This window comes from Okibacterium fritillariae, from assembly GCF_052783725.1.
The window spans coordinates 1649582-1764328 of record NZ_CP199917.1 but is presented as its reverse complement, the minus strand read 5'-3'; the positions used below and the strand labels follow the sequence as shown (position 1 = coordinate 1764328).

At 67.2% G+C, this 114747-nt stretch carries 102 protein-coding genes, 2 tRNA genes and 2 pseudogenes (2 of these 106 only partly in view); 24 read left to right on the top strand and 82 right to left on the bottom strand.

The window, feature by feature from the left end; all coding sequences use genetic code 11:
- The 7 genes from tatC to ACUWEX_RS08190 all read right to left on the bottom strand — a co-directional run.
- On the bottom strand, positions 1 to 462 hold the 5' portion of the coding sequence (tatC, locus tag ACUWEX_RS08220; RefSeq protein ID WP_079727635.1) for a twin-arginine translocase subunit TatC. The gene continues 288 nt to the left of window position 1, outside the view; only the first 462 of its 750 coding nucleotides appear in the window; its start codon is at positions 460 to 462; its stop codon lies off the left edge, out of view.
- 40 nt (positions 463 to 502) lie between these two features.
- Complete coding sequence (locus ACUWEX_RS08215; protein WP_445995906.1) at positions 503 to 892, bottom strand: twin-arginine translocase TatA/TatE family subunit; 390 nt, start codon at positions 890 to 892, stop codon at positions 503 to 505.
- A gap of 97 nt (positions 893 to 989) precedes the next feature.
- Entirely contained in the window at positions 990 to 1982 is a 993-nt protein-coding gene (locus ACUWEX_RS08210) for a helix-turn-helix transcriptional regulator (protein WP_445995905.1), read from the bottom strand.
- On the bottom strand, positions 1972 to 3021 hold the full coding sequence (locus ACUWEX_RS08205; protein ID WP_445995904.1) for a helix-turn-helix transcriptional regulator: 1050 nt from the start codon (positions 3019 to 3021) through the stop codon (positions 1972 to 1974). Before ACUWEX_RS08205 ends, ACUWEX_RS08210 begins: the two co-directional genes overlap by 11 nt.
- A gap of 29 nt (positions 3022 to 3050) precedes the next feature.
- Positions 3051 to 3968, bottom strand: coding sequence for a hypothetical protein (locus ACUWEX_RS08200; protein ID WP_445995903.1), 918 nt, complete (start codon positions 3966 to 3968; stop codon positions 3051 to 3053).
- Between the two features lie 70 nt (positions 3969 to 4038).
- The gene (locus ACUWEX_RS08195; protein ID WP_445995902.1) at positions 4039 to 5085 is read right to left on the bottom strand and encodes a tRNA (adenine-N1)-methyltransferase; all 1047 of its coding nucleotides are present in this window, start codon (positions 5083 to 5085) and stop codon (positions 4039 to 4041) included.
- Between the two features lie 8 nt (positions 5086 to 5093).
- The gene (locus ACUWEX_RS08190; protein WP_234991012.1) at positions 5094 to 5786 is read right to left on the bottom strand and encodes an HAD family hydrolase; all 693 of its coding nucleotides are present in this window, start codon (positions 5784 to 5786) and stop codon (positions 5094 to 5096) included.
- 91 nt (positions 5787 to 5877) lie between these two features.
- On the opposite strand from ACUWEX_RS08190, the pseudogene ACUWEX_RS08185 reads away from it, so the two are divergent.
- Positions 5878 to 6813 (top strand): annotated as a pseudogene (locus ACUWEX_RS08185) (proteasome assembly chaperone family protein); the annotation flags it as partial.
- A 306-nt stretch (positions 6814 to 7119) separates the two neighbouring features.
- On the opposite strand, the gene mshC reads toward ACUWEX_RS08185, so the two are convergent.
- Genes mshC through ACUWEX_RS08170 form a run of 3 tightly spaced genes read right to left on the bottom strand, consistent with a single transcriptional unit; the run spans position 7120 to position 10685 of the window.
- On the bottom strand, positions 7120 to 8430 hold the full coding sequence (gene mshC / locus ACUWEX_RS08180; RefSeq protein ID WP_445995901.1) for a cysteine--1-D-myo-inosityl 2-amino-2-deoxy-alpha-D-glucopyranoside ligase: 1311 nt from the start codon (positions 8428 to 8430) through the stop codon (positions 7120 to 7122).
- Positions 8431 to 8479: 49 nt separating this feature from the next.
- The gene (locus ACUWEX_RS08175; protein ID WP_445995900.1) at positions 8480 to 9334 is read right to left on the bottom strand and encodes an undecaprenyl-diphosphate phosphatase; all 855 of its coding nucleotides are present in this window, start codon (positions 9332 to 9334) and stop codon (positions 8480 to 8482) included.
- A gap of 22 nt (positions 9335 to 9356) precedes the next feature.
- Positions 9357 to 10685 (bottom strand): M20/M25/M40 family metallo-hydrolase, encoded by a 1329-nt coding sequence (locus ACUWEX_RS08170; RefSeq protein WP_445995899.1) that lies wholly within the window; start codon positions 10683 to 10685, stop codon positions 9357 to 9359.
- 107 nt (positions 10686 to 10792) lie between these two features.
- Here ACUWEX_RS08170 and ACUWEX_RS08165 point away from each other — a divergent pair.
- Positions 10793 to 10876 (top strand) — tRNA-Leu (locus ACUWEX_RS08165).
- 163 nt (positions 10877 to 11039) lie between these two features.
- Here ACUWEX_RS08165 and ACUWEX_RS08160 read toward each other — a convergent pair.
- A complete protein-coding gene (locus ACUWEX_RS08160; RefSeq protein ID WP_077053912.1) occupies positions 11040 to 12872 on the bottom strand; it encodes a DEAD/DEAH box helicase in 1833 nt (610 codons plus the stop codon).
- 245 nt (positions 12873 to 13117) lie between these two features.
- Here ACUWEX_RS08160 and ACUWEX_RS08155 point away from each other — a divergent pair.
- Positions 13118 to 13879: pseudogene (locus tag ACUWEX_RS08155) on the top strand (SGNH/GDSL hydrolase family protein); the annotation flags it as partial.
- Positions 13880 to 14089: 210 nt separating this feature from the next.
- Here the strand turns inward: ACUWEX_RS08155 and ACUWEX_RS08150 are convergent.
- Positions 14090 to 15289 (bottom strand): D-alanyl-D-alanine carboxypeptidase family protein, encoded by a 1200-nt coding sequence (locus ACUWEX_RS08150; protein ID WP_445995898.1) that lies wholly within the window; start codon positions 15287 to 15289, stop codon positions 14090 to 14092.
- On the bottom strand, positions 15286 to 16095 hold the full coding sequence (locus tag ACUWEX_RS08145; RefSeq protein WP_445995897.1) for a TrmH family RNA methyltransferase: 810 nt from the start codon (positions 16093 to 16095) through the stop codon (positions 15286 to 15288). Before ACUWEX_RS08145 ends, ACUWEX_RS08150 begins: the two co-directional genes overlap by 4 nt.
- Before the next feature lie 110 nt (positions 16096 to 16205).
- On the opposite strand from ACUWEX_RS08145, the gene ACUWEX_RS08140 reads away from it, so the two are divergent.
- Together ACUWEX_RS08140 and ACUWEX_RS08135 are read left to right on the top strand one after the other, a co-directional pair.
- Positions 16206 to 17054 (top strand): Sir2 family NAD-dependent protein deacetylase, encoded by an 849-nt coding sequence (locus ACUWEX_RS08140; RefSeq protein WP_079727622.1) that lies wholly within the window; start codon positions 16206 to 16208, stop codon positions 17052 to 17054.
- 2 nt (positions 17055 to 17056) lie between these two features.
- A complete protein-coding gene (locus tag ACUWEX_RS08135) occupies positions 17057 to 17653 on the top strand; it encodes a histidine phosphatase family protein (protein ID WP_079727621.1) in 597 nt (198 codons plus the stop codon).
- A 14-nt stretch (positions 17654 to 17667) separates the two neighbouring features.
- Here the strand turns inward: ACUWEX_RS08135 and ACUWEX_RS08130 are convergent, their stop codons facing one another.
- Complete coding sequence (locus tag ACUWEX_RS08130; RefSeq protein ID WP_445995896.1) at positions 17668 to 18561, bottom strand: alpha/beta fold hydrolase; 894 nt, start codon at positions 18559 to 18561, stop codon at positions 17668 to 17670.
- A gap of 197 nt (positions 18562 to 18758) precedes the next feature.
- Between ACUWEX_RS08130 and treS the strand changes: the two genes are divergently transcribed.
- Positions 18759 to 20471, top strand: coding sequence for a maltose alpha-D-glucosyltransferase (gene treS / locus ACUWEX_RS08125; RefSeq protein ID WP_079727619.1), 1713 nt, complete (start codon positions 18759 to 18761; stop codon positions 20469 to 20471).
- Between the two features lie 145 nt (positions 20472 to 20616).
- The gene (locus ACUWEX_RS08120; RefSeq protein ID WP_234991011.1) at positions 20617 to 21318 is read left to right on the top strand and encodes a 3'-5' exonuclease; all 702 of its coding nucleotides are present in this window, start codon (positions 20617 to 20619) and stop codon (positions 21316 to 21318) included.
- Positions 21319 to 21601: 283 nt separating this feature from the next.
- Here ACUWEX_RS08120 and ACUWEX_RS08115 read toward each other — a convergent pair whose 3' ends face one another.
- From ACUWEX_RS08115 to glgA, 3 genes are all read right to left on the bottom strand, one after another.
- Positions 21602 to 21850, bottom strand: a complete 249-nt coding sequence (locus tag ACUWEX_RS08115; protein ID WP_445995895.1) for a type B 50S ribosomal protein L31 — start codon at positions 21848 to 21850, stop codon at positions 21602 to 21604.
- A 130-nt stretch (positions 21851 to 21980) separates the two neighbouring features.
- On the bottom strand, positions 21981 to 22763 hold the full coding sequence (locus tag ACUWEX_RS08110) for an ABC transporter ATP-binding protein (RefSeq protein WP_079727617.1): 783 nt from the start codon (positions 22761 to 22763) through the stop codon (positions 21981 to 21983).
- 65 nt (positions 22764 to 22828) lie between these two features.
- Positions 22829 to 24016, bottom strand: a complete 1188-nt coding sequence (glgA, locus tag ACUWEX_RS08105; RefSeq protein ID WP_079727616.1) for a glycogen synthase — start codon at positions 24014 to 24016, stop codon at positions 22829 to 22831.
- Between the two features lie 46 nt (positions 24017 to 24062).
- On the opposite strand from glgA, the gene ACUWEX_RS08100 reads away from it, so the two are divergent.
- Positions 24063 to 25307, top strand: coding sequence for a glucose-1-phosphate adenylyltransferase (locus ACUWEX_RS08100; RefSeq protein ID WP_079727615.1), 1245 nt, complete (start codon positions 24063 to 24065; stop codon positions 25305 to 25307).
- Entirely contained in the window at positions 25304 to 25984 is a 681-nt protein-coding gene (gene serB / locus ACUWEX_RS08095; protein ID WP_079727614.1) for a phosphoserine phosphatase SerB, read from the top strand. The genes ACUWEX_RS08100 and serB overlap by 4 nt, the downstream gene beginning before the upstream one ends.
- Before the next feature lie 229 nt (positions 25985 to 26213).
- On the opposite strand, the gene fabG is transcribed toward serB, so the two are convergent.
- Positions 26214 to 26924 (bottom strand): 3-oxoacyl-ACP reductase FabG, encoded by a 711-nt coding sequence (gene fabG / locus ACUWEX_RS08090; RefSeq protein ID WP_079727613.1) that lies wholly within the window; start codon positions 26922 to 26924, stop codon positions 26214 to 26216.
- A 90-nt stretch (positions 26925 to 27014) separates the two neighbouring features.
- On the opposite strand from fabG, the gene ACUWEX_RS08085 reads away from it, so the two are divergent.
- From ACUWEX_RS08085 to ACUWEX_RS08075, 3 genes are read left to right on the top strand one after another with little or no spacing between them, the layout of a single operon-like run.
- Complete coding sequence (locus ACUWEX_RS08085; RefSeq protein WP_079727612.1) at positions 27015 to 27518, top strand: DUF3099 domain-containing protein; 504 nt, start codon at positions 27015 to 27017, stop codon at positions 27516 to 27518.
- On the top strand, positions 27515 to 27742 hold the full coding sequence (locus tag ACUWEX_RS08080; RefSeq protein WP_079727611.1) for a hypothetical protein: 228 nt from the start codon (positions 27515 to 27517) through the stop codon (positions 27740 to 27742). The genes ACUWEX_RS08085 and ACUWEX_RS08080 overlap by 4 nt, the downstream gene beginning before the upstream one ends.
- Complete coding sequence (locus ACUWEX_RS08075) at positions 27739 to 28665, top strand: SURF1 family cytochrome oxidase biogenesis protein (RefSeq protein WP_445995894.1); 927 nt, start codon at positions 27739 to 27741, stop codon at positions 28663 to 28665. Before ACUWEX_RS08080 ends, ACUWEX_RS08075 begins: the two co-directional genes overlap by 4 nt.
- A 181-nt stretch (positions 28666 to 28846) precedes the next feature.
- On the opposite strand, the gene ACUWEX_RS08070 is transcribed toward ACUWEX_RS08075, so the two are convergent.
- Complete coding sequence (locus ACUWEX_RS08070; RefSeq protein WP_079727609.1) at positions 28847 to 30445, bottom strand: ABC-F family ATP-binding cassette domain-containing protein; 1599 nt, start codon at positions 30443 to 30445, stop codon at positions 28847 to 28849.
- A gap of 132 nt (positions 30446 to 30577) precedes the next feature.
- Between ACUWEX_RS08070 and ACUWEX_RS08065 the strand changes: the two genes are divergently transcribed.
- The gene (locus tag ACUWEX_RS08065; RefSeq protein ID WP_079727608.1) at positions 30578 to 31207 is read left to right on the top strand and encodes a biotin transporter BioY; all 630 of its coding nucleotides are present in this window, start codon (positions 30578 to 30580) and stop codon (positions 31205 to 31207) included.
- Positions 31208 to 31328: 121 nt separating this feature from the next.
- Here the strand turns inward: ACUWEX_RS08065 and ACUWEX_RS08060 are convergent, their stop codons facing one another.
- The 5 genes from ACUWEX_RS08060 to sufB are packed head-to-tail and all read right to left on the bottom strand — an operon-like array spanning position 31329 to position 35390.
- Entirely contained in the window at positions 31329 to 31658 is a 330-nt protein-coding gene (locus tag ACUWEX_RS08060; RefSeq protein WP_077053175.1) for a metal-sulfur cluster assembly factor, read from the bottom strand.
- A gap of 9 nt (positions 31659 to 31667) precedes the next feature.
- Positions 31668 to 32432, bottom strand: a complete 765-nt coding sequence (gene sufC / locus ACUWEX_RS08055; protein ID WP_445995893.1) for a Fe-S cluster assembly ATPase SufC — start codon at positions 32430 to 32432, stop codon at positions 31668 to 31670.
- Positions 32433 to 32436: 4 nt separating this feature from the next.
- A complete protein-coding gene (locus tag ACUWEX_RS08050) occupies positions 32437 to 32760 on the bottom strand; it encodes a non-heme iron oxygenase ferredoxin subunit (protein ID WP_077053177.1) in 324 nt (107 codons plus the stop codon).
- A gap of 2 nt (positions 32761 to 32762) precedes the next feature.
- A complete protein-coding gene (sufD, locus tag ACUWEX_RS08045; RefSeq protein WP_445995892.1) occupies positions 32763 to 33971 on the bottom strand; it encodes a Fe-S cluster assembly protein SufD in 1209 nt (402 codons plus the stop codon).
- A complete protein-coding gene (gene sufB, locus ACUWEX_RS08040; protein ID WP_079727605.1) occupies positions 33972 to 35390 on the bottom strand; it encodes a Fe-S cluster assembly protein SufB in 1419 nt (472 codons plus the stop codon).
- Between the two features lie 473 nt (positions 35391 to 35863).
- On the opposite strand from sufB, the gene ACUWEX_RS08035 reads away from it, so the two are divergent.
- On the top strand, positions 35864 to 36838 hold the full coding sequence (locus tag ACUWEX_RS08035; protein ID WP_445997626.1) for a COX15/CtaA family protein: 975 nt from the start codon (positions 35864 to 35866) through the stop codon (positions 36836 to 36838).
- Positions 36839 to 36967: 129 nt separating this feature from the next.
- Here ACUWEX_RS08035 and ACUWEX_RS08030 read toward each other — a convergent pair whose 3' ends face one another.
- The gene (locus ACUWEX_RS08030; protein WP_445995891.1) at positions 36968 to 37900 is read right to left on the bottom strand and encodes a heme o synthase; all 933 of its coding nucleotides are present in this window, start codon (positions 37898 to 37900) and stop codon (positions 36968 to 36970) included.
- Between the two features lie 294 nt (positions 37901 to 38194).
- On the opposite strand from ACUWEX_RS08030, the gene tkt reads away from it, so the two are divergent.
- The 6 genes from tkt to pgl are packed head-to-tail and all read left to right on the top strand — an operon-like array spanning position 38195 to position 46378.
- A complete protein-coding gene (gene tkt, locus ACUWEX_RS08025) occupies positions 38195 to 40288 on the top strand; it encodes a transketolase (RefSeq protein ID WP_445995890.1) in 2094 nt (697 codons plus the stop codon).
- A 46-nt stretch (positions 40289 to 40334) separates the two neighbouring features.
- Entirely contained in the window at positions 40335 to 41444 is a 1110-nt protein-coding gene (gene tal / locus ACUWEX_RS08020; protein ID WP_079727602.1) for a transaldolase, read from the top strand.
- Positions 41441 to 43063, top strand: a complete 1623-nt coding sequence (locus ACUWEX_RS08015; protein ID WP_079727601.1) for a glucose-6-phosphate isomerase — start codon at positions 41441 to 41443, stop codon at positions 43061 to 43063. The genes tal and ACUWEX_RS08015 overlap by 4 nt, the downstream gene beginning before the upstream one ends.
- 16 nt (positions 43064 to 43079) lie before the next feature.
- The gene (zwf, locus tag ACUWEX_RS08010) at positions 43080 to 44624 is read left to right on the top strand and encodes a glucose-6-phosphate dehydrogenase (RefSeq protein WP_445995889.1); all 1545 of its coding nucleotides are present in this window, start codon (positions 43080 to 43082) and stop codon (positions 44622 to 44624) included.
- Positions 44621 to 45607, top strand: coding sequence for a glucose-6-phosphate dehydrogenase assembly protein OpcA (locus ACUWEX_RS08005; RefSeq protein WP_079727599.1), 987 nt, complete (start codon positions 44621 to 44623; stop codon positions 45605 to 45607). The genes zwf and ACUWEX_RS08005 overlap by 4 nt, the downstream gene beginning before the upstream one ends.
- Positions 45608 to 46378 carry a 6-phosphogluconolactonase gene (gene pgl, locus ACUWEX_RS08000; protein ID WP_079727598.1) on the top strand — a complete coding sequence of 257 codons (771 nt, stop codon included), beginning with the start codon at positions 45608 to 45610 and terminating at the stop codon, positions 46376 to 46378.
- 311 nt (positions 46379 to 46689) lie between these two features.
- Here the strand turns inward: pgl and ACUWEX_RS07995 are convergent, their stop codons facing one another.
- The 16 genes from ACUWEX_RS07995 to polA all read right to left on the bottom strand — a co-directional run bounded on the left by ACUWEX_RS07995 (position 46690) and on the right by polA (position 68073).
- Positions 46690 to 47061 carry an RNA polymerase-binding protein RbpA gene (locus ACUWEX_RS07995; RefSeq protein WP_077053188.1) on the bottom strand — a complete coding sequence of 124 codons (372 nt, stop codon included), beginning with the start codon at positions 47059 to 47061 and terminating at the stop codon, positions 46690 to 46692.
- A gap of 30 nt (positions 47062 to 47091) precedes the next feature.
- Positions 47092 to 47343: a preprotein translocase subunit SecG gene (gene secG, locus ACUWEX_RS07990; RefSeq protein WP_077053189.1), complete on the bottom strand. Its 252-nt coding sequence runs from the start codon at positions 47341 to 47343 to the stop codon at positions 47092 to 47094.
- A gap of 81 nt (positions 47344 to 47424) precedes the next feature.
- The gene (gene tpiA, locus ACUWEX_RS07985; RefSeq protein WP_445995888.1) at positions 47425 to 48213 is read right to left on the bottom strand and encodes a triose-phosphate isomerase; all 789 of its coding nucleotides are present in this window, start codon (positions 48211 to 48213) and stop codon (positions 47425 to 47427) included.
- A complete protein-coding gene (locus ACUWEX_RS07980) occupies positions 48207 to 49418 on the bottom strand; it encodes a phosphoglycerate kinase (RefSeq protein ID WP_445995887.1) in 1212 nt (403 codons plus the stop codon). Before ACUWEX_RS07980 ends, tpiA begins: the two co-directional genes overlap by 7 nt.
- A 2-nt stretch (positions 49419 to 49420) precedes the next feature.
- Positions 49421 to 50425, bottom strand: a complete 1005-nt coding sequence (gap, locus tag ACUWEX_RS07975; protein ID WP_445995886.1) for a type I glyceraldehyde-3-phosphate dehydrogenase — start codon at positions 50423 to 50425, stop codon at positions 49421 to 49423.
- A 113-nt stretch (positions 50426 to 50538) separates the two neighbouring features.
- Entirely contained in the window at positions 50539 to 51165 is a 627-nt protein-coding gene (locus tag ACUWEX_RS07970; RefSeq protein ID WP_079727594.1) for a superoxide dismutase, read from the bottom strand.
- A gap of 166 nt (positions 51166 to 51331) precedes the next feature.
- A complete protein-coding gene (gene whiA / locus ACUWEX_RS07965; RefSeq protein WP_407668739.1) occupies positions 51332 to 52324 on the bottom strand; it encodes a DNA-binding protein WhiA in 993 nt (330 codons plus the stop codon).
- A gap of 46 nt (positions 52325 to 52370) precedes the next feature.
- Positions 52371 to 53252 (bottom strand): RNase adapter RapZ, encoded by an 882-nt coding sequence (gene rapZ, locus ACUWEX_RS07960; RefSeq protein ID WP_079727593.1) that lies wholly within the window; start codon positions 53250 to 53252, stop codon positions 52371 to 52373.
- 42 nt (positions 53253 to 53294) lie between these two features.
- Positions 53295 to 55181 carry an excinuclease ABC subunit UvrC gene (uvrC, locus tag ACUWEX_RS07955; protein WP_079727592.1) on the bottom strand — a complete coding sequence of 629 codons (1887 nt, stop codon included), beginning with the start codon at positions 55179 to 55181 and terminating at the stop codon, positions 53295 to 53297.
- A 2-nt stretch (positions 55182 to 55183) separates the two neighbouring features.
- Positions 55184 to 58075, bottom strand: coding sequence for an excinuclease ABC subunit UvrA (gene uvrA, locus ACUWEX_RS07950; protein ID WP_079727591.1), 2892 nt, complete (start codon positions 58073 to 58075; stop codon positions 55184 to 55186).
- 75 nt (positions 58076 to 58150) lie between these two features.
- Entirely contained in the window at positions 58151 to 60214 is a 2064-nt protein-coding gene (gene uvrB / locus ACUWEX_RS07945) for an excinuclease ABC subunit UvrB (protein WP_079727590.1), read from the bottom strand.
- Positions 60215 to 60343: 129 nt separating this feature from the next.
- Positions 60344 to 60973, bottom strand: a complete 630-nt coding sequence (gene coaE, locus ACUWEX_RS07940) for a dephospho-CoA kinase (RefSeq protein ID WP_445995885.1) — start codon at positions 60971 to 60973, stop codon at positions 60344 to 60346.
- A gap of 22 nt (positions 60974 to 60995) precedes the next feature.
- The gene (locus tag ACUWEX_RS07935; protein ID WP_445995884.1) at positions 60996 to 61655 is read right to left on the bottom strand and encodes a TetR/AcrR family transcriptional regulator; all 660 of its coding nucleotides are present in this window, start codon (positions 61653 to 61655) and stop codon (positions 60996 to 60998) included.
- 361 nt (positions 61656 to 62016) lie between these two features.
- The gene (rpsA, locus tag ACUWEX_RS07930) at positions 62017 to 63471 is read right to left on the bottom strand and encodes a 30S ribosomal protein S1 (RefSeq protein ID WP_077053200.1); all 1455 of its coding nucleotides are present in this window, start codon (positions 63469 to 63471) and stop codon (positions 62017 to 62019) included.
- 202 nt (positions 63472 to 63673) lie between these two features.
- The gene (locus ACUWEX_RS07925; RefSeq protein ID WP_445995883.1) at positions 63674 to 65353 is read right to left on the bottom strand and encodes a DUF885 domain-containing protein; all 1680 of its coding nucleotides are present in this window, start codon (positions 65351 to 65353) and stop codon (positions 63674 to 63676) included.
- 56 nt (positions 65354 to 65409) lie between these two features.
- Positions 65410 to 68073, bottom strand: a complete 2664-nt coding sequence (polA, locus tag ACUWEX_RS07920; protein ID WP_445995882.1) for a DNA polymerase I — start codon at positions 68071 to 68073, stop codon at positions 65410 to 65412.
- A 165-nt stretch (positions 68074 to 68238) separates the two neighbouring features.
- Between polA and ACUWEX_RS07915 the strand changes: the two genes are divergently transcribed.
- Entirely contained in the window at positions 68239 to 68598 is a 360-nt protein-coding gene (locus ACUWEX_RS07915; RefSeq protein WP_445997625.1) for a hotdog fold thioesterase, read from the top strand.
- A 251-nt stretch (positions 68599 to 68849) separates the two neighbouring features.
- On the opposite strand, the gene ACUWEX_RS07910 is transcribed toward ACUWEX_RS07915, so the two are convergent.
- Positions 68850 to 69455: an ANTAR domain-containing response regulator gene (locus ACUWEX_RS07910; protein ID WP_077053202.1), complete on the bottom strand. Its 606-nt coding sequence runs from the start codon at positions 69453 to 69455 to the stop codon at positions 68850 to 68852.
- A gap of 38 nt (positions 69456 to 69493) precedes the next feature.
- Here ACUWEX_RS07910 and ACUWEX_RS07905 point away from each other — a divergent pair.
- A tRNA-Leu gene (locus ACUWEX_RS07905) sits at positions 69494 to 69576 on the top strand.
- Between the two features lie 133 nt (positions 69577 to 69709).
- Positions 69710 to 71230 carry an MFS transporter gene (locus ACUWEX_RS07900; protein WP_445995881.1) on the top strand — a complete coding sequence of 507 codons (1521 nt, stop codon included), beginning with the start codon at positions 69710 to 69712 and terminating at the stop codon, positions 71228 to 71230.
- Between the two features lie 99 nt (positions 71231 to 71329).
- Here the strand turns inward: ACUWEX_RS07900 and ACUWEX_RS07895 are convergent, their stop codons facing one another.
- Positions 71330 to 71722, bottom strand: a complete 393-nt coding sequence (locus ACUWEX_RS07895) for a YchJ family protein (protein WP_445995880.1) — start codon at positions 71720 to 71722, stop codon at positions 71330 to 71332.
- Positions 71723 to 71842: 120 nt separating this feature from the next.
- Here ACUWEX_RS07895 and ACUWEX_RS07890 point away from each other — a divergent pair, with 120 nt between their 5' ends.
- Positions 71843 to 72082, top strand: coding sequence for a hypothetical protein (locus ACUWEX_RS07890; RefSeq protein WP_445995879.1), 240 nt, complete (start codon positions 71843 to 71845; stop codon positions 72080 to 72082).
- Between the two features lie 148 nt (positions 72083 to 72230).
- Here the strand turns inward: ACUWEX_RS07890 and pyk are convergent, their stop codons facing one another.
- The 39 genes from pyk to alaS form a co-directional block, all read right to left on the bottom strand.
- Positions 72231 to 73676 (bottom strand): pyruvate kinase, encoded by a 1446-nt coding sequence (gene pyk, locus ACUWEX_RS07885; RefSeq protein WP_079727584.1) that lies wholly within the window; start codon positions 73674 to 73676, stop codon positions 72231 to 72233.
- An 86-nt stretch (positions 73677 to 73762) separates the two neighbouring features.
- Entirely contained in the window at positions 73763 to 75220 is a 1458-nt protein-coding gene (locus tag ACUWEX_RS07880) for a glutamate synthase subunit beta (RefSeq protein WP_079727583.1), read from the bottom strand.
- A complete protein-coding gene (gene gltB, locus ACUWEX_RS07875; protein WP_445995878.1) occupies positions 75213 to 79790 on the bottom strand; it encodes a glutamate synthase large subunit in 4578 nt (1525 codons plus the stop codon). Before gltB ends, ACUWEX_RS07880 begins: the two co-directional genes overlap by 8 nt.
- 118 nt (positions 79791 to 79908) lie before the next feature.
- Positions 79909 to 80880: a prolipoprotein diacylglyceryl transferase gene (gene lgt / locus ACUWEX_RS07870; protein WP_445995877.1), complete on the bottom strand. Its 972-nt coding sequence runs from the start codon at positions 80878 to 80880 to the stop codon at positions 79909 to 79911.
- An 80-nt stretch (positions 80881 to 80960) separates the two neighbouring features.
- A complete protein-coding gene (gene trpA, locus ACUWEX_RS07865) occupies positions 80961 to 81749 on the bottom strand; it encodes a tryptophan synthase subunit alpha (protein WP_445995876.1) in 789 nt (262 codons plus the stop codon).
- Positions 81746 to 82957: a tryptophan synthase subunit beta gene (gene trpB / locus ACUWEX_RS07860; RefSeq protein ID WP_079727579.1), complete on the bottom strand. Its 1212-nt coding sequence runs from the start codon at positions 82955 to 82957 to the stop codon at positions 81746 to 81748. Before trpB ends, trpA begins: the two co-directional genes overlap by 4 nt.
- A gap of 3 nt (positions 82958 to 82960) precedes the next feature.
- Complete coding sequence (gene trpC / locus ACUWEX_RS07855; protein WP_079727578.1) at positions 82961 to 83731, bottom strand: indole-3-glycerol phosphate synthase TrpC; 771 nt, start codon at positions 83729 to 83731, stop codon at positions 82961 to 82963.
- Between the two features lie 2 nt (positions 83732 to 83733).
- Entirely contained in the window at positions 83734 to 83964 is a 231-nt protein-coding gene (locus ACUWEX_RS07850; protein WP_079727577.1) for a DUF6704 family protein, read from the bottom strand.
- Between the two features lie 170 nt (positions 83965 to 84134).
- Positions 84135 to 84971 carry a Trp biosynthesis-associated membrane protein gene (locus ACUWEX_RS07845; protein WP_445995875.1) on the bottom strand — a complete coding sequence of 279 codons (837 nt, stop codon included), beginning with the start codon at positions 84969 to 84971 and terminating at the stop codon, positions 84135 to 84137.
- A complete protein-coding gene (locus tag ACUWEX_RS07840) occupies positions 84968 to 86500 on the bottom strand; it encodes an anthranilate synthase component I (protein ID WP_445995874.1) in 1533 nt (510 codons plus the stop codon). The genes ACUWEX_RS07845 and ACUWEX_RS07840 overlap by 4 nt, the downstream gene beginning before the upstream one ends.
- Positions 86497 to 86913 carry a phosphoribosyl-AMP cyclohydrolase gene (gene hisI, locus ACUWEX_RS07835; RefSeq protein ID WP_079727574.1) on the bottom strand — a complete coding sequence of 139 codons (417 nt, stop codon included), beginning with the start codon at positions 86911 to 86913 and terminating at the stop codon, positions 86497 to 86499. The genes ACUWEX_RS07840 and hisI overlap by 4 nt, the downstream gene beginning before the upstream one ends.
- On the bottom strand, positions 86910 to 87674 hold the full coding sequence (gene hisF / locus ACUWEX_RS07830; protein ID WP_445995873.1) for an imidazole glycerol phosphate synthase subunit HisF: 765 nt from the start codon (positions 87672 to 87674) through the stop codon (positions 86910 to 86912). Before hisF ends, hisI begins: the two co-directional genes overlap by 4 nt.
- Positions 87675 to 87693: 19 nt before the next feature.
- On the bottom strand, positions 87694 to 88533 hold the full coding sequence (hisG, locus tag ACUWEX_RS07825) for an ATP phosphoribosyltransferase (RefSeq protein ID WP_445995872.1): 840 nt from the start codon (positions 88531 to 88533) through the stop codon (positions 87694 to 87696).
- A gap of 44 nt (positions 88534 to 88577) precedes the next feature.
- Positions 88578 to 88841: a phosphoribosyl-ATP diphosphatase gene (locus ACUWEX_RS07820; protein ID WP_079727571.1), complete on the bottom strand. Its 264-nt coding sequence runs from the start codon at positions 88839 to 88841 to the stop codon at positions 88578 to 88580.
- A 24-nt stretch (positions 88842 to 88865) separates the two neighbouring features.
- Entirely contained in the window at positions 88866 to 89534 is a 669-nt protein-coding gene (rpe, locus tag ACUWEX_RS07815) for a ribulose-phosphate 3-epimerase (protein WP_445995871.1), read from the bottom strand.
- Between the two features lie 9 nt (positions 89535 to 89543).
- Positions 89544 to 91001, bottom strand: a complete 1458-nt coding sequence (locus ACUWEX_RS07810; RefSeq protein ID WP_445995870.1) for an RsmB/NOP family class I SAM-dependent RNA methyltransferase — start codon at positions 90999 to 91001, stop codon at positions 89544 to 89546.
- Positions 90998 to 91963 carry a methionyl-tRNA formyltransferase gene (fmt, locus tag ACUWEX_RS07805; protein ID WP_445995869.1) on the bottom strand — a complete coding sequence of 322 codons (966 nt, stop codon included), beginning with the start codon at positions 91961 to 91963 and terminating at the stop codon, positions 90998 to 91000. Before fmt ends, ACUWEX_RS07810 begins: the two co-directional genes overlap by 4 nt.
- Positions 91964 to 91997: 34 nt before the next feature.
- Complete coding sequence (locus ACUWEX_RS07800; protein ID WP_445995868.1) at positions 91998 to 94178, bottom strand: primosomal protein N' family DNA-binding protein; 2181 nt, start codon at positions 94176 to 94178, stop codon at positions 91998 to 92000.
- A 4-nt stretch (positions 94179 to 94182) separates the two neighbouring features.
- Positions 94183 to 95376: a methionine adenosyltransferase gene (gene metK, locus ACUWEX_RS07795; protein ID WP_445995867.1), complete on the bottom strand. Its 1194-nt coding sequence runs from the start codon at positions 95374 to 95376 to the stop codon at positions 94183 to 94185.
- 284 nt (positions 95377 to 95660) lie between these two features.
- Positions 95661 to 95924: a DNA-directed RNA polymerase subunit omega gene (gene rpoZ, locus ACUWEX_RS07790; protein ID WP_077053221.1), complete on the bottom strand. Its 264-nt coding sequence runs from the start codon at positions 95922 to 95924 to the stop codon at positions 95661 to 95663.
- Positions 95925 to 96007: 83 nt separating this feature from the next.
- On the bottom strand, positions 96008 to 96934 hold the full coding sequence (gene gmk / locus ACUWEX_RS07785) for a guanylate kinase (protein ID WP_077053222.1): 927 nt from the start codon (positions 96932 to 96934) through the stop codon (positions 96008 to 96010).
- On the bottom strand, positions 96927 to 97880 hold the full coding sequence (pyrF, locus tag ACUWEX_RS07780; RefSeq protein ID WP_445995866.1) for an orotidine-5'-phosphate decarboxylase: 954 nt from the start codon (positions 97878 to 97880) through the stop codon (positions 96927 to 96929). The genes gmk and pyrF overlap by 8 nt, the downstream gene beginning before the upstream one ends.
- Positions 97877 to 101221: a carbamoyl-phosphate synthase large subunit gene (carB, locus tag ACUWEX_RS07775; RefSeq protein WP_445995865.1), complete on the bottom strand. Its 3345-nt coding sequence runs from the start codon at positions 101219 to 101221 to the stop codon at positions 97877 to 97879. Before carB ends, pyrF begins: the two co-directional genes overlap by 4 nt.
- Positions 101221 to 102417 carry a glutamine-hydrolyzing carbamoyl-phosphate synthase small subunit gene (gene carA, locus ACUWEX_RS07770; protein WP_200811496.1) on the bottom strand — a complete coding sequence of 399 codons (1197 nt, stop codon included), beginning with the start codon at positions 102415 to 102417 and terminating at the stop codon, positions 101221 to 101223. The genes carB and carA overlap by 1 nt, the downstream gene beginning before the upstream one ends.
- A 1-nt stretch (position 102418) precedes the next feature.
- Positions 102419 to 102952: a PH-like domain-containing protein gene (locus ACUWEX_RS07765; RefSeq protein WP_445995864.1), complete on the bottom strand. Its 534-nt coding sequence runs from the start codon at positions 102950 to 102952 to the stop codon at positions 102419 to 102421.
- A complete protein-coding gene (locus ACUWEX_RS07760; RefSeq protein WP_445995863.1) occupies positions 102945 to 104315 on the bottom strand; it encodes a dihydroorotase in 1371 nt (456 codons plus the stop codon). Before ACUWEX_RS07760 ends, ACUWEX_RS07765 begins: the two co-directional genes overlap by 8 nt.
- Before the next feature lie 5 nt (positions 104316 to 104320).
- Complete coding sequence (locus tag ACUWEX_RS07755) at positions 104321 to 105277, bottom strand: aspartate carbamoyltransferase catalytic subunit (RefSeq protein ID WP_079727563.1); 957 nt, start codon at positions 105275 to 105277, stop codon at positions 104321 to 104323.
- Positions 105274 to 105813, bottom strand: coding sequence for a bifunctional pyr operon transcriptional regulator/uracil phosphoribosyltransferase PyrR (gene pyrR / locus ACUWEX_RS07750; protein WP_077053228.1), 540 nt, complete (start codon positions 105811 to 105813; stop codon positions 105274 to 105276). Before pyrR ends, ACUWEX_RS07755 begins: the two co-directional genes overlap by 4 nt.
- Positions 105814 to 105882: 69 nt before the next feature.
- On the bottom strand, positions 105883 to 106266 hold the full coding sequence (locus ACUWEX_RS07745) for a VOC family protein (protein ID WP_445995862.1): 384 nt from the start codon (positions 106264 to 106266) through the stop codon (positions 105883 to 105885).
- Between the two features lie 6 nt (positions 106267 to 106272).
- Complete coding sequence (nusB, locus tag ACUWEX_RS07740) at positions 106273 to 106692, bottom strand: transcription antitermination factor NusB (RefSeq protein ID WP_079727561.1); 420 nt, start codon at positions 106690 to 106692, stop codon at positions 106273 to 106275.
- Positions 106692 to 107255, bottom strand: a complete 564-nt coding sequence (gene efp / locus ACUWEX_RS07735) for an elongation factor P (RefSeq protein WP_077053231.1) — start codon at positions 107253 to 107255, stop codon at positions 106692 to 106694. The genes nusB and efp overlap by 1 nt, the downstream gene beginning before the upstream one ends.
- A 99-nt stretch (positions 107256 to 107354) precedes the next feature.
- Complete coding sequence (locus ACUWEX_RS07730) at positions 107355 to 107819, bottom strand: type II 3-dehydroquinate dehydratase (protein WP_079727560.1); 465 nt, start codon at positions 107817 to 107819, stop codon at positions 107355 to 107357.
- Between the two features lie 20 nt (positions 107820 to 107839).
- A complete protein-coding gene (gene aroB / locus ACUWEX_RS07725) occupies positions 107840 to 108982 on the bottom strand; it encodes a 3-dehydroquinate synthase (protein WP_079727559.1) in 1143 nt (380 codons plus the stop codon).
- Positions 108979 to 109488, bottom strand: coding sequence for a shikimate kinase (locus ACUWEX_RS07720; protein WP_327196299.1), 510 nt, complete (start codon positions 109486 to 109488; stop codon positions 108979 to 108981). Before ACUWEX_RS07720 ends, aroB begins: the two co-directional genes overlap by 4 nt.
- 5 nt (positions 109489 to 109493) lie before the next feature.
- Complete coding sequence (aroC, locus tag ACUWEX_RS07715) at positions 109494 to 110870, bottom strand: chorismate synthase (RefSeq protein ID WP_445995861.1); 1377 nt, start codon at positions 110868 to 110870, stop codon at positions 109494 to 109496.
- A 64-nt stretch (positions 110871 to 110934) separates the two neighbouring features.
- Positions 110935 to 111795, bottom strand: coding sequence for a shikimate dehydrogenase (locus ACUWEX_RS07710; RefSeq protein ID WP_445995860.1), 861 nt, complete (start codon positions 111793 to 111795; stop codon positions 110935 to 110937).
- A 79-nt stretch (positions 111796 to 111874) separates the two neighbouring features.
- The gene (gene mltG / locus ACUWEX_RS07705) at positions 111875 to 113767 is read right to left on the bottom strand and encodes an endolytic transglycosylase MltG (RefSeq protein WP_445995859.1); all 1893 of its coding nucleotides are present in this window, start codon (positions 113765 to 113767) and stop codon (positions 111875 to 111877) included.
- Positions 113760 to 114251, bottom strand: a complete 492-nt coding sequence (ruvX, locus tag ACUWEX_RS07700) for a Holliday junction resolvase RuvX (RefSeq protein WP_445995858.1) — start codon at positions 114249 to 114251, stop codon at positions 113760 to 113762. The genes mltG and ruvX overlap by 8 nt, the downstream gene beginning before the upstream one ends.
- Before the next feature lie 3 nt (positions 114252 to 114254).
- A protein-coding gene (gene alaS / locus ACUWEX_RS07695) for an alanine--tRNA ligase (RefSeq protein WP_079727556.1) crosses the window boundary here: on the bottom strand, positions 114255 to 114747 show its 3' end. It continues 2165 nt past the right edge of the window; the window shows 493 of its 2658 coding nt (coding positions 2166-2658); its start codon lies beyond the right edge, outside the window — the gene reads right to left on this strand; the stop codon is at positions 114255 to 114257.

Sequence of the window (114747 nt, the reverse complement as noted above, 5' to 3'; positions counted from 1 at the left end):
CAGGACGAAGTCGTAGTACATGGCCGCGTTGAAGAAGTTCGACGCGTCGGCCGGGGTGAAACCGACCATCAGCTCGACGATGTGCGGCATCACGTAGTAGCCGGCGGCGCAGCCCGCGAGGAACAGCGGGATGGCGGAGAGGAAGAAGCCCAGCACGTAGGCGATCTCTTTGCGCGTGAGGCCGGGTACGAAGAACGCCCACACCTGGTAGAGCCACACGGGGCTCGAGATGACGAGACCCGCCGTGAACGCGACCTTCATGCGCAGGTCGAAGGCGCCCGTGATGGCGTCGAAGTTGAGAATGGCTCGGCCACGCTCTTCGGCGATCTCGGTGATCGGGATGGCGATCTGGTCGATCAGCCACTCCGAGATGATGAAGCCGACGATCATCGCGACCAGGATCGCGATGGCACTGATGAAGAGCCGCTTGCGCAGTTCGGCGAGATGCTCGCCGAACGACATACGTCCTTCGGAGTTTTTCGACGGCTTGGCCGTTGCCACGCTAGTTCTTCTGGTGCGATTCGGCGTTCTGCGCGCCCGCCGAGGTCGCCTCACCGTGAGGAGCCGGCTGGACCGGCGGTGCGCTCAGAACGGGCGCGGGCTCGGCCTGCGGTGCCTGTGGAGCGACGTAGGGCTGCGCAACCGGCTGCTGAGCCGGCGCCTGCTGAACGGGGGCCTGCTGCGCGGTCGGCTGCTGCGTGGGCACCTGCGCGTCGGCGGCAGCGGCGTGGTCGCCATCGACCTTGTCGCTCTTCACCTCGTTCTTAAAGATTTTGAGGGACTGCCCGACGCTCTTGGCGAGGCCCGGAAGCTTCGGAGCACCGAACAAAAGCAATACGAGGAAGACGATGGCGAGGAGGTGCCATCCGGTCAGGTTGCCGAAAATACCCATGATTCGTTCCTTGACTGTCGAAGTTCGTTCCAGTCTAACCCGCGGCGCCCGCGACCGCCCGATTCTGCGCAGTCTCTCGGTGAGCGGTCGCAGCACTTTACGAGACTGAGGATGCCTCGCCATAGCGCTCGAGCGCCTGCCTCGACCATTCGGCCACCGCATCCCGCGCCTCGTCGGGCTCGAGCACCTGTACCACCCCCGGCAGGCTCGCCACCAGGCGCTTGAGGCCGTGGTAGTGCGCCAACCGCAGCTCGACGCGCACACGGGAGCCGTGCGGCACCGGCTGCGTGTCGGGTGCGATGTACTCGGCAATGAGCGGCACCGAGTCGGCCTCGACCTCGATCAACACGGCGAGGTCCTCGTCCGACCCTTCGAACAGCGTCTCGGGCAGCGCGACATCCGCGGGCGTCTTCGTGATCGGGATGTCCGTCGTGCGCAGTTCGGACAACCGGTCGAGCCGGAACGTGCGCACGCCCCGTCGCGCGTGATCCCAGCCGCGCACGTACCAGTCCTCGTCGACGGATTCGATGCGCAGCGGGTCGACCGAGCGCACCTCTCGTTCGCCGCGCGAGTTGAGGTAGACGAACTCGATTCGTCGGCCGTCGGTAAGGGCGGCGCGGATCTCGTCGAGCGAGGAGTCGACCACGGCGCGGCCGACCAGCACCTCGCTCGGCACGCCCGAGGCGCCGCGCGACAGCTTGAGCAGCAGCGAATCGAGCACGGCGCGATCGTTCTGACCCGGCAGGGCCGACAGGTATTGCAGGCCCGCGATCAGCGCGGCGGCCTCGCGCGCCGAGAACCGGGGCGAGTCGTCGATGGCGACCTGGTGGGTGAGCGCGATCTCGTCGTGCTCCTCGAAGGCCGTCCAATCGATGTCGAAGAGGTCTTCGTGTTGGTAGGACGTGGTCTCGCCGGGCACGCCCGACACCGCGATCAGGCGCACGGACTGGCGGATCTGCTCGGCGGGCACGCCGAAGTGCGCCGCGGCATCCGCCACGCTCACGCGCTCGATGTCCATCAGGTAGGGAACGAACGACAGCAGGAAGGCGAGTTTGTCTCGGGCCTGCGGGGCCGGGGTTCTAGATGCCATGACGGCCTCCCTCGGTGGGTGCGTGAGCCTCGAGCGTGCGGCGGTGCCGCGCGATGACGCCCGCCCGCAGTCGCTCGGGCGACACGGCCTCGGCCTCGGGCCCATAGCCCGCGAGCTCGTCGGCGAGCAGGTCGACGTCCGTGTAATGCAGCTCGATCGTGGACCCGCCGGCATCCGCATTCGCATCGGTACCTGCATCGACACGGGTGCCGCGTTTGCCGAGTCGGGCCTCGGCGTCGCTGCCCGGGGTCACGCGCACGCGTGCCACGTTCGCCTGCCAGAGGGCGTCGAGTTCGTCGAGCGCGCGTTCGGCCAACCCGGTCTCGGCCGGCGCCTCGAACGTGCGGTTCTTCACCTTCACCACGCCGACGATGCGCGAGAGCAGGAACGTGCGGCGGTCTTCCACGCCCTCGTCGTAGGCCGACAGATGCCAGCGGCCGCGATACTGCACGAGCGCGAGCGGATGCACGGTGCGCAGGCGCGGCGCGCTCCCCCCGGGTTTGACGTAGACGAACGTTACCACCTGGTGCCGGTCGAGCGCCGTGCGCAGGGGGTCGAAGGCGTTCTCACGGGTACGCACGCGCGGCGCATAGCCGATCACGGGTTCGGTCGACTCGATGCCGAGCGACCGGAGCTTGAGAATCGCGCGCTGCGACTCCCCCGACAGCGAACCCTGGCGCCAGACGGTCGCCGCGAGCGACAGCATCGCGATCTCGGCCGACGAGAACGTGATGTCGGCCGGCAGATCGTAGGCGCCCTTGGGGATCAGGTAGCGCAACAACTGGTTGTTGCCCGAACTCTCGGGGGCCTCGATCGTCTCGAGCGGGATGCCGAGCTCGCGGATGTCGTCTTTATCGCGCTCGAATTGACGCTCGAGGCTCGTGTTGTCCCCGCCGACGACGAACTTCTGCCGGTACCCCTGCACCGTGGACAAGACCTCGGTCTTCGTGAGGCCCTGCTCGGTGGCGAGCAGCGCGAGCACGAGCGAGAACAGGCGCTCCTCGACCGCGATGCGCGGTGAGGCGGAACGTTCTGCCACGGACGTCTCCCCGCTGATTGCTTTCGGTGTTACTGGATGCCCAGGATGTCGATGACCCAGACAGTGGTCGAGTCGCTCTGCGCGCCCTCGGCCGGCGGCAGGATGAGGAGCACCTGCGAGCCGACGGTCTGGCCCACGAGGGCATCCTGGATGCCGGCCTGCAGCTGTGCGACGGGCAGCGGCTGAGCGCCACCCTCCGACGTCCACGTCGACTGCGTGACCTCGCGGGTCTTCCAGTCGGCGATGAGCGCCTGCACATAGATCGTCGAATCCTTCGTGACCTTGGCGCCGTCACCCTTCTTCAGGGCGACGAACTTCAGATCCCTGGGCGGGTCGGACTTCGGGATGGTGAGGCCCGGCACGCCGTTCTCGTCGGTGACGACGGTCGGGAAGCCGGACTCCCAGACGTACTGGTCGGCGCCATCGGCCTTCGACAGGTACACATCCTGCACATCCATGACCGCGATGACGGAGTCTCCCGCGTTGACACCGGCGGCCGGGTTGCCCGCCTCGCCGAACGCCTCGGCCCCGGGGATGACGGCCACGACGCGCGAGCCGGCGACGGCGCAGTGCAGGGCATCGCGCATGCCGGGCAGCAGGTCCGACTGCGGGATGGAAGCGGCTTCACCCGTGAACCCGGTCGAGGTGACGGATGCGCCCGTCGTGCCGTTGTAGAGCGCGATGTCGAGCGTGATGAGCTGGTCGTTCGAGATGATGCGCTCACCATCGCCCGCGATCGCTGTGGACGCCTCGGTCTTCTTGGCGTCGAGCGGCGTCGGGAAGTCGACCTTCGGCGTCTTACCGAAGTCGCCCGAGGCCTGCACGAGACGAGAAGCGTCACCCGCGGGCGCGGCGGGCGTGCACGACGACCCTCCGGCCGGCGCGCAGCCTGTCAGCGCCACAGCGGCGAGTCCGGCGGTCGCGATCAGTGCGGGGACTTTGCGCACAATGCCTCGTTTCGGTGCAGAGAGTATCGGGGGTCGACGTCACGGCAGAGAGCGTGCCGCCTCGCATAGTTTAGTCGCGCGGGTCGTCGGGCGTGACCGCGTCCACGCCGCGCGAACGCGACAGATCAGCGGATGTCCGGGCGGCTCGCACGCGCTTGCGCAGGCTCTTGGCGCTCACGTTGCGTTCGCCGAGCGCACCGGGCGTCCAGATCTCGACATCCTCGTCGCTGAAGTCGGTCTTCGAGGGGCGGCGCTTGAGCTCGGGCAGCACCGCGCCGTCGGCCAGCTTGCGGGCCGTGATGAGGAAACCGGTGTGCCCGATCATGCGGTGCTCGGGGCGCACGGCGAGACCCTCGACGTGCCAGCCGCGCACCATCGTCTCGCTCGAGATCGGGTTGGTGAACCGCGCGGTGTCGCGCAGCGCCTCGGCCACGCGGGACAGCTGCGTCACGGTGGCGACGTAGCAGAGGATGACTCCGCCGGGCTTCATGGCGTCGGCCGCCTCGCCGATGCACTCCCAGGGGGCGAGCATGTCGAGCACGACGCGATCGACCGAACCGGGCTTCTGCGTGAGCGGCAGCTGCTCCTGCAGGTCGCCGACCGTGATGGTCCAGTTGGTGGGGTCGTCGCCGAAGAACGTGGCCACGTTGTCGCGCGCCACATCGGCGAACTCGTCACGGCGCTCATAGGAGGAGAGCGTGCCGGTGGGGCCGATGGCGCGCAGCAGCCACAGCGAGAGCGCGCCCGATCCGACGCCGGCCTCGACGACGGATGCGCCGGGGAAGATGTCGGCCTGCGCGATGATCTGCGCGGCATCCTTCGGGTAGATGATGGCGGCGCCGCGGGGCATCGACATGACGAAGTCGACGAGCAGGGGGCGCAGGGCGAGGTATTCGATGCCGACCGTGTTGGTGATGACGCTGCCGTCGGGCAGGCCGATGATGTCGTCGTGCTTCACGGCGCCGCGGTGCGTGTGGAACTCTTTGCCGGGCTCGAGCGTGATGGTGTTCATCTTGCCCTTGGGGCCCGTGAGCTGCACGCGGTCACCGGGAACGAACGGTCCGCTCGGCTGTGGGCTGTAGCGGGGGGCTTCGGCCGCAGGGTCGGTGTGGGTCATCGGTGGTCCTATCGGCTGGTGGTCGTGGTGCGGGCGGCGCGGTGCGCCTCGAGGATGCCGCTCAGTTCGGCGAGCGTGGCACCCGCGAGTGTGTCGCGCGACGTGAAGTCGGGGCGCGGGGCCACGGGCACGGCGTGCGGCACGCCGATGGTCGCGGCACCGGAGGCGACGGCCGACGCGATGCCCGGCTCGGAGTCCTCGATGGCGACGCAGTCGAGGATGTCGACCCCCAACAGGCGCGCGGCCTTCAGGTAGGGCTCGGGGTGTGGCTTGGCGTTCTCGACCTCTTCGCCCGAGACCACGAGGTCGAAGGCGTCGAACGGGATGAGCGACGCGACCTTCTCGGCCATGGGGCGGATCGACATGGTGACGAGGGCCGTCGGCACACCCGCCTCCTTCAGCTCGGCCAGCAGCTCGCGGGCGCCTGGCTGGAACGGCACGCCGTCGCTCTCGAGCTGCTCGATGACCTTCGACGTGAGCGTCGAGACGATCTCGTCGGCCGACAGGTCCACGCCGCGGTCCTGCAAGATCTGCGCGCTGTCCCACAGACCCTTGCCGACGAGCGTGAGGCCGTCGGCGTCGGTCCATGTTCCGCCGTAGGAGGACACGAGAACCTTCTCGGCCGACATCCAATAGGGCTCGGTGTCGACGAGGGTTCCATCCATGTCCCAGAGAACGGCGGCAGGCAGAGAAGTAGTCACGGGGTTCAATGCTACTGGGTTCTGCGAACGGCCTATTGTGGAGGGAGCGTCGGGGCGACCCGCGCGGGATTGCTGGAGGAGACAAACGCCTATGGGGATGCTGAACGGCCGACTGCTCGTGGTCGCTTTCGAGGGCTGGAACGACGCCGGAGAGGCGGCGACCGGTGCCGTGAAAACGCTCAAGGAGCAGCTCGAACTCTCCCCCATCACCGAGGTCGATCCCGAGCTCTACTACGACTACCAGTTCAACCGCCCCGTCATCACCTCGAACGACGACGGTTCGCGCGGGCTCGAATGGCCGGGCGCCGTGCTCTACGGCCCCGAGAACCCCGCGCTCTCCGACAGCGAGCTGCTGGCCGACGACGCCGAGATGCAGATCTCGGGCGACAACGGCAACAACGTGTACCTGCTCATCGGCACCGAGCCGTCCCGCAGTTGGAAGGCCTTCGCGGCCGAGATCATCGACGCGGCGCTGGCTGCGGATGTCTCGGCGATCGTGTTCCTCGGATCGATGCTCGCCGATGTGCCCCACACCCGGCCGATCTCGGTGTTCCTGTCGAGCGAGAACGCCGACATCCGCCGCGAGCTCGACATCGAGCGAAGCACCTACGAGGGCCCCGTCGGCATCCTCAGCGTGCTCGGCGAGGCGGCCGAGTCCACGGGCATCGCCACGGTGTCGCTCTGGGCATCGGTCCCCCACTACGTGCAGAACGCGCCGTCGCCCAAGGCCATGCTCGCGCTCATCGACAAGCTCGAAGAGATCGTGGATGTCGTGATCCCCCGCGGTTCGCTCATGGACGACGCGCGCGACTGGGAGACCGGCATCGACGTGCTGGCCGGCGAAGACGACGACATGGCCGCCTACATCCGCGGGCTCGAGCAGGCGCGCGACACGGTCGAGTCCCCCGAGGCCTCCGGTGAGGCGATCGCGCGCGAGTTCGAGCAATACCTGCGCAAGTCGGATGATCGCGCCGACGTGCGCGACAACAAGGCCGGGCAGCGAGCCGACGGTCCCGCGCGCGACAAGCCCACGGGCGGTGCCACGCCTCCTGCCGACGGCGAGAGCGACGGCGTCGGCGACGTCAAGATCGGTGATGCGTCTGTCCCGGAGGATGCTGCTCCCGCAGGGAACGCTGATGCAGCCGCGGGCCGGGGCGAGGATGCGCCGACCGCTACAGAGCCGCCCTCGGCAAACGGCGACGATGTATCGGCCGATGAGTCCGCCGCGGACGCGGAGCCGGGCGAAACGACGAACACTCGCGGCGATGACGACGAAGAAACGCCGTAACGCGCTGCTTTTACTTTCCGGACCCCGGGTCTGCTGGCGGCGCTTCTAGGCGATGAGCCCGGCGCCCACCGTGGCGGGCACGTTGGCGCGCTCGAGTGAGACGCCGAGAAGGGCGTCGGAGGCGCGGGCAGCGAGAGAAACGACGGCATCCTCGCCGCTGTCGAAGAGCGCGTCGAGAATCGTGAGTGCCGACGGCGTGTCGAGGTCACCCGCGAGGGCGTGTCGCAGCGGGGCCAGCAGTTCGATGGCGCGGGACTCGTCGAGCGAATCGGCCGAGGTGGCGCGCGAGCGTCGGGCTGCCGACATCCAGGACAGCAGGCGCTGCGAGGCGGCGGACAGGGCCGCATCGGTCCACTCCCAGTCGCTGCGGTAGTGGTGCGCGAGGATCGTCAGGCGAATGGCTCGGGGGTCGACGCCGGCGGCGCGCAGTTTGGAGACGAGCACGAGGTTGCCGAGCGATTTTGACATCTTCTCGCCCTCGTAGGCGACCATGCCGGCGTGGGCGAAAACGCGCGCGAGCGGATGGCCCGACAGCACGGCCGCGTGACCGGCGCTCAGGTCGTGGTGCGGGAACACGAGGTCGCTGCCGCCGCCCTGCACCGTGAAGTCCGCGCCGAGCGCGTCGAGCGCGATGACCGAACACTCGATGTGCCAGCCGGGTCGCCCCTCGCCCACGGCCGTCGACCAGGTCGGTTCGCCCTCGCGGTGGGCGCGCCACAGCAGCGGGTCGAGCGTGTGGCGCTTGCCGGGGCGGTCGGGGTCGCCGCCGCGCTCGGCGAAGAAACGCTCCATCGTGGCGAGGTCGAGGTTCGTCTCCTGTCCGAGGTGCCACGGCGACAGTTCAGCCGCCTTCTGCGTGTCGAAGTAGATGTCGTCGCCGGTGGAGCTGTCGGGCGTGTCGACGCGGTACGCCGCACCCTTCTCGAGGAGGGTCTGCACGGCATCCGCGATGGGCTCGATGACCTCGGTGACCGCCACGTAGTCGTCGGGCGGCAGGATGCCGAGGCTCGCCATATCGGAGCGGAACAGGTCGACCTGCTCCGCGGCCAGGTCGCGCCAGTCGACGTTCGTGGCGGCGGCGCGCTCGAGCAGCGGGTCGTCGACGTCGGTCACGTTCTGGGCGTAGTGCACCTCGAGGCCGGCGTCGAGCCACACGCGCTGCAGCGTGTCGAAGGCCAGATAGGTGGAGGCGTGGCCCATGTGGGTGGCGTCGTAGGGCGTGATGCCGCAGACGTAGAGCCGCGCCACATCACCCGTGTGCGCCCAGACGAGTTCGCCGCTGGCCGTGTCGAAGAGACACGGGGCTTCGGAGGTGCCGGGCAGGACGGGAACGGTGGGACGACGCCAAGATTTCACTGCTCAAGCCTACGCCCGCGACATCCGACCCGCCGACGGGCAGCGGCGACTAGGCCGTGATGACGCCCGTGCCGAGCAGGATCATGAGCGCGGCGCCGAGGGCGATGCGGTAGATCACGAACGGCAGGAAGCTGCGCTTCGAGATGTAGCTCATGAAGAACGCGATGACGACGAGGCCCACGCCGAACGCGATGACCGTGGCCACGAGCGTCTCGAGCGGCCCGAAGACGTCGGGCGTGCAGTTGGTGGCACCCTCGAGGCAGGGCTTGGCGATGCTCTTGTAGACCTGGTAGAAACCCGAGCCCAGAACGGCCGGGATGGCGAGCAGGAACGCGTAGCGGGCCGCCGCGGCGCGCTCGTAGCCCATGAACAGACCGGCCGTGATGGTGCCGCCCGAGCGCGAGACGCCCGGGATGACGGCGAGGGCCTGGGCGAAACCGTAGACGACGCCGTGGCCGTAGGTGAGGTCTTTCAGCTTGCGCTTCTTGGCACCCACATAGTCGGCGATGCCGAGCAGCACACCGAACACGATGAGCATGGTCGCGGTGATCCAGAGCGAGCGCAGGCTCGTCTCGATGGCGTCCTGGAAGAACAGACCGATGACGACGATGGGGATCGAGCCGATGATGATCAGCCATCCCATGCGCGCGTCGGGGTCGGACCGCGGGATCTTGCCGAACAGCGCCTTGAACCATGCCCCGATGATGCGGGTGATGTCACGCCAGAAGAAGATCACGACCGCCAGCTCGGTGCCGATCTGCGTGATGGCGGTGAACCGCGCACCCGGGTCGCGCCCGTCGAGCAGGAACTCCCCCACGATGCTGAGGTGCGCGCTCGACGAGATGGGCAGGAATTCGGTCAAACCCTGGACGAAGCCCAGGATGATGGCGTTCAGGAAATCCACGTTCGGCAAGCTCCAGGGTGGCTCAGTAGGTCAGGAGCAGGTCGGTCAAAACCTGCCTGCCAAACACTAGCGCGTCGAGCGGCACGCGCTCGTCAACGCCGTGGAACATGCCGGGGAAGTCCATGTCGGCCGGCAGTTTGAGCGGCGCGAAGCCGTAACCCGTGATGCCGAGCAGGCTGAGCGCCTTGTTGTCGGTGCCGCCCGAGAGCATGTAGGGCAAGACGGGGGCACCCGGGTCGTGCTTGCCGAGCGACGACGTCACGGCCTCGATAAGGGGGCCCGAGAACTCGTTCTCGAGGCCGATATCGCGGTGCATGGTGACGATCTCGATGTCGGGCCCGATGAGCTCGCGGATCTCGGCCAGCACCTGCTCCTCGTCCCCCGGCAGGCAACGGATGTCGACGAGCGCCTCGGCCGTGTCGGGGATCACGTTGTGCTTGTACCCGGCGTTCAGGAGCGTCGGGTTGCTGGTCGTGCGGAGCGACGCCTGCACGAAACCCGAGGCGGTGCCCGTTGCGAGAGCCAGTTCGTCGGGGCCGACACGCTGCGGGTCGACACCCAGGATGCGCGCCACCTCGTTCAGCAACTGCGACGTGGTCTCGTTGAGCTTGATCGGCCACTCGCGGCGACCGATCTTGGCGATCGCCTCGGCCAGCGCCGTGATGGCGTTGTCGGGCACCAGGCGCGAACCGTGCGCCGCGCGACCCCGGGCGATGAGCTTGATCCAGATGAGGGCCTTCTCGCCCGTCTGCAGCAGGTAGGCGCGTTTGCCGTCCATGGTGATCGAATAGCCGCCCACCTCGCTGATGGCCTCGGTGGCGCCCTCGAACAGGTGCGCGTGGTTCTCGACCATGTAGTGCGATCCGAAGACGCCGCCGTTCTCCTCGTCCGAGAAGAAGGCGACGACAAGGTCGCGCTCGGGCTGGCGGCCAGAACCGAGGATGTCTTCGAGCGACGCCATGATCATGGCATCCATGTTCTTCATGTCGACGGCGCCGCGGCCCCACAGCAGGCCGTCCTTGATGTCGCCCGAGAACGGGTCGACGGTCCAGTTCGCCGGATCGGCCGGCACGACGTCGGTGTGGCCGTGCACCACCAGGGCGCCCTTCGAGCTGTCGCGTCCCTTCACGCGGGCGATCACGCTCGTGCGGCCGGGAGCCGCGTCGTGCATCTCGGGCTTCAGGCCCGCTGTGGTGAGCAAGTCTTCGAGGTATTCGGCGGCAACGGTCTCGCCGTTGGACTTTCCCCCGCCATAGTTCGTGGTGTCGAATCGGATCAAATCTCGTGCAATAACCGCCGTGCGGTCGAGATTTGCGTCGCTCTCAGGGGTTTCGTTTGCCGCATCCGTCATGACTCAACGCTATCGCGGCTGGAGAAGGTGTGCAGCGTGTAAACGCACCCCAAATCCGTGCTATCGTCTTATCTCGGCGCCGGAAACACATCGGAGCCGATCGAAATGCGCGGGTGGCGGAAATGGCAGACGCGCTAGCTTGAGGTGCTAGTGCCCGAAAGGGCGTGGGGGTTCAAGTCCCCCTTCGCGCACGATCGAAAAAGCGGCTGGAATTTATTCCAGCCGCTTTTTCTATGTGTCCATGGTTCGCCCGTTGGGCGACACGTCTATGGTTCGCCCGTGGGGCGACACGTCTATGGTTCGCCCGTGGGGCGACACGTCTATGGTTCGCCCGTGGGGCGACACGATCTTTGCTCAGTGGTGGTTGAGGCGTTTGCGCAGATAGTCGATGCGCGCCTGCAGCTGGGTGACGCTGGCCTGGGGCACCGCGGGGCCGCCGCAGGCGCGACGCAGCTCGGCGTGCACGAGGCCGTGGGGCTCGCCCGTGTTCTTGGCCCAGAGGCCCACGAGGCTGTTCAGCAGGCTGCGCTGCTCCTTCAGGGTGCGATAGAGCGGCGGTGGGATATCGGAGCCTCCACCGGCCGCCGAGTCGCCGCCCGCAGCATCCGAGACGCCCGTCTTGCGACGGGTCGACTGACGCTTTGCCTGACGCGCCTGCCGCTGCTGCAGCAACTCGTGCACCTGCTCGGGTTCGAGCAAGCCGGGCAGTCCGATGAAGTCGAGCTCTTCGTCGGTGTCGGGCTGGGCCAGCGTGCCGAACTCGGCGCCCTCATAGACGACACGGTCGAACGTGGCCTCCGACGACAGGGCCTCATAGCTGAACTCGCTGGTCAGCGAATCCGAGGCCTTCTCCTCGCGGTTCGCGGCCGCGACCATGGCGTCTTCCGGGTTGTAGAGGTCGCCCTCCTCGCCCTCCTTGGTGGGGCGGTCGAGGGCATGGTCGCGCTCGAGCTCCATGGTGTTGGCCAGCGCCATCAGGTTGGGCACGTTGGGCAAGAAGATGGATGCGGTCTCACCGCGTCGTCGCGCCCGCACGAAGCGCCCGATGGCCTGCGCGAAGAACAGCGGCGTCGAGGACGAGGTCGCATAGACGCCGACCGACAGCCGGGGAACGTCGACACCCTCGGACACCATGCGCACGGCCACCATCCACCGCGACGTGCCGCTCGAGAACTCGTCGATGCGGTCGGACGCTTCCTTCTCATCGGACAGCACGACCGTGGGGTACTCCCCCGTGATCTCTTTCAGGATGGCGGCGTAGGCGCGCGCGGCGACGTGGTCGGTGGCGATGACGAGGCCACCGGCATCCGGAATCTGCTGACGCACCTCGCTCAGCCGGCGGTCGGCCGAGCGCAACACCGCGGGGATCCACTCGCCCTCGGGGTTCAGGGCCGTGCGCCAGGCCTGTCCCGTGATGTCTTTGGTGTTGCCCTCGCCGAGCCGGGCCTCCATCTCGTCGCCCGCCTTGGTGCGCCAGCGCATGTGGCCGGCATAGACCATGAAGAGCACGGGGCGCACGACGCCGTCCTTGAGCGCGCGACCGTAACCGTAGTTGTAGTCGGTCTGCGACGTGCGGATGCCCTTCTCGTCGGGCGCGTAGGTGACGAACGGGATCGGCGCCGTGTCGCTGCGGAACGGCGTTCCCGTGAGCAGCAGGCGCCGCGTGGCGGGCTCGAACGCTTCACGGATGGCATCGCCCCAGCTGAGCGCGTCGCCACCGTGGTGCACCTCGTCGAGGATGACGAGTGTGCGCCGCGACTCGGTGATGGTGCGGTGCAGCGCCGCGCGCACGGCGACCTGCGCGTAGGTGACGGCGACGCCGTGGTAGTGCCGCCCGTAGGTGCCCGCGGCATTAGAGAACATGGGGTCGAGGCGGATGCCGGCCCGGTGCGCCGCATCGGCCCACTGACGTTTCAGGTGCTCGGTCGGGGCGACGACCGTGATGCGGTCGATGGCCCGGCGCGCCAACAGCTCGGCGGCGAGCCGCAGCGCGAAGGTCGTCTTTCCGGCGCCGGGGGTGGCGGCCGCGAGGAAGTCGCGCGGCTCGGACACGAAGTAGGCCTCGAGCGCTTCGGCCTGCCAGGCCCGCAGCTTGGAGGCGGTGCCCCAGGCGGCCCGCTCGGGGAACGCGGGCGAGAGGTGTTCGGCAGCCGAGGTGCCGAGGCCCGGCCCCTCTGATCCACTCATCGACAACTCTGCGCTCACTAGACGAAATCCTACCCGAGGCCCACCGACATTGGAGTGCCGGCGGCGCGTCGTCGGCGGCGCAGCGAGACATCCCGGGGCGCGACATCCGGGCTGCGCCCGGCACTTGACGGCCCATTGCGGGGGAAGAGTACGCTCGCAGAGGGGTTTCGTTTCACACCCCTCGGACACAGAAGACCGTCTGCCTCCCGGCACGCCGGTGGTGGGACGGTCTGAGGAGGAAGATTTTGGCGGTTCAGAAGCATCCGTGGTCGCGCTATGTGGCGATCGGCGATTCGTTCACCGAGGGGCTCGGCGACCCCGAGCCGTCGGTTCCGGGCGGCAACCGCGGGTGGGCCGACCGGGTCGCCGAGGTGCTGAGCCGTGGCACCGACGACTTCGCCTACGCCAACCTCGCCGTGCGCGGCAAGCTCATCCAGCAGATCATGGACGACCAGATCGAGCCCGCCCTCGAATTGCGCCCCGACCTGATCACGATCTCGGCCGGTGGCAACGACGTCATCCGCCCGGGCAGCGATCCCGACGCCATCTCGGCCAAGTTCGAGACCGTCATCCAGCGGCTGCAGCGCGACGGCGCCACCATCGTGATCTTCACGGGTGTCGACGTGGGCTTCGCTCCCGTGTTCCGCGGCATCCGCGGCAAGGTGGCCATCTACAACGAGAACCTGCGCGCGATCGCCAAACGTTACGACCTCGTGGTGGTCGACCAGTGGGCGGCCAACGACCTGCAAGACTCCCGATTCTGGTCGGTCGACCGGCTGCACATGAACCCGCTCGGCCACCACACGGTCGCGCGGCTCGTGCTCGAGGCCCTCGCCGTGGACAACGACCTCGAGCCGCTGAAGCCCGAGCCGCTGCCCGCCGCGAGCTGGCGGCACGCGCGCGCCGAAGACCTGGCCTGGGCGCGCGAATACTTCGTGCCGTGGGTGATCCGCCGCATCCGGCACCAGTCCTCCGGTGACTACATTTCCGCCAAACGCCCGCTCGCTGAGAAGTACAGTCGCCTCGACGCCGAGATGGAGATCGACGAAGAGATCGAGGCCGCGGCCCGCGCCGAGGCCGCCGACGCCGAGCGATCGAAGAACGCCCTCGACGGCAACGAGCACGCCCTCGCCGACGCGCAGCAGACCATCGAGAAGGCCGTCGACGTTCCCGTCGAAGAGGTCACGCGCCTCGACTGAGCGCTCGGCACCCGTCGCTCAGGGCTGCGGGTGCGCCATACGCCAGGCCGTATCGGGCTCCTCGAGCGCCGTCTTGGTGGTGAGTGGGTAGTCGGTCTTCTGCTCCCCCACCGTGATGGTCAGCGTGCCCACGTTCTCGCCCGCCTCGGCAGACGTCAGGCGACGTGCCGTGGTGGTGAGGGTGATGGGTGTGTTCTGCCACACGATCGCGGTGGCCTGAGCATCCGACACGAGGGATGTCTCGGCACCCCACGGCGTGGAATAGCTCCCGTACTCCTGCCCCGGCGTGGCGAGCGTCACCGAGTGGAACGCCGAGTTCACGGTGCCGAGCAACGTGAGGATGGACTCGTTCAGCACCTTGTGGTTCGGGGCTCCGAGGATCACGCCGACGACCGTGACGGTGCTGTCGCCCACGGGCATCTCGGCGGCGAAGAGCAGGCACGCACCGGCCTCGGGCGTCGTGCCGGTCTTGAGGCCGATGACACCGTTCAGCCCGAGCAGCTTGTTCGTGTTCGAGACCTGCCCGATGCTCGGCAGCACGGCATCCTTCTCTTTCACGACCGAGGCGAGCACCGGGTTGGCGAGCACGAGCTTGCCGATCTCGACGAGGTTCGCGGGCGACGACACGCTCTTCGGCGACAGTCCGCTCGAATCGGCCAGGTAGGTGTCGGTGAGACCCTTCGCCGTCAGCCAGTTGTTGGCGGCCACGAGGAACGCGTCGAGCGAGCCGTAGGCCCAGTCGGCCAGCATGATGCTGTAGTTGTTGGCGCTCGGCAGCATGAGCGCCTCGAGCATCTGGCGCTGGGTAAGCGTGGCGCCCACGACGACCCGCGCGCTCGACCCATTCTGCGCGATGACCTGGTTGTAGATCTCGACGTCCGCGTCGGTCAGCGTGATCGAGGGCCCCTGCTCGCCGTCGGCGATGGGCATCTTGTCGAGCACGACGAGCGCGGTCACGGTCTTGGTCACGCTCGCGATCGGAACGCGGCCCTGATCGCCGTGCTCGGCCAGCACGCCGTCATATCCGACGGCCCCCACGGCCCCGCGCCCGAACGTCGGCCACGTGAGCGGCTGGGCGGCTTGCGTGAGCTCGGGCGTGGCGGTGAGCTGAGCGGATGTCGCGGGCAACGGCTTCGCGAGCACGCTCCCCCCGGCGAGGAACACCTGCGCGATAAGCAGCACGATGGCCAGGATGGTGACGCGACCCCGGGCGTTCATGCGCCCACCCGCAGGGACCAGAGAGCGACGGCGCTGGCCGAGGCCACGTTGAGCGAGTCGACGCCGTGCAGCATCGGAATCATGACGGTGGTGTCGGCGGCCTCGAGCGCGGCGCTGCTGAGACCGTCACCCTCGGCACCGAGCGCGAGCGCGACGCGCTCGGGCGGCGTGTGGCTGAAGGCATCCAGCGTGACGGCCTTGTCGTCGAGGGCGAGGGCCGCGATGTGGAAGCCCTCCTCGTGCAGGATGGCCTGGGCCTCGGGCCACTCGGGCATGCGCGTCCACGGCACCTGCAGGACGGTGCCCATGCTCACGCGCACGCTGCGGCGGTAGAGCGGGTCGGCGCAGCGCGGGCTGACGAGCACGGCGTCGGCGCCAAGGCCCGCGACCGAGCGGAAGATGGCGCCCACGTTGGTGTGGTCGACGATGTCCTCGAGCAGCACGATGCGACGGGCTCCGCGGATGAGGGAGCGCATGTCCGGCATCTCGGGGCGGTGCATGGCGGCCAGGGCACCGCGGTGCAGGTGATAGCCGGTGAGGGACTCGAGCGTCGCGGCATCCCCCACGTAGACGGGCACGTCGGGGAAGGCGTCGAGCAGTGGCGCGACATCTTTCACCCACTGCTCTTGCAGCAACACCGAGCGCGGTCGGTGGCCGGCGGCGAGGGCCCGCGTGATGACCTTGGTCGACTCGGCGATGTAGAGCCCGCCCTCGGGTTCTGACACGCGGCGGAGCGCCACATCGGTGAGTCGGGAGTAGTCGGCGAGACCCTCGGTGTCGAGGCTCTCGATGGGGATCAAACGCACGCGCGCTACCTTACTTGTCGGGTGAGGGGCCGGGCGGATCCGGCGGTATTGTGGAGGACGAAACCCCGTCGCTGACTCCATCATGTCAGGGGCGAGCGTGAGGAGGCTTCATGACCGTGCTGACCCAGGCGGGCGATGGCGACCGGTCGACGGCCGAGCGCATCGACGAGGCCACCGAGATCCTGCGCGGCCGACGTTTCGCCGTGCTGACCGGCGCGGGCGTGAGCACCGACTCGGGCATCCCCGACTATCGCGGCGCGGGTGCCCCGAAGCGCACCCCCATGACCGTGCAGCAATTCCTCTCGGATGATCTGTCCCGCAAGCGCTATTGGGCGGGCAGTCACCTCGGCTGGGCCATGTTCGACGCCGCCCGGCCCAACGACGGACACCGCACGCTCGCCGAGCTCGAGTCGCGCGGCCTCGTCTCGGGTGTCATCACGCAGAACGTCGACGGCCTGCACCTGCGCGCCGGATCGCGCCGCGTCGTCGACCTGCACGGCTCGATGGACCGCGTCCTCTGCCTCGACTGCGGCCAGAGCTTCGCCCGTCCCGATATCGCCCACCGCATCGACGAGCTCAACCCGTGGCTGCAGAAACCCGAGTCTGTCTCGCTCAACCCCGACGGCGACGCCGAGGTCACCCACGTCGAGGACTTCGTCGTCCCGGCCTGCACCGTGTGCGGCGGCCGGCTGAAACCCGATGTCGTCTTCTTCGGCGAATTCATCCCGACCGAGAAATACGCCGAGGCGCGCGACCTGGTGCTCGGTTCGGACGCGCTCGTCATCGCGGGCTCCTCGCTCGTCGTCAACTCGGGCATCCGCCTGCTCGAGCAGGCCCGGCGCCGCAAACTCCCCATCGTCATCATCAACCGCGGTGTCACGAAGGGCGACCAGCGCGCCGCCGTCAAGGTCGACGCCGGCGCCACCGAAACCCTTCAGGTGCTCGCCGCTAGGCTGTAGCGGTGACTTCACTGACCCTCGTTCGCCACGGACAGACCGACTGGAACCTGCAACGCCGCATCCAGGGGCAGACCGATATCCCCCTCAACGACACGGGTCGCCGGCAGGCACGCCAGGCGGGCGACCTCCTGGCCGAGCGCCAGTGGGATGCCATCGCCGCCAGTCCCCTGTCGCGCGCCTACGAGACCGCCTCGATCATCTCCGCACGCATCGGCCTGCTCGACCCGCACCCGTTGCCCGGCCTTGTCGAGCGCCACCACGGGGCCATGGAGGGCATGACGAGCGACGAGCGGCGCGAAGCCTTCGCCGCGGGCGCCGAGGTGCCGGGGCTCGAGACGGATGCCATGATCATCGACCGCGTGCTGCCCGACCTGAGCGCCTTCGCGGCGCGTCACGAGGGCGAATCGGTGCTCGTCGTCACGCATGGCGGCGTCATCGGGTCGCTCGTCAAACACCTGTCGGGCGGCGAGCTGCCGGCCGCCGGTCAGCTGATCGCCAACGGGTCGTTCCACGACTTCAGCCTGGTCGATGGCGCGCTCGAGATCGTTGCCTTCAACGGCACGGCGGTCGACGAAGACCTGGTTCCGCAAGACGCCTGAGGCGCGCCGGCGCCTCAGCGCCCGAGGAAGTCCCGGATGAACTCGGCGGCCTCGCGCGGCGTCTCGTAGTGGATGAGGTGACCGACCTTCGGGATGATCTCGAGCCGGGCATCTGCGAACAGCTTCACGAGCTCGCGCTGGGCTGAAACCGAGGTGATGTCATCCTTCTCGGCCGCGATCAGCAGGGTGGGCTCGGCGATGCGCGCCGCATACTCGCTGACATCGTGGCTCACCGACGCCTGGAACGCCTGCATGAGCGTGTCCCGATCGGAGAACACGCTGAAGTAGCGGTCGTGCTGATCGTGCACGAACGCGCGCAGAGTCGGGTCCTTCGTCTTGACCATCGCGAGGCTCATGATCCTGACGATCAGCGGATTGCGCAGCAGCGCGAAGCCGGCCTTCGCGGGCAACGCCGACGCTGCCCAGTAATAGAACACCGCCAGTCTCGTCAGCACGCCGCGGGGTCCCTGCAGCGCCGGCGCGGCGATGGGGTTCACGAGGATGACGCGCGACGCCGACATGCCCGACGCCATCGCCGCGCTGACGACGATCGAGCCGAACGAGTGCCCCAGGATCACGGGACGCTCGGCGAACTCGAGCCGCGCCACGAACGACTGCAGCCACGACGCATACGCCTCGATAGTGTGCTCGCCGATCGGGAACGGGCCCGACTCGCCGAAGCCGGGAAGATCGGGGCTGATAATTCGATAGCCGGCCAGCTGGGCGACGACGGGTTCGAGCCCGTGGTGATCGCCGCGAAAACCGTGCACGAGGATGATCGTGCCGCTCTCGCCATCCCACTCGTCGACGTACTCCCAATAGCGTGTCGGGGCGCCGTTCACGGTGATCTCGGACGAGACGACGGTGAAACGGCCGAGCTGTTCGGCATAGGGAGAGGTGGCAGACATCCGCGCCAGTTTACGACGCCTTCCCGAGGATGCGTCGGCCCACGCTCGGGCGGAGCGCCACTCCGGCCCAAACCGGGCCCGAAACGCGCCCCCGCTGCCCGTGACCACCGCGCCTCTGGACATAGACTCGGACAGACCCGAACCACCGGGGTGACCCGCCCCGCCAACGCATCCAGCTTCTCTCCGATTGGATCCTCGTGACCTTCACCGCGCCCATCCAGCTGCCCGGCCTGCAACGAGACCCGCTCTGGTATCGCCGGGCCGTCTTCTACGAGGTCATGGTGCGGTCGTTCGTCGACTCGAACGGCGACGGCTCGGGCGACCTCGGCGGCCTCTCGTCGAAGCTCGACTACCTGCAGTGGCTCGGCATCGACGCGCTGTGGCTGCCGCCCTTCTTCACGTCTCCCCTGCGCGACGGTGGCTACGACGTGGCCGACTACTACTCGATCCTGCCCGAGTTCGGCACGCTCGACGAGTTCCGCGACCTCGTCACCAAGGCACACGAGCGCAACATGCGCATCATCATCGACATGCCCATGAACCACACGTCCGACCAGCACGACTGGTTCCAGCAGTCGCGGTCAGACCCCGACGGGCCCTACGGCGACTTCTATGTGTGGAGCGATACGGATGAGAAGTGGGAAGACATCCGCATCATCTTCACCGACACCGAAGACTCGAACTGGGCATTCGACCCCGAGCGCCGGCAGTTCTACTTCCACCGCTTCTTCTCGCACCAGCCCGACCTGAACTTCCGCAACCCGGCCGTGCACGACGCCATGTTCGACGCCGTACGGTTCTGGCTCGACCTGGGCGTCGACGGGTTCCGGCTCGACGCCATCCCCTACCTCTACGAGTCCGACGAGGGCAACGGCGAGGGCGAACCCGAGACGCACGAGTTCATCAAGAAGCTGCGCGCCATGGTCGACCTCGAATACCCGGGCCGCATCATGATCGCCGAGGCCAACCAGTGGCCGCGCGAGGTGGCCGCGTTCTTCGGCACCGACGAAGAGCCCGAATGCCACATGGCCTTCGACTTCCCCGTCATGCCGCGCATCTTCTACTCGCTGCGGTCACAGCAGGCCGAGGAGCTCGTGCGCGTGCTGGGTGAGACCACCGACGTGCCGTCGTGGGCTGGCTGGGGCGTGTTCCTGCGCAACCACGACGAGCTGACGCTCGAGATGGTGTCCGAGGACTACCGGCAGGCCATGTATGGCTGGTACGCCTACGACCCGCGCATGCGCGCCAACGTCGGCATCCGTCGTCGCCTCGCTCCCCTGGTGGACAACTCTCGAGCCGAGCTCGAACTCGCGCACGCCCTCCTGTTCTCCCTCCCCGGCGCGCCGTTCCTCTATTACGGCGACGAGATCGGCATGGGCGACAACATCTGGCTGCCCGACCGCGACTCGTCGCGCACGCCCATGCAGTGGACACCCGACCGCAACGCCGGGTTCTCGGCCGCCGACCCCGGCAAGCTGTTCCTGCCCGTCGTGCAGTCGCTCGTCTACAACTACGCGCTCGTCAACGTCGAGTCCCAGCTGGCCCAGTCGCGGTCGCTGCTGCACTGGATCCGCAACGTCATCCACATCCGCAAGGGGCACCCGGCCTTCGCGCTCGGCAAGATCAAGGTGCTGAAGACCGACCACGAGTCGGTGCTCGCGTTCATCCGCAGCTATGAGGGCTCCGGCACGCACTTCGGCGACCAGCCCGAAGACGTGCTGTGTGTCTTCAGCTTCTCGCACCACCCCGTCTCGGTGAAGATCGACGCGAGCGACCTGCAGAACGCGCGCCTCTACGACCTCTTCGGTGGCAACGAGTTCCCGCGCGTCGACGAGAACGGGCAGCTCACGCTGACCATCGGCACGCAGAGCTTCTACTGGCTGCACGTCGGCTACACCACCTACGTCTGAGTAGTCTCCAGGCGGTGCAGTCTCAAGGCGGCGCGGTCTCGGGGCGGGGCCGTCTCGGATGCCGGCGGTTGCGGCAGTCGGCGTCTCGGATGTCTGCGGCGAGTGCTCCTCCCCGCTGTCGGTGGTCGAACGTAAGGTGAGAAACGTGAATGCAGAAGAGATACATCCCTGGGCCCACCGACTCGGCGTCTTCGACCTCGAGACCACGGGCATCGATGTGCGCACGTCGCGCATCGTCAGCGCACACGTCGGCCTGATCGACGCCGACGGCGAGGTCGTGCGCCGCACCGACTGGCTGGCCGACCCCGGCATCGAGATCCCGGCGCAGGCCTCGGCCGTTCACGGCATCAGCACCGAGCGGGCCCGCGCCGAGGGTCGCGACGCCGCCGTCGTGGTCGCCGAGATCCTCGCCGAGCTCAAGGCGCTCATCGCCGCCGGCATCCCCATCGTCATCTACAACGCGCCCTATGATTTGAGCCTGCTGCACCACGAGGCCGAGCGCTACGGCCTCGAGCCGCTGCACGAGCCGGCCCCCGTCATCGACCCGCTCGTCATCGACAAGGCCGTCGACCGCTACCGCAAGGGCAAGCGCACGCTCGAGGCCGCGGCCGCCCACTACGGCGTCGAGCTGACCGACGCGCACGACGCCGGTGCCGACGCCATCGCCGCGGGCCGCGTCGCCCAGGCGCTCGCGCGCGCCCACGGCGAGAAGCTCCTGTTCGAGGCTATCGAGCTGCACAAGCTGCAGGTCGGCTGGTGCGAAGACCAGGCGGCAAGCTTCCAGGACTACATGCGCCGCACGCGCGACCCCGACTTCACCACGAGTGGTGCCTGGCCGATTCGCTAACGCCGATTCCCTGGCGCCGATTCGCTGACGCCTCAGGGCTTGCGCGTCACGGGCTGGCGCGACGCTGGCTAACGCGTCACCTTTGCCTGTCGCGGGCGGGTGCCGAAAAGGGCTGGACGATTTCCGAGTCGTTCAGCCCTTCGTCGTATGCCCAGCTTGGCGCCTCACTCATCGACCGTCCGCGGGTACGACACAGGGCCGTGCAACCTGACGGTTGCACGGCCCTGTGGAGCGATTCTGTGTCGAGCCTCGCGTGAGCGAAGCCCGAATCAGAGGGAACGGCCTATTTGCCGAAGCCCTTGAAGCGCTGGTTGAACTTCTCGACGCGGCCGGCCGAGTCCATGATGCGCTGCTTACCCGTGTAGAACGGGTGCGACTCGGACGAGATCTCGACGTCGATGACGGGGTACTCGACGCCGTCGAGCTCGATGGTCTTGTTCGACGAGACGGTGGAATGGGTGAGGAAGGTCGCACCCGAAGCGAGGTCGCGGAAAACGACCGGTGCGTACGTGGGGTGGGTGTCAGTCTTCATGAGGTTCCTTGCGATCGTTGTCTGTGTGGTGGCACTAAAAGAATCTGGCGCAGACGCCAGCTACCTACTTTATCAGATGGTTGGCCGTGTGCGTGAGCGTTGCCGCGAGGCGTGTCGCGCGCGGTGAACGCTACTCGGCGCGGGCGTTGAAGCGGCCGTTGTGCTCCTCGAGCACGATCGACAGGCCGAAGGCATTCGTGAGGTTCTCGGAGGTCAAGGTCTCGGCAAGCGTTCCCTGGGCGACGATGCCACCGTTGCCGAGCAGTAGCGCATGCGTGAAGCCGATGGGGATCTCCTCGACGTGGTGCGTGACCATGACGATGGCGGGGGCCTCTTCGGAGCGGGCGTAGCCGCCCAGCAGCGCGACGAGCTCTTCGCGCGAACCGAGGTCGAGGCTGGCGGCCGGCTCGTCGAGCAACAACAGCTCGGGGTCGGTCATCACGGCGCGGGCGATGAGGACGCGCTTCTGCTCGCCGTCGCTCAGCGTGCCGAAGGTGCGGTCGGCCAGGCCCTCGAGCCGCCACTCGGACAGCACGCGGTGGGCGCGTCGCTCGTCGATCTGCTCGTAGTCTTCCGTCCACCGGCCGGTGACCGAGTAGGCGGCCGTCATGACGACGTTGAGAACCGTCTCATCGTTCGGCACGCGCCGGGCCATCGCGGTCGACGCGAAGCCGATGCGCGGGCGCAGCTCGAAGACGTCGATGCCGCCGAGACGCGAGCCGAGCAGGTCGACCTGCCCGCGCGACGGGTGGATGAAGCTCGAGGCCAGCTGCAGCAGTGTGGTCTTGCCGGCGCCGTTCGGGCCGAGGATCACCCAACGTTCGTTCTCCTCCACCGACCAGGTGATGGAGTCAAGAATGGGGCTTCCGCCACGGTTTACGGATACATCGGTGAATTGAACAACGCTCGCCATGGGTCCAGCCTATCGGCCGGTGGCGAGCCCGGAGTGCCGTTTATGCACTCCGAACCCGCCGAATCTCAGTCCGCGGCGATCGAACGGTACAGCGCCTCGGTTTGATCGGCGATACGTTGCCAGCTGAACTCGGTTTCGGCACGCTCGCGGCCGGCGCGGCCCATCTCGCGGGCACGTTCCGGATCGCTCACGACCTCGATCAGGGCGTCCGCGAGGTCGCGTACGAACTTCTCGGGGTCGGTCGGCGTGCCCGTGCCATCCGTGGCCTGGTCGATGGGCACGATGCGGCCCGTCACACCGTCGACCACGACCTCGGGGATGCCGCCGGTTCCCGTTCCGACGACGGCCGCGCCGCACGCCATGGCCTCGAGGTTGACGATTCCGAGCGGTTCGTAAACCGACGGGCAAACGAACGTGGTGGCCGCGGTGAGGATGCTGGAAAGCTCGCGGCGTGCCAGCATCCGGTCGATCCAGATGACGCCCTCGCGCTCCTGCTGCAGCTGACGCACGCCCTCTTGCACCTCGGCGAGGATCTCGGGGGTGTCGGGGGCTCCGGCGCACAGCACGACCTGCACCTCGGCGGGCAAGAACCGCAGCGCCTTCAGCAGGTAAGGCAGACCCTTCTGGCGGGTGATGCGGCCCACGAATACCACGGACGGTTTCTGAGGGTCAACCCCTAAAGATCGCACCAACTCGTCATCGTGCACCGGCGCCCACGCGTCGATGTCGATTCCGTTGTAGATCGTGACGACCTTCTCGGGGTCGATCGAGGGATAGCTGCGCAGGATGTCGGCGCGCATACCGTTCGACACGGCGACCACGCGGTCGGCCGCCTCGAACGCGGTCTTCTCGATCCAGCTCGAAACGCGGTAGCCGCCGCCGAGCTGCTCGGCCTTCCACGGACGCAGGGGTTCGAGCGAGTGCGCGGTCACCACATGAGGGATGCCGTGCAGCAGTTTTGCGATGTGACCAGCGGCGTTTGCATACCAGGTGTGCGAGTGCACGACGTCGGCGCCCGCGGCATCCGCCACCATCTCGAGGTCGGTGCCGAGCGTGCCGATGGCGCCGTTCGCCCCGGCGAGGCCCTCGGGCAGCGCATAGGCGGTCGTGTGCTCCTCGGAACGCGGCGCGCCGAAGCAGCGCACTTCCACATCGATGGACCGACGGAGAGCGGAGACCAGCTCCGCCACGTGCACACCGGCACCGCCATAGATCTCGGGGGGATATTCCTTCGTCAACACATCGACTCGCATGTCGAGAACGCTAGTACACCCCTGAGGTTGGCTCTAGTGTGGGGGAATGGTTGCATCGAAGAAGATCTTTGGCATCGTCTTGGCCGGTGGCGAAGGCAAGCGTCTTATGCCCCTCACGGCCGACCGGGCAAAACCGGCGGTTCCGTTCGGTGGTCAGTACCGGTTGATCGACTTCGCGCTCAGCAACCTGATCAACTCGGGTCTCACGCAGATCGTCGTGCTCACGCAGTACAAGTCGCATTCGCTCGACCGTCACGTGTCGCAGACCTGGCGTCTGTCGGGGCTTCTCGACTCCTACGTGGCCTCGGTGCCCGCCCAGCAGCGGCTCGGCAAGCGATGGTTCTCCGGCTCGGCCGACGCCATCCTTCAGTCGCTCAACCTGTTGCGTGACGAGAAGCCCGACATCGTGGTCGTGGTCGGCGCCGACCACGTCTACCGCATGGACTTCACCCAGATGATCGAGGCGCACATCGCGTCGGGTCTCGGGGCGACGGTCGCGGCCATCCGTCAGCCCATCGAGCTGAGCGACCAGTTCGGCGTCATCGACGTCGACCAGAACGACCCCACGCGTGTCGAGCGCTTCCTCGAGAAGCCCATCGACGCCCCCGGCCTGCCCGATGCGCCGCACGAGGTGCTCGCGTCCATGGGCAACTACGTCTTCAACGCCGATGCCTTGATCGATGCGGTCACGCGCGATGGCGAACGCACCGATTCGAACCACGACATGGGTGGCGACATCATCCCCGATTTCGTGAACCGCGAGGATGCCGGTGTTTACGACCTGCGCCGCAACGACGTTCCCGGGTCGACCGATCGCGACCGCTACTACTGGCGCGACGTGGGAACGATCGACTCGTTCTTCGAGGCCCACCAGGACCTCATCTCGACGCTCCCGATCTTCAACCTCTACAACCGCGAGTGGCCCATCTTCTCGCAGCAGCTGAACTCGCCGCCCGCCAAGTTCGTGCGCGACGCCAAGGGCAACCTCGGCACCGTGATCGACTCGATCGTCTCGTTGGGTTCGCTCATCTCGGGCGCGCACATCGAGCGCAGCGTGCTCGGCCCGTGGGCTCAGCTCGAATCGGGTGCGCGCGTCGTCGACTCGGTCGTGTTCGACCGTGTGCAGATCGGCCCGGATGCCGTCGTGCAGCGCGCCATCCTCGACAAGAACGTGCTCGTGCGGCCCGGCGCCCAGATCGGCGTGGATCACGATCGCGACCGTGCGCGTGGCTTCACCGTCACCGATTCCGGTCTCACCGTGGTCGGCAAGGGCGTGTGCGTCGAGCCATGACGCCCACGGATGCCGCGACCGCTCCCCCGCGCGGCCGCTTCCTCGTCGTGCTCGACGCCGACTCGACTCTGCTACAGAACGAGGCCATCGAGCTGCTGGCCGCCGAGGCCGGGTCGCTCGACGAGGTCGAACGCATCACGACGCAGGCCATGCGCGGCGAACTCGACTTCGCGGCCAGCCTGCGCGCGCGGGTGTCGACGCTGCGTGGCCTCGACAGCTCGGCGCTCGACCGGGCGCGCGCACAGATCGCCCCGACATCCGGCGCTCGAGAGCTCGTCGACGCCGTTCACGCGGCAGACGGCCTAATCGGGGTCGTCTCGGGCGGTTTCCACGAGCTGCTGGATGCGACGGCCGACCGTCTCGGACTCGATTTCTGCCTGGCCAACCGCCTGGCGGTAGCCGACGGTCGCCTCACGGGCGAGGTCGACGGCCCCATCGTCACGGCCACCACGAAGGCCGAGTCGCTCACGGGCTGGGCGACGGCATCCGATATCCCGCTTCACCGCACGCTTGCCGCCGGCGACGGAGCAAATGATCTCGAGATGATGGCGGTCGCCGGCATCGGGGTCGCATTCAATGCCAAGCCGGTCGTGCGTGAGCGTGCTGACGTCGTGGCGCAGGAGGTCGACCTCCGCGCCCTGCTGCCACTCCTCGGCATCCCGCGCGGTTCTGTCTAGACCTGCTCATGCTGGCGCCGAACGGTGGTGCCGCACGCTGAGACGCACGTTCGTCGGCGGCCCTGCCCGCCGAACCCACAGCAATCCGCGCCCTGCCCGCCGAACCCACAGCAGTCGGCGCTCTGCCCGCCGAGGCGCACGTCAGTCCGCGACCCCACCCGCTGGGGCACACCACACCCGCCTCTCCGGGGGCTCGGCTGTCCTCGGCAGACGAGGAATGTTCTTCGGTCTAGTGGCCCATTCCGAGGCCACCGTCGACGGGGATGACCGCGCCCGAAATGTAGGCGGCGTCGTCGCTGGCGATCCAGGCAACGACCTTGGCGACCTCGTTGGCCGTGGCGAAACGACCGGCGGGGATGCTCTTCTTGTAGTCGGCCTGCGTGGCCTCGGGCAGCTCGGCCGTCATGTCGGTCTCGATGAAACCGGGGGCGACGACGTTCGCGGTGATGCCTCGGCCGCCCAGCTCGCGCGTGATCGAGCGCGCCATGCCGACGAGCCCGCTCTTCGAGGCCGCGTAATTGACCTGACCGGCCGAGCCGTAGAGGCCGACGACGCTCGAGATCAGCACGATGCGACCGTACTTCGCCTTCAGCATGCCCTTCGAGGCGCGCTTGACGAGGCGGAACGAGCCGCCCAGGTTGGTGTCGACGACGTCGTCGAAATCGTCGGCAGTCATGCGCATGAGGAGGGTGTCTTTGGTGATGCCGGCGTTGGCCACGACGACCTCGACCGCGCCGAGCTCGGCCTCGACCTCAGCGAACGCGGCGTCGACGGATGCCTGATCGGTCACGTCGGCGCGAACGGTCATGCTGCCGGCGGGGCCCTCGCCCGAACGGGCCGTCACGGCCACGCGGTGCCCCTGGGCGATGAACTCTTCCGCGATGGCATAGCCGATGCCGCGGTTGCCGCCCGAGATGAGTACCGTTCGTGCCGTTGCCATCAGATCATTCCTCCGTATTGCCTTCAGGTCCGCCTCTCCGCGGATAATCCGTACCAGCTTAGGCGAGGGGAAGACGTAGGCTTGACCCATATGAAAACGCAGGCCATCACGTCTCTGCCGCCGTCGCCGGAAGACGACCGACGCAGCAGAATGATCAAGTACACGGTTGCCATGAGCATCCGCGTCGTTTGTGTCGTGCTCCTCGTTTTCGTGCGCGGCTGGGCCATGTGGATCATCGCCGCCGGCGCCATCATCCTTCCCTACATCGCCGTGGTGTTGGCCAACGTGGGCAACACTCCCCCGCAGCCCGACGTCGAGCGCCCGGGTGCCATCGTGCCCGTGGGCCGTCCGGCCCGTTTCGCCGACGAGCCTCGCGGTGAGCGTGAGCGCCAGTCCGACGACGGGAGCGATCGCGCGGATGACGCAAGCCACGCTTCCGGGAATGGCGCCGGCGAGTCGCGCACAGGCGCCGACGAGCGTACTGGTCGCAACGGAGCTGCTCACACTGACCGTGCCCGTAACGGTGACGGCCCAGGTCGCGACGACACTGGTCACGACCGCCCCGCGCCCTGGGCCGAACGGCCCGCCTCATGAGCCTGTTCGACCTCGGGAACGATCCAGACATCGCGCAGTGTTCCCGAGCCGGATGCCGAGCTGCCGCCTCCGCTCGAGTCGAATGGCGCAACCCCAAGATCCACACCCCCGATCGCGTGAAGGTCTGGCTGGCGTGCGATGAGCACGTCGACTACCTGCGCGACTTCCTGGCGGCGCGCGAGTTCCCCGTTCAGGTCGTGGCCTTCGAGAGGACCGCCGAATGACGTCCCCCGATCAGCGGCCCACCCGCTCGGCCTCCCCCGCTCCGTCAGCCTCAGCCCGCGGCCCCGTTCCCGCCGGCCCCGGCTGGTCGTTCGCCTTCTCGAAGCGTTGGGCCGGGTATCTCGCCCTCGTCATCGTTTTCGCTCTCGTCTGCTGCGCGCTCGGCGCCTGGCAGCTGGCCCGTCGTGCCGAGGCCCGCGTCGAGATCGATCGCGTCGCCGCCAATTTCGACCACACGCCGGTGCCTATCGATCAGGCCCTGCCCACGCTCGGCGCCTTCGACGAGGACGACAAGTGGTTGCCCGTGAGCGTCACCGGAACCTACCTCGCCGACGAGCAGGTGCTCGTGCGCAACCGTCCGCTCAACGGCAACCCCGGCTTCGAGGTCATCACGCCCCTCGAGCTGGCGAACGGCGACATCTTCATCGTCGACCGCGGCTGGCTCCCCACGGGCAGCGGCCAAGACTCCCCCGACAACATCCCGGCTCCCCCGGCGGGCGAGGTCACCGTCTCGGCACGTCTCAAGGCCGGCGAGCCCACGCTGCCGGGTCGCGGCGCCCCCGAGGGCCAGATCGCCACCATCCAATTGGATGACCTGCAGAAGACGCTCGATGAGCCCACCTACACGGGTGCCTACGGTCTGCTGGCGAGCGAATCTCCGGCCCCCTCCGAGGCCGCCCCCGTCGGCGTCACGCGTCCGACGCCCGACGAGGGCCCGCACCTGTCGTACTCGTTCCAGTGGTTCGTCTTCGCCATCCTCGGCTTCATCGGCTTCGGCTGGGCCGTGCGGCAGGAGTACCGCAACCTCAACGCCGACGACCCGGAGGAGCGCATCCGCGCCGACGAGCGTGCCCGCAAGAAGGCCATCGCCCAGGCCGAGTCGGATAACGAGGTCGAGGACGCCATCCTCGGTTCGGGTCGCTGAACCCGCTCCCCTGCGCCCGCTGAGACCGGCGACCTGCGGGCTGTGAGCTACAGTCTGCGATGTGCGAATGGCCCTCGTCGAGGCCGCTCATCCGTTTCCACCAACGCTGAAGGGGCTGACTGCGCGATGCAGCCAGCCCCTTCAGCCCGTTCGTCGGTGCCGGTGCGGAGACCGGCCGAACCTACGCCAACGAGATCAGGTCGGCGTAATCCTTGTTCCAGTGGTCTTCGACGCCATCGGGCAGGATCAACACGCGCTCGGGGTTGAGCGCCTCGACGGCACCCTCGTCGTGGCTCACGAGCACGACGGCGCCCTCGTAGTGCGCCAGGGCGTCGAGGATCTCCTCGCGGCTGGCCGGGTCGAGGTTGTTCGTCGGCTCATCGAGCAGCAACACGTTGGCGGCTGAGACGACGAGCATGGCGAGGGCCAGACGCGTCTTCTCTCCACCGGAGAGCACGCCCGCGGGCTTGTGTGCGTCGTCACCCGTGAAGAGGAACGAGCCCAGCACCTTGCGCGCCTCGGTCTCGGTGATGTGCGGCGAAGACGACACCATGTTCTCGAGCACCGAACGCTTCACGTCGATGGTCTCGTGTTCCTGGGCGTAGTAGCCGATGCGCAGGCCGTGCCCGGGCTCGATCTGGCCCGTGTCGGGCTTGTCGACGCCCGCGAGCATGCGCAGCAGCGTGGTCTTGCCGGCACCGTTGAAGCCCAGGATGACGACCTTCGAGCCCCGGTCGATCGCGAGGTCGACGGCCGTGAAGATCTCGAGCGAGCCGTAGCTCTTCGACAGGTCGCTCGCCATGAGGGGCGTGCGGCCACACGGTGCGGGTGCGGGGAAGCGCAGCTTTGCCACGCGGTCGACCGCGCGCACCTCGTCGAGCCCCGACAGCATGCGCTCGGCGCGCGCGACCATCTGGTGCGCCGATGCCGCCTTGGATGCCTTGGCCCCGAACTTCGCGGCCTGCATCTGCAGCGCGGTCGCCTTCTTTTCGACGTTGACGCGCTCTTTCTTGCGGCGCTCCTCGTCGGCGGCGCGCTGCCGCTGATAGTTCTTCCAGTTCATGTTGTAGACGTCGATCACCATGCGGTTGGCGTCGAGGTAGAACACGCGGTTCACCGTCTCGCCCACGAGCTCGACATCGTGGCTGATCATGACGACGCCACCCTGGTAGTTCTTGATGAACTCGCGCAGCCACACGACGGAATCGGCGTCGAGGTGGTTGGTGGGCTCGTCGAGCAGCATGGTCTCGGCACCGGAGAAGAGGATGCGCGCGAGCTCGATGCGGCGGCGCTGACCGCCGGAGAGCGTGCGCAGCGGCTGGTCGAGGATGCGGTCGGGCAGGCTCAGGTTCGACGCGATCGACGCGGCCTCGGCTTCGGCGGCATAGCCCCCGAGCGCGAGGAAGCGGTCTTCGATGGCACCGTAGCGTTTCATGGCGGCGTCGCTGACGGCGGCGTCGGGCGACGCCATCTCCTCCATCGCCTTGCTCATCTGCAAGACGGCCTGGCCGAGGCCACGGGCGTCGAGGATGCGCGTGCGTGCGAGGTCGTCGGGGTTGCCCGAGCGGGGGTCCTGCGGCAGATAGCCGATCTCGCCCGTGTATTCGATCTTGCCGGCCGTCGGGGGCAGCTCGCCCGCGAGGGTTTTGGTGAGCGTGGTCTTGCCGGCGCCGTTGCGACCGACGAGCCCGATCTTCTCGCCGGCGGAAACGCGGAAGTTGACGTCTTCCATGAGGACGCGTGCGCCGACACGAATCTCGAGGTCGTGCACACTCAGCACAGGCAAAGTCCTATTCTTTGGTGACGTTCATACAACGTCGTTCAGGGGGGTCAGCCCTCTAGTATAAATCCTGGGCCGACGGTTCGATAATCGTCCGGCCAGATCCCCCACCGATCTTCATCAAGGAGACCCATGACCAGTGTGACATTCGACCGGGCACGCCCCACGCTCGCCGACGCGCTCGTGCAGAATCGCAGCCTCGCCACCGATGCGGCCCTCGTGGTCGCCGGCACCGCTGTCGTCGCGGGCCTCGCCCAGGTGAGCATCCCGCTCTGGCCCGTTCCGATCACCGGCCAGACCCTCGCGGTCATCCTCGTCGGCGCGTCGCTCGGTGCCCGCCGCGGCTTCGCATCGCTCGCGCTCTACCTCGTGCTGGGTGTCGCCGGCCTGCCGATCTTCGCCGAGTTCACGGGTGGTCCGCTCAGCGTGCTCAAGCCGAGCTTCGGTTTCATCATCGGCATGGTCTTCACGGCCGGTCTGGTCGGATGGCTGGCCGAACGCAACTGGGACAAGAAGTTCTGGCTCGCCTTCCTGGGCTTCATCCTCGCCAGCATCGTCCCGTTCCTGTTCGGCGTGCCCTACATGGCCATCGTGCTCGGCAACCTCGGCATCGACAACTCGCTCGCCAACGTCCTGGCGCTCGGCGTGTTCCCGTTCATCGTCGGCGGAATCGTCAAGGCCGCCATCGCCGCGGGCCTGCTGCCCCTCGCCTGGAAGGGCGTCCGTTCGATCGACGCCCGCAAGGACGGCTCAGCGAACTAGCCCCGCGCAAGCCGAGGCTTGCAGCAACGATAAAGGCGCGCTCCCCGCGGGGAGCGCGCCTTTTCGTGAATCTCGCTGCCTGAGCTTGAGCCTGAGCCTGAGCCTGAGGGCGGTGCCGTGCCTAGATCGAGAAGCCCAGCGCGCGCATCATGTCCCGACCATCGTCGGTGATGCGCTCGGGGCCCCACGGCGGCATCCACACCCAGTTGATGCGGAACGCGTCCACGACGCCATCCAGCGCCTGAGCGGTCTGCTCTTCGAGCACGTCGGTCAGCGGGCAGCCGGCCGAGGTCAGCGTCATGTGAATGATGAGGGCGTCGTTCTCGTCATCCCAACCGAGGTCGTAGATGAGGCCGAGGTCGACGACGTTCACGCCGAGCTCGGGGTCCATGACGTCCTTCAGGGCCTCTTCGACCTCGTCGAACTTCTGCGGTGCCAGTGTGGTAACCATGTCGTTATCCTAAGCAGTCGCTTCGGCCGTGAGGAAGCGGTCGTAGCCTTCTTCTTCCAAACGGTCAGCGAGCGCGGGGCCGCCCTCTTCGGCGACCTTTCCGGCGACGAACACGTGCACGAAGTCGGGCTTGATGTACCGCAGGATGCGCGTGTAGTGCGTGATGAGCAGAACGCCGAGGCCGGTGTTCTCCTTGGCGCGGTTGACGCCCTCGGAGACGATCTTGAGCGCGTCGACGTCGAGGCCGGAGTCGGTCTCGTCGAGCACGGCGAAGTTCGGCTTGAGCAGTTCGAGCTGCAGGATCTCGTGGCGCTTCTTCTCGCCACCCGAGAATCCTTCGTTGACGTTGCGCTCGGCGAACGCGGCGTCCATGCGCAGGTCGGTCATCGACTTCTTGACGTCCTTGATCCAGTGGCGGATGGAGGGTGCCTCACCGTCGATGGCCGTCTTAGCCGTGCGCAGGAAGTTCGTGACGGTCACGCCGGGGATCTCGACCGGGTACTGCATGGCGAGGAACAGGCCGGCGCGGGCGCGCTCGTCGACGCTCATGGCGAGCACGTCTTCGCCGTCGAGCGTGATGCTGCCGGAGTCGACCGTGTACTTGGGGTGGCCGGCGATCGTGTAGGCCAACGTGGACTTGCCCGAGCCGTTGGGGCCCATGATGGCGTGCGTCTCACCCGTGCGGATCGTCAGGTCGACGCCCTTGAGGATGGGCTTCGTGCCCTGTTCGGTTTCGACGCTGACGTGCAGGTCGCGGATCTCGAGTACAGACATGGATCTAAATCTCTTTCGTTACGGTCGGGTCGATGAAGATGTCGCCGTCGACCACGTCTACGTTGTAGACCGGGACGGGTTCATAGGCGGGCAGCGTGAGCGGCTTACCCGTGGTGAGCGAGAACTGCGAACCGTGCGCCCAGCATTCGAGCGTGTCGTTCTCGACGAAACCTTCGGAGAGCGAGATGTCTCCGTGCGTGCACGTGTCACCGATGGCGAAGATGTCGCCGGCTGAGTCTTGGACGAGGGCGATCGGATGTCCCTCGACCACCACGCGCTTGGCCTGGTTGGGCGAGAGCTCCGAGACGGAACAGACGCGGGGGGCCATGTTTATTCGCCCCCGGTGATGGCGGTTTTCGCCAGCTCGTCTTCGATCGCCGCCTGCAGCCGCTCTTCGAGCTCGGCGACGCCGATCTTCTGCACGATCTCGGTGAGGAAGCCGCGCACGACGAGGCGGCGAGCCTGGGCCTCGGGGATGCCGCGAGCCTGCAGGTAGAAGAGCTGCTCGTCGTCGAAGCGGCCGGTCGCGCTGGCGTGGCCGGCTCCCTGGATGTCGCCGGTCTCGATCTCGAGGTTCGGCACGGAGTCGGCGCGCGTTCCGTCGGTCAGGACGAGGTTGCGGTTCTGCTCGTAGCTGTCGGTGCCGGGGGCGCTTTGCTGGATGAGCACGTCGCCGATCCAGACCGTGCGGGCGCCGGCGCCCTGCAGGGCACCCTTGTAGTTCACCCGGCTGCGCGTGTTGGGCGCGTCGTGGTTGACGTAGACCTGCTGCTCGAGGTGCTGCCCGGCGTCGGAGAAGTAGAGGCCGAGGGCCTCGACGTCGGCGCCCTGGGAGGCGAGGTGCGTCGTCGGGTTGACGCGCACGACCTTGCCACCGAGCGTCACGACGACGTGCTTGAGCTTGGCGTCGCGGCCGATCTTGGCGAAGTGCGATGCCAGGTGCAGGGCGTCGTCGTTCCACTGCTGCACCGTGACGACGGTCAGCGAGGCACTGTCGCCCACGATGATCTCGACGTTTTCGGAGAGCTGGGCGTCGCCGTCGTTCTGCAAGATGACGAGACCCTGGCTGAACGGCTTGGCCTCGATGATGGTGTGCGCAGCTCGCGGGGCGGTTCCGAGCGCGGAGCGCGCCACGGTGACCGACGCAGCTTCTTCGCCCGACACCGTGATGGCGAGGGCCTTATCGAACGAGCTCCACGCGTTGGCCGAGGCACGCTCTTCGGGGATGCCGGCCGTGCCGATGCGGGTGTCGGTGCGCTCGACCCAGGTGATGTCGATGCCGGAGCCCGGCTCGGCCTGGAACTCGTAGCCCGAGCCATCCAGGTCGCCCTCGATGAGAGAGGACACGGTGGCTACGGGCGTGAGCTTCCACACGGCTTCGCGACCCGTGACGGTCGGGAAGTCGAGGACGTTCGTCGAGGCGAATCGCGCCGAGCGGGTCTGCACGGGAACGTAGCCGCCATCAGAGTGCGCCTTGAATCCGTGCTGACCCGACTCGTCGAGACGAGTCGTTGTTGCTTCTGGTGCTTGGGTCGACATTTAACCGACGGATCCTTCCATGCCCATTTCAATGAGCTTGTTGAGTTCGAGCGCGTACTCCATCGGCAGTTCGCGGGCGATGGGCTCGATGAAGCCACGCACGATCATGGCCATGGCCTCGTCTTCGGGCATGCCGCGCGACATCAGGTAGAAGAGCTGCTCTTCGCTGACCTTCGAGACGGTGGCCTCGTGGCCGAGCTGCACGTCGTCGACACGGATGTCGATCGCGGGGTAGGTGTCGCTGCGCGAGATGGTGTCGACGAGCAGGGCGTCGCAGCGCACGGTGTTGGCCGAGTGGTGCGCGGCTGCGTCGACGCGGACCTCGCCGCGGTAACCGGCACGACCGCCGCCACGGGCGATCGACTTCGAGACGATCGACGACTGCGTGTAGGGAGCCATGTGGATCATCTTGGCGCCGGCGTCTTGGTGCTGGCCGGGGCCCGCGAAGGCCACGGAGAGCGTCTCGCCCTTGGCGTGCTCGCCCATGAGGTAGATGGACGGGTACTTCATGGTGACCTTGGAACCGATGTTGCCGTCGATCCACTCCATGGTCGCGCCCTCGGCGGCCGTGGCGCGCTTGGTGACCAGGTTGTAGACGTTGTTCGACCAGTTCTGGATCGTCGTGTAGCGAACGCGGGCGTTCTTCTTGACGATGATCTCGACCACGGCCGAGTGCAGCGAGTCGGACTTGTAGATGGGAGCCGTGCAGCCCTCGATGTAGTGCACGTAGCTGCCCTCGTCGGCGATGATCAGCGTGCGCTCGAACTGGCCCATGTTCTCGGTGTTGATGCGGAAGTAGGCCTGCAGGGGGATGTCGACGTGCACGCCCGGCGGCACGTAGACGAACGAGCCACCCGACCAGACGGACGTGTTGAGCGCCGCGAACTTGTTGTCACCCGAGGGGATGACGGTGCCGAAGTACTCCTCGAAGATCTCGGGGTGCTCGCGCAATGCGGTGTCGGTGTCTTTGAAGATGACACCCTGCTGCTCGAGGTCTTCGCGGATCTGGTGGTAGACGACCTCGGACTCGTACTGAGCCGCGACGCCACCGACCAGGCGCTGACGCTCGGCCTCGGGGATGCCGAGCTTCTCGTAGGTGTTGCGGATGTCTTCGGGCAGGTCTTCCCAGGTCTGGGCCTGCTTCTCCGTGGAACGGACGAAGTACTTGATGTTGTCGAAGTCGATGTCCGAGAGATCGGCACCCCACGTGGGCATCGGTTTGCGCTCGAACAGCTGAAGCGCCTTGAGGCGTCGCTGGAGCATCCAGTCGGGCTCGTTCTTCAGGCGCGAGATGTCGGCGACGATCTCGGGCGAGATTCCTCGACGGGCGGATGCGCCGGCCGCATCGGAGTCGGACCAGCCGAACTCGTACTGACCCAGAGACTCGAGCTCGGGGCGGTCGATCAAGACATCAGACATAAATACCTCTTTTCCTACCGCTAGAAACAGGATCTCTGTTCACGGCATTCCCGCCGGGCCGAATTGTCACCGCATGATCAGGTCGCCGATCTCTCGGAGGCTGACCGCTCGACGCGCCGCGAGCGACGGAGGAGCGTGCAATGGCCTTCGGTGGCCGACGTACGGGGTTCTTCGAGTTTCCGGTTTCCGCAGGGCTGCCCCAGTGGTGGGCCGCTCGTCGAAACGTGTCGGTGGTCGAGCACATCGGTGCAAGTTGCGATCTCAGGCCGCGAACGTGTCGGCGGCCGCGCGATGCGAACTTACAATTGTGAGTGAACTCGAGCTTTGATGTTCAAACGTTCGGCCTGCCTCTGCAGTGCTTCCGACGTGGAACCTGGGCCAATTCTACAGGGAGAGACGGGTAAAAGGCCCCACTCTCCCAGCTTGTTGTGACGAAATATCTGAGAGAACGGACTGCGTCGATCGTGGAGAACCTGAGAGCGCTGACACGCCGATTCTGGAACTGGCTGCCGAACGGTGTCGACGACCGTCGAGTGCGCGTCCTCGGCTGGACCACGCTCGTCGTCCAGACGGTCATCGTGGGCACGGGCGGGCTCGTGCGGCTCACGGCATCCGGCCTGGGCTGCCCCACCTGGCCCAAGTGCACGACGGGTTCGCTCGTGAACACGCCCGAGATGGGCATCCACGGTGTCATCGAGTTCGGCAACCGCCTGCTCACGTTCGTGCTCGTCATCGTCGCCATCGCGGCTTTCATGGCCGTCATCCGGTTCCGGGCCGAGCGCCGCGACCTGTTCGTGTTGACCCTGCTCATCGGCCTCGGCATCCCCGCGCAGGCCATCATCGGCGGAATCAGCGTGCTCACCAAGCTCAACCCGTATGTCGTGGGCTTCCACTTCGTCGTGTCGGTCGTGCTCGTCGCGCTGTCGACCGCACTCGTCTATCGCATCTACACGCCGACCGGACACCGCATCCTCGACGTGCCGCGCTGGTATGCGATCACGGCTCACGTCACGAGCGCCGTCGTGGCCGTCACCATCGTGGTCGGCATCCTGACGACCGGTTCGGGGCCGCACGCCGGTGACGCCGACGCGCCCCGCAACGGGCTCGACTCCGAGTTCCTGCAGCACGTGCACAGCTGGCCCGCCTACGCCACGCTGGCGCTCACGCTCGTGCTCGTGATCGGTGCCTTCGCTTCGCCCTACGTGGGGCTGCGCCGCTGGACCGCGTTGCTGCTCGCCGTCGAGGTCGTGCAGATCATCGTGGGGCTCACTCAGGCGCGCCTGGGGCTGCCCGCCATCCTCGTGGGCATCCACATGGTTCTCGCGTGCCTGCTGGCCTCGGCCATGACCGCGGTCGTGCTCAACCTCAAGTCGCCGGCCATCGCCCTCTCCCCCGGCGACGACGTGGCCGACCTGGATGCCGCGGCCCCCACGTCCATGCGCCGCTGACGTCCCGACGCGCTGACCCGCTCACATGCCGGGTCGTCGTCACCGGATAATCCCCCACAACGAAGAAGCCCCTCAGTCGAACGACTGGAGGGGCTTCTTCGTATGCTCGCGGCGAGGTAGAGACCGCGCCTAGTTGAAGGGGAAGAAGAGCAGCAGCGGGTCGATGGCCACGGCCAGGAACAGCAACGTGAGGTAGCTGATCGAACCGTGGAAGACGCGCATGGGCGACACCTTCTCGCCGCGGATGGCCCGGTTGTAGAGGCGGTGGGTCTCGTAGATGAACCAACCGCCGGCCACGAGCGCCGTCGCCGTGTAGATGAGGCCCATGTGTGCGACGGGCGTCAGCAGCAGCGAGCAGGCCACAGTGGCCCACGCGTAGAGGATGACCTGGAGACCGACCTGGGCGCGGCCGCGCACGACGGCCAGCATGGGGACGCCGACGGCCTTGTAGTCCTCGCGGTACTTCATCGAGAGGGGCCAGTAGTGCGGCGGGGTCCACAGGAAGACGACGCCGAAGAGGATGAACGGTGCCCACGTGAGGTCTCCCGTGACGGCAGCCCATCCGATCAGCACCGGGAAGCAGCCCGCGATGCCGCCCCAGATGATGTTCTGCTGCGTGCGGCGCTTGAGCCACAGCGTGTAGACGAACACATAGAAGAGAATGGCGGCGACGGACAGCGCGGCGGCCACGAGGTTGGTCGTGAGCGCGAGCCAGACGGTCGACAGCACGCCCAGAGCCCACGCGAAGACATATGCCTCTCGCGGGGTGAGCACACCCGTGACGAGCGGACGGTTCTTGGTGCGGTTCATCACCTTGTCGATATCGCGGTCGATGTAGCAGTTGAATGCTGCAGCCGATCCGGCGCTCATGGCGCCGCCGATCACTGTCGCGACGATCAGCCAGAAATTGGGCAGACCGTTCTGGGCGAGGATCATAACCGGGATGGTGGTGACGAGCAGCAGCTCCATCACCCGGGGTTTCGTCAGGGCGACGTAGCCTTTGAGCTTCGTTCGGAAGTCGATGGGTCTCTGGCCGACCTGGGGCTCTACGGCAACGTCCATTGCTCCTCTAACCGGTGGAAATCTGTTACTGATTCTAGGTCATCCGGCGCGGGGCACAAATTGTAGACCCGTTGCGCCCGGGGCGAAATCACCCGCAACGTTCCCGAAATGTGGCAGGCATCCTCGCTATGCTTGACACGCTCGCCAACCAATACGTGCGCGGCTGCATGCCCGCAAGACGTGTTCGGCTGTGCCGTGCCGTCACTCTGCCAACGATGCCAGCGCGTGCGTGTTATCTCCTCCGGATCGGCCTGGGTTAGGGTCATCCGCAACTCAAGAAGGGTCAATAAGACTGTGGCAGCTCTGCAATGGGATTCCATCGACAACAAGGCGGTCGACACCGTCCGAGTGCTGGCGGCAGACGCCGTCGAGAAGGTGGGCAACGGCCACCCCGGCACCGCGATGAGCCTCGCCCCCGCGGCATACCTTCTCTTCCAGAAGGTCATGAAGCAAGACCCGACCGATACTCACTGGCTCGGGCGTGACCGCTTCATCCTCTCGGTCGGGCACAGCTCCCTGACCCAGTACATCCAGCTCTACCTGGGCGGCTACGGCCTCGAGCTCGACGACCTCAAGGCGCTTCGCACCTGGGGTTCGCTCACGCCGGGCCACCCCGAATACGGTCACACCAAGGGCGTCGAGATCACCACGGGCCCCCTCGGCCAGGGACTCGCTTCCGCCGTCGGTTTCGCTTACGCCGCTCGCTACGAGCGCGGTCTGTTCGACCCCGAGACCCCCGCCGGTGAGAGCCCGTTCGACCACAACATCTACGTCATCGCCGGCGACGGCGACCTGCAGGAAGGCGTCACGAGCGAGGCATCCTCGCTCGCCGGCCACCAGCAGCTAGGCAACCTGATCGCCATCTACGACTCCAACCAGATCTCGATCGAAGACGACACCAACATCGCCTTCACCGAAGACGTCAAGGCTCGCTACGAGGCCTACGGCTGGCACGTGCAGACGGTCGACTGGAAGAAGACCGGCGAATACGTCGAAGACGTGCACGAGCTGCACGACGCCATCGAGGCCGCGAAGGGCGAGACCGACCGTCCGTCGCTCATCGTGCTGCGCACCATCATCGGATGGCCGTCGCCGAAGAAGCAGAACACGGGCAAAATCCACGGCTCCGCCCTCGGTGCCGACGAGCTGCGCGGTGTGAAGGAAGTCCTCGGCTTCGACCCCGAGCAGACCTTCGAGGTGGCCGACGAGGTCATCGAGCGCACGCGTTCGCTGCAGGAGCGCGGCGCAGCCGACCACCAGGAGTGGAACAAGAAGTTCGACGCCTGGGCCGAGAAGAACCCCGAGAAGAAGCAGCTGCTCGACCGTGTGCTCTCGGGTGAACTGCCCGACGGTCTCGTCGAGGCCCTCCCGGTCTTCGAGCCCGGCAAAGATGTCTCGACCCGCGCCGCCTCCGGCAAGGTGCTCAACGCCATCGCGCCGCTCATGCCCGAGCTGTGGGGTGGATCGGCCGACCTCGCCGAGTCGAACAACACCACGATCGAGTCCGGCGCGTCGTTCATCCCGTCCGAGCACTCGACCCACGAGTGGACCGGTAACGAGTACGGCCGCGTGCTGCACTTCGGCATCCGCGAGCACGCCATGGGAGCCATCCTCAACGGCATCGTGCTGCACGGCCCGACGCGCGCCTTCGGTGGAACCTTCCTCATCTTCAGCGACTACATGCGCCCCGCGGTCCGCCTCGGCGCGCTCATGAACGTGCCGTCCATCTTCGTGTGGACCCACGACTCGGTCGCCCTCGGTGAAGACGGCCCCACGCACCAGCCGATCGAGCAGATCGCCTCGCTGCGCGCCATCCCCAACCTCGCCGTGGTCCGCCCCGGTGACGCTAACGAGGTCGGCTACGCCTGGCTCGAGATCCTGCGTCGCCAGGAAGGCCCCGCCGGTATCGCCCTCACGCGCCAGAACATCGCCGTGTTCGAGCGTGGCGAAGACGAAGCATCCGGTGACACCTTCGCCTCGGCGAAGCACGTCGCCAAGGGTGCCTACATCCTGGCCGAGGCCCCGAACGGCACGCCCGACGTGATCCTCATCGCCACCGGTTCCGAGCTGCAGCTCGCCGTCCAGGCGCGCGAAGACCTGGCCGCCGAGGGCATCAACGCCCGCGTCGTCTCGGCTCCCGCGCTCGAATGGTTCGCCGAGCAGAGCGACGAATACCGCGAGAAGGTGCTGCCCAAGGCCGTCACCGCCCGCGTGTCGGTCGAAGCCGGGCTGTCGCTCGGCTGGCGCGAGATCGTGGGCGACCGCGGCCGCTCCGTCTCGATCGAGCACTTCGGTGCATCCGCCGACTGGAAGACCCTCTTTCGCGAGTTCGGTATGACCCGCGAAGCCGTCGTCCAGGCCGCCAAAGACTCGCTCGGCGACAACTGATCGCTCCCACGATCAGACCACCGAGCAACAAGGAGAACAGAAGAAAATGACTGAAACCAACACCGCACAGCTGTCCGCCGCCGGCGTCAGCATCTGGCTCGACGACCTGTCGCGCGAGCGCATCAAGTCCGAAGGCCTGCAGAAGCTGATCGCCGAGCGCAACGTCGTCGGCGTGACCACCAACCCCACGATCTTCGCCTCGGCGCTGTCCAAGGGTGAGGCCTACGACGAGCAGGTCCGCGAACTCGCCGCCGCGGGTAAAGACGTGACCGCCGCCGTGTTCGAGATCACCACCGACGACGTGGCCAACGCATCCGACATCTTCCGCCCCGTCTACGACGCCTCCAAGGGCTTCGACGGCCGCGTGTCGATCGAGGTCGAGCCGGGCCTCGCCCACGACGCCGCCGGAACGATCTCCGAGGCCAAGGCACTCTGGGCCAAGGTCGACCGCCCCAACGCCATGATCAAGATCCCCGCGACGATCGAGGGCCTCGAAGCCATCACGGCCGTCATCGCAGAGGGCATCAGCGTCAACGTCACGCTCATCTTCTCGCTCGAGCGTTACCGCGAGGTCATCAACGCCTACCTGACCGGTCTCGAGAAGGCCAAGGAGGCCGGCCGCGACCTGTCGACCATCCACTCCGTCGCCTCGTTCTTCGTGTCGCGCGTCGACACCGAGATCGACAAGCGCCTCGACGCCATCGGTTCCGACGAGGCCCTGTCGCTCAAGAGCAAGGCCGGCGTCGCCAACGCGCAGCTCGCCTACGAGGTCTTCGAGCAGAGCTTCGACTCCGAGCGCGCCCAGGTGCTGCTGCAGGCCGGCGCGAACAAGCAGCGCCCCCTGTGGGCCTCGACGGGTGTCAAGAGCCCCGAGCTGCCCGACACGCTCTACGTGACGCAGCTCGTCGCCCCGGGCGTCGTCAACACCATGCCCGAGAAGACGCTCGAGGCCACGTTCGACCACGCCGAGGTCACGGGTGACACCATCACCGGTTCCTACGACGAGGCCAACTCCATCCTCGACCGCCTGTCGGCCGTCGGCGTCTCCTACGACGAGGTCACCGCGCTGCTCGAGAAGGAGGGCGTCGAGAAGTTCATCGTCTCCTGGAACGAGCTGCTCGACACCGTCACCGCCGCTCTGGAGGCCGCCAAGTGAGTTTCAAGATCCATGTGACCGGCGCAGCCGAAGAGGCGGTGCAGAAGGTCGTCCCGACCCTCGTCGACGACCTCGTGGCCTCCGGTATCACGGCTCAGAACCCGAGCCTGTGGGGCGCGGACGCCGAGTCCGAAGCATCCAAGCGCCTCGGCTGGGTCGAAGCGGTCAGCATCTCTCGACCGCTCGTCCCCCAGATCGAAGAGCTGCGTGCAACCCTCACGGCGCGTGGTGTCAACCACATCGTCCTGGGCGGCATGGGCGGCTCCTCGCTGGCCCCCGAGGTCATCACCAAGACGATGGATGTCGAGCTCACCGTGCTCGACTCCACCGCCCCCGGCCAGGTGCTGTCCGCCCTGAACGACCGCCTCGAGACCAGCGCCCTCGTGGTGTCCTCGAAGTCCGGTTCGACGGTCGAGACCGACAGCCAGCGCCGTGCCTACGAGTACGCCTTCACCGAGGCCGGCATCGACCCGCGTGAGCGCATCATCGTCGTCACCGACCCGGGCTCGCCGCTCGACGCGTCGGCTCGTGAGGCCGGCTACACGGTCTTCAACGCCGACCCCAACGTCGGCGGCCGTTACTCCGCGCTCACCGCCTTCGGTCTCGTCCCCTCGGGTCTCGCCGGCGTGAACCTCAACGAGCTGCTCGACGAAGCGGAGTCGGCCCTCGTCGACATCGCCATCGACGATGCCCACAACCCGGCGCTCATCCTGGCCGCCGCGATCGCGGGCACCTCGCCCCGCCGCGACAAGCTCGGCATCGTGTCCGACGGAACACACATCGTCGGATTCGCCGACTGGGCCGAACAGCTCATCGCCGAGTCCACGGGCAAGCAGGGCACCGGCATTCTGCCCGTCGTGCTCGAACCCCTGTCGACCGAAATCACGGCGGGCTACCCCGACGTGCAGATCGTTCGCCTCGTCGACGACGCCGACCAGCACCACCTGCTGAAGCACGACCGTCACCACGGTGAAATCCTCGTGTCGGGCACGCTCGGCGCCCAGATGATGGTGTGGGAGTACGCGACCGCGATCGCCGGCCGACTGCTCGGGATCAACCCGTTCGACCAGCCCGACGTCGAGTCGGCCAAGGTCGCGACGCGCGGTCTGCTCGACGCCCGCCCCGAAGCGACGGCCCCGGCCTTCGTCGACGGCGGCATCGAAGTGCGCGGCACCTCGAACGTGGTCGCGGGCGCCTCGAGCGTCTCGGCCGTGGTCGACGCGCTGCTCGCCGAGGTCGGACCCGACGGTTACGTGGCCATCCAGGCCTACGTCAACCGCCTGGCCCTCCCCCAGCTCGACGGCATCCGCGACCTGCTCGCGGCGCGCGCCGGACGCCCCGTGACCTTCGGATGGGGACCTCGGTTCCTGCACTCCACCGGTCAGTACCACAAGGGTGGCCCCGCCGCCGGCGTGTTCCTGCAGATCACCGAGGTCTCGAACGTCGACCTCGAGATTCCGGAACGTCCGTTCACCTTCGGCCAGCTCATCCAGGCTCAGGCCGCCGGTGACGCCAGCGTGCTCGCCGAGCACGGCCGTCCAGTCGTCACCCTCACGCTCACCGATGCGCAGGCGGATGTCGAAAAACTCTTCGAATCCCTGAACGCTTCCGAGCGTTAGGCACACAAGGAGCAGTATGTCCCCGGTGGAAATCACCCCGGAGTTCAACCCGCTGCGGTTGCCCTCCGACCGCCGTCTCAACCGGATTGCCGGGCCCAGCGGCCTGATCATCTTCGGTGTGACCGGCGACCTTTCCCGCAAGAAACTCATGCCGGCGGTCTACGACCTGGCGAACCGGGGGCTCTTGCCCCCCGGTTTCGCCCTGGTCGGGTTCGCTCGGCGTGACTGGGAAGACCAGGACTTCATGGAGGTCGTCCACGACGCCGTGAAGCAGCACGCCCGCACCGAGTACCGCGAAGAGGTCTGGGCGCAGCTCGCCCAGGGCATCCGCTTCGTTCCGGGCGAGTTCGGCGACGAAGAGGCGTTCGAGAAGCTCAAGGAGACCATCCACGAGCTCGACCGCGAGCGGGGCACGATGGGCAACCACGCGTTCTACCTCTCGATTCCGCCCAAGGCGTTCCCGCTGGTGACCGAGCAGCTGCGCCGCTCGGGCCTGGCCGAACCCGCCGAGGGCGAGTGGCGCCGCGTCGTCATCGAAAAGCCCTTCGGTAGCGACCTCAAGACGGCTCGCGAGCTTAACGCCGTCGTCGAGTCGGTCTTCCCGGCCGACTCGGTGTTCCGCATCGACCACTACCTCGGCAAGGAGACTGTCCAGAACATCCTGGCCCTGCGCTTCGCCAACGAGATGTACGAGCCGATTTGGAACGCCAACTACGTCGACCACGTGCAGATCACCATGGCCGAGGACATCGGCGTGGGTGGCCGTGCCGGTTACTACGACGGCATCGGCGCAGCCCGCGATGTCATCCAGAACCACTTGCTGCAGCTTCTCGCGCTGACCGCCATGGAGGAGCCCATCTCCTTCGACGCGGCCGACCTGCGCGCCGAGAAAGAGAAGGTGCTCGCGGCGGTTCGTCTGCCCGAAGACCTCTCCACCTCGACCGCCCGCGGCCAGTATGCCGGCGGATGGCAGGGTGGCGAAGAAGTTCTCGGATTCCTGGACGAAGACGGGATGAACCCCGAATCGACTACCGAGACCTACGCAGCCATGCGACTCGACATCAACACGCGTCGCTGGGCCGGCGTGCCCTTCTACCTGCGTGCGGGTAAGCGTCTCGGCCGCCGCGTGACCGAGATCGCCGTGGTCTTCAAGCGTGCGCCGCAGTACCTGTTCGAGAAGAGCCAGACGTCCGAGCTCGGTGAGAACGCACTCGTGATCCGCGTTCAGCCCGATGAGGGCGTCACCATCCGGTTCGGCTCGAAGGTTCCGGGTGCAGCCATGCAGGTGCGCGATGTGACCATGGACTTCGGTTACGGCCACGCGTTCACCGAGGCGAGCCCCGAGGCTTACGAGCGCTTGATCCTCGACGTGCTCCTCGGCGACCCGCCCCTGTTCCCCCGCCACGAAGAGGTCGAACTCTCGTGGAAGATCCTCGACCCGATCGAGGAGTTCTGGGCGAAGCAGGGCGGCAAGCTCGAGCAGTACCAGCCGGGCACCTGGGGCCCCGCCGGTGCCGATGAATTGATGGCCCGCGACGGCCGAACCTGGAGGCGTCCATGATCGTCGATCTTCCCGACACGACCACGAGCAAGATCACCAAGAAGCTCGTCACCATTCGCGACGAGGGCGGCGCCGTCGCCCTCGGACGCGTGCTCACCCTCGTGATCGCGGCCGAGTTCGGCACCGAAGAGGTAGCGATCGAGGCAGCCAACGACGCGTCACGCGAGCACCCCATGCGCGTGATCGTGCTGGCCAAGGAGCCCGAGGAGGCCGCGGGATCGTCCGCGACCGCCACGGCCGCCAAGACGGCTCGCCTCGACGCACAGATCCGAGTCGGCGGCGACGCCGGCGCGAGTGAGGTCATCATCCTGCGGGCCTACGGCGAAGCGGGCAATAACGAGGAGAGCCTGATCACCGGCCTCCTTCTGCCCGACGCGCCCGTCGTGGCCTGGTGGCCGGGCAAGGCTCCCGAAGTGGCTTCCACGTCACCCCTCGGCCGCATTGCCCAGCGCCGCATCACGGATGCCTCGGCTCAGGAGGACCCGCACGAAGCTCTGCTGCACCTGGCGCGCACCTATGCGCCCGGTGACACCGACTTCGCGTGGACGCGTCTGACGCTGTGGCGGGCCCAGCTCGCTGCCGTGCTCGACCAGCCGCCGTACGAGCCCGTGCTCGACGCTCAGGTATCGGGCGCCGCCGACTCGCCGTCGACGGTTCTCCTCGCCGCGTGGTTGAAGCTCCAGCTGAAGGTCGACGTGAAGCACGAGTTGACCTCGCGCGGAGCCGGTTCCTCCGGCATCCATGGCGTGCGTTTGACGCGGGCTTCGGGCGACATCGACCTCGAGCGTCCCGTGGCGAACGTGGCGACGCTCGTGCAGCCGAACCAGCCGACGCACGATCTCGCCCTACCACGTCGCAGCCTGCGCGATTGCCTAGCCGAGGAATTGCGTAGACTCGATCCTGACGATTTGTACGGCGACGTGCTCACAACTGGTCTCGGTCAGCTCGACGAGGCGGAATTGCCCACGAAAGGCTCAAACTAGATGACCAACGATCGACGTGTGCTGGTTCACCCAGACAACACCGCTCTCTTCGGATCGGTAGCTGCCCGGTTCATAACCAAAACCGTCGACCTGTTGGACGACTTGGGTACCGCGAACATCGTCCTCACCGGAGGTCGCGCCGGAACCGGCGTGATGAGCGCCATCAACGAGTCCAGCGCACGCGACAGCGTCGACTGGTCTCGGGTGCACTTCTGGTGGGGCGATGAGCGCTTCGTGCCGGCTGGACACGAGGATCGGAACGATGTCGGGGCGCGAGCCGCCCTGCTCGACCATATCCCCGTGCCCGCCGAGAACATCCACCCGTTCCCGGCATCCGATGAGGTCGCCGATCTCGACGAGGCCGTGGCCGTCTACACGGCCGAACTCGCGAAGTTCGCGATGGATGGCAATGAGGTTCCCCGCTTCGACATCACGTTCCTGGGCGTCGGGCCCGACGGGCACATCGCCTCGCTCTTCCCCGACCGCCCCGAGGTGGCGGTGAAAGACGTTCCCGTGGTGGCCGTGCGCGACGCGCCGAAGCCCCCTCCCCTGCGTCTCAGCCTCACGCGTCCGGTGCTCAACGGCTCCGACCGCATCTGGCTGGTTCTCTCGGGCGCCGACAAGGCGGCGGCACTGGGTCTCGGAATGGCGGGCGCGAGCTTCCACGAGGTCCCCGTGGCCGGAATCAAGGGTCGCAAGCGCACGGTCTTCTTCGTCGATCAGGATGCCGCGGCCGAAGTGCCCGAGTCGCTCATCTCGCCGTCGTACTAGGCGCGCCTCACCGAACTACTGAATCGCCTCCTCGCCACAGTGCGGGGAGGCGATTTTGTGTGAGTGCGAGGTGAGCGGACTCAGCCGTAGGGAACCAGGCTCTGCAGCACGCCACTGGTTCCGGCGCTCCTACCGCCGTTAGCGTTGCCGTCGATGATGGGGTTGACGATCACCATGCACGCTGCCGGGCGACGTCGGTGGCGAGCAGTGCGCCGCGATCGAAACGGTAGCGCAGGTGGGCGGGCAGACATACAGAGAGGGCCGGGAACGTATATTCCCGGCCCTCTCTGTAGGACGAACTGTGTGAGCGGCTACTTCTTCGCCGAGGCGAGCGTTCCGCGACGGGCGCGGAGCTGCTGAAGAGCCTCTTCGAGTAGCTGCTCGGCTTCTTCCTCGGTGCGACGTTCCTTCACATAAGCGAGGTGCGTCTTGTAGGGCTCGAGCTTCGACAGCGCCGGCGGGTTTGCACGGTCGCGACCGGCGGGAAGACCGGATGCCGGGCAGTCGATCGTTTCGGGGATTTCCTCGTCGGGGAGGTTCGCCGCGAAGTGGCGAACCGTCTCGTTGCCGAGTGCATCCCAATAGGACACCGCCACGCGCTCGGCGTGGAATCCGTGGTCTTGCTCCCCCATGGGGCCTGCGCCAACACGGGATCCCCGGATTGCGCTTCCTCCTGCAGCCATGTGCCTATCTCCTTCTGTCTGACTCGGCGATCAAACGCCGGACTGGAACTTGGTGATCAAACCCAACGCCACGATGGTGGCGAACCACACCAGGCCCAGGATGACCGTGATGCGGTTGAGGTTTCGTTCGGCGACACCGGAGGACCCGAGGTTCGACGACATACCCCCACCGAACATGTCGGAGAGTCCGCCTCCTCGCCCCTTGTGCAAGAGGATGAGGAACGTGAGCAGGAGGCTCGTGATGCCGAGCACAACCAGCAGTACTACCTGAAGAATTTCCACGGGGGCCTTTCATACGGCGGAACCGGAATTCCGGCGACCGTCGTCAATTATAGCGGGAGAAGCGCGTCAAACCTCGAAACGTCACACACCAACATGTTTCTGGTAGCGCACGATGCTCGAGAACTCGTTCAAGTCGAGGCTGGCGCCGCCGACGAGAGCGCCGTCGACGTTGGGCTCACGCATGAAACCGGCGATGTTGTTGGCCTTGACCGAACCGCCGTAGAGGATGCGCGTCTTCTGGGCGACATCGTCGCCCAGCGTCTCGCGGATGACCTCGCGCAGTGCCGCGGCGACGTTCTCCGCCTGCTCGGGTGTGGCGGCCTGGCCGGAGCCGATGGCCCAGACGGGTTCGTAGGCGACGACGATATCGGCGGTCGACGAGATCTTCGAGAGAGCGACCTTGAGCTGGGCCACGGGCACGGCACTCGGGCCGTGCTTCTCGAGGTCGTCGCTCGTCTCCCCCACGCAGATCACGGGGACGACATTCTGCGCGACGGCCGCAGCGACCTTGCCGGCGATCTGCTCGTCGGTCTCGTTGTGCAGCGTGCGCCGCTCGGAGTGCCCCACGACCACGTAGCCGCACTCGAGAGCGCGCAGGAACGCTGCGGAGATCTCACCGGTGTAGGCGCCGGACTCGTGCTCCGAGACATCCTGAGCGCCATAGGCGATGGGGAGCTTGTCGGCCGCAACCAGCGTCTGCACCGAACGGATGTCGGTGAAGGGCGGGAACACGGCGACCTCGACGGTGCTCGGGTCGTGCTTGGCGTCGGAGAGGCTCCACGCCAGCTTCTGCACGAACGCGATGGCCTGCAGGTGGTCGAGGTTGAGCTTCCAGTTGCCCGCGATGAGCGGGGTGCGGGTGTTTACCATCCGAGTACCTCCAGGCCGGGGAGACGCTTGCCTTCGAGGAATTCGAGGCTCGCTCCGCCTCCCGTCGAAATGTGACCGAACTGGTCGTCAGTGAATCCGAGCGCGCGAACCGCGGCAGCCGAGTCGCCACCACCGACGACGCTGAGGCCATCGGTTTCGGTGAGCGCCTGGGCGATCGCCTTCGTGCCAGCTGCAAAGGGAGTGAGCTCGAACACGCCCATGGGCCCGTTCCAGAACACGGTCTTCGAATCGCGGATGATGGCGGCGAACGCCTCCGACGTGTCGGGCCCGATATCGAGACCCAGCCCGGACGCACCGAACGGGGTGTCCTCGATGGCGTCGACGCTGCGGGTGACGTGTTCGGCGGTCTCGTCGAACTTCGCTGCAACGACCACGTCGGCCGGCAGCACGATCTTGACGCCGCGCTTCTCGGCTTCGGCCAGGTAGCCGCGAACCGTGTCGAGCTGGTCCTCTTCGAGAAGGCTGGAGCCGACGTTGTGGCCCTGTGCCTTCAGGAAGGTGAACAGCATGCCGCCACCGACGAGGAGGTTGTCCACGCGCGGGAGCAGGTGGCCGATGACGCCGAGTTTGTCGGAGACCTTCGAGCCGCCGAGCACGACCGTGTAGGGGCGCTCGGGCTTCTCGGTGAGCTTGTCGAGCACCTCGAGCTCGGTGGCGATGAGCGTGCCTGCCGCGCTCGGCAGGAGTTCTGCGAGCTCGTAGACGCTGGCTTGCTTGCGGTGCACGACGCCGAAGCCGTCGGACACGAAGGCATCGCCAAACTCGGCGAGCTGTGCCGCGAAGGCACGACGCTCGTCGGCGTCCTTACTCGTCTCCCCCGGGTTGAACCGCAGGTTCTCCAGCAGCACGACGTTGCCGTCGGTCAGCTGTTCGACGGCCTCGCGGGCGCTGTCGCCCACGGTGTCGTTGGCGAAGGTGACGGGGCTGCCGAGCAGCTCCGAGAGGCGCTGGGCAACGGGCGCGAGCGAGAATTTCGCCTCGGGGGCACCGTCGGGACGACCGAGGTGCGAGATGACGATGACGCGGGCGCCCTGGTTGATCAGAACGTTGAGGGTCTCCAGAGACGCGCGAACGCGTCCGTCGTCGGTGATGACCCCATCCTTGAGAGGAACATTGAGGTCACACCGAACGACGACGCGTTTGCCCGCCACCGAACCCAGGGATTCGAGTGTGCGAAGAGACATATTTAGAGGCGATCCGCCACGTACTCGGTCAGGTCGACGAGACGGTTGGAGTAGCCCCACTCGTTGTCGTACCAGGCCGACAGCTTGACCTGGTCGCCCAGGACGCGCAGCAGACCGGAGTCGAAGATGGCCGAGTGCGGGTCGGTCGTGATGTCGCTCGACACGATCTCGTCTTCGGTGTACTTCAGGATGCCCTTGAGGGGACCCTCGGCGGCTTCCTTGTAGGCAGCCCTGACCTCGTCGAGCGTGACGGGGCGCGAGGACGTGACCGTGAGGTCGGTGATGGAGCCGGTGGGAACCGGAACGCGCAGCGCGAAGCCGTCGAGCTTGCCCTTCAGCTCAGGCAGCACGAGGCCGATGGCCTTGGCGGCGCCGGTGGAGGTCGGAACGATGTTGATCGCGGCGGCACGGGCGCGACGCAGGTCGCTGTGCGGGCCATCCTGCAGGTTCTGGTCTGCGGTGTAGGCGTGCACGGTGGTCATGAGGCCACGCTCGATGCCGAACTTGTCATTGAACACCTTGGCGAGCGGCGCAAGGCAGTTCGTGGTGCAGGACGCGTTCGAGATGATGTGGTGGTTGGCGGGGTCGTAGTCCTGCTCGTTGACGCCCATGACGAAGGTTGCGTCTTCGTCGGTGGCGGGAGCGGAAATGAGGACCTTCTTGGCGCCGGCCTCGATGTGCTTGCGGGCGTCGGACGCCTTGGTGAAACGGCCGGTCGACTCGATCACGATGTCGACGCCCAGGTCACCCCAGCCGAGGTTGGCGGGGTCGCGCTCGGCGAGAACCTTGATGGGCTTGCCGTTGACGATGATGTTGTCACCCTCGAGCTCGACGGTTGCGTCGAGACGGCCGGTGATGGAGTCGTACTTGAGAAGGTGGGCCAGCGCCTTGTTGTCGGTGAGGTCGTTGACGGCAACGATCTCGAGGTCGCTGCCCTTGGCGAGGGCTGCGCGGAAGTAGTTACGGCCGATGCGGCCGAACCCGTTGATACCGATCTTTACGGACAAGGATCACTCCTGTTGCTGGGGCGCGTGACGCGCATTTATGGGGGTTACTCGAACGAACGTCGAGTGGGGGTGATGGATGCCTCGGCGACTGTTCGCCGAGGCATCCACGCCTGCTATGACAGTACCAGCAGGCCTTCGGTCTTCGTGCGGGCCGCGTCGAAGCGTGCCTGAACATTGGACCAATCGACGATGTTCCAGAACGCCTTCACGTAGTCGGCGCGGACGTTCTTGTAGTCGAGGTAGTAGGCGTGCTCCCAGACGTCGAGGAGCAGGACCGGAACGGTGCCGACCGGGAAGTTCGACTGCTGGTCGAAGAACTGGCTAATGATGAGGCGCTGGCCGATCGAGTCCCAGAGGAGGGCAGCCCAGCCGGACCCCTGCACGCCGAGTGCGGCGGCGGTGAAGTGCGCCTGGAACTTGTCGAACGAGCCGAAGTGGTCGTCGATCGCACTGGCCAACTCGCCGACGGGCTTGTCGCCACCGTTCGGGGACATGTTGGTCCAGAAGACGGAGTGGTTGACGTGGCCGCCGAGGTTGAAGGCCAAGTCCTTCTCCAGCTTGTTGATGTTGGCGAGATTGCCCGAATCGCGGGCCTCGGCCAGCTGCTGGATGGCGGTGTTGGCGCCGGTGACGTAGGTCTGGTGGTGCTTGGAGTGGTGCAGCTCCATGATCTGGCCGCTGATGGCGGGCGCGAGTGCGCCGTAGTCATAGGACAGCTCGGGAAGTGTGTATTCTGCCATTTCTTCTCTCCTATCGTGTCCGCTCCCGCGTTTCTGCGGTTCTGCGGGTGTGCCCGACCCCGTGCTGGCGACGCCGAACGACGTCATTTGCTCGGTTTCGGGAGACTTCCAGTCTATCTACGGGAACACAGCCCGCTCTCGGAAACTTCCCGGATTGACAGGTCTGTCACACCTCGTCTAGGTCGGACGGGAGGTTGGCGTCGGTGCCCGGGATGCCCAGGTCGGAGGCCTTCTTGTCGGCCATGGCGAGCAGGCGGCGGATGCGGCCGGCGATGGCGTCTTTCGTCATGACGGGGTCGGCGTGGTGGCCCAGTTCGTCGAGACTGGCCTCGCGGTGGCTGAGGCGCAGCTCACCGGCGTAGCGCAGATGCTCGGGCATTTCGTCGGCGAGGATCTCCATGGCGCGTTCGACGCGTGAGCATGCGGCGACGGCCGCTTGGGCGGAGCGACGCAGGTTGGCGTCGTCGAAGTTGACCAGACGGTTGGCCGTGGCACGCACCTCGCGGCGTTGGCGCAGCTCGTCCCAGGCCTGCACGGTGCCGACGGCACCCATGGCGATCAGCATCGCCGAGATCGCTTCGCCGTCGCGGATGACGACGCGGTGAACGCCACGGACTTCGCGCGCCTTGGCGGAGATGCCGAGGCGGCCAGCGGCACCGACGAGGGCCATCGCGGTTTCGTTGCCCGGGCAGATGACCTCGATGGCTGCGGAGCGACCGGGGTCGGTCAGAGTGCCGGCGGCGAGGAAGGCCCCGCGCCAGATGGCAGCGAGGTCTTCGCGCGAACCGGTGGTGAGCTTGTTGGGGAGGCCGCGGACGGGGCGACGGCGCGCGTCGAGCAGGCCGGTCTGGCGGGCGAGGGTTTCTCCGCCGTCCATGACGCGCACGAGGTAGTAGTCGGTGCGGCGTGAGCCGGAGGCGGGAATGAGCGACACTTCGCTGCGCACACCGTAGACCTCGGCCAGATCGCGGCGCACACGGCGGGCGAGGTGCGGTGAGTCGAGTTCGGATTCGAGGGCGATGCGTCCCGAGATCACATGCAGGCCACCGCTGAAGCGGAGCAATGAGGTGAGTTCGGCGGCTCGGGCGGCCGCGCGCGTTTCGTGGATGCGTGTCAGCTCTTCTTTGACCTCAGCGCTCAGTGCCAGTCGTGATGCCATTGTTGTTCGTCGTCTTTCGTTTGTGGTGCGGAGCCTCGGGTCGCGGCTATTCGCGCCCGAGGTCTCGATGTTTGGTGGTGACGTCGACGCCCGGGATTTCGCGGATCTTTTCGGCGAGCCGTTCGGTGATCGCTACGGAGCGGTGTTTGCCGCCGGTGCACCCGATGGCGAAGGTCGCGTGGCGCTTGTTCTCACGCTGGTATCCGGCGAGAACGGGCGCGAGGGCCGCGGCGTAGGCGTCGATGAATTCTTCCGCACCATCCTGGGAGAGTACGTAGTCGCTGACGCTCTGATCGAGACCGGTGTGCGATCGCAATTCTGGCACCCAGAACGGGTTGGGGAGGAATCGAGCGTCGGCAACGGTGTCGGCGTCGGTCGGAATGCCGTATTTGAAACCGAAGCTCATGACCGTCAGCTGAACGCCGGGTCTGCCCGCTTCGGCGAACATATCGGCGATGATGTTCGCCAGTTGGTGGATGTTGAGCTCGGACGTGTCGATCACGACATCGCTCGATTCGCGGATGGTCGCGAGCCGTGATCGCTCGAGTGTGACCCCGTCGAGGATGGTGCCGCGGCCTTGAAGCGGGTGCGGTCGGCGGACCGCTTCGAATCGGCGGACGAGCGCGGCATCGGTGGAGTCGAGGAAGACGACGCGCACCTGAGTGCCTTCGCGCAGCGTTTGGATCATCGAGCGCAGGTCGGTGAAGAAGTCACGGCCCCGCACGTCGACGACCGCGGCGATCTTGGGCAGCGCACCCTCGGCACGTTCGGCGAGGTCGACGAGGGGACGGAGCATCTGCGGGGGCAGGTTGTCGACGACATACCAGCCGTGGTCTTCGAGCGCGTTCGCGACCGTGGATCGCCCGGCCCCCGACATCCCGGTGACGATGAGGACTTCCTGCTGGGGCGTTGTTTCATCCGTGCTCATGCGTGGCGCTCTCGATTCGTGTCGATCGTCGTTCGGTCAAGCCTATCGACTGTGGAGACGCTCGTGGATGGTCGCCGACAACTGGGGTCCGACACCCTTCACCTCGGCGATCTCTTCGGGCGTGGCGACTTTGAGCCGGGCCACCGACCCGAAGTGCTTGAGCAGCACCTTGATGCGGCTGGGGCCGAGACCCGGGATGTCGTTGAGAACCGAGCCGATGTCTTTCTTGCGTTTTGCACGCTGGTAGCTGATGGCGAACCGGTGGGCCTCGTCACGGATGCGCTGGATGAGGAATAGGGCTTCGCTGTTGCGGGGCAAGATGACGGGGTAGTCGCTATCCGGCAACCACACTTCTTCGAGCCGCTTCGCGATGCCGGCGAGCTGGATGTCGGTGCGGCCCGATTCTTCGAGTGCGCGGCGTGCGGCTTGCACCTGGGGCACACCGCCGTCGACGATCAGCAGCTGAGGCGGGTAGGCGAATTTCTTCGGCTTGGTGACCTGCTCGAGGGGGTCGACCTCGGTCGCGCTCTCCGCTTCGTCTTCTCGGAGGTAGGCGAGGCGGCGCGTGAGGACTTGGTAGATGGACTCCGTGTCGTCGGTCGAGTCGGCGATGCTGAACCGGCGGTATTGATCTTTGCGCGGCAGCCCGTCTTCGAACACGACCATGGAGGCGACGATGTTGGTGCCGCCGAGGTGGGACACGTCGTAGCACTCCATGCGCAGGGGGGCTTCCTCCATGCCGAGGGCTTCCTGGATGTCGGACATTGCCTGTGACCGGGCAACGAAGTCGGCGCTGCGTCTGGTCTTGTAGAGCATCTGCGCGTTCTTGGCGTTCATCTGCGCGGTCTGCATGAGCGCGGCCTTTTCGCCGCGCTGGGCTGTTTTCAGGCGCACGGATCCCTTGCCGCGGCGGGCGGTGAGCCACGCTTCGAGTTCGGTCGTGTCGTCGGGCAGCTCGGGAACGATGATCTCTTTGGGCACATCGGTGCCGCTGGCGGCGTCATACACCCGCTGCAGGATGGCTTCGACGAGGTCGCTCTCGTCGAGGTCGAGCTCTTTGTCGACGGTCCAGGAGCGGACACCGCGGATGCGCCCGCCACGCACGACGAATTGCTGCACGGCGGCGGTGAGTTCGTCGTGTTCGATGCCGAAGAGGTCCGCATCGACGTTATCGGAGAGGACGACGGCGCTCTTGGCGAGGACGGCTTCGAGGGCGAGCAGTCGGTCGCGGTATTTCGCCGCGGCCTCATAGTCTTGGGCGGCGGCCGCCTCTTTCATCTTGCGGGTCGCCTCGGTGACGAAACGGCGGTCGTTGCCGGTCATGAAGCTGACGAAGTCGTCGACCATGGCGCGATGCTCGGCGATGGTGACCTTGCCCGAGCACGGCCCGCCGCATCGACCGATCTGCCCCGGGAAGCAGGGGCGGCCCGTTTGCATGGCCAGTTTGTAGCTCGAGTCGCTGCATGTGCGGATGGGGAACGCTTTGATCATCAGATCGATGGTGTCGTGCACGGCCCAGATCTTCGGGTAGGGACCGAAGTACTTCGCGCCCCGGATCTTGGGGTTGCGGGTGACGAGCACGCGGGGTGCTTCGTCGGCCAGCGTGATCGCCATGAACGGGTAGGTCTTGTCGTCGCGGAATTTGACGTTGAACGGCGGGTCGAATTCTTTGATCCACGTGTATTCGAGTTGAAGGGCCTCGATATCGCTGCCGACGACCGTCCAGTCCACCCCGCTGGCGCTCGTGACCATGCGCCGCGTGCGCTCGTGCAGCGAATGCAGGGGCGCGAAGTAGTTGCTCAGGCGCGCGCGAAGGTTCTTGGCCTTGCCGACATACAGCACCCGCCCGGCGTCGTTCTTGAAACGATAGACGCCGGGCTGGGTGGGGATCTCTCCCGCTTTGGGGCGGTAGCTGAGGGGATCTGCCACCGCTAACCGGCCTTGCGCGTCTCGGCCCGGTCGGCGTCGAAGATCTCTTTGAGGAACATGCCGGTGTGGCTCTCGCTCACCGTGGCGATCTTCTCGGGCGTGCCCGTGGCGAGCACGCGACCGCCTCCGGAACCACCTTCGGGGCCGAGATCGATGATCCAGTCGGCCGACTTGATGACGTCGAGATTGTGCTCGATCACCACGACCGTGTTGCCCTTGTCGACGAGGCTGTTGAGCACGAGCAGCAGCTTGCGCACGTCTTCGAAGTGCAGACCGGTGGTCGGTTCGTCGAGCACGTAGATGCTGCGCCCGTTGGTGCGACGCTGCAGCTCGGTCGCCAGCTTGACGCGCTGGGCCTCTCCACCCGACAGCGTGGTGGCGCTCTGCCCGAGGCGCACGTATCCGAGACCGACGTCGACGAGGGTCTTGAGGAATCGGTGGATGGCGCTGATCGGCTCGAAGAAGTCCGCTGCTTCGGCGATCGGCATGTCGAGCACCTCGGCGATGTTCTTGCCCTTGTAGTGCACCGTGAGGGTGTCGCGGTTGTAGCGCGCTCCCCCGCAGACCTCGCACGCGACGTAGACGTCGGGCAGGAAGTTCATCTCGATCTTGATGGTGCCGTCACCGGAGCACGCCTCGCAGCGCCCGCCCTTGACGTTGAAGCTGAAGCGACCGGGCAGGTAGCCGCGAGCCTTGGCCTCATTTGTCTCAGAGAACAGCGTGCGGATGCGATCGAACACGCCCGTGTAGGTGGCGGGGTTGGAGCGCGGGGTGCGGCCGATGGGCGCCTGGTCGACGTGAATGACCTTGTCGAGATGTTCGAGGCCCGTGACGCGGGTGTGCTTGCCCGGCACCTTGCGGGCGCCGTTGAGCTTGTTCGCCAGCACGCGGTAGAGGATGTCGTTGACGAGCGTCGACTTGCCCGAACCGCTGACGCCCGTGACGGCCGTGAACGTGCCAAGCGGGAAGTCGGCCGACACCTTCTGAAGGTTGTTGGCCGACGCGCCCACAACGGAGATCTGGCGGTCTTTGTCGCGCGGTCGCCGCTTGGCCGGCGTTTCGATGGCCTTGCGCCCCGACAGGTAGTCGCCCGTCAGCGATTCGGTGTTCTCGAGCAACTTCTCGTAGGAACCCGAGTGCACGACCTTGCCGCCGCCCACGCCGGCGCCCGGCCCGATGTCGACGACCCAGTCAGCGGTGCGAATGGTGTCTTCGTCGTGCTCGACAACGATGAGCGTGTTGCCGAGGTCGCGCAGCGTGATGAGCGTCTCGATGAGGCGGCGGTTGTCGCGCTGGTGCAGGCCGATGCTGGGCTCGTCCAGGACGTAGAGCACTCCCGTGAGCCCTGATCCGATCTGCGTGGCCAAGCGGATGCGTTGCGCCTCACCACCGGACAGCGAACCGGCCGCGCGGGCGAGGTTGAGGTAGTTGAGGCCCACCTGAATGAGGAAGTCGAGGCGCAGCTTGATCTCGCGCAGCACCTGCGCGGCGATCTTGGCCTCGCGACTGGAGAGTTCGAGCTCGTTCATGAAGGCGCGGGCGTCGGTGAGGCTGAGCTCCGACACGTCGGCGATGTTGCGCTCGTTGACGAGCACGGCCAGAACCTCGGGCTTCAGGCGCTTGCCCTCGCACACCTGGCACGGAACCTCGCGCAGGTATTCAGACCACCGCGCACGCTGCGCATCGGTCTCGGCCTGCAGGTATTGGCGCTCGATGTAGGGCATCACGCCCTCGAAGCCGGAGGTGTAGCTCATCTCCCGGCCGAAGCGGTTGCGCCACTTGACCTTGACCTTGAAGTCGTTGCCGCGCATGACGGCCTCGCGCACCTCTTCGGGCAGCTTCTTCCACGGCGTTTTGAGCGAGAAGTCGAGGTCGCGCGCGAGACCCTCGAGCAGCTTGTCGTAGTACTGGTAGAGCCCCTTGCCCTGGCTAGTCCACGGCAGGATGACTCCCCCGGCGATGCTGAGGTCTTCGTCGCCCAGCAGCAGCTCGGCGTCGACCGACATGCGCGTGCCGAGGCCCGTACACTCGGGGCAGGCGCCGAAGGGCGCGTTGAACGAGAAGGTGCGTGGCTCGATCTCGGTGAGCTGGATGGGGTGGTTGTTGGGGCAGGACAGCTTTTCGGAGAAGCTGCGCACGGATGCGGGCCCCTCGGAGTCGACGAAGTCGATGTTGACGAGACCGTCGGTCAGGCCGAGAGCCGTTTCGAGCGAGTCGGTCAGGCGCCCGAGGATATCGGGGCCGGCGACGAGACGGTCGACGACCACCTGGATGTCGTGCTTGTATTGCTTTTTCAACGTGGGAGGCTCGTTGAGCTGGATCTGCTCGCCGTCGACGATGGCGCGCGAGTAGCCGCTGGCGGCCAGCTCTTTGAAGAGGTCGACGAACTCGCCCTTCTTCTGCGAGACGACGGGGCTGAGGATCATGTAGCGCGTGCCGGCCTCGAGCTCCATCATCTGGTCGGCGATCTGCTGCACGGTCTGCTTCTGGATGGGCTCGCCGCACACGGGGCAGTGCGGGATGCCGATGCGCGCCCACAGGAGGCGCATGTAGTCGTACACCTCGGTGATCGTGCCGACGGTCGACCGCGGGTTGCGGTTGGTGGACTTCTGGTCGATCGAGACCGCGGGGCTCAGGCCCTCGATGAAGTCGACATCGGGCCGATCGACCTGGCCGAGGAACTGGCGCGCATAGGCCGAGAGCGACTCGACGTAGCGGCGCTGACCTTCGGCGAAGATGGTGTCGAACGCGAGCGACGACTTACCTGATCCGCTCAGGCCGGTGAAGACGACGAGCGAGTCACGCGGGATGTCGATGTCGACGTTTTGGAGGTTGTGCACCCGCGCTCCGCGGACGCTCAGCTTTGCGGTGGAATCTACCTGAGAAATTGGCACTCCTTGATAGTACGGTGAACCACTGACAGTGGTGTTCGGGATGCGTGGGCCTTGCGTTTCGGTGCCGCGTGACGCCTAGAGGTGCCCGGCCTTCTCCATCTGCCGCAGGTCTTTCTTCAAGTCCTGGACCTCGTCGCGCAGGCGCCCCGCCAGCTCGAACTTCAGCTCGGCGGCCGCAGCCAGCATCTGACCGTTCAGGTCGGCGATCAGCGCCTCGATCTGGTCGGCACCCTCTGCCGCAATGCCCTGGCGACGGAGGTTGGGCGTCGGCGCCTTCTTCTTGCCGTCGCGTGAGGCGAGGAGTTTGGCCGTGTCGGCGCCCTCGCGTGCGAGCGCCTCGGTGATGTCGGCGATCTTCTTGCGCAGGGGCTGCGGGTCGATGCCGTGTTCGGTGTTGTAAGCGACCTGCTTCTCGCGGCGGCGATCGGTCTCTTCGATGGCGCGCTTCATGCTGTCGGTGATGCGATCGGCGTACATGTGCACCTCGCCCGAGACGTTTCGGGCCGCGCGCCCGATGGTCTGGATGAGCGACGTCGACGAGCGCAGGAAGCCCTCCTTGTCGGCGTCGAGGATTGCGACGAGGGACACCTCGGGGAGGTCGAGACCCTCTCGGAGGAGGTTGATGCCTACGAGCACGTCGTAGACGCCGGCTCGCAACTCGGTGAGCAATTCGACGCGACGGAGGGTGTCGACATCCGAGTGCAGGTAGCGCACGCGCACACCCGCCTCGGTGAAGTAGTCGGTGAGCTCTTCGGCCATCTTCTTCGTCAGCGTGGTGACCAGGATGCGCTCGTCGCGCTCGGTGCGCGCGCGGATTTCCTCGAGCAGGTCGTCGACCTGACCCTTGGACGGCTTCACGACGATCTGCGGGTCGACGAGACCCGTCGGGCGGATGATCTGTTCGACCACGCCATCGGCGATGCCCATCTCGTATTTGCCGGGCGTTGCCGACAGGTAGACGGTCTGGCCGACGCGGTCTTTGAACTCGTTCCACTTCAATGGGCGGTTGTCGAGCGCGCTCGGAAGACGGAAGCCGTGCTCGACGAGGGTGCGCTTGCGCGAAGAGTCGCCCTCATACATCGCGCCGATCTGAGGCACGGTGACGTGCGACTCGTCGATGACGACGAGGAAGTCGTCGGGGAAGAAGTCCAGGAGGCAATGCGGTGCCTCGCCCGGGGCTCGCGCGTCGATGTGGCGCGAGTAGTTCTCGATGCCCGAGCAGAAGCCGATCTGCTGCATCATCTCGAGGTCGAAGGTGGTGCGCATGCGCAGCCGCTGCGCCTCGAGCAGCTTGCCCTGCCGCTCCATATCGGCGAGGCGCTCTTCGAGCTCCTCCTGGATCGTGCCGATCGCGCGCTGCATCACGTCGGTGCTTGCCACATAGTGCGAACCCGGGAAGACCGACACCGAATCCATCTTCTGCACCACGTCACCCGTGAGTGGGTGAAGCGTGTAGAGGGCCTCGATCTCGTCGCCGAACATCTCGATGCGGATGGCGAGCTCTTCGTACATCGGGATGATCTCGATGGTGTCGCCCCGCACACGGAAGTGCCCGCGCGAGAAGTCGATGTCGTTGCGCTGGTATTGCATCGAGACGAACTTGCGGATCAGCCAGTCGCGGTCGACACGCATGCCCACCTGCAGGGCGATCATCGCGTTCAAATATTCTTGCGGCGCGCCGAGGCCGTAGATGCACGACACGGTCGACACGACGATGACATCGCGGCGGCTAAGCAACGAGTTTGTCGTCGAGTGGCGCAAACGCTCGACCTCGGCGTTGATCGACGAGTCCTTCTCGATGAAGGTGTCGGTCTGCGGCACATACGCCTCAGGCTGGTAGTAGTCGTAATAGGACACGAAGTACTCGACGGCGTTGTTGGGCAACAGCTCGCGGAACTCGTTTGCGAGCTGTGCGGCCAGCGTCTTGTTGTGCGCCAGAACCAGGGTGGGCCGCTGGACGGCTTCGATGAGCCAGGCCGTTGTGGCCGACTTGCCCGTTCCCGTGGCACCCAGCAGCACTACATCGGTTTCACCCGCATTGACGCGCCCGGCCAGCTCGGCGATCGCCTTGGGCTGATCGCCACTCGGGGTGTATTCACTGATGACCTCGAAAGGCCGCACGGCGCGCGTAGGTTGCATGACTCAAGTCTAAAGAGCGCCACCGACATTCGTACGGATGTTCGCCGAGGGCGGTCGTGAGGTGTTCTGACTCCGCGGCAGAAGGTGGGATGGCCCCGGTGGAGAGCCTTGCGTGTGCGTCACGCGCCGTCAGGGCGCAGAGACGGAGCCTCGATCACGATGTGGGAGACCGAGCTCGTCGGCTAAGACATCCGCCTGCTGCACGGTGTGGGCGATCGAACCCGCCGTATCGATGACAACGTCGGCACGAGCCAGCCGCTCTTCGTCGGAGGCCTGCGCATCGACCCGCCGACGTGCATCCTGCTCGGAACTGCCCCGCAATCGCACGAGCCGGTCGATTCGCACATCGCGCGGCGCATGCGTGACCACGATCAGATCGAATGGATGTGGCACCTGCGCCTCCACGAGCAGGGGCACGTTGTAGACCACGATCGCGTCTGGGTCTCGCTCCCCCGCCTCGGCGATCAGTTCGCCCGTGCGTTGCCGAACAGCCGGATGGACGATGCCGTTCAAAGCCGACAGCGCCTCGGGGTCGGCGAAGACAATGGAACCGAGCGCCGCACGGTCGAGACGGCCGTCAGGGCTGATGACCCCGTCACCGAAGCGCTTCTCGATCTCGGCGAGAGCGGGAGTGCCCGGCTCGACCACTTCACGGGCCAGGAGATCGGCATCGATGTGGACGGCGCCGCGCTCTTCGAGACGGCGAGATACAGTGGATTTTCCGGAGGCGATTCCGCCCGTGAGTCCGACGAGTTTCACCTGACCAGCGTAGCGCTGCCGATCAGAGCGTCGACGCGAACTCCTGGAGATAGTCGATCGGGAGCCGTCGGGCTTCGGCCAGGATTCGGCGATCGCCATCGGGATCGCGGAGGAATGCGAGCGACGTCAGCGCGGAGGCCTGTTCGAGGGCGACTTCGAGACGCGTGCGCCACGCCTTGGAGGACGGCAGCCCGAACTCGGCGAGCGATTCAACGATGGCGTCGAGGTAGAGCGCGGCTCGGCGCAGGTGCGCTTGCCGTTCGTCGGAGTCGGCCGCCAAGAGGGACAGGTGCACGATGGCGAATGCGGGGATGGTGCGGTAGCACTCGATATTGACCTCGATCATGGTGGTCACCGCCTGTTTCCAGGTGCGGGGCGTCCTGCGCTCGAAAGCGCTGATGAGGAGTTCGAGGTACGTCGTGTAGGTGCGGTTGCGGAGCGCGGCGAGGAGCGCCTCGCGGTCGGGGTAGAAGCGATAGAACGTGCCGATGGCGATGCCGGCGCGCTCGGCGATGTCCGCCGTCGTCACGGCGGTGAAGCCGTCAGCGGCCACGACCGCTGCTGTCGTGTCGAGAATGACATCGAGCGTGCGCCTGCTGCGCTCCTGACGCGGGCTGATGCGCAGATCGTTGATGGACTTGACCTCGGTGCGCAGGTAGTGGTTCAGCGGTTCTGTAAACACGGATGCCTCTTCTGATCGAGGGCTCAGAGACGCACGAGACGTCGAGCCTGCTGGACTGAAACTTCAACTGAAATTCCAGCACTAGCGTATCAGTGATATACCAAATATCAACAGGATACTTCGGCAGGATGATTCGCGCGGAGGCACGTGGCCTCGGTTTCACAAGCTGCGTTACCCGGTTCACCCGTGCCTTTCCGGCCCAGGTGTGCGACTTCGGCACTCAGCGGCACCCAGCGGCACCCAGCGGCTCCGCGGCACCACTCTCAGTAATGCCGTGCTCATGAAACGCCAAAGGGGCCGAACCCTGTCGGATTCGGCCCCTCGGTGCCTCGCGGCGGTCTAACTGGTGATGCTGTGGTGCTTAGGAGTTGCTGGACAGCTTCTCGCGCAGAGCGGCGAGCGACTCGTCGTCAGCAAGCGTGCCGGCGCCGGCCGACTCGCTCGAGAACGTGGAGCCGGCAGCAGCCTGTCCCTCGTTCGATGCCTCTTCGGCAGCGGCAGCAGCAACCTGCTTCTTGTGCGCTTCCCAACGAGCCTGAGCGGCAGCGTAGTCCTGCTCCCACTTCTCGCGCTGAGCTTCGAAGCCCTCGCGCCATTCGTTGGTCTCGGAGTCGAAGCCCTCGGGGTACTTGTAGTTGCCCTGGTCGTCGTACTCGGTGAGCATGCCGTAGAGGGCCGGGTCGAACTCGGTGCCCTCGGGGTCGACACCCTCGTTGGCCTGCTTGAGGCTCAGCGAGATGCGGCGACGCTCGAGGTCGATGTCGATGACCTTGACGAAGACCTCGTCGCCCACCGAAACGACCTGCTCGGCCAGCTCGACGTGCTTGCCGCTGAGCTCGGAGATGTGAACGAGGCCCTCGATGCCATCGGCGACGCGGACGAACGCACCGAACGGAACGAGCTTCGTGACCTTACCCGGGGCAACCTGACCGATTGCGTGGGTGCGGGCGAAGACCTGCCACGGGTCCTCCTGCGTGGCCTTGAGCGACAGCGACACGCGCTCGCGCTCGAGGTCGACCTCGAGGATCTCGACGGTGACTTCCTGACCGACCTCGACGACCTCGCTGGCGTGCTCGATGTGCTTCCAGCTGAGCTCGGAGACGTGAACCAGACCGTCGACGCCACCCAGATCGACGAACGCACCGAAGTTGACGATCGACGAGACGACGCCCTTGCGGACCTGTCCCTTCTGGAGGTTGTTGAGGAACGTGGTGCGGCTCTCGGACTGCGTCTGCTCGAGCAGGGCGCGGCGCGACAGGACGACGTTGTTGCGGTTCTTGTCGAGCTCGAGGATCTTCGCTTCGATCTCCTGACCCAGGTAGGGCGTGAGGTCGCGCACACGGCGCAGCTCGATGAGCGAGGCGGGGAGGAAGCCGCGGAGTCCGATGTCGACGATGAGGCCACCCTTGACGACCTCGATCACCGAACCCGTGACAACGCCATCGGCGTCCTTGATCTTCTCGACGTCGCCCCAGGCACGCTCGTACTGAGCGCGCTTCTTGGACAGGATGAGGCGGCCTTCTTTGTCTTCCTTCTGGAGGACGAGGGCTTCGACGGAGTCGCCGACGTTGACGACCTCGGAGGGGTCGACGTCGTGCTTGATAGAAAGTTCGCGCGAAGGGATGACACCCTCGGTCTTGTAACCGACGTCGAGGAGAACCTCGTCGCGGTCGATCTTCACGACGGTGCCCTCGATCAGGTCGCCATCGTTGAAGAACTTCAGCGTCTTTTCGACCGCGGCGAGGAAGTCATCAGCGGATCCGATGTCATTGATCGCAACCTGCTTGGGCGCCTTGTCGGTCGTTGTGTTTGTCATTGAGTGATTACTCCAGTATGGACATGAATCAGGCCGCACGGCTTCGGTGATTTCGCGTCTGAAAGCGATGCGGCAAACGGATGTTGGTTGTCACAAATGTGACAGTCAATCCTACGTGTTTTCACGGGTCGCCAGCAACTCCCGCGTCCGAGGTGCTGGGCGCGGGGATTGCGGCCGGGAAAAGCGTGCCGGTGCGGTCGACTCAGTCCGTGAAGAGGGCTGTGCGCAGGGTGTCGAGGCCCACTCCCCCGAGGTTCAACGCCTCGCGGTGGAACTCCTTGATCTGGAAGTCCGCGCCGGCGCGCCGGGCATACTCATCACGCAGCTGCTCCCAGATGCGCTGGCCCACCTTGTAGGAAGGCGCCTGGCCCGGCCACCCGAGGTAGCGGTTCACCTCGAAGCGCACGAAGCCGTCGTTCATGTTGACGTTGCGGCCCATGAACTCGAGCGCGTAGTCCGCATCCCACACGCCCTGGCCGTCGGGGCGCTGTTTGCCGAGGTGCACGCCGATGTCGAGCACCACGCGGGCCGCACGCATGCGCTGACCGTCGAGCATGCCGAGGCGGTCGGCCGGGTCGTCGAGGTAGCCGAGCTGCTCCATGAGGCGCTCGGCGTAGAGGGCCCATCCCTCGGCGTGACCGGAGGTGCCGGCCAGCTGGCGGCGCCACGTGTTGAGCGTCTTGCGGTTGTAGACGGCCTGGCCGATTTGCAGGTGGTGGCCCGGAACACCCTCGTGGTAGACCGTGGTGAGTTCGCGCCAGGTGTCGAACTCGGTGACGCCCTCGGGCACCGACCACCACATGCGGCCGGGACGGGAGAAGTCATCCGTGGGGCCCGTGTAGTAGATGCCGCCCTCCTGCGTCGGAGCGATCATGCATTCGAGCGCACGGATCTCGTCGGGGATGTCGAAGTGGCTGCGGCCGAGTTCCTCGACCGCGCGGTCGCTCGTCTGCTGCATCCATTCGCGCAGCGCGTCGGTTCCGTGCAGTTTGCGCGAGTCGTCCTGCTCGAGGAACGCGATGGCCTCGGCGACGGATGCTCCGGGCTTGATCTGTCTCGCGATGGACTCCTGCTCGTCGACCATGCGCTGCAATTCTTCGACGCCCCACTCGTAGGTTTCGTCGAGGTCGATCGTGGCGCCGAGGAAACGGCGGGACTGCAGGGCGTAGATCTCGCGACCCACGGCGTCGTTGTCGCCGGCGACGGGTTCGAGTTCGCGCGCCAGGAAGTCGGCGAGTTCGCCGTAGGCCACGGCGGCGGCTCCGGCGTTGACCGAGAGGTCGTTGGCGAGGGAGGCCGGCAGTGAGCCTTGCTCGGGGCTCGCATTGGCGCCGAGCGCGACGAAGAAACCGTCGGATGCGCCATACCGCTTCACCTGCTCGAACACCTCGGCGACCTGGCGGCGGGCGGGGACGATGCCCTGCCGGATGCCCGTGCGTAGCGTCTCGATGTAGCCGTCGACGGCCGCGGGGAGGGCTTTGAGTCGGGCCGAAATGTCGTCCCAATCGGAGACCGTTGCCGTGGGCATGAGGTCGTAGATCTCGCGGATGCCTTGCGCCGGCGAGGCGATGACGTTGAGGTCGCGCAGGTGCAGGCCGGCGTCGCTCGACTCGACGTCGAGGAGGAGCTCGTTGCGGAGGTCGGTGCGGGTGACGTCGTCGACGCTGTCGACGGGGGTGGCGGCATCCAGATCTCGGATGGTGTTCTTGGCGGCGAGGAGATAGGCCTCGTGGCCGGCCGGCGAGAAGTCACCGTAGCTCCGGTTGGCCTCGGCGCGACCGATGTACGTGCCGAGCAGCGGGTCGAGCTCGACGAGCGTGTCGACCCATCGTTCGGCGATGGCGTCGATGGGGGTGGCGTCGCGGGGGGTGTCAGCACTCATGTTTCCGAGCCTAGGCCCGGATCGCCGACCACCGCCACCGTCCGACGACGGTCGCACTAGTGCGCGGCGTCGTTCCAGTTCGCCCCGCGACCCACCTGCACGTCGAGCGGCACAGCGAGGTCGGCTGCCCCCGCCATGTGCGTGCGGACGATGGACTCGACGTCGTCCCACTCGTCGTCCATCACGTCGAAGATCAATTCGTCGTGCACCTGCATGAGCATGCGACTGCGCAGCCCGCGCTCGGCGAACTCGTCTTCGATGCGGATCATGGCGATCTTCATGATGTCGGCCGCCGAGCCCTGGATGGGCGCGTTGAGAGCCGCACGCTCGGCGTTGTCACGCAGCACGCGGTTGGGGCTCTTCAGCTCGGGGAAGGGGCGTCGGCGGCCGTAGATCGTGGTCGTGTAGCCGTCGACCTTCGCCTGCTCGACCACGTTGCGCAGGTAGTCGCGCACGGCACCGAAGCGGGCGAAGTAGTCGGTCATGAGCTGCTTCGCCTCGGACTGGTCGATGCGCAACTGCTTCGACAGGCCGAACGCGCTGAGCCCGTAGGCCAGGCCGTAGGACATGGCCTTGACCTTGCTGCGCATGGCGGAGGTGACATCTTGCGGGTCGACGCCGAAGATGCGCGAGCCCACGAAGCGGTGCAGGTCTTCGCCGGCCTGGAAGGCTTCGATCAGGCCGGGGTCGCCCGACAGGTGCGCCATGATGCGCATTTCGATCTGCGAGTAGTCGGCCGTGAGTAGGGTGTCGTAACCCTCGCCCACCTCGAACGCTTGGCGGATGCGGCGACCCTCCTCGGTGCGCACGGGGATGTTCTGCAGGTTGGGGTCGGTGGATGACAGACGGCCCGTCGAGGTGCCCGTCTGCACATAACTCGTGTGGATGCGGCCGTCGGGTCGGATGGTCTTATCGAGGGTCTCGACGATCTGACGCAGTTTCGACGCGTCGCGGTGCTGCAGCAGCAGGTCGAGGAACGGGTGCGGGTTGCTGGCCTGCAGGTCGGCGAGGGCCCCGGCGTCGGTGGAGTAGCCCGTCTTGTTGGCGCGCGTCTTGGGCATGCCCAGCTGGTCGAACAGCACCTCTTGCAGCTGCTTGGGCGAGCCGAGGTTGACCTCGCGGCCGATCTCGGCGAAGGCCGAGGCGGCCAGAGTGTTCGAACGCTCGAGCAGTTGCGCCGACAGCTCGCTGAGCTGCGTGTGGTTGACGGCGACACCGCGCAGCTCCATGGCGGCGAGCACGCGCAGGGTGGGCAGCTCGATCTCGCGGAGAACGCGGAGCGATCCCTCGTCGAGCGCCTCGGTGAGCGGCTCGACGAGACGCAACACGTACCACGCGTCTGTCGCTGCCGAGCCCGAGTCTTCGGAGGGCACGAGCTGATTGGGATCGGTGACCGGCATGGTCTCGCCCAGGCGCCGCGCCACGAGATCGGCGAGGCCCTTCTCGGCGCCGCCGGGCTTCAGGAGATAGGCGGCGAGCTCGGCGTCGAAGGCCAGGCCTCCGAGGGTGAGACCCGCGCGGGTGAGGGCCTTCAGCTGCGGCTTCGCCCCGTAGAGCACCTTCGGAGCCTCGCTCGCGAGCCAGGCCTCGAGCGGTGCGTAGTCGGCGCGTTCAGGGATCCATTCGAGCAGCACGGACTCGCTGGGTGTGGCGACGCCGATGCTGACGGGGACGCCGTCGACCGTGTGCACCATGAGGCCCAAGCCATCCGGGTTGGCCTTCTCCGCTCGCGCGAGCCAGGCGCCCAGCTCTTCGTCGAGGAGGTGCTGTGCGGTGGGGGCGGTGGGCTGGGCTTCGATGACGGCGGCTTCGGCGCTTCCATCGGAGACGACGCCCTCGAGCTTGAGGACCCGATCGAGCAGGGTGCGGAACTCGAGCCGAGCGAAGATGTCGCGCACGGACTGCTCGTCGAGTGGCTGCTTGGCGAGCTGGTCGAGCGACACGGGGAGGTCGAGATCGGTGACGAGGCGGTTGAGCTTGCGGTTGCGCACGGCGTTCTCTTGGTGCTCGCGCAGGCTCTCACCCACCTTGCCCGTGATCTCGTCGGCGTGCGCCAGGATCTCATCGAGGCTGCCGTATTTCAGCAGCCACTTGACGGCCGTCTTCTCGCCCACCTTGGGGATGCCGGGCAGGTTGTCGCTCGTCTCCCCCACGAGGGCCGCGATCTCGGGGTATTGATGCGGCTCGATGCCGTAACGCTCGTAGACCTTCGGCGGGTCGTAGCGCGTGAGGTCGGTGACGCCCTGGCGCGACGGGTAGAGCAGCGTGACGTCGTCGTTGACGAGCTGGATGGTGTCGCGATCGCCCGAGACCACCTTCACGTGATAGCCCTGCGTCGTGCCCTGAGCCGCGAGCGTGGCCAGGATGTCGTCGGCCTCGAAGTCTTCTTTCGTGATGGTGACGATGTTCATGGCCGCGAGGGCCTCTTGCAGCAGCGGGATCTGACCGATGAATTCCACGGGCGTCTCGCCGCGCGTGCCCTTGTAGTCGGGGTATTCACGCGTGCGGAACGAGAAACGCGAGATGTCGAACGCCACCGCGATGTGCGTGGGCTTCTCGTTCTTCAACAGGTTGAGCAGCATGGAGATGAAGCCGTGGATGGCGTTCGTGTGCTGCCCGTCGCGGGTTTGGAAACTGTCGACCGGCAGGGCGTAGAACGCCCGGAAGGCGAGCGAGTGACCGTCAATGACGAGGAGGGTAGGCTTTTCGATGTCCGACACCACACCAGCCTACAAGCGAGCACCGACACTCTGCTGGGCAGGTCGGGTGCGGATGACGGCCGACGACGACTGACGAGAGGACCGCGCGTGACCGACGCAACGACATCCCAGGACGACGCCCTCGAGTGGGTGCGCGAACGCGGGGCCGGAGCCCTCGCCGAGAAGATGGGGATCGAGTTCGTGGAGTTCGGCATCCAGCGCGCTGTCGCCCGCATGCCGGTCGAAGGAAACACGCAGCCCGCCATGTTGTTGCACGGTGGCGCCTACGTCGTGCTTGGCGAGTCGCTCGGGTCGATGGCTGCCAATCTGCACGCGGGGCCCGGCAAGCTGGCCGTCGGCATCGACATCAACGCCACGCACACGCGGTCAGCCACGAGTGGGTACGTCACGGGCGTCTGCACGCCCATTCACCTCGGCCGCAGCCTGACCGTGCACGAGATCGCCGTGGACGACGAGCAGGGGCGCCGCTGCTCCACTATCCGCATCACCAACATGATCAAGGATGCTCCGGCGGCCTCTGCCTGACACCTAGCTCCTAGCACCTAGCTCCTAGCACCTAGCACCTAGCACCTAGCACCTAGCACCTAGCACCTGGCGCCTGGCACCTCACGAGCGGGCCGGGCCTGCCGAACGGCAACCCCTGGCGTGTGCCGGCGAGCTGCGGAGCGGAGACCCACTAGCGCTCCCTGACCAGAACGGCGAAGGCCCGCGACTGTTGCGTCGCGGGCCTTCGCCGTATCGGGCCTGAGAACCCGGCCTATCGTGTGTCGGCGCTGCTACTTCTTGGCGCTGAGCTGCTCGATGATCGCCTGCGCGACGTCGTGCATGGTCAGGCGTCGATCCATCGACGCCTTCTGGATCCAGCGGAAGGCCTCGGGCTCGGTGAGGCCCATCTTCTCGTTGAGCAGGCCCTTGGCGCGGTCGACGAGCTTGCGCGTCTCGAAGCGCTCGACCATGTCGGCGACCTCGGCCTCGAGCGTGATGATCTGCTGGTAGCGGCTGAGGGCGATCTCGATGGCCGGCAGCAGGTCGTTGGGTGTGAACGGCTTGACCACGTAGGCCAGCGCGCCGGCCTCGCTCGCGCGCTCGACGAGTTCCTTCTGGCTGAACGCCGTGAGGAGGACGACCGGGGCGATCTGCGCCTTGTTGAGGCGCTCGGCCGCCGAGATGCCGTCGAGCTGGGGCATCTTCACGTCCATGATGACGAGGTCGGGGCGCAGCTCGGTGGCGAGCTGGACGGCGGTCTCGCCATCACCGGCCTCGCCGACCACCTCGAAACCGTTGTCGCGCAAAATTTCGACGATATCGAGGCGGATGAGGGACTCATCTTCGGCCACGACGACACGGCGGGGGGCTGCTGGAGTTGCTTCTTGCTCAGTCACGCCTAAATCCTACGGTAATCTTGTCGATGTTGTTGTGCGCCGGTGTGGCGGAATGGCAGACGCGGAGCACTCAAAATGCTTTGTTCGAGAGGACGTGTGGGTTCGAGTCCCACCACCGGCACAACCACCCTCCCCGCTGGGGACCCCGTAGGAAAGGGGTAGCCAGCGGGGATTTCATTTGGCCCGGCCCCATGAGTGCCGGATTGATCCGCCAGAATTTCCGACCCTTCGGGGCACGATCGAAAGAGCAGGCGATGACCGAACAGCGAACCGATTCCTTCGCACAGATCAAGGCCTTGTTGGCCAGGCGGCGCGGCAAGAAGGCGCCCGAGAAGCGGCGACTCCAGGTTTCCGACGTCAACGTGGTCGACAAAGCGATGTTGAAAAAGGCCGTCGGCGGCACTGTGGTGGGCAACACCATGGAGTGGTACGACGTGGGTGTCTACGGTTACCTCGCCGTCATCATGGGCCAGGTCTTCCTGTCCGACGCGCCGAGCAACGTGCAGGTGCTCTTCAGCCTGGGTGTCTTCGCCGTCACGTTCATCGCCCGGCCCCTCGGCGGCGTGATCTTCGGTCGTCTCGGTGACCGTCTCGGCCGCCAGCGCATCCTGGCCATGACCCTCATCCTGATGGCGGCGTCCACCTTCCTCATCGGCGTGTTGCCGAACTACGACACCATCGGGTTCTGGGCTCCCATCCTCCTGATCCTGCTGAAGCTCATCCAGGGCTTCTCGACGGGCGGTGAGTATGCGGGAGCCACGACCTTCGTGAGCGAATACGCGCCCGACGCGCGCCGTGGTTTCTTCGCGAGCATCCTCGACCTCGGAAGCTACTTCGGCTTCGCCATCGGCGCGGGCGTCGTGTCGGTCATGCAACTCATCCTCTCGAGCGAGGAGATGGTCGAGTGGGGCTGGCGTCTGCCGTTCCTGGTGGCCGGTCCGCTCGGTGCCATCGCGATCTACTTCCGGTTGAAGATCGAGGAGTCCCCCGCGTTCCAGGCGACGATGGATGCTCAGGAGAACAAGACCGAGGCGGATGTCGCGGCCGAGGGTCCCAAGGGAACGCGCGCGCTCATCCGTGCCTACTGGCGCCAGATCGTGCTCGCCATCGCGCTCGTGGCGGCCGCCAACACCGTCGGTTACGCGCTGACGACCTATATGCCCACCTACCTGACCGATTCGCTCGGGTATGACGCCGTTCACGGCACGCTGCTGACGATCCCCGTGCTCGTGGCGATGTCTCTCTGCATCCCGCTGACCGGTCGTCTGTCCGACCGCATCGGTCGCCGCCCCGTGCTGTGGATCGGCGCGGGAAGCACGATCGTTTTGAGCGTGCCCGCATTCCTGCTGCTGGGCGTCGGCGAGATCTGGTCGACGCTGGCCGGACTCGCGCTCATCGCCTTCCCCGTGACGTTCTATGTGGCGAACCTGGCGTCGTCGCTGCCTGCTCTGTTCCCGACATCCAGTCGCTATGGCGGCATGGGGATCGCCTACAACGTCGCGGTGGCGATCTTCGGTGGCACGGCCCCGTTCATCATCGAGGGTCTGCTGCAGTGGACCGGTAACGACCTGACGCCGGCGTTCTACCTGATCGCCACGTCCATCGTGGGCGCGATCGCGATCTTCTTCATGAAGGAGTCGGCGAAGCGGCCCCTGCCGGGTTCGATGCCGAGCGTCGAGACCGACGCCGAGGCGCAAGAGCTCGTGGACACGCAGGACTCGAACCCGAACATCGACCTCGACGAGCTGCCGTTCCCGGAGAACGCGCGAGCCTGAGGTTCAACGCATCGGCGCCCGGTCGTTCCGCACTTCGGTGCGGGCGGCCGGGCGTTTTCGTGTGTGTCGGTCGGAGGCCGGCCGGCCTGCAACGATCGCCTAGGTGTGGATGCCGTCCACGTAGAACCAGACGCCGCGCTCTCGTACGAAGCGAGATGTTTCGGTCAGGCGATGTCCGCCGTCGGCATCCCGGTAGATGGCGGTGAACCGCACGACTCCGTCGCTGTCCGCCGGTCCGCCCCGTCGCACGTCTTCGATGTCGAGCCGCATCCACCGTGTGTCGTCGTCGAGATCGACGCTGTCGGGACGGGTGGACGGATGCCAGGAGCCCCGGAGGTACTGTTCCAGGCCCAGCGCAAAAGCCGAGTAGCGCGACCGCATGAGCGCTTCCGCTGTCGGGGCGGTACGAGCGCCGCGGTGATACCTGCCGCAGCAGGCAGCGTAGATCTCACCGCTCAGGCACGGGCAGCGGATGTCGGGAGCGATCGTCACTCCCCCATTATCGGTGCTGGGCACGAGCCGCAAGGTGCACGCCCGGCAGGGCCCGTGTCGCCCCCGCGGAGTAATCTTGCGTCAGGACCATCGACGGTTCCCACAACGAGAGGAAACCTCATGAGCGACCACCAGGCACAGCCCACGCAAGACGGCCCCCGCATGGATCAGAACGAGACCGACGACGCCGCCAAGGCCGAGGGAATCATTGCTCAGACGGCTCAGGACCTGCCCGGTCAGCCCCACGACATCGTCCGGGAGGCGCTCGCCCAGCGTTTCGAGCAGTCGGGCGTCGCCGCCTCCAACGATGACCTCAACGGCCACGCGGACGAGGTCATCAAGCGCTCGAGCGGCTCCTAGCAATCTGCCGGTTCGTCTCCTGATTGCGATACCGCGAGGCCGCGGGACAGCAGGGCAGCAGGAACAGCAGGGCAGCGAGCCGGCGAGGCGCAGCGACAATGACGAAGGCGGGACATCCGAGGATGTCCCGCCTTCGTCGTTGACAGCGCTAGTTCTTGGCGTAGGCCGGAGCCGCCTCGTGGTGGGCGTCACCCACCTTGTGCACGCGCATGTCGTTGGTGGAGCCGGCGATTCCGGGAGGGGAACCCGAGATCACGACGACCTTGTCGCCCACGTTGGCGCGCTTCTTGGCGAGGATCTCGTCGTCGACCTGACCGAACATGGCGTCGGTGTGCGAGACGGGCTCGACCAGGATGCTCTCGACACCCCAGATGAGCGACATGCGACGACGGATGGCCTCGTCGGGCGTGAAGCCCAGCACGGGGATCTGCGAACGCAGACGCGTCATGCGGCGCACGGAGTCGCCCGACTCGGTGAAGACGCACAGGAACTTGGCCTCGACGAAGTCGGCGACCTCGGCGGCGGCCAGCGTGATGGCGCCACCCTGCGTGCGCGGCTTGGTGCCGAGCGGGGCGATGCGGTCGAGGCCGTGGATCTCGGTGGACTCGACGATCTTGGCCATCGTCTCGACCGTGATCACGGGGAATTCTCCCACGCTGGTCTCGCCCGAGAGCATGACGGCGTCGGCGCCATCGAGGACGGCGTTCGCGACATCTGACGTCTCGGCGCGCGTCGGACGCGGCGAGCTGATCATCGACTCGAGCATCTGCGTGGCAACGATGACGGGCTTCGCCATGCGGCGGCACAGCTCGACGGCGCGCTTCTGCACGATCGGGACGGCCTCGAGGGGAAGCTCGACACCGAGGTCACCGCGGGCGACCATGATGCCGTCGAAGGCGTCGATGATCTCTTCCAGGTTGTCAACGGCCTGCGGCTTCTCGATCTTGGCGATGACGGGAATCTTGCGACCCTCTTCGGCCATGATCTCGTGCACGCGGACGATGTCGGAGGCGTTACGGACGAAGGACAGCGCGATGAAGTCGGCGCCGAGCTTGAGGCCCCAGCGGAGGTCTGCTTCGTCCTTGTCGCTCAGGGCGGGAACGTTGACCGCGACACCCGGCAGGTTGATGCCCTTGTTGTTGGACACGGGGCCCGGGACGACGACCTCGGTCGTGACGACCGTTCCGTCGGTCTCGAGCACGCGCAGCGTGACCTTGCCGTCGTCGATGAGCAGGGGGTCGCCCGGCTTGACGTCGTTGGGCAGGCCCTTGAACGTGGTGCCGGAGATGTCCTTGTTGCCGACGATGTCTTCGATGGTGATCTTGAAGATGTCACCTTCGGCCAGGTGGTAGGGGCCGCCCTCGAACTTGCCGAGGCGGATCTTCGGACCCTGGAGGTCGACCAGGACGGCGACGGGCTTGCCGGCGTCGGCAGCGGCCTTGCGCACGTTGGCGTAGACGGCCTCGTGGACGTCGTAGCTTCCGTGGCTGAGGTTCATGCGCGCCACGTCGACACCGGCATCGATGATGGCTCTGATGTTCTCATAGCTCGATGTTGCCGGTCCGAGGGTTGCGACGATCTTGGCTCGTCTCATACTGGGGTTTCTCCGTGCTTCTGCGCCGAAGCGGCGCGTCTGGCTGCTGGGGTGGGTGGCGACCGCGAACGACCGCCGGGGAAAGTCTAGAGCGAGATGGCCCGGTCCGTCGGCCTCACGGGTGCGGGGAGCTCGGTTTCGCCCTCGAGGTAGCGGTCAACGGCGGCGGCTGCCGCGCGGCCCTCGGCGATGGCCCAGACGATGAGCGACTGGCCACGGCCGGCGTCACCGGCCACGAACACACCCTCTTCGCTCGTCTGGTAGTCGTCGCCGCGGCCCACGTTGCCGCGGCCGTCGAAGGGAACGCCGAGCTGGTCGCCGAGCTGGTCGCTCTCGGGGCCGGTGAAGCCGAGCGCCAGGAGCACCAGGTCGGCCGGGATCTCGCGCTCGGTGCCCGACTTCGGCACGCGGCGTCCATCGACGAACTCGGTCTCGGCCACACGGATGGCGCGCAATTCGCCCGCGGCGTTCGGCAAGAATTCAACCGTCGATACGAGGTATTCACGCGAGCCGCCCTCTTCGTGGGCGCTGGCGACCTCGAAGAGCGTCGGCATCATGGGCCAGGGCTGGGCGTCGGTGCGCTCCGACGGGGGCTGCGTGCCGATCGCGAGGTTCGTGACCGAGGCCGCTCCCTGGCGGTGCGCCGTGCCGATGCAGTCGGCACCGGTGTCGCCGCCGCCGAGGACCACGACATGCTTGTCCTCGGCCGTGATCTGGTCGGCCACGTCGTCGCCCGCACCGACCTTGTTGGCCTGGACGAGGTATTCCATGGCGAAGTGCACGCCGGGCAAATCGCGCCCGGGGATGGGCAGGTCGCGCGGCACCATGGCGCCCGTGGCGACGACGACGGCGTCGTAGCGCGCCTTCAGTTCGTCCCACGTGATGTCGACGCCGATGTTGACGCCGGCACGGAAACGCGTGCCCTCGTCGGTCATCTGCTTGAGGCGCGCGTCGAGGTGCTTCTTCTCCATCTTGAAGTCCGGAATGCCGTAGCGCAGCAGTCCGCCGATGCGGTTGTCGCGCTCATACACCGCCACGGTGTGACCGGCGCGCGTCAGCTGCTGGGCGGCGGCCAGGCCCGCTGGGCCCGAGCCGACGACCGCGACGGTTTTGCCCGTGAGGCGCTCCGGCGGGTGCGAGTCGACCCAGCCGTTGGCGAACGCCTGGTCGATGATCGAGACCTCGACCTGCTTGATGGTCACGGCCGGCTGGTTGATGCCGAGCACGCACGACGACTCGCACGGCGCCGGGCACAGTCGGCCGGTGAACTCGGGGAAGTTGTTCGTGGCGTGCAGACGCTCAATCGCGTCGCGACCCTCGCCGCGCCACGTCAGGTCGTTCCATTCGGGAATCAGGTTGCCGAGCGGGCAACCCTGGTGGCAGAACGGGATGCCGCAGTCCATGCAGCGCCCGGCCTGACGACGCACCTGAGCGGGATCGTTCTGCTCATAGACCTCTTTCCAGTCCATGAGTCGAACGGGAACGGGACGCCGCTTCGGCAGTTCGCGTTCCGTGACTTTGAGGAAGCCTTTCGGGTCAGCCACCGGTTACCTCCATGATCCGGCCCCACACGATGTCGCCGTCGGGGTCGAGACCCTCGCGCTCGGCGTCTTCGCGCGTCTGCAGCACGGCTGCATAATCGCGGGGCAATACTTTGACGAATTTCTCTGCCGTGGCATCGAAGTCGGCGAGCAGGCGCGCGGCCAGCTCGGACTCCGTCTCGGCGTGGTGGCGCTCCAGCAGGTCGCGCACGATGGCGACATCCGCGGAACCGAGGGGCAGCAGCTGCAGCTCGCCGCTGTCGAGCGACTGCGTGTTGACGTTCTGCGGGTCGAGGTCGAACACGTAGGCCGTGCCGCCCGACATACCGGCACCCAAGTTGCGGCCCGTCGGGCCCAGGATGAGCGCGAGCCCACCCGTCATGTATTCGAGGGCGTGGTCGCCGACACCCTCGGCCACCGCGGTGGCACCCGAGTTGCGCACGAGGAAACGCTCGCCCACGATGCCGTTCAGGAACAGGCTGCCTTGGGTGGCGCCGTAGCCGATCACGTTTCCGGCGATGACGTTCTCCGAGGGCACGAAGGCGCTCCCCTGCGGGGCTCGGACGATGATCTTGCCACCCGAGAGACCCTTGCCGACGTAGTCGTTGGAGTCACCGTGCAGGCGGAGCGTGATGCCGGAGGGCATGAACGCGCCGAACGACTGGCCCGCCGAACCGCTCAGCACGACCTCGATCGAGTCCTCGGGCAGGCCGTGCTCGCCGTGCCGCACCGTGACCTCGTGGCCGAGCATGGTGCCGACCGCGCGCTCGGTGTTGCGGATGGGGAGCTCGATGCGCACCTGACCGCCGTTCTCCAGCACGTCGTGGCTGCGGCGAATGAGTTCGACGTCGAAGTGCTTGTCGAGCTCGTGGTCCTGGTTGCGGGCGTGCGTGCGGGGCTCGTCGTCGTCGAACTCGGGGCCGACGAGGATGGGCGCGAGGTCCATTCCGGACGCCTTCCAGTGGTGCAGAGCATCCTGGATGTCGAGCATCTCGTTGTGGCCGACGGCCTCTTCGATCGACCGGAAACCGAGGGCCGCGAGGTATTCGCGCACCTCCTGGGCGATGAACTCGAAGAAGGTCACGACGAATTCGGGCTTGCCGTTGAAGCGCTGGCGCAGAACGGGGTTCTGGGTGGCGACGCCGACCGGGCACGTGTCGAGGTGGCACACGCGCATCATGATGCAGCCCTCGACGATGAGCGGGGCGGTCGCGAAACCGAACTCCTCGGCGCCGAGCAGCGCGCCGATGATGACGTCGCGGCCGGTCTTCATCTGACCGTCGACCTGCACCACGACGCGGTCGCGCATGCCGTTGAGCATGAGCGTCTGCTGCGTCTCGGCGAGGCCCAGCTCCCACGGCGTTCCCGCGTGCTTCAACGAGTTGAGGGGGCTCGCGCCCGTTCCGCCGTCGTGGCCGGACACCAGGATGACATCGCTCAGCGCCTTTGCCACGCCCGCCGCAACCGCGCCGATGCCCGACTGGCTCACGAGCTTGGTGTGGATGCGCGCGGACGGGTTGGCCCGCTTCAGGTCGAAGATGAGCTGCTTGAGGTCTTCGATCGAATAGATGTCGTGGTGCGGGGGCGGCGAGATGAGGCCGACGCCGGCGGTCGCGTGACGCGTGCGAGCGACCCACGGGTAGACCTTGGCCGGCGGCAGCTGGCCACCTTCGCCAGGCTTGGCGCCCTGCGCGAGCTTGATCTGGATGTCATCCGCGTGGGTCAGGTACATGCTCGTGACGCCGAAGCGTCCCGACGCGACCTGCTTGATGGCGCTGCGACGCGTGGGGTCGAGCAGACGGTCGACGTCTTCGCCGCCCTCACCCGTGTTGGACTTCGCGCCCAGCTGGTTCATGGCGATGGCGAGCGTCTCGTGCGCCTCTTTCGAGATCGAGCCGTAGCTCATGGCACCCGTGGAGAAACGCTTGACGATCGACTCGACCGGTTCGACCTCGTCGAGCGGCACGGGCGGGCGCTTGCCGTCGGCGAACCGGAACATGCCGCGCAGGGTCATGAGTTCGGAGGCCTGGCCGTCGATCATCGACGTGTACTCGCGGAAGATGTCGTAGCGCCGATTGCGGGTGGAGTGCTGCAGCCGGAACACGGTGTCGGGGTTGAAGAGGTGGGGTGAGCCATCCCGACGCCACTGGTATTCGCCACCCGTTTCGAGGCGCTCGTGGGAGTGCTCGGCCGTGTTGTGCGGGTAGGCGACGCGGTGGCGACGCAGGTTCTCTTCGGCGATGACGTCGATGCCCACGCCGCCGAGCTTCGTCTCGGTGCCCGTGAAGTAGGCGTCGATGAAGTCGGGGGCGAGACCGACGGCCTCGAAGGTCTGCGCACCGGCGTAGGACGAGACGGTGGAGATGCCCATCTTGGACATGATCTTGAGAACGCCCTTGCCGAGCGCGTAGATCACGTTCTTGACGGCCTTCTCGGGCGTGACGCCCTCGATCATGCCGCTGCGCACGAGGTGCTCGCAGCTTTCCATGGCCAGGTAGGGGTTCACCGCCGACGCGCCGTAGCCGATCAGCAGGGCCACGTGGTGCACCTCGCGCACATCGCCGGCCTCGACGATGATGCCCACCTTCATGCGGTTCTCCGCGCGGATGAGGTGGTGGTGCACGGCCGCCATCATGAGCAACGACGGGATGGGGGCGAGGTCGCGGTTGGAGTCGCGGTCGGAGAGCACGATGAAGCTGGCGCCCTCGGTGATCGCCACATCGACCTCGTGGCACATCTCGGTGAGCCGGTCGCGCAGGGCGTCGGGGCCGTCTTCGACGCGGTAGAGGCCACGCACGGTGTAGGTGGTGCGTGAACCGGCCGTCGGGTCGATGTGCTGCACCTTGGCGAGCTCGTCGTTGTCGATGACCGGGAAGTCGAGCACCACCTGGCGCGCGTGCTCGGGGCCCCACGACAGCAGGTTGCGCTCGGGCCCGAGGCCCAGCTTCAGCGAGGTGACGACCTCTTCACGGATGCTGTCGAGCGGCGGGTTCGTGACCTGCGCGAACTGCTGCACGAAGTAGTCGAACAGCAGGCGCGGACGCTTCGACAACACCGCGATGGGCGTGTCAGACCCCATGGCGCCGAGCGGCTCTGCGCCGTTCTTGCCCATGGGCGTGAGCAGGATGCGCACCTCTTCTTCGGTGTAGCCGAAGGTGCGCTGGCGGCGCGTGATGGACGCAGGCGTGTGCACGATGTGCTCGCGCTCGGGCAGGTCTTTCAGGTGGATGCGGCCGTTGTCAAGCCACTCCCCCCAGGGCTGCGCGGCGGCGAGGGATGTCTTGATCTCGTCGTCTTCGATGAGGCGGCCCGCCTCGGTGTCGACGAGGAACATGCGGCCGGGGCGCAGGCGTCCCTTGCGCTTGATGCGCGACGGGTCGACCTCGAGCACGCCGATCTCGCTGCCGAGGACGATGAGGCCGTCGGTGGTCTCGAGCCAGCGCCCGGGGCGCAGGCCGTTGCGGTCGAGCGTGGCACCGACGAGCGTGCCGTCGGTGAAGGTCAGGGCGGCGGGGCCGTCCCACGGCTCCATCTGCATGCTGTTGAACTCGTAGAAGTCGCGCAGTTCGTCGTCGAGACCGTTCTGCTTCTCCCACGCCTCGGGAACCATCATCATCATGGCGTGCGGGAGCGAACGGCCCGTGAGGGTGAGGAGTTCGAGGACCTCGTCGAACGAGGCCGAGTCGCTGGCCCCGGGCGTGATGATGGGCAGCAACGGGCGGATGTCGCCGATCAACTCGGATTCGAGCTGGGACTGCCGCGCGCGCATCCAGTTGCGGTTGCCCTGCACGGTGTTGATCTCACCGTTGTGCGCCATCATGCGGAGCGGCTGTGCGAGGCGCCAGGACGGGAAGGTGTTGGTCGAGTAGCGCGAGTGCACGATCGCGAGCTTCGACGCGAAACGCTCGTCGGACAGGTCCGGGTAGAACGGCTCGAGCTGCAGCGTCGTGACCATGCCCTTGTAGACGAGGGTGCGGCTCGACAGCGAGATGAAGTAGGCGTCGAGCTCGCGTTCGCCACGTTTGCGCAGGCGGTAGGTCTGGCGGTCGAGCGCGATGCCCGCGAGGGTCTGACCGTCGTGGTCGTGGTAGCGGCTCGTGACGAACAGCTGTTCGACCACCGGCATGGCCTTGCGCGCCAGCTTGCCGAGGTTGTCGGGTGCGGTGGGCACGAGACGCCAGCCCAGGACCTGGAGGTTCTCGGAGTCGGCGATGGCCTCGATGTCGGCCTTGAGCTGGCCGCGGGCGTGCTCGTCGAGGGGCAGGAAGGCCAGCCCGACGGCGTAGTGCCCCATCTCGGGCAGCTCGAAGTCGGTGACCGCGCGCAGGAACTCGTCGGGGATCTGCGTCAGGATTCCGGCGCCGTCACCCGTTCCCGCGTCGGAGCCGATGGCCCCGCGGTGTTCGAGGTTGCGCAGTGAGTCGAGGGCGGCATCGATGATGTCGTGCCCGGGGGTGCCGCGCAGCGTCGCCACCATGGCAAGGCCGCAGGCGTCTTTCTCGTGCCGCGGGTTGTACATGCCCTGCTGGGCCGGCACCTGCGAGAAAGTGTGTGATGTGGGGGAATGCGTCATAACTGACCGTCCTCACGACAAGGGAGAAACAACCGGAGGGACGCCTGTGGCCCGCCGAAGGGACGTGGCACCGCATCAGAGTGGTGCCTCGGGAAGGGGATCGGGGTGAACCTAACCGTTATTTGTGTGAGCCTGTCGTGCTTGTGGCAACGGCTGCGTCCGAATCCGGCTTCGTGTCTTCAGGCTCGCTGAGATCGACATATCCCGCATCGGTGTTCTTGGAGTCTACCCCAGCCGCGGTGGCGTTGAATTCGCGCCCCGGAACATAGGCGCTCGGCTCGAGGCCCGTGTGTCGCCGCGACTGCACGACGAAGATCAGGATGCCCGCGACGACGGCGAAGATGGCGGCCCAGACGTTGACGCGCAGGCCGAAGAAGATCTCGGACGGGTCGATGCGAATCGACTCCCAGACGATGCGGCCGAGGCCATACCAGATCAGGTAGACGGCGAGGACCTTGCCCCACTGCAGGCCGAGTTTTCGCTCGAGCAGCAGGATGACGGCGACGCCCAGCAGGTTCCAGATGACCTCGTAGGCGAACGTGGGCTGGAAGAGCGTGCCATCGGGCAGACCGATCGGGTAGGCGGGGTTGGAGCTCTCGATCTCGAGGCCCCACCAGCCGTTCGTCGGGGTGCCGAAGAGCTCGTGGTTGAAGTAGTTGCCGAAGCGGCCGAATGCCTGGGCGAGCAGGAGGCCCGGGGCCAGGGCATCCGCGAACGTCCAGAAGCGCAGGCCGAGCACGCGGCAGCCGATGTACGCGCCGATGGCGCCACCGATGAGCGCGCCGAAGATGGCGATGCCGCCCTCCCAGATGGCGATGACCTTCCACAACTCGGCACCCGGGAAGAAGTAGTCGTTGGGGTGCGTGAGCACGTGGAAGACGCGCGCACCGATGATGCCGAACGGAACCGTCCACAGGATCATGTCGAGGATGATTCCGCGTTCGGCGCCGCGCTTGTTGAGGCGGTAGTTGGTCAACAGTGCGGCCGCGATGATGCCGGCGAGGATGCACAGAGCGTAGAAGTGGATCTGCAGCGGCCCGACCTGGAAGTAGCTGACGGAGGGACTCGGGATGCTCAGCGGGAGGTTCACCTAGCTCTGCACCTTTCGGGAAGTGTTCGTGGGTTGTGCGGGATCAACTCTACTGGCAGAGCATCGGCGAGGATGACGGGTCAGCGACCGCGGTAGGTGCCCTCGGAGAGTTCGCGGGCGACGTCGGCCACGCGGGCGACTCCCCCGTCGGCCAGCGCCTTGACGAGGGCCGAGCCGACGATGGCGCCGTCGGCGTATTCGTTGACCTCGCGCACCTGCTCGGCGGTGGAGATGCCGAGGCCCACGCACGTGTTCTCGACGCCGGCCTCGCGCAGGCGCTCGACGAGCGTGCGGGCGGCTTGGTCGACGTCGCTGCGGGCGCCCGTGATGCCCATCGTGGAGACGGCGTAGACGAAGCCGCGGCTGGCATCGATGGCCTGCCGCAGGCGCTCGTCGGACGAGGAGGGCGCGGCGAGGAAGACACGGTCGAGGCCCGTGCGGGCGGAGGCATCGATCCACTCGCCGCCCTCGTCGGGAACGAGGTCGGGCGTGATCAAGCCCGCGCCGCCGGACTCGACGAGGTCGTCGGCGAAGCGCTCGACGCCGTACTGCACGACCGGGTTCCAATACGTCATCAGGAGGACCGGGGTGTCGACCTCCTGCGTGATGCGCCGCACGGCCTCGAAGCCGTCGCGCAGGCGGAAACCGTTGGCCAGCGCCTGCTGCGTGGCGGCCTGGATGACCGGACCGTCCATGACGGGGTCGGAGTAGGGCAGGCCGAGCTCGATCACGTCGACGCCGTTGCGGGCGATGGCGATGGCCGCCTCGACGCTGTCGTCGATGGTGGGGAAACCGGCCGGGAGGTAGCCGATCAGGGCCCCGCGGTCTTCGTCGCGGCGTTTCTGCAGGGCGGTGGCGACGGCGCTCACGATTGTTCGGCTCCTTGGTCGATGAGGTCGAAGTAGCGACCCGCGGTTTCCATGTCTTTGTCGCCGCGACCCGAGAGGTTGATCAGGATGACGGCGTCGGGCCCGAGTTCGCGACCCAGCTTGAGGGCCCCGGCGAGGGCGTGAGCCGACTCGATGGCGGGGATGATGCCCTCGGTGCGGCTGAGGAGGCGCAGGGCCGACATGGCTTCGGCGTCGGTGATCGGACGGTAGTTGGCGCGCCCGATGCTCGACAGCCAGGAGTGCTCGGGACCGACGCCCGGGTAGTCGAGGCCCGCGGAGATCGAATGCGACTCGACGGTCTGGCCGTCTTCGTCTTGCAGCAGGAAGCTGCGGGCGCCGTGGAGCACGCCGGGACGACCCTTCGTGATCGTTGCGGCGTGGCGGGGCGTCTCGGCGCCGTCACCGGCGGCCTCGTAGCCCCACAGGCTCACGTCTTCGTCGTCGAGGAAGGCGTGGAAGATGCCCATGGCGTTGGAGCCACCGCCGACGCAGGCGACGACCGCGGTCGGCAGCGCACCCGTGAGGGCCAGCACCTGCTCGCGGGCCTCTTCGCCGATGATCTTCTGCAGGTCGCGCACCATCTCGGGGAACGGGTGCGGGCCGGCAACCGTTCCGAAGATGTAGTTGGTGTCTTCGACATTGGTGACCCAGTCGCGCATGGCGTCGTTGATGGCGTCTTTGAGGGTGCGAGAACCGGTGTTGACGGCCACGACCTCGGCGCCGAGCAGGCGCATGCGGGCCACGTTGAGGGCCTGGCGCTCGGTGTCGACCTCGCCCATGTAGATGACGCAGTCGAGGCCGAACAGGGCAGCGGCCGTTGCCGTGGCGACGCCATGCTGGCCGGCGCCGGTCTCGGCGATGACACGCGTCTTGCCGATGCGCTTCGTGAGCAGGGCCTGGCCCAGGACGTTGTTGATCTTGTGCGAGCCCGTGTGGTTGAGGTCTTCGCGCTTCAGGATGATGCGGGCTCCCCCGGCGTGCTCCGCGAAACGGGGCACCTCGGTGATGAGCGACGGACGCCCGACATAGGTGGCGAAAAGCTCGTCGAGCTCGGCCTGGAAGGCGGGGTCGTTCTTTGCCTGCTCCCACGCCTCGGTCAGCTCGTCGAGCGCCGCGACGAGCGATTCGGGCACGTACCGCCCGCCGAAGTCGCCGAAGTAGGGGCCGGTCTGCTGCCGAAGTGCCATGGTCTATACCGCCAAGAATTGCGTGAGGGTGGAAATGGGGTCGCCCGTGACGAGTGCTTCGCCCACGAGGACGACGTCGGCGCCGTCGGCACGATAGCGTGCGACGTCGGCCGGCTGGAGCACCGCGGACTCGGCGACTTTGATGACGCCGTCGGGGATGCGCGGCGCGAGTGTGCCGAAGAGGGACGGGTCGAGCTCGAACGTGCTGAGGTTGCGGGCGTTGACACCGATGACGTCGGCACCGATCTCGAGCGCGCGGTCGAGTTCTTCGGCCGAGTGGGTCTCGACAAGTGCCGTCATGCCCAGCTCGCCGACGAGCGCGTAGAGCTCGGCGAGCTCCGTCTGGCCGAGGCCCGCGACGATCAGCAACACCAGATCGGCCCGGGCGGCACGCGCCTCGAACACCTGGTAGGGCTGGGAGATGAAGTCCTTGCGCAGCACCGGGATGGAGACGCGCTGGCGCACGGCCCGCAAGTCGTCGAGCGATCCCTTGAACTTGCGGCCCTCGGTGAGCACGCTGATCGCGCTGGCGCCGCCTTCTTCGTAAGCCGAAGCGAGCAGGGCCGGGTCGGGGATGTCGGCGAGGTCGCCGCGAGACGGGCTCGCGCGCTTGACCTCGGCGATGATCTTGACGTTCGGTCCACGGCGCAGGGCCTCACGGGCGTCGAGGGCTGCCGGCTGATCGAGAGCCTCGGCCTCGACAGCGGCGAGCGGGATGACCGCGCGACGCGCGTCGGCGTCTTCAGCTGCGCCGGCCATGAGGTCGGCGAGCACGATCAGTGACCTTTCGAGGTGTACTTGGCGCCGCCGACGCCGTAGCCCATTTTGGCGAGGATGGGCCAGAGGAGGCCACCGATCAGGACGACACCCGCGCAGATGACCACGTAGAGAGGCATGTCGAGGACGAAGAACAGGGTTCCGACGGCGAACGCGACGAGCATCACCGTCACCGAGATCCAGGCGGCCGGAGAGTGGCCGTGTCCCATATCAATTGACTCGCTGCTCATGAAACTCCTTCATCGATGATTGCGCGATCTACTCTACCGGCTGTGAAACGGGGGCGAGACAGTGACGCGAGGTGTGGGGAAAGTCGGGCGCGACGGCCTGTGGAGAGCGACGGGCATCCGTTGGAGAACCTCGCCGCGTTGAGCCGATGGGGTCAGCGCGAGGGGCGGACTCAGCGGGTCGGGTCGTCGCCGCGGGTGAGTTCGTCCCAGCTGTCGACGGGGTCCATGCGGGGGTTGCCGTCGGCGGACGCCGGAGCCTCGGGCGTGGTGCCGTCGGTGGAGACGGGGGCGCCGGTCGATGACGCCGCGGACGCCGAGTGGCCGTGGGAGCCGGGCCCCCGGGAGCCGACGTCGGCGGAGGGGCCGTCAGCGGCCGAGGATGCGTCGGTGGCGGCATCCGCGGTGTTGACGGCGACCGTGCGATAGCGCTTCGACGAGCTCGGCCAGCGACGGGCCGTGGCCAGGACGAGAGCGCCGACGAGCACGAAACCGATGCCGAGGACGAGCGTGATGATGGGCCACGCGGTGGGGATGGCGGAGCTCACGATCGTGCGCACCGACTCGTGGCCCGCGATGCCCGTGACCTGCGTGACGGCCGGCTCGGAGGCCCGCACACCGTCTTGCAGCGCGAGGAACGCCGACAGGGCGATGCAGACGCCCAGAAGGATATTGAGCACCGCGAGGATGTAGCGGAACAGGACGCCGGCGATGGCCAGGGCGGCCGTGAGGGCCAGCCCGGCGAGGGCGAGGGCCGAGAGCGCGGGGGCCGCGACCTCTCCCGAGACATCGATGATGCCGACGACGGGCGAGTTCTGTGTCTGCGAGAGCTGAGCCGTGAACCAGGTCTGAGTCCACGCGAGCAGGGACAGGGCGCTGAGAACGACGAGGCCGAGAAGCGAGAGGTATTTCACGCGCTTGGCTCGAGCCGTTGCACGTTCGAGGCGTGTGTCGGTGTCTTCAGGCGCAGCAGGCGTCACGTCGTCCGGCCGAGGGGTCTCGGAGGTCATCTGATCCTTTTCATGGTGTTTGCGACGGCGACGGCGCGCAACGGCGCGGCCGCCTTGTTCACCGACTCCTGGAACTCCGATTCGGGCACCGAGTCGGCGACGAGTCCGCCGCCCGCCTGAACGTGGGCGACGCCGTCGATGAGCGTGGCCGTGCGGATGGCGATGGCGAGGTCGAGGTCGCCCGCGAAGCCGAAGTACCCCACCACTCCCCCGTAGACGCCGCGCTGGGCGGGCTCGAGGGAGTCGATGATCTCGAGGGCCCGGGGCTTCGGGGCGCCCGAGAGAGTGCCGGCCGGGAACGTTGCACGGAAGACGTCGACGGGCGAGACATCCGGCAGCAGGTCGCCCTCGACCGACGACACGAGGTGCATGATGTGGCTGAACCGCTCGACGCGCATGAACTCGGTCACTTCGACGCTGCCCGCGCGGCAGACCTTCAGCAGGTCGTTGCGCGAGAGGTCGACGAGCATGAGGTGCTCGGCGCGTTCCTTCTCGTCGGCGCTGAGCTCGGCCGAGAGGTCGGCGTCGTGCTCGGGCGTGGCGCCGCGGGGCTTCGAGCCGGCGATCGGATGCGTGAACACCCGGCCGTCTTCCACCTTCACGAGCGCTTCGGGCGACGAGCCCACGATGGAGTAAGGCACGCCGTCGACCGTGTCGAGGGTGAGCAGATACATGTACGGGCTCGGGTTGAGCGTGCGCAGGATGCGGTAGACGTCGATGGGTTCGGCGTCGGTCGGCTGATCGAAGCGCTGCGAGACGACGACCTGGAAGATGTCCCCCTCGCGGATATGCTGCTTGGCCGTGTCGACCGCGGCCAGGAAGTCGCCGCGCTCGGTGCGGTGGTGGGGCGTGGGCTCGGCCGAGAGATCCACGTCGGCAAGCCAGGCGTCGCTCGGTTGTGCCAGGTCGCGTTGCATGGCGTCGAGGCGGTGCTGCGCGGCATCCCACAGCTCGTCGGATGCTTCGCTGCCGTCGTTGAGCGCGTTGGCGATGAGCAGCACCGTGCCCGTGCGGTGGTCGAGCACCGCGAGGTCGGCGGCAAAACACAGCGCCTGGCCGGGCACGCGGTTCTCGAGCGGCGGGCGGTTGGGCAGACGCTCGATCTGGCGGATGGCCTCCCACCCGATGAAGCCGACGAGACCACCCGTGAGGGGCGGCATGCCGTCGATCTTCGGGGTCTGCCAGCGGGCGTGCAGGCGCGTGATGGCCTCGAGGGGCTGGACATCGTAGAGCGAACCGAGGGCGCGTTCGGCGTTCATGCCGTAGTCGATCCAGCGCGGGGTCTCGCCCTCCTGGGTGAGCACGCCGAACGACGAGACGCCGACGAAGGAGAAGCGCGACCAGATGCCGCCCTGTTCGGCCGATTCGAGGAGGAAGCTGCCCGGGCGGCCGATGGCGAGCTTGCGGTAGACGCCGACCGGGGTCTCGCCGTCGGCGAAGAGTTCGCGCACGACGGGGATGACGCGGTGGTCGGCGGTGAGAGCGTCGAACTGGGCACGCGTGGTGCTGCCCGGCATACCCGTCGTCATGATGCGATCCCTTCGGAAACCGGGCGGTCTGCGCTGACGGCGTGCAGGTCGCGGCCGTCGAAGCACGTGCGGGTGCCGGTGTGGCACGCCACACCGACCTGGTCGACGCGGACGAGGAGCGTGTCGCCGTCGCAGTCGAGGCTTACGTCCTTCACGTACTGCGCGTGGCCGGACGTGTCGCCCTTGCGCCAGTATTCCTGGCGGGAGCGCGACCAGAAGGTGCCGCGACCCGAGATGAGGGTGCGACGCAGGGCTTCGGCATCCATGTAGCCGAGCATGAGGACCTCGCCCGTGTCGTATTGCTGTACGACGGCCGGCACCAGGCCGTTGTCGGCGAATGCGACGCGTGCGATCTCGGCTTCGACGGCGGCGGTCGAGTCGGGGAGCTGTCCGGCAGTCTGCGGATCGGTCATGAGCGGACCTCGATTCCTTCGGCACGGAGCGAGCGTTTGACGTCGCCGATGGTCAATTGACCGGAGTGGAAGACGCTGGCCGCGAGCACCGCATCGGCGCCCGCCTGCACGGCGGGGGCGAAGTGCGAGACATCGCCCGCCCCACCCGAGGCGATGACGGGCACGGGACTCAGGGCGCGCATGGCGGCGACGAGTTCGAGGTCGAAACCCTCTTTCGTGCCGTCGGCATCGATCGAGTTGACGAGCAGTTCGCCGACGCCGCGCTCGATGGCCTCGCGCGCCCAGGCCAGGGCATCGAGCGTGGTCTCGGTGCGGCCGCCGTGCGTCGTGACGACAAACCCCGAGGGGAGCTCGGCCGAACGTTTCACGTCGAGTGAGAGCACGAGCACCTGGGCGCCGAACACGCCCGAGATCTCGTCGAGCAGATCGGGGCGACGGATGGCGGCGCTGTTGACGCCCACCTTGTCGGCGCCCGAGGCGAGCAGCTTCGAGACGTCTTCGGTGCTGCGGATGCCGCCGCCGACGGTCAACGGGATGAAGACTTGCTCGGCCGTGCGCGCGACCACGTCGTAGGTCGTCGAGCGGTCGTCGACCGTGGCCGTGACGTCGAGGAACGTGAGTTCGTCGGCACCCTGCTCGTAGTACTGGCGCGCGAGGGCGACGGGGTCGCCGGCATCGCGCAGATTCTGGAAGTTGACGCCCTTGACGACGCGGCCGTCGGCCACATCGAGACACGGGATGACGCGGGTGATGACCGACATCGTGCGTGTGTCCTTCCCGCTAGAGCCTGGCGGCGTGGATGGCGCTCACGAGGATGGCTCGGGCACCGAGTTCGTACAACGCATCCATGATGTCGTTGGTTTCTTCGCGTTTGATCATCACGCGGACGGCCACCCACTCGGGGTCGCGCAGGGGCGAGATGGTGGGTGACTCGATGCCGCCGGCGACCGCGGTGGCCTGTTCGAGGAGCGCGACCGGCAGGTCGTAGTCGAGCAGCACGTACTGGCGGGCCACGAGGACCCCCTGCAGGCGGCGACGCAGCGTGGCGAGGCCCGGCTTCTCGTCGCCGTTGCCGATGAGGACGGCCGTGGATTCGAGGATGACGGGGCCGAAGATCTCGAGGCCGGCCTTGCGGAGAGTCGTGCCCGTGGAGACGACGTCGGCGACGGCATCCGCCACACCGAGACGCACAGCGGATTCGACGGCGCCGTCGAGGTGGACGAGCGTGGCCTCGACGCCCGCGCTGCGCAGGAAATCGCCCACGAGGCCCGGGTAGCTGGTGGCGACGCGGACGCCCTGCAGGTCGTCGAGCTGCGCGAAACGACCCTCGGGGCCGGCGAACCGGAACGTGGAGTCACCGAAGCCGAGCGCCTCGATCTCGGTGGCGGTCGAGCCCGAGTCGAGCAGCAGGTCGCGGCCCGTGAGGCCCACGTCGAGCGCGCCCGAACCGACATAGGTGGCGATGTCGCGCGGGCGGAGGTAGAAGAATTCGACGCCGTTGCGGGCATCGATCAGGTGCAGCTCTTTCGGGTCACGACGGGTGGCGTAGCCGGCCTCGGTGAGCATGACGGCGGCCGTCTCGGCCAATGAGCCCTTGTTGGGCACTGCGATTCGCAACATGGAAAAACTTTCGGGTAGAAGAAGTCGGATGACGTGAGCGGAACTCACAGATGTCGGTAGACGTCTTCCGGGCTGAGGCCTTTGGCGATCATCATGACCTGCACGTGATAGATCAGCTGCGAGATTTCTTCGGCGGTCTCGACGTCGCTCTGGTATTCGGCGGCCATCCACACTTCGGCGGCCTCTTCGACGATCTTCTTGCCGATCGTATGCACGCCACCGTCGAGCTCGCGGACCGTGCCACTGCCCTCAGGGCGGTCGATGGCCTTCTGGCTGAGTTCAGCGAACAGGGCGTCGAATGTCTTCACTCACCCAGGTTACTAGTAACGCGGCTACGCGGTGTGCTTGTGGGCGGCGGCCTCGCGGCGTAGCGTGTCGATCGCCAGCGCGGGGTTCTCGGCGCCGAACACGCTCGATCCGGCCACGAACGTGTCGGCGCCGGCTTCTGCCGCGATGGCGATGGTTTTCTCGCTGATGCCGCCGTCGACCTGCAGCCACACGTCGAGACCCGTCTGGGATACGCGTTCGCGCAGGGCCTGCAGTTTGGGCATGGTCTCGGGCATGAAGGACTGGCCGCCGAAACCCGGTTCGACGGTCATGACGAGCACCTGGTCGAATTCGGCGAGGAGGTCGAGGTAGGGCTCGACGTCGGTGCCGGGCTTGAGGGCGAGGCCGGCTCGCGCGCCGATTTCCCGCAGGCGCCGGGCCACGGAGACGGGGTCTGTCGTCGACTCGGCGTGGAAGGTAACCGAGTAGGCGCCGAGCTCGGCATAGCCAGGGGCCCACTTCTCGGGGTTGTCGATCATGAGGTGGACGTCGAGCGGGATGGGCGAGACATCCTGGATGCGCCCGGCCATTTGCGGGCCGAACGTGAGGTTGGGCACGAAGTGGTTGTCCATGACGTCGACGTGCACGAGGTCGGCGGTGGCGATGCGGTGCAGGTCGCGTTCCATGTTGACGAAGTCGGCGGCGAGGATGCTGGGGTTGATGCGGGCGGTCATGGCGTCTCCCTATCGTGCGGTTTTGCGAATGAGCGCCACGAACATGGCGTCGGTGCCGTGGCGGTGCGGCCAGAGCTGGGCGACTGTGCCCGCGTGCTCGCCGAGCGCCGTGTCGCCGAGGTCGAGCTCGTGCACTGCGATGCGTTGCAGGGCGGCCGCCGTGTCGAGCAGCTCGGCGTCGGCCCCCCAGCGCCCGAGGGCGGCCAGGACGACGCCGCGGGTCTCGGCGATATGCGGCGAGCACGTGACGTAGGCGACCGTGCCGCCCGGCTTGAGGGCGTCGAAGGCCGAGGTCAACAGGGACGCCTGCAGCACCGTGAGGTCGGCGACATCTTTGGCGGTTTTGCGCCACCGCGCCTCGGGTCGGCGTCTCAGAGCGCCGAGGCCCGTGCAGGGAGCGTCGACGAGGATGCGGTCGTAGGTGTTCGGGCGGTGCTCGCCGATCTGCCGGCCGTCGAGTTCGCTGACTTCGGGGACCTCGGCGAGGGGCCGGATGGCGCGGCGCACGAGTTCGGCCCGCGCCGGCGTGATCTCGTTGGCGTCGAGGTGGGCATGGCCTGTGTGCGCCTCGGCGCCGAGGAGGGCCGTCTTGCCACCGGGCCCGGCGCACAGGTCGAGCCACTGCTCGCCGGCCCGGATCGGCTCGAAGCGGCTGAGCGCGAGGGCGGCCAGCTGCGACCCCTCGTCTTGCACGCGCAGTCGTCCGCCGGCGTGACCGATGGTGGTGTCGGGGTCTCCGTGGCCGAGAGTGAAGCCCACCGGCGAATACTCGTTGGGGTGCGCGTCAGCCGGCGCATCGATCAGGCCGGGCAGGGCGATGAGGTTCACGCGGGGAGCGTCGTTGTCGGCCGCGAGGAGCTGTTCGAGTTCGTCGACGCGCCCTTCGGCGGTCAACGATTGGCGGAAGGCGCGGATGATCCACGCGGGGTGCGCGTATTCGATGGCAAGCCGGTCGTCGGCGTTCTTCGCCCGCGCGAGGACCTTCTCTTTCCATTCGGAGGCTTCGCTGCGAGACAGCGTGCGGAGGACCCCGTTGACGAAGCCGCTGGCCGAGCGTGACCCGACCTCGCGCGCTAGCGAGACGGACTCGTTGACGGCGGCGTGCGACGGGACGCGCATGCCCAGCAACTGGTGAGCCCCGAGGCGCAGCACGTCGAGCACGGGCAGGTCGATGTCGTCGACCGATCGGCCCGCCGCGAGTGCGATCACGCGGTCGTAATAGCCACGCAACCGCAGTGTTCCGTAGCACAGCTCGGTGGCGAGCCCGGCGTCGGCGGTATTGAGGGCTGCCCGCTTGATGGCCGTGGGCAGCAGCAGGTTGGCGTAGGCGTCGTCGCTGCTGACGGCGGCGAGCACGCCGTAGGCCACGCGGCGCGCGGGCTGCACGGTGACGACGGGGGCCGGGCGGCTGCGGGGCCGTTGTCGGCCGGCCGGCCGGGATGCACGTCTGTGGGTGTTGTCGCTCATCGGGCTGAGATCTCCGCTCCGCTGGGAAGGCCGCGCCACCAGTCGACGGCGGCCATCGATTGACGCCCGGCGGGCTGCACACGCACGAGCTCGAGGTTGTCGCCCGACCCGGTGCCGATGTGCACACGTTTGTCGTGCAGGGCGAGCCGTCCGGCGTCGAGGCCTCTGGCGGACGTGCGGGCGAGCGCGAGCACCTTCAGGACCGTGGTGATCGGCTCGGCGGGGGCTGCCGTCGTGTCGTCGGCCGGAGCGATCACGATCTCGGTGTGCGCACCCGGCTCGGGGGTGACGCCGCGATAGTGCGCGAAGACATGCGAGGCTGCGGTCGTCCAGTCGAGGCGCCCGTCGGCGGCCGAGAGTTTCGGGGCCAGCGTGACGTCGCCGGTCTGAGGTTCGGATGTCGCGGTGCCTGCCCCGATCCCGTCGACGACGTCGAGCACCAGGGGCACGCTCTCGGTGGCGTAGGCGTCGAGGAGGTCACCCGCGGTGGCATCGTCTGGCGCAGGAAGCGGTCGCCGCAGGAAGATGTCGCCGGCGTCGAGCTCGGGCACGAGCTGGAAGATCGAGACGCCGGTCTCTGCGTCCCCCGCGATGAGCGAGTGCTGCACGGGGGCGGCACCACGCCACCGGGGCAGCAGAGAGAAGTGCAGGTTGATCCATCCGTGGGTCGGCGTGTCGAGCAGAGCCCGCTTGACGAGCCCGCCGTAGGCGACGATGACGCCGAGGTCGGGTTCGAGCAATCGGATGGCTTCGGTCACCTCGTCGTCGAGGCGGTTGGCTTTGATCACCGTCAGGCCGGCGCGTTCGGCGGCCGCGGCGACGGGCGACGGCGTCATGACCCGTTTGCGACCGACGGGTGCGTCGGCCCGCGTGATGACCGCCACGATCTCGTGCTCGCTCGCGGCGAGCGCCTCGAGGGTGGGGACGGCGACGGCGGGCGTTCCGGCGAAAACGATCTTCATGCGGCGGGTTCCTGTCGGCGATGGTCGGGGGCGGTCATTGGAAGATCTCCGGATCGTCGAAATGCACTTTCAGTGTAGGCGCTGGGCGATAGCCACCCTTGGCGGCGGGTGGGCGTCGTCTCGACGTCGCCGCCTTGACGACGGATGCGCGCAGCGATTTGGCGAGACGCTGGGCCAGCGCATAGTCGGTGCGGATGACGGCGCGGACCTGATCTTTCTCGTGCGGCGTCGGGCCCAGCACGGCGCCCGGCGGGAGCTCGTGTTCGGCGCGGACGTCGTCGATGGCGCGATCGACACTATCGGCCGTGCCGGTCAGCGCGACGACCCGCACCGCGGGTGGGAACCGCAGGGCGCGCCGGTCGTCGAGTTCTTGGCGCGCGAAGCCGGATTGATCCCAGTTGGCCAGGGCCGTGCCGAGCGTTCCCGCGACGCCGGTGAGAACGACGGGCGCGCGGGGGGCGGCGAGGGCCGCGGCGTTGGACCACCAGCGGAGGCAGTCCTCGGCGATGCTGAGCGACTCGGCCGCGAGCATGCGTTCGCCGTCGAGGAGGAGGACGGCCGCGTAGCCGCCCGGGACGAGCGGCTCGGCGCCGCGGGTGGCGACGACGAGTGAGGCCCGTCGATCGATCGTCTGCACGTTGCGTTCGCCATCCGACACGATGACGGTGTGGCCGGGAAACGCCTTGCCGAGTTCTTCGGCCGTGCGACCGGAACCGCGCGTGACGAGCTTGAACAGCTTGTGCTCGCACGTGTCGCACTGCCAATTGACGGCGAGAGCGCCGCAGACCGTGCAGGCGGGCGTGGCTCCGGCGCGCGTGACGCCGAGCGGGCCGTGGCACTCGCGGCACCGCGCCAGATGCGAACAGTTCGCGCAGGCGACCGCGGGGGCATATCCCGGGCGCGCCACCTGCACGAGCACGGGCCCGGTCTCGAGTGCTTCACGGGCGATGCGCCACGCGGTCGAGGGGATGCGGGCGGCCCCCGATGCGGCGTCGGGCTGGTCTTGGCGGGCCGTCTGGATGACGCGCGGGGCGACGAGCGGCTTGGGTGCTTCGGCCGTGAACCACCCCATCTGCACGAGCCGCTCGGTTTCGACGCTGCGGCCGTGGCTGAGGATGACGAGCGCCGCGCCCGATTCTTCTTGCCGCACGAGGGCCGCATCGCGGGCGTGCACGTAGGGCGCCAGCGGTTCGCGGTAGAGGTGGTCGCCGTCGTCCCACATGGCGATCAGACCGAGTCGCGCGCTCGGCGCATAGATCGCGGACCGGTTGCCGACGATCGCGCGCGGGCGGTCGTCGAGCAGGTCGAGGAAGGATGCGTAACGCTCGGCGTTCGACTGCCGCGCATCGACGCGCGAGATCTGTTCGGGCGGCAGCACATCGGCTAGCGCCGCCTCGAGCTGATCCTGATCGCGATAGTCGGGCGTCAGCAGCACCGCCGTGCGCCCTGAGACGACCGTGTTGTGCGCGAGCTCGGCCAGCGTGCGTGCCCAGGAGCCGATCGGCGCGCCCGAAGCGGTTTCGCGCGGGCTGGGAACCGCGTCGAGCGCCAGTCGGCCGCCCCCGGCCACGGTGTGCCACACGCTGTCGCGGTAGCCCGAGATCGGGATCAGCCCGTCCGAGACGTCTGCGGCGTCCGAGACATCTGCGGCGCCTGCGGCGGCTTCGACGGTTCCTGCATGATCATCTCTGCCGCGATCCGCGACAGGCTCCACGCGCGTCACTCCGTCGACATCCGTGTCAGCGCCGGGCTGCGGTGCTGTGTCATCGGATTCGGAGCCCGGTGCTTGTCCGGAGGCCTCGAGCCTGCGTGCCTTCCACGCCTTCTCGACGCGCACCTGTCGCGAGGGGATGGCGAGCCGGAGGATGTCGCTCGCTCCCCCGGCGCTGCGCTCGGACAGCCGGCGCGCCAGCGACCAGACCTCGGGTGTGAGCACGGGCACGTCGGAGACGAGCTCGTCGAGCGGGGTGAGGGCTCCCCCGAAGTCGCTCGTCTCGACGACATCGACCACATAGGCCGCTGCGACGCGGTTCGCGCTGCGCAGAGGTACCTTCACGCGGACGCCCGGCACGACCGACCCGCGGAGCTTCTCGGGGATCGCGTAATCGAACAGGTGGTCGAGCTGGGGCAGCGGCGAGTCGATGACCACCCGGGCGACCGTTCCGGTCTCGGGCAACGCCGAGCCTCCGGTGGGGTCGGCCAGTGGTTCGGCCACGGCGTTAGAGTCCGGCAGCGCTCTGCAGCTGGCTGACGCGGTCGAGACGTTCCCACGTGAAGTCGGGCAGCTCGCGGCCGAAGTGACCGTAGGCGGCCGTCTGCTGGTAGATGGGGCGCAACAGGTCGAGCTCGCGGACGATGGCACCCGGGCGGAGGTCGAAGACCTCACGGATGGCGTCGACGATCGTCGCCTCGGGCACCTTGGCCGTGCCGAAGGACTCGACGTAGAGGCCGACGGGGGCAGCCTTGCCGATGGCGTAGGCCACCTGCACCTCGAGCTTGTCGGCGAAGCCGGCGGCGACCGCGTTCTTGGCGACCCAGCGCAGCGCGTAGGCGGCCGAACGGTCGACCTTCGACGGGTCCTTTCCGCTGAAGGCGCCGCCACCGTGCCGTGCCGCGCCGCCGTAGGTGTCGATGATGATCTTGCGGCCCGTGAGACCGGCGTCACCCTTCGGCCCGCCGACGACGAAACGCCCGGTGGGGTTGATGAGGAACTGCACGTTGCTGGTGTCGAGGTCGATCTTGTCGAGCACGGGGCGGATGACGTGGCGCTCGACCTCGGCGCGCAGCTGGGCCGTTGAGACGGCCTCCGTGTGCTGGGTGGAGAGGACGATGGTCTCGACCGTGCGCGGGATGATGCCCTCGTAGCCGATGGTGACCTGGGTCTTGCCGTCGGGCCGGAGGTAAGCGAGCTCGCCCGACTTGCGCACGGCCGCGAGGCGCTCCGCGAGGCGGTGCGCGATCCAGCTCGGCAAGGGCATGTACTGCGGGGTCTCGGTGGTGGCGAAGCCGAACATGATCCCCTGGTCGCCCGCGCCCTGCTGGTCGAGCGCATCGGAGGAGGACTGCTCGCGGCTCTCGAACGCGTCGTCGACACCCTGGGCGATATCGGCGGACTGCTGGCCGATCGACACGGAGACGCCGCAGGAAGCGCCGTCGAAACCGGCCTCGGACGAGTCATAACCGATGGAGGTGACGAGCTCACGCACGATGGCGGGGATCTCGACGTAGGCGTCGGTCGTGACCTCGCCGGCGACGTGGACGAGGCCCGTCGTGACGAGCGTCTCGACGGCGACACGCGACCGCGGGTCTTCAGTCAGCAAGGCGTCGAGGATGGCATCGGAGATCTGGTCGCAGACCTTGTCGGGGTGCCCCTCGGTAACCGATTCCGACGAGAAGAGACGCAGTTGTGTCATGCAGGTGCCTTACCTTGAATGCCCGTGCGAACCAGCACGGACGGGTGAACGGTGTGAGTGGATGCCCGCCTCACGGTCTTCACAACTATATCCGGGGCATCCGACAGCCCCCGGGTGGTTGCGCGACTGTGAAGAACTTCGCGGTATCTCTCCTGGGGAGAACGGTTTGCGACGCGAAAAAGTCCCCGAGCTGCGCCACGACCGACAGAAAAGGCCGCCACCCGAAGGTGACGGCCAAACCTGATGGGAAGTTCACGCGAGTGAACCCGCCGAGCGGATCGCGCTTAGGAAGCGGGAACGATCGGCTTGAGAACCAGCTTGTCCTCGTTGATCTCGTGCATCGCGACCGACAGCGGCTTGTCTTCGACGTTGGAGTCGACGAGCGGCCCCACGTTGTCGAACAGGCTGCCTTCGTGCAGGTCGGAGTAGTAGTCGTTGATCTGACGCGCGCGCTTGGACGCGAAGATGACGAGGGCGTACTTCGAGTCGACCTTCGAGAGCAGGTCGTCGATGGGCGGGTCGATGATTCCGGTGAGCTTGTCAGCCATGGTCACACTCCTCGTGTGGGTATTGATGGAAAGTCTGCTGGGGATGATGTTCCGGTCTGACGATGCGATGAGCATCGACCCGATTAACGGGATGACCCGGAATTCCCGCGAGTCTTGATCAAGTCTACGACTTCTTCCGCCGCTTCGGCGACCGTGTTGTTGACGACCTTCACATCGAACTCGTTTTGCGCCGCCAATTCGATCTTGGCCGTGGCCAGGCGACGCTCGCGTTCCTCTTCGCCCTCGGTGCCGCGCCCGACGAGCCGGCGCACCAGTTCATCCCAGCTCGGCGGCAGCAGGAACACCAGCGTGGCGTCGGGCATGGCCTGGCGCACCTGGCGGGCACCCTGCAGGTCGATCTCGAGAAGGACGCTCTCGCCGCGACGGAGTGCCGCTTCGATGGGCGCGCGCGGCGTGCCGTAGCGGTAGGCGTTGTGCACGGTCGCGTATTCGAGCAGCTCGCCCTCGACGATCATGCGGTCGAACTCGGTGTCGTCGACGAAGTAGTAGTTGACGCCCTCGACCTCTCCGGGTCGCGGCTGGCGCGTCGTGGCCGACACCGACAGCTGCACCTCGGGGTGGTGCTCGCGGATGTAGTTCGCGACCGTGCCCTTGCCGACGGCCGTTGGGCCAGCCAGCACGATCAAGCGGCTGCGCTTGCGCGAACGGTTGGTCGCCTCACGTTCGATGAGGAAGTTGCGCAGCCGCACCCGCTGCTTCTGGCCGAGGCCGCCCACGCGCTTGGCGGGCGAGATGCCGAGGTCTTCGAGGATCTTCGCGAGCTTCGTGGCACCGATGGCCGGCACGCTGAGCAAGAAGTCCGTGACCCGAAGGCGTCCCTCCACGCCCTCCGGATCTGCGATGGCCCGGTCCAGAATCTGGAGGGCCGAAACCTGTCCGTCGGCGATACGTGCCTTGACCGTGGCACGGGCGCGTCGGGCGGCGACAGCAGCTCGAGACGCCGCAACGCGGTCGACCTCGGGCGGGCGCCGGGGGGAAGTTTCAGGCAATGTTGCTTCTCACATCCTTTGCTTGGTTCTTGATCGCGGCGGCGATACCGGCGGGGCCGGCGTCGAGCACACTCCGCGACTGGGCGACGATGACACCGGGGCTCATGGGCCCGAAGATGTCGGCCGACTGAGATACGGCCGCGCCTTGATGCCCGAAACCGGGCGCTAATACAGGTAACACGGGAGAGGGGCGGAAGTCGAGTTGGAACTCGGCGAGCCGCAGAGTTGCACCAATAACCACACCGACCGAGCCGAGCTCGGTCTCCCCCGCCGCAGCGTTCGAGGCGACGATGTCGTCGACGATGGCGCGGGCGACGCGACGGGGTGCCACATCATCCGCGGCGGCATTCGTCGTGCCTGTCGCACCATCGGCGGCCGAGCCATTTGACGAGCCACTGTTCGAGCCGATGTGCGAGTCGACCCGAGCGTCGATGAAAGCGCGCTGGATGTCGCGACCCTCGGGGTTGCTCGTCGCCGCGAGCACGAACACGCCCTTGCCGTGCTGGCGCGCCAACCGGATGGGAGCCTCGAGCGACCCGACGCCCTGGTAGGCGACGAGGGTGACGGCATCCGCTTCGAGGGGCGAGCCGGGGCGCAGCCAGGTCTCACCGTAGGCCTCGACGCTCGTGCCGACGTCGCCGCGCTTGGCGTCGGCGATCACGAGGAGGCCGGCCGCGCGTGCCGCGGCGATGACCTCTTCGAGCGCCGCATACCCACGCGAACCGTGGCGCTCGAAGAACGCCACCTGCGGCTTGACGATGCCCGCCTGCCCCGCGCTGGCCTCGACGACCCGCAGGCCGAACTCGCGCAAACCCGCGGCGTCGTCAGAGAGGCCCCACGCCGACAGGAGGTAGGGGTGGGGGTCGATACCCACCGAGAGCCGCCCGAAGCGCCCGAAGGCGTCGTTCAGGCGGTCTCCGAAGGTGGGTGCGCCGGCCCCCGTCATGCCGGCGAGACGCTGCCGGCCGAAGCCGAAACGAGCTCGGCGGCACGCGAGGCGCGGTCGGCCCGGTCCTGGGCGTATTCCTGCAGCGAGCGGACGTCGAAACCGGTGCGGATGGCCTCGAGCGATGCCACGGCCGCGGTCAGCTCCGCGATCGTCGTGAACAGGGGCTTGTCTTCGGCCACGGCGGCCGCGCGGATTTCGTAGCCGTCGGCACGAGCCGAGCGACCGGACGGCGTGTTGATCACGACATCCACCTCGTTGCGGTTGATGAGATCCACGATGGACGGCTCGCCCACGGATGCCTCGTTGCCCTCGGAGAACTTGCGCACGGTGCGCGCCGAGATGCCGTTGCGGTTGAGCACCTCTGCCGTGCCCTCGGTCGCAAGGATCTCGAAGCCCAGCTCCTTGAGGCGCAGGATGGGGAGCACGATGGAGCGCTTGTCGCGGTCGGAGACCGAGACGAAGACGGTTCCGCCGAGCGGCATCCCGCCGTAGGCTGCGGCCTGGCTCTTGGCGAAGGCCCGCGGGAAGTCGCGGTCGATGCCCATGACCTCACCGGTCGAACGCATCTCGGGCCCGAGCACGGAGTCGACGATGTCGCCCGCCTTGGTGCGGAAGCGCTTGAAGGGCAGCACGGCCTCCTTGACGGCGACCGGCGAGTCCATGGGCACGCGGGAACCGTCGACGGGGGGCAGCAGCCCCGAGTCGATGAGCGATCGCACGGTCGAGCCGACCATGATGAGCGACGCGGCCTTGGCGAGCGGGATGCCGAGCGCCTTGGACACGAACGGCACCGTGCGAGACGCCCGTGGGTTGGCCTCGAGCACGTAGAGCACGCCCGCGCCGATGGCGAACTGCACGTTCAGCAGGCCGCGCACGCCGACACCCTCGGCGATGGCGCGCGTCGCCTCACGCACCTGGTCGATCTGCGAACGGCCGAGCGTGACGGGCGGCAGGGTGCACGAGGAGTCACCCGAGTGGATGCCGGCCTCTTCGATGTGCTCCATGACGCCGCCGATGTAGAGCTCTTCGCCGTCGTACAGCGCGTCGACGTCGATCTCGATGGCGTCGTCGAGGAACCGGTCGACGAGCAGCGGGTGCTGCGGGCCGATGATGCCCTGGTCAGCCATGCGGTCGAAGTAGTCGACGAGCGAGGCCGTGTCGTAGACGATCTCCATGCCGCGGCCGCCGAGCACGAAGCTCGGGCGCACGAGCACGGGGTAGCCGATCTCTTCGGCCACGGTGACGGCGCCGGTGACCTCGGTGGCGGTGCCGTTGCGGGGCGACAGGATGCCCGCGGCGTCGAGGATGGCGGAGAAGGCGCCGCGCTCTTCGGCCAGGTCGATGGCTTCGGGCGTGGTGCCGAGAATCGGGATGCCGGCGGCCTTCAGCCCGGCCGCGAGCCCGAGTGCGGTCTGCCCGCCGAGCTGCACGACGACGCCGACGAGTTCGCCGGACTGGCTTTCGGCGTGCACGATCTCGAGCACGTCTTCGAGCGTGAGGGGCTCGAAGTAGAGCCGGTCGCTCGTGTCGTAGTCGGTGGAGACCGTCTCGGGGTTGCAGTTGATCATGATGGTCTCGTAGCCCGCGTCGCGCAGGGCGAACGAGGCGTGCACGCACGAGTAGTCGAACTCGATGCCCTGACCGATGCGGTTCGGGCCGGAACCCAGGATGACGACCTTGCGGCGGTCGCTCGCGATGACCTCGGTCTCCTGGTCGTAGCTCGAGTAGTGGTAGGGCGTGAGGGCCGGGAACTCGCCGGCGCAGGTGTCGACGGTCTTGAACACGGGGCGCACGCCGAGGATGTGGCGCACCTCGCGCACCTCGGTCTCGCCGAAGCCGCGCAGCTGCCCGATCTGGGCGTCGGAGAAGCCGTGGTTCTTGGCGACCGTGAGCACCTCCGAGTCGAGCACGTCAGCCGTGCGCACGAAGTCGGCGACCTCGTTGATGAGCACGATCTGGTCGATGAACCAGGGGTCGATCTTGGTGGCCTCGAAGACCTGCTCGGCCGTCGCGCCGGCACGCAGGGCCTGCTGCACGACGACGATGCGGCCGTCGGTGGGAACCTTGCTGACCTCGAGCAGCTCATCCACCGAGCGGGTCTCCTCGCCCCAGTGGAAGCTGGAGCCGCGCTTCTCGAGCGAGCGCAACGCCTTCTGCAGGGCCGTGGCGTAGTTGCGGCCGATGGCCATGGCCTCGCCGACGGACTTCATGGTGGTCGTCAGCGTGGGGTCGGCGGCCGGGAACTTCTCGAACGCGAAGCGCGGAACCTTGACGACCACGTAGTCGAGCGTGGGCTCGAAACTCGCGGGCGTGACCTTGGTGATGTCGTTGGGGATCTCATCGAGGCGGTAGCCGATGGCGAGCTTTGCGGCGATCTTGGCGATCGGGAAGCCCGTGGCCTTGGAGGCGAGGGCGCTCGAGCGCGAGACGCGCGGGTTCATCTCGATGACGATGATGCGACCGTTGGCGGGGTCGATGGCGAACTGGATGTTGCAACCACCCGTGTCGACGCCGACGGCGCGGATGATGTCGATGCCGATGTCGCGCAGGCGCTGGTATTCGCGGTCGGTCAGCGTGAGGGCCGGGGCGACCGTGATCGAGTCGCCCGTGTGCACGCCGACGGGATCGACGTTTTCGATGGAGCAGACGACGACCGTGTTGTCGGCCGTGTCGCGCATGAGCTCGAGCTCGTATTCCTTCCAGCCGAGGATCGACTCCTCGAGCAGCACCTCGCTGGTGGGGCTGGAGTGGATGCCGTCGCCCACGATGCGCACGAGCTCGGCTTCGGTGTAGGCGAAGCCCGAGCCGAGACCGCCCATGGTGAAGGAGGGGCGCACGACGAGGGGGTAGCCCAGGTCCTTCGCGAACTCTTTGGCCTCCTCGACGGTGCGGGCGATGTGGCTGCGCGCGACATCCGCACCGGCTTCGATCACGAGGTCTTTGAAGAGCTGGCGGTCCTCGCCCTTCTGGATGGCTTCGACCTTGGCGCCGATGAGCTCGACGTCGTACTTGGCGAGCGTGCCCGCGTCGTGCAGGGCGATGGCCGCGTTGAGGGCCGTCTGACCACCGAGTGTCGGCAGCACCGCATCCGGTCGTTCTTTCTGGATGATGGTCTCGATGACCTCGGGCGTGATGGGCTCGATGTAGGTCGCGTCGGCGAAGTCGGGGTCGGTCATGATGGTGGCCGGGTTCGAGTTGACGAGGATGACGCGCACGCCCTCTTCGCGCAACACGCGGCAGGCCTGCGTGCCCGAGTAGTCGAATTCTGCGGCCTGGCCGATCACGATCGGGCCGGAGCCGATGACGAGAACGCTCTTGATGTCGTCGCGCTTGGGCATTAGTTGTTGTCTCCTGTGGTGGCGTCGGTGCTCGCGGCTGTGCTGGCGTCGGCCTTCAGGCGGATGACCATGTCGCGGAAGCGGTCGAAGAGGTAGTTCGCATCGTGCGGTCCTGCGGCAGCTTCGGGGTGGTACTGCACCGAGAAGGCGGGGATGTCGAGGCACTGCAGGCCCTCGACCACGTTGTCGTTGAGGCCGTAGTGGCTGACCTCGACGCGGCCGAAGCCCTGCGACGACTCGTGCACGCCCTCGATGGGCGCGTCGACCGCGAAGCCGTGGTTTTGCGAGGTGATCTCGACACGGCCGGTCGACTTGTCGAGCACGGGCTGGTTGATGCCGCGGTGGCCGAAGGGCAGCTTGTAGGTGCCGAAGCCCAGCGCGCGGCCGAGCAGCTGGTTGCCGAAGCAGATGCCGAAGTAGGGCGTGCCGTCGCGCAGCACGTCGCGGAGCAATTCGACGTGGTGGTCGCTCGCGGCCGGGTCGCCCGGGCCGTTGGAGTAGAAGAGCGCGTCGGGCTTGAGCGAGCGCACGTGATCGGCGCTCACGTTCTGCGGCAGCACGACCACGTCGAAGCCGCGCTCCGAGAGGTAGGTGAGGGTGCTCTTCTTCACGCCGAGGTCGAGCACGGCGACCCGGCCCACGCGTTCGCCGGTCGCGGCGATCTCGTAGGGGTGCTGTGTCGACACCTCGGCCGACAGGTTGAGGCCGCGCATATCGCGTCCCTCACGCACCAGGTCGAGCTGCGTGCCGTCCGAGAGGTCGGCGTCGGCGCCCGAGAAGACGCCGGCCTTCATGGCTCCGGCCGAGCGGATGTGGCGCGTGATGGCGCGCGTGTCGACACCCGCGATGCCCACCACGCCGTCCTTCTCGAGCTGCGCGTCGAGCGTGCCCTCGGAGCGGTGGTTGGACACGATGCGGGAGGGGTCGCGCACCACGTAACCGGCGACCCAGATGCGCGCCGACTCTTCGTCTTCGGCGTTGACACCCGTGTTGCCGATGTGCGGCGCGGTCATGAGCACGATCTGCCCGGCGTAGGACGGGTCGGTCAGCGTCTCCTGATAGCCGGTCATACCGGTCTGGAAGACGATCTCGCCGAGGGTCTGGCCGGTGGCACCGAAGGCCTGGCCGGTGAAGCGCGTGCCGTCTTCGAGGACGAGCACCGCCTTCGCCTTACTGCGGAAAGGGGATGAGGTCATGTCAGTTCTCCTTCGTGCTGGGACCGGCGGGGGCCGTTCCAGCGGTACCGAGGCGTCGGATGGCTTCGAGCACTTCGGTTTGTCGGGGGGATTCGATCAGCCGGAGATAGCTCTCGGCGAAGTCGGGGGTGGGGATGCCGGTGGACCAGCGCACGCGGATCAACCCGTCGGATTCGACCACGCGGTCGATCGTCCAGGTGGCCGTCGATGCGTCGGCGAGCCGGTCGGCGGGGATGAACACGGGGTGCTCCCCCGGGATCTGCAGCAGCAGACCCTCGGTCGCGACGATGAGCTCGGCTCGGGCACGGAACCCGAGGCCGGGCAACGCCAGCCGCTCGAGGGGTTGGCCGGCGCGGGACGTGGCGACGTAGAAGACGTCGGCGGTGAGGATGGGATGCAGCGACTCGGGTGCGGTGGGCAGGGCCGGTATCGCGGCATCCCTGCGTCGTCGCCCGCGCCACGCCCACACCATGGCGCCCAGAATGAGCGCCAGGAAGGCGACGACGAAGAAGCCGGGAATGAGGCGGCTATCCACGGACGGCTCCCCCAGCTGCGTCGGACGTTGCGGCCCGGAACACGCGCGCCTTCTCGGCGACCACGGCCGAGTCGAGCACGCGCCCGTCGGCGACCGTTGCATAGCCGTCGTGGAAGGTGTGCAGCACGCGGCCCGGCAGCTCGATGCCCGCGTAAGGCGTGTTGCTCGACTTGCCAGCGAGGTCCTCGGTGCCGAATGAGCGGCGGGCCGATGTGTCATAGAGCACGACGTTGGCCGGGGCTCCCACGGCGATGCCGCGCTCGTAGCCTTCGATGCGGCCGATGTGCGCGGGCGTTTGCGACAGGATGCGCGCGACATCCGCCCAGCCGATGAGGCCCGTCTCGACCATGGCCTCGTGCACGACGGAGAGCGCGGACTCGAGGCCCACCATGCCGTTGGCCGCGGCATCCCACTCGCAGTCCTTCGCCTCGACGGGGTGCGGCGCGTGGTCGGTGGCGACGATGTCGATGGTGCCGTCGGCCAGAGCGTGGCGCAGCGCCTCGACGTCTTCGCGTCGGCGCAGGGGCGGGTTCACCTTGAACCGCGAGTCGTAGTCGCGCACGAGGTCTTCGGTGAGCAGCAGGTGGTGCGGCGTGACCTCGGCCGTGACCGGGATGCCGCGAGCCTTCGCCCAGCGGATGACATCGACCGAACCGGCCGTCGACACATGGCAGACGTGCAGGCGCGAGCCCACGTGTTCGGCCAGCAGCACGTCGCGAGCGATGATCGATTCTTCGGCGACGGCGGGCCAGCCGGCGAGGCCGAGCTCACCCGACAGCGAACCCTCGTTCATCTGGGCGCCCTCGGTGAGGCGCGGCTCTTGGGCGTGCTGGGCGATGACGCCGTCGAACGCCTTGACGTATTCGAGGGCGCGTCGCATGAGCAGCGGGTCGGAGACGCAGAACCCGTCGTCGGAGAAGACGCGCACCGAGGCTCGAGAGGACGCCATGGCGCCCAGCTCGGCCAGGCGCTCGCCCTTCAACCCGACCGTGACGGCGCCGATGGGCTGCACGCGCGCGAACCCCGAATCGAGGCCGAGGCTCAGTTCTTGTTCGACGACACCGGCCGTGTCGGCCACGGGCGAGGTGTTGGCCATGGCGAAGACGGTCGTGAAACCGCCGGCCGCGGCAGCGCGCGTGCCCGTCAGAACGGTCTCGGACTGCTCGTAGCCGGGCTCGCGCAGGTGGGTGTGCAGGTCGACGAGGCCGGGCAGGGCCAGCAGCCCGTCGGCGTCGATGCGCGTCGCTCCGGCCGGGGCGTCGAGACCCGAACCCAGCTCACGAATAACGCCGCCTTCGATCAGGATGTCGGAGCGCGAACCATCCGCGAGGGTGGCGCCTTCGATCAGGGAGACTTCGGTCATCCGGCTCATGATCCTTCCTCCGTGTTGCCCGAGAGCAGTAGGTAGAGCGCCGCCATTCGCACGGAGACGCCGTTCGAGACCTGTTCGCGCACCGTGGACATCGCCGAATCGGCGGCGCGAGACGAGATCTCGAGGCCTCGGTTCATCGGGCCGGGGTGCATCACAATGCTATCCGGCCCGAGACGCGCGAGACGCTCATCGTCGAGGCCCCAGCGGCGGGAGTACTCGCGCGGGTTGGGGAAGAAGGCGTCGCGCATGCGCTCGGTCTGGATGCGCAGCATCATGACGACATCCGGCCGGCCCTCGTCGATCGCCACGTCGAGGTCGTAGAGGATGCGCGCGGGCCAGGCGGCGAGATCGACGGGGAGCAGCGTCGGCGGGGCCACGAGCGTGACCTCGGCGCCGAGGGTGTCGAGCAGCCACACGTTCGAGCGGGCCACGCGCGAGTGCAGGATGTCGCCCACGATCGTGACCTTCACGCCGTCGAGCCCGGCGCCGCGCGAGGCCCCCGGGCGCAGGCGGCGGCGAATCGTGAAGGCGTCGAGCAGGGCCTGCGTGGGGTGCTCGTGCGTGCCGTCGCCCGCGTTCAGAACGCCCGCGTCGATCCATCCGCTGTTGGCGAGCGTGCGGGGTGCGCCCGAGGCGCCGTGGCGGATCACGACGGCGTCGGCACCGATGGCCTGCAGCGTCTGGGCGGTGTCTTTCAGGCTCTCGCCCTTCGACACGCTCGAACCCTTGGCGCTGAAGTTGATCACGTCGGCCGAGAGGCGCTTGGCGGCTGCCTCGAACGAGATGCGCGTGCGGGTCGAGTCCTCGAAGAAGAGGTTGACGACGGTCTTGCCGCGCAGCGTGGGCAGTTTCTTGACCTCGCGCAGCTGCGTGTCGGCCATGTCTTCGGCGATGTCGAGCAGGCGGATGGCAGCGGCGCGATCGAGATCGCGGGTCGAGAGCAGGTGCCTCATGCGTCGGCCCCCTCGATCGAGACGTATTCGTCGCCGTCGAGCTCGGTGAGCCGCACGTTGATGCGCTCGTCGAGCGCGCTCGGCAGGTTCTTGCCCACGAAGTCGGGTCGGATGGGCAGCTCGCGGTGGCCGCGGTCGATCAGTGCGGCAAGACGCACGACGCGGGGCCGCCCGTAGTCGCCGAGCGCGTCGAGTGCGGCGCGGATGGTGCGGCCCGAGAACAGCACGTCGTCGACGAGGACGACGGTCTTACCGTCCACTCCCCCGGCAGGGATGCGGCTGGGTTGCGGGTTGCGGGTGGGATGCCGCCCGAGGTCGTCGCGGTAGAGCGTGACGTCGAGGGCGCCGAACGGGATGTCCTGACCCGAGATCTGGCTCACGAGCCCGGCCACGCGCTCGGCGAGGAGCACGCCGCGGGTGGGGATGCCGAGGATGACGAGATCGTCTGCGCCGCGGTTGGACTCGAGGATCTCGTGGGAGATGCGAGTCAACGCCCGGGCGATGTCAGCCTGGTGAAGCACGGTTCGCGCGCTCATTCAGACTCCCTTCTCCGCCTCTCTGGACGGTGTTAAAGGTTGTCGATAGTGAGGCTCAGCTTAGCAGGATCAGGCGTCGTACAACTCGAGCGGCAGGCCATCCGGGTCGAAGAAGAAGAGCATCTTGCGGCCGGTGTGCGGGTCAATGCGGACCTCTTCGACGCGCACCTGTTGCTCGACGAGTTCGGCGCGGCAGGCCGCGACGTCGTCAACAGCAAACGCGAGGTGCCGCAGACCCTGGGCTTCGGGGCTCGGGCGCACGGGAGCGTTCGGGAACGAGAACAGCTCGATGAGATATTCGCCGTTGAGGGCGAGATCGCCCATCCAGCTGTCGCGCTCGGCGCGATACACCTCGGTGAGGAGCTCGCAGCCGAGCACGCGCTGATACCAGGCCTTGGACGCCTCGTAGTCGCTCGCGATGATCGCGATGTGGTGGACGCGCTTGAGCTTCATCGACGGTTAGAGCGCGGCGTTCGACTGGGCGATCTTGGCCAGGAGGCCGTTGATGAAACCGGCCGAGTCGTCGGTCGACAGCGTCTTGGCCGCCTCGACGGCCTCATCGATGGCGACGGCGGTGGGGACCTCGTCGTTGAAGAGGATCTCCCAGACACCCATGCGCAGGATGGCGCGGTCGAGCGTGGGCATGCGCTGCAGGGTCCAGCCCTGCGCGTAGCTCTCGATCTGCTCGTCGATCTCGTCGCGGTTGTCGATCACACCGTCGACGATGTCGCGGGCGTAGAGCCAGGATGCTTCGCGCTGCGGCTCGCTGGCCGCGCGCTTGGCCTCTTCCTGCAGGGCGTCGGCGAAGTCCATCTCGCGCAGGTCGGCGACATAGAGGATATCGATGGCCCGTTTGCGGGCCTTGGTGCGGGCGCTCACTAGTCGCTGACGCGACCCAGGTAGTCACCGGTGCGGGTGTCGACCTTGACCTTGGTGTTCTGCTCGACGAAGAGCGGAACCTGGATCTGGTAGCCGGTCTCGACGGTGGCAGGCTTGGTGCCGCCCGTGGAGCGGTCGCCCTGCAGGCCGGGCTCGGTGTAGGTGATCTCGAGCACGACGGATGCGGGCAGGTCGACGTAGAGCGGGTTGCCGTTGTTCAGCGCGATGGTGACCGTCTGGTTCTCGAGCAGGAAGTTGGCGGCATCGCCGACGACCGCTGCGGGAACGTTGATCTGGTCGTAGTCGGTCGCGTCCATGAAGACGTAGTTGTCGCCGTCGTTGTAGAGGTAGCTGTATTCGCGGCGGTCGACGTTCTCGATGTCGATCTTGGTGCCCGCATTGTAGGTCTTGTCGACGACCTTGCCGGTCATGACGTTCTTCATCTTGGTGCGCACGAAGGCGCCGCCCTTGCCCGGCTTCACGTGCTGGAACTCGATGACGTTCCACAGCTGGCCGTCGATGTTCAGGACCACGCCGTTCTTGATGTCAGCGGTAGATGCCATGGGGTTTTGGTGTCCGTTCGTGAGGTGTGGAGGAGGCATCCGCGATGCCCGACGTTCGAGTTTAGCGGCAGACGGGTTTCGCGGCCAATGGAGCGCCGTCTAGCGCGTGAGGAGGTAGTGCAGCGCGAGGCGATAGGAGTCGAAGCCGAAGCCCGCGATGACGCCCGTGGCCACACCGGAGATGACGCTCGTGTGGCGGAAACGTTCGCGCGCGTGGGGGTTCGAGATGTGCACTTCGACGAGCGGGATGTCGGCGGTGTGCAGTTGGGCTGCAGCATCCCGGAGCCCGTAGCTGTAATGCGTGAAGGCCGCGGGGTTGAGGATGACGGGGGTGCGGGTGTCGACGGCCTCGTGCAGCCAGTGGATGAGCTCGGCCTCGTCGTCGGTCTGGCGCAGGTCGATGCTCACGGGAGCCGAATCGCCGGAGCCGCGGGCCGCTCGTTCGGCGTCTTCGGCGAGTGCCGAGCGCAGCGACTCGAGATCGGCCGAGCCGTAGACGTCGGGTTCGCGCGAACCCAGGCGCCCGAGGTTGGGGCCGTTGAGAACAAGGATGCGGTGGGCCATGGCTGTCAGCGTAGCGCCGCTCACGACGCGATCTCCTGGTAGGCGGCGAAGAGCAGCGAGGTGTCGGGGCTCGTCAGCACCGTCGGCTTGCCGATCTCGTCGAGCACGATGAAGCGCAGCATGCCCGAGCGCACCTTCTTGTCCTTCTTCATGGTGGCGAGGAGGGTGGGCCAGCGGCCGGCGGGGTATTCGTGCGGGAGGGACAGCGAGTCGAGGATGCGGCGGTGGCGGTCGACGGCCTCGTCGGAGAGGCGGCCGGCGAGGCGCGAGAGTTCTGCCGCGAACATCATGCCGACGCCGACGGCCGCTCCGTGTCGCCACTGGTAGCGCTCGGCGTGTTCGACGGCGTGGCCGAGCGTGTGGCCGTAGTTGAGGATCTCTCGAAGACCGGCCTCGCGGAAGTCCTCGCCGACGACGCGCGCCTTGAGGCCGATGGCCAGCTCGATGACGCGACGGAACTCCGGGGTGGAGGGATCGGTCGCGCGGTCGACATCCGCTTCGACGATGTCGAGGATCTCGGTCTCGGCGATGAAACCGGCTTTGACGACCTCGGCGAACCCGGCGAGGATCTCGTTCTTCGGCAGGCTGTCGAGCAGGTCGAGGTCGGCGAGCACGGCGGCGGGGGCGTAGAACGAGCCGACGAGGTTCTTGCCCTCGTTCGTGTTGATGCCGGTCTTGCCGCCGATGGAGGCATCGACCATGCCGAGCACGGTGGTGGGGATCTGGATGAGGCGCACGCCGCGCAGCCAGGTGGCCGCGACGAAGCCCGCGAGGTCGGTGACCGCGCCTCCCCCGAAGCCGATGACGGCGTCGGTGCGCGCGAAGTCGGCCTGGCCGAGGATCTGCCAGCAGAAGGCGGCCACCTCGACGCGCTTGGCGCCCTCGGCGTCGGGCACCTCGGCGAGCAGCACCTCGTAGTGTTCGCTGAGCTCGGCGCGCAGCTTCTCGGCCTTCGCGCCGACGGTGGGCGTGTGCACGATGAGCACCTTGCGCACGGCGTCGCCGAGGTCGGTGGGCAGGTCGCCCAGGATGCCGCGGCCGATGCGGATGGGATAGGGCGACGTTCCGGGCACCTCGATCACGGTCGTGCCAGTGGTGCCAGTAGTGCCGGTGGCGACGCCATTGTCGATGCTGTCGGCGCTGCCGTTGTCGGTGCTGCTCATGCTTTCTCCTTCGCCCAGGTGGCGATGCGATCGGCGATCTGCATGATCGGTCCGGTCGATGTGTCGAATGTGACGCTCGCGAGCGACTCGTAGATGTGGGCACGCTCGTCGTAGATGCGCTGCCAGTTCTCGATGCCGTCGGCCAGCAGGGGTCTCGCGTCGGTCGTGATGCGCGCCGCGACGGCCTCAGCCGTGACGGTCAACAGGACAACGGGATGCTGACGCAGGTCGTTCTGGGTGTCCTCGTCGAGGATCGCTCCCCCGCCAAGTGAGACGACGGCGGGTTCGGAGAGGGCTTGACGCACGGCTTCACGCTCGAGACGGCGAAAATGCTCCTCGCCGTGGTCGCGAAAGATCTCCGTGATCGGTCCGTGTTGGGCGACGACGCGTTTGTCGGTGTCGACGAATGGCACGCCCAGGGTGCGGGCGACCCGCCGTCCGACCTTCGTCTTCCCGCTGCCCATCGGCCCGATGAGCACGACCGGGAGCGGCGGATGCTGGGCCACGATCCCTACGCTCCGGTGCCGGTGCCGGTGGCGGAGCCAGTCCCGCTGCCTGCGTCGCCGCTCGCGTGGGTGCCGTCGCCTGCGTGGGTTCCGCTGTCGTTGTCCGCGCCGATGTCGGTGCTGATGGCGTTGCCGTAGTCATTGTCGGTGCTCGGCGTCGAGCCCCAGTCGCTCGGCGGCGCATCCGTCGCGTCCTGTCCGGTGCGCAGCTCGGTCGGGATAGCGGCGAGGTAGGCTTTCAGGTTGCGTCGGGTCTCTTCGATCGAGTCGCCGCCGAATTTCTCGAGCACGGAGTTGGCGAGCACGAGCGCGACCATGGCCTCGGCCACGACACCCGCGGCGGGCACGGCGCACACATCGGAGCGCTGGTGGTGGGCGCCCGCTGCCTCGCCGGTTGCGACATCCACCGTGCGCAGCGAATGCGGAACCGTGGCGATGGGCTTCATGCCGGCGCGCACCCGCAGAACGGTGCCCGTGGACATGCCGCCCTCGGTGCCGCCCGCTTTGTCGCTCGAGCGCAGGATCTCGTCGCCGATCTGGAACAGCTCGTCGTGGGCCTCGCTGCCGCGACGCGTGGTGGTGAGGAAACCGTCGCCGATCTCGACGCCCTTGATGGCCTGGATGCCCATGAGGGCTTGCGCGAGCTGGCCGTCGAGGCGGCGGTCCCAGTGCACGTGCGAGCCGAGGCCGGGGGGAAGATTGTAGGCGAGCACCTCGACGACGCCGCCGAGGGTGTCGCCCGTGTGTTTGGCGTCGTCGACCTCGGCCACCATGCGCGCGCTCGTGGCCGCGTCGAAGCAGCGCAGCGGGTCGGCGTCGAGCGCGTCGACGTCGCCCGGCTTCGGCAACGCGGCGCCTTCGGGCACGCGTACGGGACCGATGGAGAGGGTGTGGCTGACGAGCTCGATGCCGAGTTCGCCCAGGAAGGAGCGGGCCACGGCGCCGAGGGCGACGCGCGCGGCGGTTTCACGGGCGCTGGCGCGCTCGAGGATGGGCCGGGCCTCATCGAAGCCGTATTTCTGCATGCCGACAAGGTCGGCGTGGCCGGGGCGAGGTCGCGTGAGCGGGGCGTTGCGGCCGCGAGATGTCTCGGTTGCCTCGACTTTTTCGGGGCTCATGACCTCGACCCATTTGGGCCATTCGGTGTTGCCGATGCGCAGGGCGATGGGGCTGCCGAGGCTCTCGCCGTGGCGCACACCGCCCGAAATGGTGAGCTGGTCTTCTTCGAACTTCATGCGCGAGCCGCGCCCGTAGCCGAGTTTGCGGCGGGCGAGATCGGCGCGGATGGAGTCGAGTGATACGGGAATCCCGGCAGGCAGACCCTCGATGATGGCAACGAGTTCTGGGCCGTGGGACTCGCCTGCGGTGAGCCAACGAAGCATTTTTCCATCCTTCCATATCCGCTGGGCGCGCCTTCGCAGATGACGGGTCGGCTGCGGGCGCTCCTTAAGCGGCGGGCCGGACGATGCCGACGGCGGCGAACATCGATTCGAGAATGGCGGGTTCGTCGGGCAGCACCGCGAGGGGGTCGCCGAGCACGAAGATGCGCACCTGGATGAGCGCCTGGTGCACGAGCATGTCGAGCCCGCTGGCGGCGCGGCTGCCCTGCGCTGCCCACCGTTGGCCGAGGGCACTCGGCCAGGGGTCGTAGGCGACATCGAGCAGGGTCGAGCGGGCGACGAGCTCGTCGGGCAGCGGATGCTCGAGCGAGGCCGTTCCCGGAAGCGTCGAGATGACGACATCCACGTCGCCGAGGCCCGCCCAACCCGAGGATAATTCGCGCACGTGGAGGGCGACGCCGAGGTTGTCGGCTACGTCGCGGAGTGGTTCGGCGCGCGCTGCCGATCGTGCCGCCACCGTGATGTCGCGTGCCCCGAGTTGGGTCAGTGCCGCGAGGGCAGAGGCCGCGGTGGCCCCGGCGCCGAGGATCAGTCCGTGGCTGACGCTTGACGTGCCCGTGTCTCTCAGGGCGCCGGCGATGCCGGCGACGTCGGTGTTGAAGCCCTGGATGCGGCGTCCGCTCGCGTCATCGAGGCGCAGCGTATTGACGGCGCCCGTCACCTGCGCCGTGCGGTCGAGTGTCTCCGAGAGCGCGAAGGCCTGTTGTTTGAGTGGCATCGTGAGCGACAACCCGCGCCACTCGGGCCCGAGCGCCGAGACGATGTCGGCGAGCTGCTCGACCTCGACCTGTCGCCGGTCGTAGACCCAGTCGAGGCCCAGCGCACGGTAGGCCGCGGCGTGCAGATCGGGCGATTTCGAGTGCTCGATCGGCGAGCCGAACACGGCGAGGCGTCGTGAGACTGGCACGCCGCCCCGATGCGTTCGGGCCGAAGGGGCGACGTCTGCTTCGGCTTCGGACGAAGGGACGTCCGGCCTATCGGCCTCGTTACCCGCCATAGTCGGGGTTGTCCTTCATCCACTGCTGCCACTTGCGCACGCCGGCCTCGTGTTCGTCGAGCGTGTTGGAGAACACGGTCTCACCGGTCTCGAGGTTCCAGGTCACGAAGTAGAGCCAGGAGCCGTCGGCCGGGTGCACGGCCGCATCGATGGCGATATCTCCGGGGTTCGAGATCGGCCCGACGACCATGCCGGGGTGCACGTAGGTGTTATACGGGTTGTTGGCGTCGGCCCGTTCGGCGTCGGTGGTGGTCACAAGGTGCGTGTTACCCGTGCCGTAGGCCACCGTCGCGTCGGACTGCAGCAGGCCGCTGGGCCAGAGCGCCGGGTCGGACCGGTTGAGGAACACACGCGCGACCTTGGGGTAGTCATCGCGCAGACCGGCCTCGCGCTGCACCAGGGCGGCGAGCACGACCGTGTTCCAGCGGTTCTCGGGCGCTACGCCCGCCTTGTCGAGAGCCTGATACATGCGATCGACCAACCGCTTGAGGATGTCGTGCGCTGATGTATTCGGTTCGAACTCGTAGGTTGCGGGGAACAGGAATCCCTCGAGCGTCTTCGCCTCGGCGGGAAGCCCGAACGAGGCGGTGTCGGCCGCTGCGGCGTTGAGGTCGTCGACCGAGACGCCGGTGCCCGACGAGATGAGATCGAAGGCATCTTTCATGGCCGTGCCTTCGGGGATCACGAAGCCGTTCGCCTGTTTCGAGGCCGGATCTTGTAGGGCGTCGAGAGCCGATCGGGCGCTCATCTTCTTGGCCAGGGCATAGGTGCCGGGCTGGAACACGGGCGGGTCGGCCTGGGCCAGGAGCAGTTGATAGAACGCGTCCTGGGATGCGATGACGCCCTCGTCTTTGAGGGTCTTCGCGATATCTGAGCCGTTGTCCCCCGAGATGATGGTGACGAGCACTTCGCCGCTGCCGGAGCCCTCGTAGTCGTCGGGTTCGTTCGTGGCGAAGATCGAGGTGATACCGGGCACGATGGCGTTCCAGGCGTAGACGCCTCCGCCCACGATGAGAGCGAGCACAACCACGATGACGATGCCGGCGATGAGGCCTTTGCGGCTCTTCTTCTCGTGCTGATCGTATTCGAGATGCGTCGAGCGGCGGCGGTCCGAGCGCGAGGATGTGGCTGCCCCTGGCCCGCCGGCGGCGGGCTCGTCGCCCGGGGTGGTATCGACGGCCCCGGTGATGACGCGCAACCATTCTGCGTCGGAGGGATCGTGGCGCTTGGTGATGTCGGATGAATCGCCGGCCTCGGGTTCAGAGGCGGTCTTGGCGGCCGATGTCGTGGCGGCGGCCGAAACCGACGGGTCGTTCCGGTGTGCGGTCCGATCTCCACGGCCGGTCCCGGTATCAGCATCGGGCCGATGTGGGCTCTCGTGGTCGGTCGGCGTCACGTTCGGCAGCGAACCGTGCGTCGCGGCCACTCGCGCTGAAACGGGCGCCGCCTGCTCGGCAGCAGCGGCTTCGGCCTCGGCTTCGGCGCGTGCGCGACGCTCGTCGGCCTGGGCACGACGGGATCGATCTTCACGGTGCACGCCTTCGTCGGCGCTTTGGCGCTGCGATCCCTCGCCCGCGCGCGCTGATGCCGACTGTTTCTCGTTTACGCGCGCCCGGACGGCTTCGTTCTCGCGCTCGGATCGTGCGCGGATCTCTGCGGCCGCGGCGGCCCGCTCCTCGTCCTCACGAGCGTGCTGAGCAGCCTCTTCGGCCGCGCGGGTGCCCGACGATGCCTCGCGTTCGGCCTCGGCGCGCTCGGCCGCCTCGCGGCGTTCGCGCCGCGACAGCTCGCGCTTCGATCCCGGTGCGCCCGAGGGGGAAGCGCTGTCGGAATGACCGAAGATGTGATGGAACGGGTCTCGAGAGTCGGGTTTCTCAGCCACGAATGGGGGGTCCTTCGTTCGGGGCGACGATCACGCCGGGCGGCGTGCCACCTCCGCGCTCAGCGTCGAGGGCGTGTTGCAAAATGATGACCGCTGCGACTTGATCGATAATCTTACGGCTCGACTTCTGGCTCTTTCCTGAAACCCGCATAGCCGAATGCGCCGACACCGTGGAGAGCCGCTCGTCGACCAGACGGACTGGCCGGGTGCTGGCCGCGGCCAGCCGGGCGGCGAACTCGAGCGCATCGGCCGTCGACGCCGTGTGGGTGCCCGCCAGGGACAGGGGCAAACCCACGACGAGCTCTAAGGCATCCGCCTCGTCGGCAATAGCCATGATGCGCTGGATGTCGGTGCCACCGTCGCTCGCCCGGGCCACCGTCTCGACGGGCGTCGCGAGCATCGCGAACCGGTCGCTCTGGGCGACCCCGATACGCACTTTGCCCACGTCGACGCCGATGCGGATGCCCTGACGAACCTCGGCCATCTTTTAGCGGGCCACCTGGTCGGTGATGGCGGTCAGCGCAGCGTCGATCGCAGACACATCCGATCCGCCACCCTGCGCGAGGTCGTCTTTTCCGCCGCCACCGCCGCCGAGAACTTGAGCCGCCGTCTTGGCCAGAGCCCCGGCCTTGATGCCCGCATCGCGCGCGGCCTGGTTGGTGGCCACGATGACCACGGGGCGCCCGTTGACATCGCCTGCGATCGCCGCAATCGCCGCATCGCTGCCGAGACGCTCGCGCACGCTGGTGGCGAGCTGGCGCAGGTCGTCTTGCGAACCGACCGCGCCGGCGTTCTGAGCCACGACGAGGGTCTGCCCGATGCGAGCCGCTGACTCGACGAGCTGCGGCACGCGCTGACTGAGCGCTTGTGACTCGAAGGCCTGGATCTTCTTCTCGGCCTGCTTCAGGTTGGCGACGAGCTCGGCGATCTTCTCGGGCAGCTGTTCGCGCGGCGTCTTGAGCGATGAGGTGAGCTCACTG

What these genes read in the sequence shown, in the direction of transcription:
- ACUWEX_RS08215 (WP_445995906.1), bottom strand. Translation starts at nt 892, where the DNA reads ATGGGTATTTTCGGCAACCTGACCGGATGGCACCTCCTCGCCATCGTC.
- ACUWEX_RS08210 (WP_445995905.1), bottom strand. Translation starts at nt 1,982, where the DNA reads ATGGCATCTAGAACCCCGGCCCCGCAGGCCCGAGACAAACTCGCCTTC.
- ACUWEX_RS08195 (WP_445995902.1), bottom strand. Translation starts at nt 5,085, where the DNA reads ATGACCCACACCGACCCTGCGGCCGAAGCCCCCCGCTACAGCCCACAG.
- ACUWEX_RS08170 (WP_445995899.1), bottom strand. Translation starts at nt 10,685, where the DNA reads ATGACGGATGCGGCAAACGAAACCCCTGAGAGCGACGCAAATCTCGAC.
- ACUWEX_RS08160 (WP_077053912.1), bottom strand. Translation starts at nt 12,872, where the DNA reads ATGAGTGGATCAGAGGGGCCGGGCCTCGGCACCTCGGCTGCCGAACAC.
- ACUWEX_RS08150 (WP_445995898.1), bottom strand. Translation starts at nt 15,289, where the DNA reads ATGAACGCCCGGGGTCGCGTCACCATCCTGGCCATCGTGCTGCTTATC.
- ACUWEX_RS08140 (WP_079727622.1), top strand. Translation starts at nt 16,206, where the DNA reads ATGACCGTGCTGACCCAGGCGGGCGATGGCGACCGGTCGACGGCCGAG.
- ACUWEX_RS08130 (WP_445995896.1), bottom strand. Translation starts at nt 18,561, where the DNA reads ATGTCTGCCACCTCTCCCTATGCCGAACAGCTCGGCCGTTTCACCGTC.
- ACUWEX_RS08115 (WP_445995895.1), bottom strand. Translation starts at nt 21,850, where the DNA reads ATGAAGACTGACACCCACCCCACGTACGCACCGGTCGTTTTCCGCGAC.
- ACUWEX_RS08110 (WP_079727617.1), bottom strand. Translation starts at nt 22,763, where the DNA reads ATGGCGAGCGTTGTTCAATTCACCGATGTATCCGTAAACCGTGGCGGA.
- glgA (WP_079727616.1), bottom strand. Translation starts at nt 24,016, where the DNA reads ATGCGAGTCGATGTGTTGACGAAGGAATATCCCCCCGAGATCTATGGC.
- ACUWEX_RS08100 (WP_079727615.1), top strand. Translation starts at nt 24,063, where the DNA reads ATGGTTGCATCGAAGAAGATCTTTGGCATCGTCTTGGCCGGTGGCGAA.
- serB (WP_079727614.1), top strand. Translation starts at nt 25,304, where the DNA reads ATGACGCCCACGGATGCCGCGACCGCTCCCCCGCGCGGCCGCTTCCTC.
- fabG (WP_079727613.1), bottom strand. Translation starts at nt 26,924, where the DNA reads ATGGCAACGGCACGAACGGTACTCATCTCGGGCGGCAACCGCGGCATC.
- ACUWEX_RS08085 (WP_079727612.1), top strand. Translation starts at nt 27,015, where the DNA reads ATGAAAACGCAGGCCATCACGTCTCTGCCGCCGTCGCCGGAAGACGAC.
- ACUWEX_RS08080 (WP_079727611.1), top strand. Translation starts at nt 27,515, where the DNA reads ATGAGCCTGTTCGACCTCGGGAACGATCCAGACATCGCGCAGTGTTCC.
- ACUWEX_RS08075 (WP_445995894.1), top strand. Translation starts at nt 27,739, where the DNA reads ATGACGTCCCCCGATCAGCGGCCCACCCGCTCGGCCTCCCCCGCTCCG.
- ACUWEX_RS08065 (WP_079727608.1), top strand. Translation starts at nt 30,578, where the DNA reads ATGACCAGTGTGACATTCGACCGGGCACGCCCCACGCTCGCCGACGCG.
- ACUWEX_RS08060 (WP_077053175.1), bottom strand. Translation starts at nt 31,658, where the DNA reads ATGGTTACCACACTGGCACCGCAGAAGTTCGACGAGGTCGAAGAGGCC.
- sufC (WP_445995893.1), bottom strand. Translation starts at nt 32,432, where the DNA reads ATGTCTGTACTCGAGATCCGCGACCTGCACGTCAGCGTCGAAACCGAA.
- ACUWEX_RS08050 (WP_077053177.1), bottom strand. Translation starts at nt 32,760, where the DNA reads ATGGCCCCCCGCGTCTGTTCCGTCTCGGAGCTCTCGCCCAACCAGGCC.
- sufD (WP_445995892.1), bottom strand. Translation starts at nt 33,971, where the DNA reads ATGTCGACCCAAGCACCAGAAGCAACAACGACTCGTCTCGACGAGTCG.
- sufB (WP_079727605.1), bottom strand. Translation starts at nt 35,390, where the DNA reads ATGTCTGATGTCTTGATCGACCGCCCCGAGCTCGAGTCTCTGGGTCAG.
- ACUWEX_RS08030 (WP_445995891.1), bottom strand. Translation starts at nt 37,900, where the DNA reads ATGGACGTTGCCGTAGAGCCCCAGGTCGGCCAGAGACCCATCGACTTC.
- tal (WP_079727602.1), top strand. Translation starts at nt 40,335, where the DNA reads ATGACTGAAACCAACACCGCACAGCTGTCCGCCGCCGGCGTCAGCATC.
- zwf (WP_445995889.1), top strand. Translation starts at nt 43,080, where the DNA reads ATGTCCCCGGTGGAAATCACCCCGGAGTTCAACCCGCTGCGGTTGCCC.
- ACUWEX_RS08005 (WP_079727599.1), top strand. Translation starts at nt 44,621, where the DNA reads ATGATCGTCGATCTTCCCGACACGACCACGAGCAAGATCACCAAGAAG.
- pgl (WP_079727598.1), top strand. Translation starts at nt 45,608, where the DNA reads ATGACCAACGATCGACGTGTGCTGGTTCACCCAGACAACACCGCTCTC.
- ACUWEX_RS07995 (WP_077053188.1), bottom strand. Translation starts at nt 47,061, where the DNA reads ATGGCTGCAGGAGGAAGCGCAATCCGGGGATCCCGTGTTGGCGCAGGC.
- tpiA (WP_445995888.1), bottom strand. Translation starts at nt 48,213, where the DNA reads ATGGTAAACACCCGCACCCCGCTCATCGCGGGCAACTGGAAGCTCAAC.
- ACUWEX_RS07980 (WP_445995887.1), bottom strand. Translation starts at nt 49,418, where the DNA reads ATGTCTCTTCGCACACTCGAATCCCTGGGTTCGGTGGCGGGCAAACGC.
- ACUWEX_RS07970 (WP_079727594.1), bottom strand. Translation starts at nt 51,165, where the DNA reads ATGGCAGAATACACACTTCCCGAGCTGTCCTATGACTACGGCGCACTC.
- whiA (WP_407668739.1), bottom strand. Translation starts at nt 52,324, where the DNA reads ATGGCATCACGACTGGCACTGAGCGCTGAGGTCAAAGAAGAGCTGACA.
- rapZ (WP_079727593.1), bottom strand. Translation starts at nt 53,252, where the DNA reads ATGAGCACGGATGAAACAACGCCCCAGCAGGAAGTCCTCATCGTCACC.
- uvrB (WP_079727590.1), bottom strand. Translation starts at nt 60,214, where the DNA reads ATGCAACCTACGCGCGCCGTGCGGCCTTTCGAGGTCATCAGTGAATAC.
- rpsA (WP_077053200.1), bottom strand. Translation starts at nt 63,471, where the DNA reads ATGACAAACACAACGACCGACAAGGCGCCCAAGCAGGTTGCGATCAAT.
- ACUWEX_RS07925 (WP_445995883.1), bottom strand. Translation starts at nt 65,353, where the DNA reads ATGAGTGCTGACACCCCCCGCGACGCCACCCCCATCGACGCCATCGCC.
- ACUWEX_RS07915 (WP_445997625.1), top strand. Translation starts at nt 68,239, where the DNA reads ATGGGGATCGAGTTCGTGGAGTTCGGCATCCAGCGCGCTGTCGCCCGC.
- ACUWEX_RS07900 (WP_445995881.1), top strand. Translation starts at nt 69,710, where the DNA reads ATGACCGAACAGCGAACCGATTCCTTCGCACAGATCAAGGCCTTGTTG.
- ACUWEX_RS07890 (WP_445995879.1), top strand. Translation starts at nt 71,843, where the DNA reads ATGAGCGACCACCAGGCACAGCCCACGCAAGACGGCCCCCGCATGGAT.
- pyk (WP_079727584.1), bottom strand. Translation starts at nt 73,676, where the DNA reads ATGAGACGAGCCAAGATCGTCGCAACCCTCGGACCGGCAACATCGAGC.
- gltB (WP_445995878.1), bottom strand. Translation starts at nt 79,790, where the DNA reads ATGACGCATTCCCCCACATCACACACTTTCTCGCAGGTGCCGGCCCAG.
- trpB (WP_079727579.1), bottom strand. Translation starts at nt 82,957, where the DNA reads ATGGCACTTCGGCAGCAGACCGGCCCCTACTTCGGCGACTTCGGCGGG.
- ACUWEX_RS07850 (WP_079727577.1), bottom strand. Translation starts at nt 83,964, where the DNA reads ATGAGCAGCGAGTCAATTGATATGGGACACGGCCACTCTCCGGCCGCC.
- ACUWEX_RS07845 (WP_445995875.1), bottom strand. Translation starts at nt 84,971, where the DNA reads ATGACCTCCGAGACCCCTCGGCCGGACGACGTGACGCCTGCTGCGCCT.
- ACUWEX_RS07840 (WP_445995874.1), bottom strand. Translation starts at nt 86,500, where the DNA reads ATGACGACGGGTATGCCGGGCAGCACCACGCGTGCCCAGTTCGACGCT.
- hisI (WP_079727574.1), bottom strand. Translation starts at nt 86,913, where the DNA reads ATGACCGATCCGCAGACTGCCGGACAGCTCCCCGACTCGACCGCCGCC.
- hisF (WP_445995873.1), bottom strand. Translation starts at nt 87,674, where the DNA reads ATGTCGGTCATCACCCGCGTCATCCCGTGTCTCGATGTGGCCGACGGC.
- hisG (WP_445995872.1), bottom strand. Translation starts at nt 88,533, where the DNA reads ATGTTGCGAATCGCAGTGCCCAACAAGGGCTCATTGGCCGAGACGGCC.
- rpe (WP_445995871.1), bottom strand. Translation starts at nt 89,534, where the DNA reads ATGACCGCCCGCATCAACCCCAGCATCCTCGCCGCCGACTTCGTCAAC.
- ACUWEX_RS07810 (WP_445995870.1), bottom strand. Translation starts at nt 91,001, where the DNA reads ATGAGCGACAACACCCACAGACGTGCATCCCGGCCGGCCGGCCGACAA.
- fmt (WP_445995869.1), bottom strand. Translation starts at nt 91,963, where the DNA reads ATGAAGATCGTTTTCGCCGGAACGCCCGCCGTCGCCGTCCCCACCCTC.
- metK (WP_445995867.1), bottom strand. Translation starts at nt 95,376, where the DNA reads ATGACACAACTGCGTCTCTTCTCGTCGGAATCGGTTACCGAGGGGCAC.
- rpoZ (WP_077053221.1), bottom strand. Translation starts at nt 95,924, where the DNA reads ATGGCTGACAAGCTCACCGGAATCATCGACCCGCCCATCGACGACCTG.
- pyrF (WP_445995866.1), bottom strand. Translation starts at nt 97,880, where the DNA reads ATGACGGGGGCCGGCGCACCCACCTTCGGAGACCGCCTGAACGACGCC.
- carB (WP_445995865.1), bottom strand. Translation starts at nt 101,221, where the DNA reads ATGCCCAAGCGCGACGACATCAAGAGCGTTCTCGTCATCGGCTCCGGC.
- carA (WP_200811496.1), bottom strand. Translation starts at nt 102,417, where the DNA reads ATGACCTCATCCCCTTTCCGCAGTAAGGCGAAGGCGGTGCTCGTCCTC.
- ACUWEX_RS07760 (WP_445995863.1), bottom strand. Translation starts at nt 104,315, where the DNA reads ATGACCGAAGTCTCCCTGATCGAAGGCGCCACCCTCGCGGATGGTTCG.
- ACUWEX_RS07755 (WP_079727563.1), bottom strand. Translation starts at nt 105,277, where the DNA reads ATGAGGCACCTGCTCTCGACCCGCGATCTCGATCGCGCCGCTGCCATC.
- pyrR (WP_077053228.1), bottom strand. Translation starts at nt 105,813, where the DNA reads ATGAGCGCGCGAACCGTGCTTCACCAGGCTGACATCGCCCGGGCGTTG.
- ACUWEX_RS07745 (WP_445995862.1), bottom strand. Translation starts at nt 106,266, where the DNA reads ATGAAGCTCAAGCGCGTCCACCACATCGCGATCATCGCGAGCGACTAC.
- efp (WP_077053231.1), bottom strand. Translation starts at nt 107,255, where the DNA reads ATGGCATCTACCGCTGACATCAAGAACGGCGTGGTCCTGAACATCGAC.
- ACUWEX_RS07730 (WP_079727560.1), bottom strand. Translation starts at nt 107,819, where the DNA reads ATGGCCCACCGCATCCTTGTTCTCAACGGCCCCAACCTCGGGCGCCTG.
- aroB (WP_079727559.1), bottom strand. Translation starts at nt 108,982, where the DNA reads ATGAGCAGCACCGACAACGGCAGCGCCGACAGCATCGACAATGGCGTC.
- aroC (WP_445995861.1), bottom strand. Translation starts at nt 110,870, where the DNA reads ATGCTTCGTTGGCTCACCGCAGGCGAGTCCCACGGCCCAGAACTCGTT.
- ruvX (WP_445995858.1), bottom strand. Translation starts at nt 114,251, where the DNA reads ATGGCCGAGGTTCGTCAGGGCATCCGCATCGGCGTCGACGTGGGCAAA.